The sequence below is a fragment of the Maritimibacter fusiformis genome (assembly GCF_008086115.1).
Classification (GTDB): domain Bacteria; phylum Pseudomonadota; class Alphaproteobacteria; order Rhodobacterales; family Rhodobacteraceae; genus Muriiphilus; species Muriiphilus fusiformis.
Window position 1 is genome coordinate 449,535 of the sequence record NZ_VSIY01000003.1, and the last position, 111,360, is coordinate 560,894.

Below are 111,360 nucleotides of genomic sequence, written 5' to 3' on the forward strand. Positions count from 1 at the left end.
GGTATTCGCGCGGGATGCCGATGACCTTGCCGCGGATGTCGCCGGTCAGCGCCGCCTCGAAATCCGGCACCGGGATGTCGGCAGAGGTCGAATCCTTCGGATCGTGCCCGGCCATCGCCGCCAGCATGATCGCGGCATCGCGCACCGTTTTGGTCATCGGCCCTGCCTGGTCCAGCGACGAGGCAAAGGCGACGATGCCCCAGCGCGAACAGCGCCCATAGGTCGGCTTCATCCCGGTGATGCCGGTGAACGCGGCGGGCTGGCGGATCGAGCCGCCGGTGTCGGTGCCGGTCGCGGCAAGGCACAGGTCGGCGGCCACCGCGCTGGCCGAGCCACCGGACGAGCCGCCCGGCGTCAGGTCACGCTCGTCGATCTTCCACGGGTTCACCACGTCGCCGTAAACGCTGGTCTCGTTGGACGAGCCCATCGCGAACTCGTCCATGTTGAGCTTGCCCAGCATCACCGCACCCGCGTCCAGCAGGTTCTGGCTGACGGTCGATTCGTATTCCGGCTTGAAGCCTTCGAGGATGCGCGATCCGGCCTGGCTGGCCACGCCTTTGGTGCAGAACAGGTCCTTGATGCCCAACGGGATGCCGCACATCGCCGGCGCGTCGCCGGCCTTGAGGCGCGCATCCGCCGCGCGGGCCTGGTCGCGGGCGATCTCGGGCGTGTGGTGGACGAAAGCGTTCAGCTTGCCCGCGCCCTCGATGGCGCCCAGGCAGGCTTCGGTCAGCTCGACCGCCGTGGTCTCGCCCCTGGCCAGCGCGTCGCGCGCCTCGGCGATGGTCAGTTTGTTCAGATCGCCCATCACTCCACCACCTTCGGCACCGCGAAAAAGCCCTCGCGCGCATCCGGGGCGTTCTTCAGAATCTTCTCGGGATAGCCGCCGTCCGTCACCTCGTCGACCCGGCGCTTCAGCCGCATCGGCGTCACCGAGGTCATCGGCTCGACGCCGTCGATATTGACCTCGTTCAACTGCTCAATAAAGCCGAGGATGGTGTTGAACTCACCCGCCAGCGCCGGCAGCCGGTCTTCCTCGACCTTGATGCGGGCCAGATGCGCCACCTTGCGCGCGGTTTCGATGTCGATGGACATGGGGCCTCCGGTTCAGGTTTCCGCCGCATCGTTTAGCCTTGGCCGCGCCCGCCCGCAAGCATGTGGCGCCGGTAGGTCTCGATCAGCCAGCCCAGCAGCAGCCCGTTGAGAATGTGCCAGACGAAATGCGTGCCAGGCGGCCAGACCGCGCAAAGCGGTGCGTCGAGGGTGCGAAAGGTCAGCGACACGATCAGCAACGCGCCCGCCAGCGCCATGTTGCGCGCGGTATCGGGTGCGCGGCGGCGCAGCGCGACGGCGTAGCCCAAGAGCAGCACCGGCACCGGCGCATAGCCCGCCGACGAGCCAAGCCCGGGGATCAGGGCGAAGAGCGGCACCGTGAGCGCGGCGAAGGGGAAGAAGGCAGCCACCGCCAACGCCGCCAAACGGGGCGAGGCCCCGAGGAAATCCCGTGTCGCCGCGAAGATATAGGCGAGGATGAACAGAAGGATCGGCAGCGTGTCCGCCAGCCCGGCCCAGCGGGTGGCGAATGTGTGAAAAAGGAAAGACCCGATGCCGATTGCGGTCAGAATCGCGATCAAAATGTTGGCATAAGGCAAGCGCGCCCCGCGCAACCGCCACGCCATCACTGCCGCCGCGACCAGGAACGCCAGGTTGGTCGCAGCATTCAGCGGCTCGGCCCAAAAGGCGGCATCCAGCCGTTCGCAATAGCCGTCGACAGGTTCCATCCAGTCCATCCGCCCTCCGCATCCCCCGATTCCGCTGGCCCTCACCGGGTCGCATGTTACCCTTGCCCGGACCAGACCCGAAAACGACCCGGAGGACGACATGAAAATCATCTGGCTTGGCCACGCCGGTTTCCGGCTCGAGATCGAGGACGTGGTGATCCTGCTCGACCCGTGGTTCCAGGGCAACCCGATCTTCCCGGCGCATCGCCGCGACGAGGCGATCGAGGGGGCGACGCATCTGCTCATCACCCACGGCCACGGCGACCACACCACCGACGCGCCGCACATCGCGCGCGAACTGGAGATCCCGGTTGCCGGCATCTACGACCTGATGGAGCAGTGGGGCCAGACCGAGGAGATCGAGACCATCGGTTTCAACAAGGGCGGCACCGTTGACCTGGGCAAGGTCCGCGTGACGATGGTGAACGCGGTGCATTCCTCGTCGATCGAGGGCGAGCACGGGCCGGTCTATGCGGGCACCGAATCGGGCTACATGATCGAGGGCGAAGGCCACGTGATCTATGCCACCGGCGACACCGACATCATGGCCGACATGCAGTGGATGGGCGAGTTGCACAAGCCCGACATCGGCCTGATCTGCGCCGGCGGCGTGTTCACCATGGACATGAAGCGGGCCAGTTGGGCGGCGAAGAAATACTTTGATTTCAAGACCGTGATCCCCTGCCACTACCGCACCTTCCCAGCGCTCGAACAATCCGCCGAGGAAATGGTCAAGGCCCTGCCCGGCGTGAAGGTGATCGAGCCGGAGGTGATGGAGGCGATCGAGATCTGAGGGGAAATCCGGTCGAAACCTTGCCCCGGCAACGTGGCGTTAACGCCTTTGTGCGAAAAAGGTCTTGAGGAGGGATTCGGACGCTTCCGCGCCGATGCCGTCATAGACTTCGGGCGCGTGATGGCATTGCGGATGGCTGAACACACGCGCGCCCTGCGCCACCCCGCCGGATTTCGGATCGGCGGCGCCGTAATAAAGCCGCCTGATCCGCGCAAACCCGATGGCCGCGGCGCACATCGGGCAGGGTTCCAGCGTGACGTACAGGTCGTGGCCCGTCAGCCGCTCCGATCCCGTGGCCGCACAGGCGGCGCGGATCGCCAGCAACTCGGCATGCGCCGTGGGATCGTTCTGCTCGCGCGTCCGGTTGCCCGCGCGCGCCACGATCCGCCCGTCGGGGGCCACCAGCACCGCGCCCACCGGCACTTCGCCGCGCGCTGCGGCGGCGCGGGCCTCGTCCAGCGCCGCGTCCATGTATGAGGTAAAGCCGCTCATCCCCCTGTCATGCCCCGCGATTGCACGCTTGCCAAGTGCGGGCACCGGCCCTAGGCAATCGCCATGAGCAACCGCACCCCCTCCGATCCCCCGAAAGGCGAGCGCATCGCCAAGATCCTGTCGCGTGCCGGGGTCGCCTCGCGCCGCGAGGCCGAGCGGATGATCGAGGCCGGGCGCATCGCCGTGAACGGCAAGACCATAGACTCGCCCGCGCTCAACGTGACCGCCAGGGACAAGATCACCGTCGACGGCAAGCCGATGGACGCGCCGGAACCGCCGCGCCTGTGGCTCTATCACAAGCCGGTCGGGCTGGTGACGACCGAGCGCGACGAAAAGGGCCGCGACACGGTGTTCGCCGCCCTGCCCGAGGACATGCCCCGGGTGATGAGCGTCGGGCGCCTCGACATCGCCTCGGAGGGCCTGTTGCTTCTGACCAATGACGGCGAGATCAAGCGGCGGCTGGAGCTGCCCTCGACCGGCTGGGTGCGCAAGTATCGCGTCCGCGTCATGGGCACCCCGAAGGACGAGGATTTCGCGCCGCTGCGCCGTGGCCTGGTGATCGAGGGCGAGAAGTTTCAGCCGATGGCGGTGTCGCTCGACCGCCAGCAGGGCGCGAACGCCTGGTTGACCGTGGGCATCCGCGAGGGCCGCAACCGCGAGGTGCGCCGCGCGATGGAGGCGGTCGGGCTGGCGGTGAACCGGCTGATCCGGGTCAGCTATGGCCCGTTCCAGCTGGGCGACCTCAAGCCCGGCGCGGTCGAGGAGGTGCGCCCGCGCGTGATGCGCGACCAACTGGGGCTTGAGGCGCCCGCAACCGCCGCCGGCGGCAAGGCCGCGCGCAAACCGGGCGCCAGGTCCGGCCCGAAACCTGGCCCCAAGCCCGGCCCGAAACCCGGCAAGCCCCGGCCAAGGCAGCGTTGATCGCCGCGATTGTTCTGGCAAGCCCGCGCCATCGCCCCTATATCTAACACAACTCGTTTTTCCCGCTCCCGGGGGGTATGGTGTCCGATACTGGCTTGCAGAAACTCGCGTTTTTTCTGCTCATGGCGTTGATCCTTTACGTGTCCATCACCGGGGGCGCGTGATGGCCCAGCGATTTGGTGGGAAATTCAGCCCCGAGGACCGGCCCGCCGGTTCCGAAGCCGACGCCCCGGTGCAGCGCAGCCCGTTCGAGGGTCAGGTGCGCACCAAGGCGGGCGGGCGGGTCAATTTCCTGTTTCTCGCGCCCCTGCCCCTTGCCGTATCCGCCTTTTTCCTCGATCCCGCCGGGCTGGCCATGCGGCTGGTGGCCTTCGGGCTGCTGATCCTCGCCGCCTGGCTGACGCGCGAGGGGATCATCGCGCAGGAGGCCTATGAGGCGCGCAAGATCGCCCGCCGCCCGGCGATGCCGCGCAAGATCGTGGCCTCGATCACCACCGGCGCCGGGCTGGCACTGGCCGGTTTTGCCGGCGGCAGCGTGGTGAACGCGGCGATTTTCGGCGTGCTGGGGGCGGTACTGCACAGCTTTGCCTTCGGTCTCGACCCCCTGAAGAACAAGGGGATGGAGGGCATAGACGAGTTTCAGACCGACCGCGTGGCCCGCGCCGTGGGCGAGGCCGAGAAGCTGCTGGCCGCGATGAAGGATGCCATCCTGCGCGCCCGCGACCGCGAGCTTGAACGGCGCGTCGACAGCTTCCAGGCCACCGCCCGGGCGATGTTTCGCACCATCGAGGACGACCCGCGCGACCTGACCGCGGCGCGCAAGTATCTCAGCGTCTATTTGATGGGCGCGCGGGACGCGACGATCAAGTTCGCCGACATCTACGCCCGCGACCGCAACGCCCAGGCCCGCCGCGACTACATCGCGCTGCTCGACGATCTCGAGGCGAATTTCACCGCCCGCACCCAGAAACTGCTTACCGATGACCGCAGCGACCTCACCGTCGAGATCGAGGTTCTGCGTGAACGACTGGCCCGCGAAGGCGTGGTCACGCCCCGGAATTGAAGGAGAGGAATTGATGTCCGAAGACATTCGCAAACAGGCCGCCGCCACCCTGAAAGAGGTGGAAGAGGTGACCGCCGTGCTGCTGCCGGAACCTTCGACCGCGCTGGTGCCGCTCGAGGACGCGGACAAGCCGACCTCGGCGGAAATCCGCAAGCGGATGGACGAGATCGACATCGCCAACACCCAGTCGATCATCGAGTTCGGATCGGCCGCGCAGGCGGAATTGCAGGTCATCAGCCAGGAGATGCTGCAAGGCGTGCGCAACAAGGATGTCGGCCCGGCGGGCGACAGCCTGCGCTCGATCGTCACCACGATCCGCGGCTTCTCGGTCAGCGAGCTCGACATGCGGCGGCAACGCAGCTTCTGGGAAAAACTCATGGGCCGCGCCGCGCCCGCCGCCAAGTTCATGGCGCGCTACGAAGAGGTGCAGGGCCAGATCGACAACGTCACCGACAACCTGCTCAAGCACGAGCACGCGCTGCTCAAGGACATCAAGTCGCTCGACCTGCTCTATGAAAAGACGCTCGCGTTCTACGACGAGCTTGCGCTCTACATCGCCGCCGGCGAGGCCAAGCTGAAGGAACTCGACGACACCACCATCCCGGCCAAGGAAAAAGAGGTCGAGGCCGCGTCCGAGGATGACGGCGTGATCAAGGCGCAGGAATTGCGCGACCTGCGCGCCGCGCGCGACGACCTGGAGCGCCGGGTGCATGACCTCAAGCTCACCCGTCAGGTGACGATGCAGTCGCTGCCCTCGATCCGGCTGGTGCAGGAAAACGACAAGAGCCTGGTCACCAAGATCAACTCGACGCTGGTCAACACCGTGCCGCTGTGGGAAACCCAACTGGCGCAGTCGGTGACCATCCAGCGTTCGGCCGAGGCCGCGGCGGCGGTGAAAGAGGCCAGCGACCTGACCAACGAATTGCTGACCGCCAACGCCGCCAACCTTCGCGAGGCCAACAAGGTGGTGCGCCAGGAGATGGAGCGTGGCGTGTTCGACATCGAGGCGATCAAGGCCGCCAATGCCGACCTGATCGCCACCATCGAGGAAAGCCTGCAGATCGCCGACGAGGGCAAGGCCCGGCGCGCTGCCGCCGAACAGGAGCTTGAGAAGATGGAGAGCGAGTTGAAGACGGCGCTGAGTTCGGCCAAGGCGCGTGGCGGCAAGACCGGCCACGGCATCGGCGAAGCGGTAAGCGGGTAGGCCCGGATGCGCAACCGGCGGACAGGACTGGCGGCAATGCTGGCGGGGGCGACCCTGCTGGCGGGCTGTGCGCTCGACCCGTCGGGCGCACCCGAAACGTCGCCCGCCGCCCCGGCTCGGCCCGACGCCTCGCTGATCTCGGTGCCCGTCACCGGGGCCAGCGCGGAACTCGCGGACTACTACGCCCGGGTGCAGAACGGGCTGCTGGCGCAGGGTCTTCTGCGCACCGATGGCGGCGGCCCGGACGCGCCGTTCGGCCAGCGCGAATTGGTTCGCAACTTCCTGAAAATCGCCTTCTACGAGGAATATGTCGATGCCGGCGGGCGCCTGGTGGCGCGCGAAAAGGCCAGCCGGATGCACCGCTGGTCCAAGCCGGTGACGATCTCGATCGAATTCGGCGCCTCGGTCGACCATGCCAAGCGCACCCGCGACCGCAACGAGTTCGTCGGCTTCATCCGCAGGCTGGCCCGGGTCACCGGCCACCCGATCCGCGAGACCGAGCCGGAGCGCGCCGACTTTCGCGTCTTCATCGTCAGCGAGGACGAGCGCCGCGCGCTTGGCCCGACGCTGCGCCAGATCATGCCCAACGTCTCGCGCACCGCGGTCAATACCGTGGTGAACTTGCCGCGCTCGACCTACTGCCTGGCCTTCGCCACCGACCCCGAGCAGGACGGCAGCTACGACCAGGCCATCGCGGTGATCCGCGCCGAACACCCGGACCTCTTGCGTGCCTCGTGCATCCACGAGGAAATCGCGCAGGGCCTCGGCCTGTCCAACGACTACGCGCTTGCGCGCCCCTCGATCTTCAACGACGACGAGGAGTTCGGCCTGCTCACCACCCATGACGAGCTTTTGCTCAAGATGCTCTACGACGACCGCCTGCGCCCCGGCATGTCCGAGGCCGAGGCCCGCCCGATCGTGGAGCGCATCGCCGCCGAGTTGATGGGCGGCAACGTATAGGAGACCTGAATGGGCATTTTCGACTTTCTCACCGGCGAATTCATCGACGTCATCCACTGGACCGACGACACCCGCGACACGATGGTCTGGCGGTTCGAGCGTGAGGGCCACGAGATCAAGTATGGCGCCAAGCTGACGGTGCGCGAGGGCCAGTCGGCGGTGTTCGTGCACGAGGGGCAGTTGGCGGACGTGTTCTCGCCCGGGCTCTACATGCTCGAAACCAACAACATGCCGATCCTCACCACGCTGCAGCACTGGGATCACGGCTTCAAGAGCCCGTTCAAGTCGGAAATCTATTTCGTCAACACCACCCGCTTCAACGACCTGAAATGGGGCACGAAAAATCCGATCATGTGCCGCGACCCCGAGTTCGGGCCGGTGCGCATCCGCGCCTTCGGCACCTATTCGGTGCGCGTGACCGATCCGGGCAGGTTCCTGCTGGAAATCGTCGGCACCGACGGCGAATTCACCATGGACGAGATCAGCTTCCAGATCCGCAACATCATCGTGCAGGCGTTTTCGCGCATCGTCGCAGGCTCCGGCATCCCGGTGCTCGACATGGCCGCCAACACCGACGAGCTGGGCAAGCTGGTGGCGGGCGAGATCACCAAGGTGGTGGCCGATTACGGCCTCGAGATCCCCGAGTTCTACATCGAGAACATCTCGCTTCCGCCCGCCGTCGAGGCGGCTATGGACAAGCGCACCTCGATGGGGATCGTCGGCAACCTCGACAGCTACATGAAATTCAGCGCCGCCGAAGCCCTGGGCGCGGAAAACAGCGCCATGGCCGCGTCGATGGGCGCGGGCATGGGCGCGGGGATCGGCATGGGCATGGCGCAGGCCGGCCCCTGGGGCGCCGCCCCCGCCGCCGCCGCACCTGCTGCCGCGCACCCCGCGCCGCCGCCCCCGCCGCCGGTCGAGAAGGTCTGGCACATCGCCGAGAACGGCGCGACCAAGGGGCCGTTTTCCCGCGCCACGATGGGGCAGAAGGCGGGCGCCGGCGAACTCAAGCGCGAAACCCTGGTCTGGACCGCCGGTCAGGACGGCTGGAAACCGGCCGAGGACGTGGCCGAACTGGCCCAGCTTTTCACCGTCCTGCCGCCGCCCCCGCCGCCTGCGGGGTAAGGCCGGGATGCCCGAGGTGATCCGCGCCGCCGACTGCGGCAACTCGCCCAAGAACCAGCGCGCCGAAGAGATCGCGCTGGCGCTTTATGGCGTGGGCGCCCTGCCCGAAGACCAGATCGCGCAAGACGCGGTCTGGGATCGGGCGGCAGGTGCGGTGTCGGGGCGCAGGGCGATCCTTGGAGCCATCGACCCCGACGGCATCGCGCGCGTCGCCATCGACCAGGTGGTGACCCACGGCAAGGCCGGCTCGGTCTCGGGCCGGATCACGCGGGGGGCCGACACGCGGCTCTTCTGTCACGTCATCCGCTTCACCTCGGCCAGCGCCCGCCAGATCGCCCAGCTTGTCAGTTTCGAACATCCCGGAGGCCGGTGACATGGACGACGAAAACCCCCTCGACGTGGTGAAACCCGAGGAAGAACACCGCTTTCCCTGCGATCAATGCGGCGCCGACATGCGCTTTGACGCGGCCGCGGGCCAGTTGACTTGCGACCATTGCGGCAACACCCGCCCGATCGAGGGCCACGGCGGCACCGTGACCGCCATCCAGGAGCTTGATTTCCGCGCCGCGCTCGACGCCAAGCTGCCCGAGGCCGAGATCGAGGAAACCCGGGTTCTGTCCTGCCCCAACTGCGGCGCGCAGGTCGAGTTCGACGCCAACACCCACGCCGCCGAATGTCCGTTCTGCGCCACCCCCGTGGTCACCGACACCGGCACCCACCGGCACATCAAGCCCCGCGGCCTGCTGCCCTTCGCGCTTCAGGAACGCGAGGCGCGTGCCGCCATGACCGACTGGCTGGGGCGGCTGTGGTTCGCGCCAAACGGGCTCAAGGAATACGCCCGCAAGGGCCGCAAGATGCAGGGCATCTACGTGCCGTTCTGGACCTTCGACGCCGACACCAAGTCGAGCTATCGCGGCGAACGCGGCACGGTCTACTATGTCACCAAGACGGTGATGCGCGACGGCAAACAGGTGCAGGTGCAGGAACAGCGCATCCGCTGGTCGCCCCGATCCGGCCGGGTGGCGCGATTCTTCGACGATGTGCTGGTGCTGGCGTCGAAATCGCTGCCCAAGCGCTTCACCGACGGGTTGCAGCCCTGGGATCTGGCCGCGCTGGAGCCGTATCGCCCGGAATACCTCGCCGGCTACCGCGCCGAGGGCTACACGGTCGAACTGCCCGAGGGCTACGACCAGGCGCGCCTCTACATGGACCAGATCATCCTGCGCGACGTGAAATTCGACATCGGCGGCGACCGTCAGCGCGTGCACAGCGTCGACACCACGATTTCCGACGTGACTTTCAAGCACATCCTCTTGCCGGTCTGGCTGGCCGCCTACAAGTATCGCGGCAAGACCTACCGTTTCGTGGTCAACGGGCGGTCGGGCAAGGTGCAGGGCGAACGCCCGTGGTCGGGCTGGAAGATCGCCTTCGCGGTGATCGCCGGGCTGATCGTCGCCGGTATTGTCGGCTATTTCATCGCGCAGAACCAGTGAGATGGGCGACTACGACACGCTTTCCGCCCTCCTCGCCGCGCGCCACTCCTGCCGCGCCTTTCGCCCCGACCCGGTGGACCGCGCCGACATCGAGCGCATCCTGACCGCCGCCCAGCGCGTGCCGACCTGGTGCAATTCGCAGCCCTGGCAGGTTGTTGTGACCTCGGGCGAGGAAACCTACCGCCTGCGCGCGGCCCTGACCGCCGAGGCGGCACGCGCGCCGCAAAACCCCGACCTGCCCTTCCCGACCGCCTACACCGGCGCGCGGCAAGAGCGACGGCGCACCTGCGGCTGGCAACTTTATGCCGCGGTCGGGGTTGCCAGGGGCGACCGCGCCGCCTCGGCCCGCCAGATGATGCAGAACTTCGCCTTCTTCGGCGCGCCGCACGTGGCGCTGATCACTTCGGCGACAGAGCTTGGTGGCTACGGCGCGCTCGATTGCGGCGGCTTCATCACCGGCTTCACCCTCGCCGCGCAGGCACTTGGCATCGCCACCATCGCCCAGGCCGCGCCGGCGGGCTTCTCGCCCTTCCTGCACGACTGGTTCGACCTCGGGCCAGAGCGCATGGTGCTGGCGGTCGTGTCCTTCGGCCATGCCGACCCCGACCACCCGGCCAACAGCTTTCGCACCAGTCGCGCGCCGCTTGACGAATGGGTCACCTGGCGCGGCTGAGGCATGAAAAAGGGGCGGTCGCCCGCCCCCTTCTCTCGCGTCCCGAGGTGCACCTCCCGGTCAGCTTTTCTTGATCTTGATGGTCTTGGCCTCGGCCGATTTCGGTGCGGATTTCGGCACCGTCACGGTCAGAACCCCATCCTTCAGCCCGGCCTCGATCTTGGATGCATCCGCATCCGGCGGCAGCCGGAACGAGCGGCTGAACGACCCGAACTGGCGCTCCGAGAAATACCAAGTCTCGCCCTTCTCCTCGCGCTCGCTTTTCTTCTCGCCGCGGACCTGCACGACACCGTCGTTCACGGTCAGGTCGATGTCCTTTTCCTCCACGCCCGGCAATTCCAGCGTGATGGTATAGACATCCTCGGCCAGCTTGGCATCGGATGCGGGCGACAGGAATTCTGCCAGCCGCGTTCCGAAGGTCTTGAAGGGATCATAGAGCGACGGCCACAGGCCGGATTGCGATTTTTCAACCATGATAGCCTCCTTTCCTATGCTGCATATCTGGGGTCGGGTTTTCGTGTTGTGAAGAGCCTGCGAAACCTTGCCGCAGCCGTGGACGAAGGCCGCGCGCCGGGCTATGTCTGGGCGCTGACATCACAAGGAGCGCCCGATGATCCTCTGCGCAGGCGAAGCCCTGATCGACATGCTGCCGCGCGAAACCCGCGACGGCGAAGCCGCCTTCGCCCCCTATCCCGGCGGCGCGGTCTTCAACACGGCGGTGGCGCTGGGGCGGCTGGGGGCCGACACCGGGTTCTTCTCGGGCATCTCGACCGACCTGTTCGGCCAGCGCCTGGCCGATGCGCTCACCGCCGCGAAGGTCGACGCCAGCTTTGCCCGGCACGGTCCAAGGCCCACCACGCTCGCTTTCGTCACCCTCGAGGGCGGCCATGCCCAATACGCCTTTTATGACGAGAACACCGCCGGGCGTATGCTGACCCCGGGCGACCTGCCCGAGGTGCCCGAGGCAGTCGATGCGCTGTTTTTCGGCGGCATTTCCCTCGCCGTCGACCCCTGCGGCGGTGCCTACAGCGCCCTGATGCTGCGCGAGGCGCCGCGCCGCGTCACCATGATCGACCCCAACGTGCGCCCCGGCTTCATCGCCGAGCCGGACGCCTACCGCGCCCGCATCGACGCGCTTCTGGCGGTGGCCGATATCGTCAAGGTCTCCGACGAAGACCTCGCCTGGCTCGGCCATGATGTCGAGGCGCTCCTGTCGATGGGCGCCCGCCTCGTCTGCCTCACCCGGGGGGCGCATGGCGTGCAGGCGTTCTGGCCCGGCGGCGAGGTTTTCGTGCCCGCGAAACCGGCCGAGGTGGTCGACACGGTCGGCGCCGGCGACACTTTCAACGCGGGGCTTCTGGCCGGGCTGGACCGCGCCGGGCTGCTCGACAAACAGGCGCTTGCCAACCTCACCGAAGAGGGCATCGTCCCCGCGCTCGAGCTTGGCACCGCCGCCGCCGCCATCACCGTCAGCCGCGCCGGCGCCAACCCGCCTTGGGAGCATGAGCTGTGAGGGCGCTGGTCCAGCGCGTCTCCGAGGCCCGCGTGGTCGTCGACGGCGAGACCACCGGCGAAATCGGCCCCGGCCTGATGATCCTGGTCTGCGCCATGGACGGCGACACCGAGGCCCAGGCCGACGCCCTCGCCGCCAAGATCGCCAAGCTGCGCATCTTCAAGGACGATGCGGGCAAGATGAACCGGTCGCTGCTCGACACCGGGGGCGCGGCGCTGGTGGTCAGCCAGTTCACCCTGGCCGCCGACACCTCGCGCGGCAACCGCCCCGGCTTTTCCACCGCCGCGGCGCCGGACACCGGCGAACGCCTCTATGAATATTTCACCGCCCAACTCGCCGCCCAGGGCATCGAGACCGCCCAGGGCCGCTTCGGCGCCGACATGAAGGTCAGCCTGACAAACGACGGCCCGGTCACGATCTGGCTCGAAACCTGAACGCGTCCGGGTTGCGGACATCGAGGGGTCCAAAGCCTATCCGCCGATCCCCAGCTTTGCCTCCAGCGCCGCCATCACCCGCCGATCCTCGTCCGACCAGGCCGCGCGGCGCGACTTGAACAGCACCGCCTGCGAGCGGTGAACCGGCCCGCCCGACAGCACCTTGAGGTGATTGGCCCTCAGCGTCTCGCCGGTCGAGGTGATGTCGGCAATCGCCTCGGCGGTCTCGTTCTTCACCGCCCCCTCGGTCGCGCCCTGGCTGTCGACGAGCTGGTAATCCGCGACCCCGTGTTCGCGCAGCCAGTCGCGCACCAGCCGGTGATACTTGGTCGCGATGCGCAGCCGAAAGCCGTGACGACGCCGGAACTCGGCGGCGATGGCATCGAGATCATCAAGCGTGGTGCAGTCGACCCAGGCGCGCGGCACCGCGATGATCAGGTCGGCATGGCCAAACCCCATCTTGTCCAGCTCCACCACCTTCTGCTGCCAGTTCCCCAGCTTTTCGCGCACCAGGTCCGAGCCGGTGACGCCCAGGTGAATGCGCCCGGCGGCCAGTTCACGCGGGATTTCGCCCGCCGACAGCAGCACCAGTTCCAGCCCCTCGATCCCGAGGGCGGCACCGGCATATTCGCGCTCCGACCCGGTCCGCGCGAGCGTCACGCCGCGCGCGCCGAACCAGTCGAAGGTCTTTTCCATCAGCCGGCCCTTGGATGGCACACCCAGCTTCACCGTCATGCCCCTGCCTCCTCGGCCAGACGCAGCAAAAGCTCGGGCCGGATCACGCCGCCGACCGCCGGTATCTCGCGCCCCTGCCCCAGCACCCGCGTCAGCGCGTCATAGCGCCCGCCGGTCGCCACCGGCGGCAGATCGGGGCGTCCCTCGGCGTAAAAACCGAACACGAAACCGTCGTAATACTCCATCGAGGTGCGCCCATAGGCACCCTCGAAGGCCAGCGTGTCGATATCCACCCCCGCCGCCGCCAGCGCCTCGGCCCGCGCCGCAAACCGGTCCACCGCCGGGCCGATGGCCGGCATGTCGACGGCCAGATCGCGCAGATGCTCGGTCACGTTGGTCATGCTCTCGCTCAGACCCATGAGGTCATCGAGCAGCCCGACCTCCTGGTCCGGGATCGGCGCGGCTTGCATGTCCTCGCGCAGCCAGTCGATCCGCGCGGCGATCTCGGCCTCGCTGCGCAGCCCCACCAGCGGCGCGTCGCAGGCCATCGGGTCGGGTTTGGCCAGCAGGTCCGCGCGCCCCTCGGGCATCGGCGTGCGCCCGGAAAACCGGTCGAGCAGGGTGCGAAACCGGCGCGGCCGCCACAGGTGCCGGAGCAGCGCGGCCTTGCGCCGCTCGGTCGTGGTCAGCCCGGCAATCGCGGCATGAAGCAGCCCCAGGTCGCCGGTCGCCACGCTCAGCCCGTAGGGCGCGAGCACCCGGTGAAACAGCGCAAACACCTCGGCATCGGCCCCCGCCAGCCGCGCCCGGTCAAAAAGCTCATAGCCCACCTGGAAATACTCGGGCGCACGCTCGCTTTCATCCTCCTGCTTGCGAAACACCTCGCCCGCATAGGTATAGCGCGCCGGGTCCGCCCCGTTCGCCATGTGCATCCCGACAATCGGCACGGTAAAGTCGGGCCGCAGCATCGCCTCGCCCATCGCCGGGTCGCTGGTGACATAGGCGCGCGCGCGGATGTCCTCGCCGTAAAGGTCGAGCAGCACCTCCGCCGGTTGCAGGATCGGCGTCTCGACCGGCTGCGCGCCCTCCGCCTCGAAAATCGCCATCAGCCGCGCGGCCTCGGCCCGGATCGCGGCCTTGTCAGCCATCGTCGCCGCCATGCGCCGCGATGATCTTCGCCACTTCCTTTACCAGGTCGCCCCGCGCCACTTCGACTTGCGAGGGGCGTTCCTTCCATTCCTCCAAGGTCGCACTCTCGGCGATCTGCGCGCCCAGGATCAGGTCTTTCACCTGCACCACGCCGCGCGCCTTCTCGTCCGCGCCCTCGATCACCGCCACGGGCGAGCCGCGTTTGTCGGCGTATTTCAACTGGTTGCCGAAGTTCTTGGGGTTGCCGAGATAGACCTCGGCGCGGATACCGGCGGCGCGCAACTCGCCCGCCATCGCCTGGTAATCCGCCATCCGGTCGCGGTCCATCACCGTCACCACCACCGGCCCGCGCGCCTCGACCCCGGCCCGGCCCTTGGCACGAAGCGCGGCCAGCAGCCGGTCGACGCCGATGGAAATCCCGGTCGCCGGCACCGCCTGCCCGGTGAACCGCTTGACCAGATCGTCATAACGCCCGCCTCCCGCAACGCTGCCGAACTGGCGCGGGCGGCCCTTGTCGTCGAGGATCTCGAAGGTCAGTTCCGCCTCGAACACCGGCCCGGTGTAGTAACCAAGGCCGCGCACGACGCTGGGGTCGATGACGATGCGGTCGGGTCCGTAGCCCTGGGCTTCGAGCAGGCCAGAGATCTGTTCGAGTTCTTCAACACCCTCTGCACCAACGCTGGAGTTCTCGACGACCTCTGACAGATACTTCAACATCATTCGGTTACGAGTTGCGAACGCCTCAGTCGAAACACTCAGCTTCTTTGCAACTACGGGGTCACGAGCATCCCGTGCATCTTGGATGTGCGATTTGACGCCTTTGGGCAGGTCTTTCGCTAACTCCAATCCGGCCACAAGGCGGCGATCCACTTCATCGCCTGCCATCAAGAATGCGATCACCGGCCCGGCCTGTTCATCCGACAACCCGACCCCGTCGATATAGGCCCCCGACGCATCCAGTCGCCCCTTGCCCAGCAATTCGCGCACCCCCGCCTCGCCGACCTTGTCGAACTTGTCGATGGTGCGCAGCACGGCGGCGCGGGTGTCGTCCTCTGCGATGCCCGCGACCTCCAGAACCCCGTTCAGCACCTTGCGGTTGTTCACCCGGATCAGGTAGTCGCCGCGCTCGATCCCCACCGCCTCCAGCGTGTCGGCCAGCATCGCGCAGATCTCGGCATCCGCGGCCATGCTCGCCGACCCCACGGTGTCGGCATCACACTGATAAAACTGGCGAAACCGCCCCGGACCGGGCTTCTCATTGCGCCAGACCGGCCCCATCGCATAGCGCCGGTAGGGCGTCGGCAGGTCGTTGCGGTGCTGGGCATAGACCCGCGCCAGCGGCGCCGTCAGGTCATAGCGCAGCGCCAGCCACGTTTCGTCATCGGCCTCCTGCCAGGCAAACACGCCCTCGTTCGGACGATCCACATCGGGCAGGTATTTGCCCAACGCCTCGACCGTCTCCACCGCAGCACTTTCCAGCGCATCGAAGCCATAGCGGTGATAGACCTGCGCGATCCGGTCGAGCATCGCCTTGCGCTCGTCCACATCGGCCCCGAAATAGTCGCGAAACCCCTTGGGCGTCTCGGCCTTGGGCCGGGGCTGTTTCTTGTCCTTGGCCATGATGCGTCCCGTCGTTGCCTCGGGCGCGGTTTATCCCGGCGCGCGCCACGGGGCAAGGCAGAGCGGTTGCCCCTCGCCCCCGCGCCGCCGCAGGGCTATGATCCGCGGCAAAGGAGCCGACAATGGACGACCGTATCACCGCGCTGGAAGAACAGATCGCCCACCTGATCCGCGCGGTCGAAGACCTCTCGGACGTGGTCGCCCGCCAGGACCGCGAGATCGACCGGTTTGGCAAACGCCTGCACCTGCTGATCGAGCGCAGCCTCGAACGCGACACCGAGGCCGAGATCGTGCTGACCGACCAACGCCCGCCGCACTGGTGAGGCCGGGCCGGGGGACGCTGTCCCCCGGACCCCCTGAGGTATTTCGGCCAGAAAGAAAAGCAGATGGTTCAGCGTTTGTTAACTTGGTCGCTACTAAAGTCACGGCACGGTACAGGCTGAGGAGCCGATGACCGTCCAGGAAGAAGTCGGCCCGCACAGCACCTTGACTGTGCGGGTCGCGTTCTTTCTGTCGATTTCTTTCTGGTGCAAATACCTCGGGGGTCTGGGGGCAGCGCCCCCAGGGCCTGCGTGGCCCGAACGCACATGACACCTGCGCGCCCGCAGGGCGCTCCGCTCGGCTCACACCTCGTCGACGTTCACCACGCCGGGCAGCGATTTCAGCGCGCTCTTGACCTGCGGGTTCAAGGGAAAGCTGTCGCCCAGGCTGATGTCGATCTCAAAGGGCAGGTCCGGGTTCGTCAGGCACAGCGACACCTCGCCCGGCCGCGCCGAAGCCGCGCCACCCTGGGTCATCTCACCCGCCCGGGCCAGCATGTCATGCACGTTCGCCACCGCGTCCTCGCGCTCCACGAAGACCCTGAGCGCCATGCCGCCGGCCTGCGCGACCACGTCGTCGACCGGCACCACCGAGCGGCCGATCGGGTCGAACTGGCCGTCGTTGAACCGCGCCTCGAGCGTCATCACCACCGACAGGGTGCGCTCGAACACCAGCCGGCAGGCGTCGAAATCCTTGGCGAACAACGCCATGCCCGCGACCTGCCCGGTCGGGTCGGCGATGTTCATGCGGAAAAACCGGTTGCCCCGGCCCGACTTGCGCTCCTGCAGCGCCGACACCACCACGCCGACCTTGCCGACCGCCGCGCCCGCCTGTTCGGCCCTCTCGCGCAATTCTTCCAGCGTCATCGCCCCCTTGCGCCTGAGCGCCGGCAGGTAGTCGTCGAGCGGATGGCCCGACAGGTAGAACCCGATCGCCTTGTGCTCTTCGGCCAGCCGCTCGTTGGGCAGCCAGTCGGCCACCGGCGCGAGGCGCGGCTCGGGCAGGTCGTCACCCGCCTCGCCGAACAGCGACACCTGGGCCGAGGCGCGCTGCTCGTGGATCGCGGCGGAATAGTTCACCAGCGCGTCGAGCGCGTCGAACACCCGCCGCCGGTTCGGGTCGAGCACGTCGAACGCCCCGGCGCGCGCCAGCATTTCCATCGGGCGCTTGCCGATCCGCTTGAGGTCCACCCGCCGGGCGAAATCAAACAGCGTCACGAACGGCTTGTCGGGGCTGTCCGCGTCGTCCGGGTCCGCCCGGCGCCCCTCGACGATCAGCTTCATCGCCTCGGTGCCGACGTTCTTGAGCGCCCCCAGCCCATAGACCAACCGGCCCCCGGCCACGCTGAACGCCGCCTGCGAGCGGTTCACGCAGGGCGGCACGATCTCGATATCCAGCCCGCGCCGCACCTCCTCGGCATAGATCGCAAGCTTGTCGGTCAGGTGGATGTCGCAATTCATCACCCCGGCCATGAACTCGACCGGGTGGTTGGCCTTGAGCCAGGCGGTCTGGTAACTGACCACCGCATAGGCCGCAGCGTGCGACTTGTTGAAGCCGTAGTTGGCGAATTTCTCCAGAAGGTCGAACACCTCCGACGCCTTGGCCTTGTCCACGCCATTGGCCTCGGCACCGGCGATGAACTTGGGCCGCTCCTTGGCCATCTCGGCGGCGATCTTCTTGCCCATCGCCCGGCGCAACAGGTCGGCGCCGCCCAGTGAATAGCCCGCCATCTCCTGCGCGATCTGCATCACCTGTTCCTGGTAGACGATGATGCCCTGGGTTTCCTCGAGGATGTGGTCGATCAGCGGATGGATCGATTCAAGATCGCGCAGCCCGTTCTTGACCTCGCAATAGGTCGGGATGTTCTCCATCGGGCCGGGGCGATACAGCGCCACCAGCGCCACGATGTCCTCGATGCAGGTCGGGCGCATCCGCCTGAGCGCATCCATCATGCCCGAGCTTTCCACCTGGAACACCGCCACCGTGCGCGCACTGGCATAGAGCTTGTAGGTGGCCTCGTCATCCAGCGGGATCGCGCCGATCTGGTTCTCCGCCCCCTCGGCGGGCTCATAGAGCCTGCGGCCATCCGCCCCGACATGCAGATCGCGGCCCGAGGCGTGGATCAGGTCGATGGCGTTCTGGATCACCGTCAGCGTCTTCAGCCCGAGAAAGTCGAACTTGACCAGCCCCGCCTGCTCCACCCACTTCATGTTGAACTGGGTCGCCGGCATGTCCGAGCGCGGGTCCTGGTAGAGCGGCACCAGCTCGTCCAGCGGCCGGTCCCCGATCACCACCCCGGCGGCATGGGTCGAGGCGTTGCGCAGCAACCCCTCAAGCTGCTGGGCATAGTCCAGAAGTCGCGCCACCACCTCCTCGCGCCGGGCCTCCTCATTGAGGCGCGGCTCGTCGGTGCGGGCCTTTTCGATCGACACGGGCTTCACGCCCTCGACCGGGATGAGCTTGGACAGCCGGTCCACCTGCCCATAGGGCATCTGCAAGACCCGCCCCACGTCGCGCACCGCCGCCTTGGACAGAAGCGCGCCGAAGGTGATGATCTGCGCCACCTTCTCGCGCCCATACAACTCCTGGACGTAGTGGATCACCTCCTCGCGCCGGTCCATGCAGAAGTCGATGTCGAAGTCCGGCATCGACACCCGCTCGGGGTTCAGGAAACGCTCGAACAGCAGGCTGTAGCGCAAGGGATCGAGGTCGGTGATGGTCAGCGCATAGGCCACCAGCGAGCCCGCGCCCGAGCCACGCCCCGGCCCCACCGGGATGTTGTGATCCTTGGCCCATTTGATGAAATCGGCCACGATCAGGAAATAACCCGGAAAGCCCATCTGCTCGATGATGCCCAGTTCGAAATCGAGCCGCGCCTCATACTCCGCCACCGGGGCGGCATGCGGGATCACCTCGAGCCGCGCGGCCAGCCCCGCCTTGGCCTGACGGCGCAACTCCTCGACCTCGTCATCGGCGAATTTCGGCAGGATCGGGTCGCGTTTCTCGACCTTGAAGGCGCAGCGCCGGGCGATCTCGACGGTGTTTTCCAGCGCTTCCGGCAGGTCCGCGAACAGCGCCGCCATTTCCTGCGGCGACTTGAAGTAATGCTGCGGCGTCAGCCTGCGGCGCGGCTCCTGCTGGTCGACATAGGCGCCCTCGGCGATGCAGATCAGCGCATCATGCGCCTCGTAGAGTTTCGATTTCGGAAAATACACGTCATTGGTCGCAACGATCGGCAGGCCCATCGCATAGGCCATGTCCAGAAACGGCCGCTCGGTCATCGCCTCGGCCTCGGGCAGGTTGCCGCCCTCGCCCGGATGGCGCTGCAATTCGACATAGGTGCGGCCCGGATAGATCGCCGCGAATCGCTCCAGAAGCTCTTGCGCGCGCGGCGCCTGCCCGGCCCGGATCAGCCGCCCGACCGGCCCGGCAGAACCGCCCGTCAGGCAGATCAGCCCGGCACTATGCGCCGCAAGCTCATCCACCGTCACCTGCGGCAGCTCGCCACCGGCATCGAGATAGAGGCAGGAATTCAGCTTCAGCAGGTTGAGATACCCGGCCTCGTTCTGGGCCAGCAGAACCACCGGCGCGGGCGCGCGCGCGGCCTCGCCCGGGGCCCCCGGATCGAATGCGACCGAGACCTGACAGCCGATGATCGGCTGCACCCCTGCCGCCGCCGCACCCTCGGAAAACTCGAGCGCGCAGAACATGTTATCGGTGTCGGTCACGGCCACTGCCGGCATGTTCAGATCGGCGCACAGCCCCGGCAGCTTCTTGACCGGCACCGCGCCCTCAAGCAGCGAATACTCGGTGTGAACACGCAGGTGAATGAATCGCGGAAGGCTCGACATTGGGCCAGTCTAGGCCCGCGCGCCGGGCGTTGAAAGCGGCTTTGCCAGCCCGGCCCCGGTCCCGCCCGCCACGGCCCGACGCGGCTTGCACCCTGCGACATTTTGCGCATAGGGTTGGGAAAAACGGCCCCGCCCTTCTCCACCGCATCGAAGGGAGCCCCGGGGGACGATAGGGTAAAGCGGCAAGGACTTGCATGGATATCGCGTTTCTTCTGAACGGAGAGACTGTGTCTTTGCGCGATGTCGCCCCGACGACGACCGCGCTCGATTGGCTGCGCGACAGCGCGGGGCTGACCGGCACCAAGGAAGGCTGCAACGAAGGCGACTGCGGCGCCTGCACGGTGATGGTGACGGACACCACCGGCACCCGCGCGCTCAACGCCTGCATCCTGTTTCTGGCACAGCTCGACGGCAAATCCCTGACCACGGTCGAGGGTCTGTCATCGCGCGACGGCACCCTGCACCCGGTGCAGACCGCGATGATCGAACAGCACGGCTCGCAATGCGGCTTCTGCACGCCCGGCATCGTGGTGTCGCTGGCCGCGGGCCAGATCATGGGCGAGACCGACCATGACCGGCAGTTGTCGGGCAACCTGTGCCGCTGCACCGGCTATGCCCCCATCGTGCGCGCCGCCAAGGTCGCCGCGCGCCAGCCGGTGCCCGCGTGGCTGGACGGCATCCCCTCCGGGCCGGGCGTGTCGCCGGGGATGGGCTCGCGCGCCCTGCCGCGCACTGCCGATGCGCTGGCCCGCACCCTGATGGAACATCCCTGGGCCACGCTGGTGGCCGGCGCCACCGATGTCGGGCTTTGGGTCAACAAGGACATGCGCGACCTGGGCGAGGTGATCTTCGTCAGCCAGATCGAGGAAATGCGCCGGATCGAGACCGCGCCCTACATGATCCGCATCGGCGCCGCCGCCTCGGTCGAGGCGCTGAGGCTGGCGATGCAGGGCCCGCATCCGCAGTTCGCCGCCATGCTGGCCCGCTTCGCCTCGGCCCAGGTGCGCGCCGCGGCCACGGTCGGCGGCAACATCGCCAACGGCTCGCCGATCGGCGACACGCCGCCGCCGCTGATCGCGCTCGGCGCGACGCTTCTGCTCCGGCGCGGCGACGACCGGCGCGAATTGCCGCTTGAGGAGTTCTTTCTCGACTACGGCAAGCAGGACCGCCAGCCCGGCGAGTTCGTCGAGGCCATCACCCTGCCGCGCGAACCGGGCGGGCCGCCGGATCGGCTGAAGGTCTACAAACTGTCCAAAAGGTTCGATCAGGACATTTCCGCGGTGCTGGGCGCCTTCAATATCGCCGTTGAGGATGGAAAAGTGACATCCGCCCGGATCGCCTTCGGCGGCATGGCCGGCGTGCCCAAACGCGCAGGCGCGGTCGAGGCGGCGCTGGTCGGGCAGGACTGGAGCCGCGAGACGGTCGAGGCCGCGATGGCCAGGTTCGACGAGGATTTCACCCCGATGAGCGACATGCGCGCCAGCGCCGACTACCGGCGCGAGGCCGCCGCCAACATGCTGCTGCGCGCCTGGCTCGAGGATCAGGGCCAGGCCGTGTCGGTGCACGAGGTGCAGCCATGAGCGTCGGCAAACCCCTGGCCCACGACAGCGGCCCTTTGCACGTCACCGGCGCGGCGCGTTATGTCGACGACATCCCGGTGCCGGCGGGCACGCTGCACGTGGCCTTCGGCCTGTCGCATGAGGCGCGCGGCACCATCGCCGCGATGGACCTGAGCGAGGTGCGCAGCACCCCGGGCGTGGTCGCGGTCCTGACCGCCAACGATCTCGACCGCCCGGTCGACGTGTCGCCCTCGGCGCATGACGAACCGCTCCTGTCCACCGGCGAGGTGCATTATCACGGCCAGCCGATCTTTCTGGTCATCGCCACCAGCCACCGGATCGCCCGCGCCGCCGCGCGCCGCGCCAGGGTCGAGATCACCCCGCGCCCGGCGGTCCTGACCATCGACGACGCGCTCGAGGCCGGCACCTATTTCGAGGGCGGGCCGGTGGTCTGGACCCGCGGCGACATCAAGTCGGCGCTGGAGGCCGCGCCGCGCATCGTCGAGGGCCAGATCGAGATCGGCGGGCAGGAGCATTTCTACCTCGAAGGCCAGGTCGCGCTGGCCCTGCCGCAGGACGATGGCGGCATGGCCATCGCCGCGTCGACCCAGCACCCGACCGAGATCCAGCACAAGGTCGCCGACGCGCTCGGCCTGCCGATGAGTGCGGTGCGCGTCGAGACACGGCGCATGGGCGGCGGCTTCGGCGGCAAGGAAAGCCAGGGCAACGCGCTGGCGGTGGCCGCGGCCATCGCGGCGGCGCGCACCGGGCGGCCCTGCAAGATGCGCTATGACCGCGACGACGACATGGTGATCACCGGCAAGCGCCACGATTTCCGCATCCGCTATCGCGCCGGGGTCGACGAGGACGGCAAGCTGATCGGCGTCGAGTTCGAGCAGTTCGTGCGCGCCGGATGGTCGCTGGACCTGACGCCGCCGGTGGCGGACCGCGCCATGCTGCACGCCGACAACGCCTATTTCATCCCCAACATGCGCATCGTCAGCCTGCGCCTGCGCACCAACACCGCGTCGGCCACCGCCTTTCGCGGCTTTGGCGGGCCGCAGGGGGTTCTGGGCATCGAGCGGGTGATGGACCACATCGCGCATGAGTTGGGCATGGACCCGCTCAAGCTGCGGCTGGCCAATCTCTACGCCAAGTCGGGCAAAGACGAGACCCATTACGGCCAGCCGGTCAAGGGGTTCGAACTTGCCGACATCATCGGGTCACTGGCGGAGTCGTCGGACTATCACAAGCGCCGCGCGGCGGTGGCCGCCTTCAACGCCGAAAACGACGTGCTCAAGAAGGGCATCGCGCTGACCCCGGTCAAGTTCGGCATCAGCTTCACGCTCACCCACCTGAACCAGGCCGGCGCGCTGGTGCATGTCTACCAGGACGGCTCGATCCACCTCAATCACGGCGGCACCGAGATGGGCCAGGGCCTGAACCAGAAGGTCGCGCAGGTCGCCGCCGAGGGCTTCGGCGTGGGTCTGGGCAGGGTGCGCATCACCGCCACCGACACCGGCAAGGTGCCCAACACCTCGGCCACCGCGGCCTCGTCCGGGTCGGATCTGAACGGCATGGCGGTCAAGGCCGCCTGCGACGAGATCCGGGGGCGGATGGTTCGATTCCTGGCAGAAACCCACGGGTTGAAGCCGAAATCCATCCTGTTCAAGGATGGAAAAGTGCATCTTGGCAACCAGCGCCTGCGCTTTGTCGAGGCGGTTCAGGAATGCTATATGGGCCGCGTCAGCCTGTCGGCCACCGGCTTTTACAAAACCCCCGAGATCACCTGGGACCGGGTCGCCGGCAAGGGCCATCCGTTCTACTATTTCGCCAATGGTGCTGCGGTGACCGAGGTGGTGATCGACCGGCTGACCGGCGAATACCGCATCCTGCGCGCTGACATCCTGCACGATGTCGGCACCAGCCTGAACCCGGCCATCGACATCGGCCAGATCGAGGGCGGCTATGTCCAGGGTGCGGGCTGGCTGACCACCGAGGAACTGGTCTGGGACGACAAGGGGCGGCTGCGCACGCACGCGCCCTCGACCTACAAGATCCCCGCCTGTTCCGACCGCCCGGCGCAGTTCCACGTCGCCCTCTGGGGCCGCAAGAACCACGTGCCGACCATCTACCGCTCCAAGGCGGTGGGCGAGCCGCCGCTGATGCTGGGCATCTCGGCGTTCCTGGCGCTGTCGGACGCGGTGGCGGCCTGCGGCGAGGTCTATCCGGCGCTCGACGCGCCCGCCACGCCGGAACGGGTGATGATGGCCGCCAAGCGGGTGGCCGGATGAGCCTTGAGCGCGACACCCTTGCCCGCGCGGTGGCCGAACACGGCCCGGTGGCGCGGGTCGTGGTCGCGGATGTGCAGGGCTCGACCCCGCGCGAGGTGGGCGCGGCGATGCTGGTCTGGGCCGACGGGCAGCACGGCACCATCGGCGGCGGGGCGCTGGAATACGAGGCCGCGGCCAAGGCCCGCGCCCAACTGACCGAGGGCCGCGCGCACGCCTTGCACCGGGTGCCGCTGGGGCCGGGGCTGGGGCAATGCTGCGGCGGCGCGGTCACGCTGCTGACCGAGGTCTGGGACGAGGACGGCCCCGCCGCCCTGACCGGCCCGCTCTACGCCCGCCCCGTTCAGGGCGACAGGCCCGAACCGCTCGCCGTGGCACGCCTGCGCGCGCAGGCGCGAGCGTCGGGCGCGCGCCCGGCGGCCACCCTCACCGAAGGCTGGTTCATCGAGCCGATCAGCGCCGCCAAGACCCCGCTCTGGATCTGGGGCGCAGGCCATGTCGGGCGCGCGCTGGTCGCGGTCATGGCCCCCCTGCCCGACATCGCGATCACCTGGGTCGACACCGGGCCGGAGCGGTTTCCCGACGATATCCCCGAGGGCGTCACCGCCCTGCCCGCCCCCGAGATCGCCGCCGCCGTCCGCCTCGCGCCGACCGACGCGCATCACATCGTGATGACCTATTCGCACCCGCTCGACCTCGCACTTTGCGACGCGCTGCTGACCCACGGCTTTGCCGGCGCCGGGCTGATCGGGTCCGACACCAAGCGCGCGCGGTTTCGCTCGCGGCTGGACAAACTGGGCCACCGGGGCCAGGACATCGCCCGCATCGACTGCCCGATCGGCGACAAGAGCCTGGGAAAACACCCGCAGGCCATTGCGGTGGGGGTGGCGCGGGAACTACTGTCGAGGCTGGCGCAGACACGAGCCGGAAAGGCCGCGCCGGGGGATAACAGGGGGGACGGGAGAGATGACACAGGCGCTGTTGACGCTTGAGGGGCTGACCAAGGCCTATCCCGGGGTGGTCGCCAACAACGACATCTCGTTCGAAATCGGCCACGGCCAGGTGCACGCGCTGCTGGGCGAGAACGGCGCGGGCAAGTCGACGCTGGTGAAAACCATCTACGGGCTGGTGAAACCCGACGCCGGCCGGATGACCCTCGACGGCCGCCCCTATGCCCCCGCCAACCCGCGCATGGCCCGGGCCGAGGGCGTGGCGATGGTGTTCCAGCATTTCAGCCTGTTCGACGCGCTGGACGTGGCCGAGAACATCGCGCTCGGCATGGACAACCCGCCGGGGCGGCGGCAACTGGCCGCCCGGATCACCGAGGTCAGCGAGGCCTACGGCCTGCCGCTCGACCCGCACCGCATCGTCGGCGATTTGTCGGCGGGCGAACGCCAGCGGGTCGAGATCGTCCGCTGCCTGCTGCAGAACCCCAAGCTCCTGATCATGGACGAACCGACCAGCGTTTTGACCCCGCAGGAGGTCGACATCCTGTTCAAGACCCTGCGCAAGCTGGCCGCCGAGGGCACCGCGATCCTCTATATCTCGCACAAGCTCGAAGAGATCCGCAGCCTGTGCGAACACGCCACCGTGCTCAGGCTGGGCGAAGTCGTCGCCGATTGCGACCCGCGCCAGCAATCGGCCCGCGACCTGGCGGAACTGATGGTCGGCACCACGCTGCACACCCCCTCGCGCGAGGCCGGTGCGCCGGGCGAGGTGCTGCTGGAAGTCACCGGCCTCAGCCTGCCCGCCCCCACCGATTTCGGCACCGCCCTGCGCGACGTGGGCTTTTCGCTCTGCGCCGGCGAGGTGCTGGGCATCGGCGGCGTCGCCGGCAACGGCCAGGACGAATTGCTGGCGGCCCTGTCGGGCGAGCGTCTGGCGCCCGCCGGCACCATCCGCCTGCGCGGCAAGGACGTGGGGCGTCTGCCGCCCAACGCGCGCCGTGCGCTCGGCATCCTCGCCGCGCCCGAAGAACGCCTCGGCCATTCCGCCGCGCCGGAAATGAGCCTGACGGAAAACGCGCTCCTGACCGGCGCGGTGCGCGAAAAGCTGATCAGCAACGGCTTCATCTCCTGGCCCCGCTCGCGCAGCTTTGCCCAGCGCATCATCGAGGGCTTCGACGTGCGCACCCCCGGCCCCGAGGTCGCGGCAGGGGCGCTTTCCGGCGGAAACCTGCAGAAATTCGTGATCGGACGCGAGATCCTGCAAGCCCCCGACATCTTCGTGGTCAACCAGCCGACCTGGGGCGTCGACGCCTCGGCGGCGGCGGCGATCCGGCAGGCGATCCTTGATCTTTCGGCCAAGGGCGCGGGCGTGGTGGTGATCAGCCAGGACCTGGACGAATTGATGGAAATCTCCGACCGCTTCACCGCCCTGAACGAGGGCCGACTGGCCCCGATCCGCCCGGCCAAGGGGCTGACGACCGAGGAGATCGGCCTGATGATGGGCGGCGCGCATGACATGGAAGTGGCGCATGTCGAAACCCTCGCGGAGGTGGATGCATGAGCCTGATCCGGCTGGAAAAACGCCCCGCCCCCTCGGCCCTTCTGTCGGCGGCGACGCCGGTGCTGGCGGTGATCGCCACGATGATCGCGGGCGGGGTGATGTTCTGGGCGCTGGGCGCCAACCCGTTCGAGGCGATCCGCACGATCTTCTGGGACCCGCTCTTTGACCCGACCTTCGGCGCCTATTCGCGCCCGCAGCTCTTGGTCAAGGCAGGGCCGCTGATCCTGATCGCGACCGGGCTGGCGCTGGGCTTTCGCGCCGGTATCTGGAACATCGGGGCCGAGGGGCAATACATCATGGGCGCCATCGTCGGCGCGGGCGTGGGGCTTGCGCTCTATCCGACCGAGACACGCTGGCTGTTTCCCCTGATGGTGGCCGCCGGCGCAATTGGCGGCTGGGCCTGGGCGATGATCCCGGCGTTCCTGAAAACCCGCTTCGGCACCAACGAGATCCTGGTCAGCCTGATGCTGGTCTATGTCGCCGAGAACATCCTCGCCAGCGTGTCGTCGGGCCTGTTGCGCAACCCCGAGGGCCACGGCTTTCCCGGCTCGCGCAATCTGGCGCGCGATTTCCCGGCGGCCTCCAACCCGGAACTGATCGCGGGCACCGGCATGCACTGGGGCGTGGTCGCGGCCTTCGCGGCGGTGATCTTCGCCTATGTGCTGATGACCCGGCACCGCATGGGCTTTGCGATCCGGCTGGCGGGCGAGGCGCCGCGCGCGGCCCGCTTTGCCGGCGTCAACCCGGCCCGCCTCGTGCTGTTCTCGCTGGGCACCGCCGGGGCCTTCGCGGGCGCGGCGGGGTTTTTCGAGGTCTCCGGCCCCGCCGGGCAGATCTCGATCGACTTCAACTCGGGCTACGGTTTCACCGCGATCATCGTGGCCTTCCTCGGCCGCCTGCACCCGGTCGGCATCCTGCTGGCAGGGCTTCTGATGGCGCTGACCTATATCGGCGGCGAGCTGGCGCAACTGATGCTGACGATGCCCGCCGCCGCAATCCAGTTGTTCCAGGGGATGCTGCTGTTCTTCCTGCTGGCGATGGACGTGTTCGCGAACTACCGCCTGCGCTTCGGCACCCCGGAGGTGGCGTGATGGACCTCGGACAGATCAACCCGATCCTTCTGATCGCCTCGCTGATGGTCGCCTCGACTCCGATCCTGCTGGCCGCGCTGGGCGAGCTTGTGGTGGAAAAGGCGGGCGTCTTGAACCTGGGCGTCGAGGGCATGATGATCACCGGCGCGGTGGTGGGCTTTGCCATCGGCGTGAACACCGGCGCCCCGCTCATGGGCTTTGGCGCGGCGGCGCTGGCGGGGGCGGCGCTGTCGCTGCTGTTCGGCTTCATCACCCAGATCCTCAAGTCCAACCAGGTCGCCACCGGCCTGGCGCTGACGTTGTTCGGCATCGGCCTGTCGGCCCTGATCGGCAAGCCCTACGTCGGCATCAAGGCCCCCAGCTTTCCCAGGCTCGACATCCCGCTCCTGTCCGACATCCCGGTGCTCGGTCCGATCCTGTTTCGCCACGACCTCATGGTCTACGTGTCGCTGGCGCTGGTGGTGGCGGTCTGGCTGATCCTGGCGCGCACCCGTGCCGGGCTGATCCTGCGCGCGGTCGGCGAGAACCATGCCGCCGCGCATGCGCTGGGCTACAAGGTGGTGCGCGTGCGCCTGGCCGCGATCGCCTTCGGCGGCGCGCTGGCCGGGCTTGGCGGCGCCTATGTCAGCCTGGTGCGCGTGCCGCAATGGACCGAGGGCATGACCGCCGGGGCCGGCTGGATCGCGCTGGCCATCGTGGTCTTCGCAAGCTGGCGGCCGTGGCGGGTGCTGCTGGGCGCCTACCTCTTCGGCGGCGTCACCGTGCTGCAACTCAACCTTCAGGCCGCCGCGGCGCAGTTCCCGCTGGCGAGCCTGCCGATCATCGCGCTGCTGGTCCTGTTCTGGGATTCGATGTCGCAGCAGCGCAGGGGCCTGCCCCTGTCGACCCGGCGCAAGGTCGTCTACCTCGCGGTGGTGCTGGTGTGCCTCCCGGCCACGTTCCTGTGGTGGAACGTCTGGACCACCTTCAAGGTCGAGTTCCTTTCGATGTCGCCCTACCTTGTCACCATCCTCGTGCTGGTCCTAATCTCGGTGCGCGGCACCCACGGCGCACCGGCTTCGCTCGGGCGCGTGTTCCACGCCTCGACATGACCCAGGACGATACCCGATGACCCACCCCAACCAACAACGGAGAAAGACATGAACATCACCAGATCCCTTCTGGCCGGCGCCGCGCTCGCGCTCGGCCTCGCCGGAACGGCGGCGGCCGAAAGCCACGGCGGCCCGGTCAAGGCCGGCTTCATCTACGTCGGCCCGGTCGGCGACGGCGGCTGGACCTATGAACACGACCAGGCCCGCCTCAAGCTCGAAGAGCATTTCGGCGACGCGGTCGAGACCATCTACCAGGAAAGCGTGCCCGAAGGCGCCGACGCCGAGCGCGCCATCACCCAGATGGCGCTGTCGGGTGCCGACATCATCTTCACCACCTCGTTCGGCTTCATGGACGCCACCGTCGCGGTGGCCGAGAAGTTCCCCGACATCAAGTTCGAGCACGCCACCGGCTACAAGATGGCCGACAACCTGGCGGTCTATTCGGCCCGCTTCTACGAAGGCCGCGCGGTGCAGGGTCTCATCGCCGGGCACATGACCGAATCCAACATCGTCGGCTATATCGCCTCGTTCCCGGTGCCCGAGGTCATTCGCGGCATCAACTCGGCCTACCTGCACGCCAAGGAGGTCAACCCGGACGTTCAGTTCAAGATCATCTGGGCCTACACCTGGTTCGACCCGGCGAAAGAGGCCGACGCCGCCAAGGCGCTGATCGAACAGGGCGCCGACGTGATCCTGCAGCACACCGATTCGACCGCGCCGCAGGCCGCCGCCCAGGCCGCGGGCAACGTCATCACCTTCGGCCAGGCCTCGGACATGTATGAATACGCGCCGACGCCGCGGGTCTCGTCGATCATCGACAACTGGGCGCCCTACTACATCGAGCGCGTGCAGGCCGTGATGGACGGCACCTGGGAAAGCAGCAACACCTGGGACGGCATCGGCCCCGGCATGGTCGGGATCGGCGAGATCACCGATGCGGTGCCGGCCGACGTGAAGGCCGAAGCCGAGGCGCTGCGTGACGCGATCGCGGCGGGCGACTACCACCCGTTCACCGGCCCGATCAACAAGCAGGACGGATCGGCCTGGCTGGCCGAGGGCGAGATCGCCGATGACGCCACCCTCGCGGCGATGGATTTCTTCGTCGAAGGCATCACCGCCGAAATCCCGAACTGATCCGATCACCCGGCACGACCCTAGGCCCCGCCACCCCGGCGGGGCCTTTTTCATCGCCGCTCACGCCCGGCCAGCGTGCAACGTTCGGCTCGGGTCAGCATCACCCCGGACCAAGACGCGTAAACCTGCTATACTGGGCGTCACCCGAGTCGGGAGGGTGAGATGATACCAACATCATCGCTTGCCGGTTTCGCCTTCATCGCGATGTCGGCCCTCGCGACCCCCGCCCATCCCGGTGCCAACCTCGACTGCGACGCCTATGCCGCGGCAGCGGTCGCCCAGCAGGAGCGCAACATCGCGCTCGGCTGCGGCTATCGCGGCGGCGGCTGGAGCACGGACTTCGCCGGCCACCGCACCTGGTGCCTGCAGGACAACGTCCGCATGGCCGACCTGACCGAAGAGGATGGCGACCGCACCGGGGCGCTGGACATCTGTCTGGCCAAGGCCCGGGCCTGCGATGCCTACGCCGACCTGGCGCTGCAGCAAAGCCGCCTGAACGACGAGGCCGGCTGCGGCCAGACCGGCGGACGCTGGTCGCCGGACGTGGCCGGGCACCGCGCCTGGTGCATGACGGCCCCGCCCGAGGCCAGCAGCGCCGAAATGGACCTGCGGCGCAGCATACTGCAATCCTGCGCCGCCATATCCGGCGATGACGCCCAACTCGCCACCGTCGATATGCAGTCCGCCCTGCAAAAACAGCAGCAGACCCTGCAGATGCTGACCAACATCGCCAAGGCCATGAACGACAGCAAGATGAGCGTGATCCGGAAAATCGGCGACTGAAAGCCGCGGCCAAGGCCCGGGCACATAACCATGCCCCGGCTCACCGCCCCCCCCTGCGCCTTCATCTTGGTGCGAAATACTCCTGCCGGAGGCCCCCGAGGGCGCGCCCGCGCCCGAGACATCATGCGCGCCGCAGGCGCTCCATCTGGTGGCCTCAGCCCTCGCGCGCCGGCATCAGGGCCTTGATCACCTCGGGCACCACCACCAGCGGCAGCGCCAACAGCCCGATCAGCCCCCACTGGTCCCAGCCTAGCGGCACGGTGCGCAACAGCACCTGCATCGGCGGCCAGTAGACCGCCGCCAGTTGCGCCCCCACCATCGCCAAGAGCGCCAGGATCAACAGCCGGTTCGAGAACCAGCCGATCCGCCAGTTGGTGTGGTGAAACGCCCGGAACGCGAACACCGAGACCTTCTCGAACAGCACCATCGCGGTAAAGGCCGCGGTGCGCGCCAGGTCCTCGCCCATCGGCAGAAAGGTATAGAAGATCCACAGGCTCGCGCCGCCGGTATAGGTGCCGAAGGCCAGGATCATGCCCAGCCCGGCGCGGCCCAGAACGCTCTCGCGCTTGGCGCGGGGCGGGCGCTTCATGGTGCCGGGCGTCGCCTTCTCCAGCCCCAGCGCCACCGCCGTCACCCCGTCGGTGATCAGGTTCATCCACAGGATCTGGGTGGCCAGAAAGATCAGCGGCCCGCCGATCAGGATGTTGACCATCAGCGCCACCACCTCGCCCGCGTTGGAACTCAGCAGGTAGCGGACGAATTTTCGCACGTTGTCGAACTGCCGCCGCCCCTCGCGGATGGCGCGCACGATGGTCGAGAAATTGTCGTCCAGCAGCACCAGATCCGAAGCGTCCCGCGCCACGTCGGTGCCGCGCTGGCCCATCGCCACGCCGATATCGGCCTGCCTCAGTGCCGGGGCGTCGTTGACCCCGTCGCCGGTCATCGCCACGATCTGCCCCTGGCCCTGCAACATCCGCACGATGCGCATCTTGTGGACCGGCTCGGTGCGCGCGAACAGCACGTTGCCGCGCAGCGCCGCGTCGAGGGCGTCGTCCGCCATCTCCTCGACATCGCGCCCGGTCAGGACCGTGTCGACCTCGAGTCCGACCATCCCCGCCACCGCGCGCGCGGTCTCGGCCCCGTCGCCGGTGATCATGATCACCCGGATACCGGCGCCTTTGGCGGCGGCGATCGCGCCCTTCACCTCGGGGCGCGGCGGGTCCATCAGCCCGACAAAGCCCAGGAAGGTCAGGTCGTCCTCGTCGCGCGGCGCGGTCGCGTCGGGTTGCACACGCCGGGCCAGCGCGATCACCCGCGCACCCTCGGCCGCCACCGCCTCATAGGCGGCGACGATCCGGGCGCGGCTGTCCGGGTCCATCTCGCGGTCCTCGCCCGCCTCGCGGTAGCGGGTCGAACGCTCGACGATCCGCTCCGGCGCGCCCTTGACGTGCAGCACCCAGTCCTCGCCCGCGCGGTCCCCCGCCGTGACCACCGACATGCGCTTTCGCTCCGAGGAAAACGGCAGTTCCGCGACCACCGGGTCGCCCTCGGGCAGCGGGCACCAGCCCTTGTAGGCCAGCGTCATCAGCGCCGCCTCGGTCGGGCTGCCGACGGTGACCCAGTCGTCGCCCTCGCGGGTCAGCTTGGCCCGGTTGCACAAGAGCGCCGCCGACAGCAGGTCGCACAGGTCGCGGTCGTCCCCGGCGCGCACCCGCGCGCCGTCCGCCGTCTCGATATGCCCCGCCGGGTCATAGCCGCCGCCGGTCACGGTATAATCCGCCCCCGCCGTCCAGATCCGGGTCGCGGTCATCTTGTCCTCGGTCAGCGTCCCGGTCTTGTCGGTGCAGATCACGCTGGCCGCGCCCAGGGTCTCGACCGCCTGCAGCCGCCGGGCCAGTGCCTGCTGGCGCACCATCGCCCCCGCCCCCAGCGCCAGCGTGATCGTGACCACCGCGGGCAGCCCCTCGGGCACGATCGAGACCGCCAGCGACAGCGCCATCATGAACAACTGGTGCAGCCCGAGCCCGGTATAGAGCCCCGCCGCCACCACCAGCGCCGCCAGCCCCAGCGCCGCCAGCGTCAACTGCCGCGCCAGGCGTTCAAGCACCTGTTGCAGATGCGTGGTCTTTTCGCCCACTTCGGTGGTCAGCGTCGCGATCTCGCCGAACCGGGTGTCCCGCCCGGTCGCGGTGACCTCGCCCTCGGCATGGCCCGCCACCACCGAGGTGCCCATGTAGAGCCGCGCCTCGGGGTCGTCGGGGGCTTTCGACACCGGCAGGCTCTCGCCGGTCAGCGCGCTTTCATCGACCCGAAGCTGCACCGCGCCGGTCAGCCGCACATCCGCCGGCACCTTGTCGCCCGCCGACATCAGAACCACGTCGCCCGGCACGATCTCGCGGGTGTCGAGCACCGTCTCGGCCCCGTCGCGGATCACCCGCGCATGGGCGGCCAGCATCGAGCGCAGCGCATCGATCGCGGTCTCCGCCCGCCATTCCTGCACGAAACCCAGCACACCGTTCAGAAGCACAACGAGGCCGATAGCAACGGCATCGATCACCTCGCCCAGCGCCAGCGCGATGCCGGCGGCGACGATCAGGATGACCACCAGAAGCCCGGTGAACTGGCGCGCGAGAATGGCCAGCGGCGAGACCTTCCTGGCCTCGCCCAATTCATTGGGGCCGTGCTTTTTCAGACGCGCGGCGGCCTCGGCCGTACTCAACCCGATCTTTTGTGCGTCCGGCATCGCGCCCCCTCGTTTCGTCGTCACAGATAGACAACCGCGCGGCGGCGCGAAAGGCGGGTGCGCTCAGTGGCCGCGGAGAATCGCCGCCGGATCGCGCCCCGCCGCCCGCCAGGCCGGGCCCAGCGTTCCGATCAGCCCGATGCCGATGCCCAGCGCCAGCGCGCGCAGGATCGTCGCGGTCTCGACCACCGGCACCACGAACCCGGCCACCGCCGGGGCCGAAGTGATGCCCCAGGCCGCCGCGATCCCGACCCCCACGCCCAGGACCGAGCCGATCAGCGTCAGCACCATCCCCTCGACAATGAGGCACAGGATGATCCGGCGGCGCGGCCAGCCGACCGCGCCCATGATGGCGATCTCGCCCCGGCGCTCGTTCACCGCCATCGCCATGGTGTTGAGCACCGCCAGCGCCGCCGAGACGATGGCCACGGACGAGACCGACCAGGCCAGCACCCGGGCGATGCGCAGGTTCATGAACTCGTCGATCAGGGTCTCGGTCGGGTCCACCGCCAGCGCCGGGAACCGCGCACGCAGATCGGCCATCACCGCCTCGCGCCCGGCCCCGTCCAGGCCCGGGTCGAACTGCGCCACCAGCGCGGTCGCCTGCCCCTTGCGGTAGGTCTGGGCCTGCACATCGGACAGACGCGCGATGGCCCCGTTGCCGACGATCACGCTCTTGGCCTCGAATATCCCGGTGATGCGAAAGGGGGCGGCGAAGATCGACACCGACTCGCCGATCTTCAGCCCATGTCGGTCGGCCAGCGCCCGCCCGACGCCGATGCCCCCGGCCACCCCTCCGCCGGCATCGCCCGGCTCCGGCGCGCGCCCGGCGATGAAATCGACCGACGCCCAGCCGAACGCCCCCGGCGCCCAGCCCAGCACGTAGATTGTCGGGCCATCGTTCATCGAGGTCAGCCGGCCAAGCTCTGCCGAGGCCGCCGCGACGCCCGGCGTGGTGGCGATCTCGGCCGCCAGGTCGTCGGGCACCACCGACGACAGGATGTCCTCGGCCCCGGCCTCCGACAGCACCAGGTCGGCGCCGCGCGAGGTGAAGCCATCGACCATCGTGCCCTCGATCCCCACAACCAGCCCGACCAGCGCGACATAGGCGGCAATCGCCAGCACCACGCCGCCCACCGACAACCCCGACCGCCACGGCCGGTGCATCAGGTTGCGCAGCGCCATGCCGACCAGCGTCATGGCCCGCCCTCGATCCGGCCATCCACCAGCCGCACCTGCCGGGTGCAGGCTGCCGCGACCTCGGGGTCATGGGTGACGATCACCATGGTGACGCCCGCGCGCGCCGACAATTCCGAAAGCAGCCTGACGATCTGGCGGGAGTTGTCGCGGTCAAGCTCGCCGGTCGGCTCATCGGCCAGCAGGATCGAGGGGTCGTTGGCCAGCGCGCGGGCAATCGCCACGCGCTGACGCTCGCCCCCCGACAGGCCCGCCGGGGCGCGCGCGCCCATGCCCGCCAGCCCGACCTCGGCCAGCAGCGCCTCGGCCCGGATCAGCCGGTCGCGCGCCCGCCTGCGCCCGCCGACCATCGGCATCGCCACGTTCTGCGCCGCGCTCAGCGTCGGCAGCAGCCAGTCCTCCTGAAACACCAGCCCGATCGGCCCGGCGCGCAGCCGCGTCCAGTCGGCCCGGCCTTCGGGGCGCCGCCCCGCGATCTCGACCCGTCCCGCCTCCAGCCCGATCAGCCCGGCCAGCGCATACATCGCCGTCGACTTGCCCGAGCCCGACGGGCCGGTGATCGCCAGCATCTCGCCGGTCTCGACCATCAGCGACAGCCCGTCCAGCGCGGCCCGGTGCATCGAAGGGTAGCGCTTGACCAGCCCCTCGGCGCGGATCGCGATATCGCCCGTCACCCGCGTCCCCCCGCCGACAGATGCGCCATCAGCCCGGCCATGTCGCCTGCGGCCAGGTGCGGGCGGAACTCGCGCGCCTGTTCGGCGGTCACCAGCACGCCCGACACCGCCGCGTTGATCACCCGGTAGCTCCCGGCCACCGGCGTCAGATACCATTCCACGCTGCGCCGCTCGCCGTCTTCGGCTGTCACGCGCGTGCCCACCAGCACCAGCCGCGCGCCGCGCACCCGGCTTCCGAGGATCTCGGTGGTCCCCGCACCGCCCGCCAGGGTTTCGGCCACGAAACCGTCGGCCATGAACCCGGCGTAGGCCGCGACATAGCCCGCATCGGCGCCGTCGCGGTAGTCCTCGGGCAGCACCGCCAGCGCCATCGCGCGCATGTCGAAGGCTGTCTCGAAGATGTCCATCACCGCCGCCCGCCCGGCCCCCGGATCGTCCTGCGACAGCGCCCCGGCGCGGGCAAGCTCATCGGACAGCGCGCGCACGAAACCTTCCGCCGCCGCATCGCCGGCACGGGCGGGCGCGGCCAGCACCAGGGCCACGGTGACGAGGCAGAGAAATAACCGGCGCATATGCCCTTTCCGAAGCCCGTTTCGGACTGGCCCGAGCCTATTGCGCACCGGTCGGTTTGGAAAGGCCGCCGCGCCGCCGCATTCCCCTGCGTCACCTTGACCAAGGTCAAGGCGCGCGCGCGGCGCACTTGTTTCTTGGCCCCGGGAGGACGATCATCGGACCACGCGCGAAAGCCAGGGTCGAAGGAGCACGAGACATGGACGCAAGCCCGCTTGCCAAGATGATGAACCCCGAGAACGTGGCCGTGTTCGGGGCCTCGGACAGTTCGAAAAGCGTCGGCGCGCTGGTCTTCGCCAACCTCGTCTCGGACGGGTTCGAGGGCAAGATCTTCCCGATCAACCCCAAGCACAAGACCGTCGGCGGGCTGAAATGCCATGCCAAGGTCACCGATGTCGGCGAAGAGATCGACCTCGCCATCATCGCCACCCCGGCGCGCACCGTGCCCGGCATCATCCGCGATTGCGGCGAGGCCGGGATCAGGAATGCCATCGTGATCTCGGCCGGTTTCGGCGAGGGCGGCGGCGGCGGCAAGAAGCTCGAGGGCGAGCTGATCGCGGCGGCCAAACGCGCCGGCATCCGCTTCATGGGGCCGAACTGCGTCGGGCTGGTGCGGCCCTGGCACGGCATGAACGCCACCTTCCTGCGCGCCGGCACCCCCAAGGGGCGGCTGGCCCTGATCAGCCAGTCGGGCGCGCTGAACGCGGCGATCTCGGACTGGGCCGGGCCGCACGACCTGGGCTTCTCGGCGCTGGTGTCGCTGGGCAATGCCACCGATATCGGCTTTGGCGACGTGTTGCAGTTCCTTGCCACCGACCCCCATACCGACGCCATCCTGCTTTATGTCGAAGGCGTCAAGCAGGCGCAGAAATTCATCTCGGCGCTCAAGATGGCAACTCGGCTCAAGCCGGTGATCGTGCTGAAATCCGGCCGTCACGTGACCTCGGCCAAGGCCGCCAGCACCCATACCGGTGCGCTCATCGGCTCGGACGCGGTGTTCGACGCGGCGCTGGAGCGCGCCGGTGCGGTGCGCGCCCAGACCTTCGGCCAGCTTTTTGCCGCCGCCGAGATCCTGTCATCATCGAAACGCTCGAACGGCAACCGGCTGGCGATCGTCACCAATGGCGGCGGCGCGGGCGTGCTGGCCGCCGACCGGGCCGCCGACCTCGGCGTCGACCTGGCCCAGCTTTCACCCGAGACCATCAAGAAACTCAACAAGGTGCTGCCGGCGCATTGGAGCCACGCCAACCCCGTCGACGTGCTGGGTGACGCGGGCGCCAAGGAATACGGCACCGCCATCACCGCCTGCCTCGAGGATCGCAATGTCGACGGGCTTCTGGTGCTGCTCACGCCGCAGGCGATGACCGATGCCACCGCCGTCGCCCAGGCCCTGATCGACGCCAGCCCCAAGCGCAAGCCAAAGCCGATCCTCGCCTGCTGGATGGGCTCGACCTCGGTCACCGAGGCGCGCAAGCTGTTGTCGTCCAACGGCATCGCCGATTTCGTCACCCCGGAACGCGCGGTCGAAGCGTTTTCCTACCTCGCCCAGCACGCCCGCAACCGCCGCCTGGCGCTGGAGACGCCGGGGCCGATGTCCGAAGAGCACGGCCCCAACCTGGAAGGCGCGCGGATGATCCTGGCCAGCGTGCTGGCGGACGATCGCGAGATGCTGTCGGATATCGAATCGAAAGCCCTGCTGCGGGCCTTCCGCATCCCGATCAACATGACGATCGAGGCCGACACCGCCGCCAAGGCGCTGGTCGCCGCCGAGACCGTCGGCTTTCCGGTGGCGATGAAGATCAACTCGCCCGACATCAGCCACAAGTCCGACGTGGGCGGCGTGCGCATCTCGATTTCCGACGCCGCCGAGGTCAAGCGCACCTTCCACGAGATCACCGAGGGCGTTAAGGCGCTGCGCCCCAACGCCCGCATCAAGGGCGTCACGGTCGAGGCGATGGCCCGGGTCGAGGATGCCCGCGAACTGGTGATCGGGGCCAGCCGCGACGAGGTGTTCGGCCCCACCATCCTGTTCGGCGCCGGCGGCACCATGGTCGAGATCCTGAAAGACAGCGCCGTGGCGCTGCCGCCGCTCAACTCCGTGCTGGCCGACCGGCTGATCAACCGCACCAAGGTGGCGAAGGTGCTCGACGCCTTCCGCGACCGCCCCGCCGTCGACCGCGACAAGGTGATCGACGTGCTGCTGCGGGTGTCCGACCTGGTCTGCGAACTGGCCGAGGTGGTGGAACTGGACATCAACCCGCTGTTCGCCGGGCCGGACGGGGTGCTGGCGGTGGATGCGCGCATCCGCGTCGCCCGCCCGCCCTCGAGCGACGGGCGCTACGACCACGTCGCCATCCACCCCTATCCGCGCCACCTGATCATCCGCGATCACCTGACCGATGGCCGCCCGCTGACCATCCGCCCGATCCGCCCGGAGGACGCCGAAAGCGAAAAGGCCTTCGTGCGCGACCTGTCGGACGAGGCTAAGATGTTCCGCTTCATGGGCGCGCTCAACGAACTCAGCCCCGAGATGCTGGTGCAGTTCACCCAGATCGACTACCGCCGCGAAATGGCACTGGTGGCGATGATCGAGGAGGACGGCAAGCAGGTGCAGATCGGCGTGGCGCGCTATGTCATCAACCCCGATGGCACAAGCTGCGAATTCGCCATCGTGGTCTCCGACAAGGTGCAGCGCCAGGGCATCGGCACCCGGTTGATGAAGGCGCTTTTCGGCGCCGCCCGCGACCACGGCATGACGGTGATGGTGGGCAGCGTGCTGAAGAACAACGCCTCGATGCTGCAACTGATGTCCGATCTGGGCTTTACCCAGCGGATGGACCCTGACGACCCGGAACTGGTGGTCGTCGAACGCTGGCTCTGAGGCCGGCAGGAAAGGATAGCGGATGCTGGGGATGATTTCGCACTACGAGTGCCTCGACCACGTGACCGGCGATCTGCACCCCGACACCCCGGCGCGGCTCGAGGCGATCAACAACCAGCTGATCGCCTCGGGCATGGATTACGTCCTGCGCCATTTCGATGCGCCGCTGGTCAGCCGCGAGGAACTGGGCCGGGTGCATGACGCGGCCTATCTCGACCGCGTCTATGCGATGGCGCCCGGTCCCGGCGGCGCCCCGGTCGAGATCGACGGCGACACGGTGATGAGCCCGGGCACCCTGCGCGCCGCCGAACGCGCCGCCGGGGCCGGTGTCATGGCCGTCGACCTGGTGATGCAGGGCGACGTGAAACCGGTATTCTGCGCCATCCGCCCGCCCGGCCATCACGCGGTGCGCGGCCAGGCGATGGGCTTTTGCCTGTTCAACAACATCGCCGTCGCCGCCGCCCACGCGATGGAGGCGCACGGGCTCGAGCGGGTGGCGATCGTGGATTTCGACGTGCACCACGGCAACGGCACCGAGGACATTTTCAAGGGCGACAGGCGGGTGCTGTTCTGCTCGTCCTTCCAGCACCCGTTCTACCCCTTTACCGGGCATGAGAAAGAGACCGAGAACCTGGTCGACGTGCCGCTGCCCGCCGGCGCCGGGTCCGAGGAGTTCCGCGCCGCGATCGCCGACCACTGGTTGCCGCATCTGAACAGTTTCGCGCCGCAGATGCTGTTCATCTCGGCCGGTTTCGACGCCCATGTCGCCGACGACATGTCGTCGATCTCGCTGGTCGATGGCGACTATGCCTGGCTGACCGAACAGCTCGTCGCCGTGGCCGCGCGCCATTGCGACGGGCGGATCGTCTCGATGCTCGAGGGCGGCTATGAGCCGGCCACGCTGGCGCGCTCGGTGGTGGCGCATCTGAAGGTGTTGTTGGGCTAGAAGGGGGCGGGCCGGCGCGCGCTCACACCGCCTCGACGCCGCACCACTCCGCCACGAACAGCGCCGTCGCCTTGGTCACCCGGCGCATGCTCTCGAGTTCCACGCGTTCGTTGAACCCGTGGATCGCCTCGGCGCGCGGGCCATAGACCAGCGCGGGAATACCGGCATAGAGCCCGAAGAACCGCGCATCCGTGGTCGCGGTGATCGCCACCCGTTCGAGCGGGCCGCCGGTCACCGCCCGGTGCGCCCCCTCAAGCGCCGACACCGCCGCCCGCGCCGCCTCGCTTTCGTCCTCGGCCACCGCATAGCCCTCGGCCCGGAACCCGTGGCAGATCACCTCCGGCAGGCTCTCGCGCAGAAAGGCGTTGTCCTGCGCCGCATCATGCAGCACCGCCTCGATCTCGGCCCGGGCCGCCGCGATGTCCTGCCCCGGATAGATGCCCATGCGCACGTCGAACACGCACCAGGACGGCACCGAACTGGCCCAGTCGCCGCCCTCGATCCGCCCGATATTGAGGTTCAGCGGATGCGCCACCCCGGCAAAACCCGGATGCCGCGCCTCGTCGGCATTCCACCTGTCCTCCAACGCGTGCAGCGCCGCGATCAGCGGCACCGCCGCCTCGATCGCATTGGCCCCGGTCCCGGCATAGGCGACATGGGTGGGCCGCCCGCGCAGACGCACCTGCAACCACAACACCCCGACCTGCGCCGAGACCAGCGCCTCGGCGAAGGGCTCGGGGATCAGGGCCGCCTCGGCGCGGTAGCCGCGCTGAAGACAGGCCAGCGCGCCGTTGCCGGTGCACTCCTCCTCGACCACCGATTGCACGAAGACATCCGCCGCCGGCGCCAGCCCGGCGCCGCGCAGCGCATCCAGCGCAAAGAGGTTGCCCGCCAGTCCCGCCTTCATGTCGCCCGCGCCCCGGCCATACATCCAGCCGCCTTCGACGCGCGGCGCATAGGGCGGGCTGTCCCACATGTCGTGCGGCCCCTCGGGCACCACGTCGATATGCCCGTTCAGGATCAGCGAACGCCCGCGCGGATTGCGCACGCGGTGCGCCCCGACCACGTTGACCGCATCGTCATAGTCGCCGATCACCGGCGAAAACCCCGGCATGTCGCGGATATCCGCCACGTCGATGCGCCAGCGGTCGACCTCGTAGCCGCGCGCCGCCAGCGCCTCGGCCATCATCGCCTGCGCGCCCTGCTCATGGCCCCGTGTCGAAGGATGGCGCGTCAACTCGGCCAGGAACTCCACCTGCTCGTCGAACCGCGCATCGACCTCGGCAAGGATACGCTCGCGTATGGTCTGATCCATCGCCACCCCTCAGAACCTCGGAATCTCGCCCTTGGGCCGGGCCAGCGGCGCGTCGGTGGCGGCGGCAACATCGGCAAAGCTCACCCCCTCGGCCAGTTCGCGCAGCACGAAGCCCGCGCGCGTCACGTCGATCACCGCCATGTCGGTGAACACCCGGTCGACACAGCGCCGCGCGGTCACCGGCAGGGTGCAGGCCCGGCGCAGCTTGGGCACGCCGTCGCGGTCGACATGGGTGGTCAGCACCACCACCCGGCGCGCCTTCTGCGCCAGTTCGATGCCGCCGCCGGCACCGGGCGAAAACCTTCCGGGGATCTTCCAGTTGGCCAGGTCGCCGGTCTCGGCCACCTCGAACGCGCCCAGCATCGTCAGGTCGAGCCGCCCCGAGCGCACCAGCGCAAAGCTCACCGCGCTGTCGAAGAACGCCGACCCCGGCACGGTCGAGACATAGGCCCCGCCCGCGTCGATCAGGTTGCGGTCGGCATGCTCCGGGGCCAGCGTGGGGCCGATGCCCGACAACCCGTTCTCGGTATGTAGGCAGACCGGGAAATCCGCCGCCAAGTGGTCGACCACCTTGGTCGGCAGGCCGATCCCGAGGTTCACCACCATCCCCGGTGCGATCTCGCGCGCCGCGCGCGCGGTCATCCGTTTCCTAGCGTCGGACAATCTCGTATTCCTCGCTGATCCCCGCCATCGCCACCACGTGATCGACGAACGGCCCCGGCGTGTGCACCGCGTCAGGTTCAAGCCCGCCCAGCGGCAGGACCGTCTCGGCCTCGGCGATCACGCGCCCGGCGGCCATCGCCATCAGCGGGTTGAAATTGCGCGCGGTGGCGTCATAGCCGAGGTTGCCGAACACATCCGCCCGCGCGGCATGGATCAGGGCCACGTCGGCGGTCAGCGCGGTTTCGACCATGCCCGCCGCGCCTTTCACCTCGATGCGCATCTTGCCATTCGCAAGCTCGGTCTCCATCGCGATATCGGTGACGATCCCGGCCAGCCCGGCGCCACCGGCGCGCACGCGCTCCGCCAGTATCCCCTGGGCGCAGAACTCCACCTCGATCTCGCCCGCGTTCATCATCGCCACCGCGCGCGGGTTCAGCCCGATATGCGTGGTGATCAGCCGCGCCACCTGCCCGTTCGCCAACAGGTGATCGACACCCATGCCCTTTTCGTTGGCGTCGTTCTTGATGATGGTCAGCCCCGTCTGCCCCTGCCGCACAAGCTCGCGGATCAATGAGAACGGCGTGCCCGGCACGCCGAATCCGCCCAGCATCACGGTCGCCCCGTCCGTGATATGCGCCACCGCCTCGGACATCGTGCTGGTCTTGTCGGGCAGCCTCATGCGGTGCCCTCGCGCGGCAAACCGGCCTCGTCCGCGAAGGCGTCGAGGGCGGCCGTCAGCAGGTCCATGATCTCGTCCACCTGCGCCTCGGTCACGATCAAGGGCGGGCAGATCAGGAAATGATCGCCCTCGATGCCGCCGCGGGTGCGGCGCGAATAGATGATCAGCCCCATGTCATAGGCGATATCGACCAGCCGGCTGTGCGCGTTCAGGCCCTTGGGCAGCGGCTCCATGCTGTCGCGGTCGCTGACCATCTCGAACGCCAGCAAGAGCCCCTTGCCGCGCACGTCGCCGATGAAGGGATAACGCTCCATCAGCCCGATCAGCCGCGCCTTCAGCACCTCGCCCATAGCGCCTGCATTGGCCACCAGCCCGGCGCGTTCGACCTCGTCCAGCACCGCCAGCCCGGCGGCGCAGGCCAAGGGGTTTCCGGCATAGGTAAAGCCGTGCAGGAACCCGCCCGCGTCCAGCACCGCGTCGACGATGTCGTGCCGCGCCACCATCGCCCCCAGCGGCGCGTAACCGGCGGCAAACCCCTTGGACAGCGCCACGATATCGGGGGCGATGCCCCAGTGTTCGGCGGCAAGGAACTTGCCGGTGCGCCCGGCGCCCGTCATCACCTCGTCGTGGATCAGCAGGATGCCATATTCGTCGCAAATCTCGCGGATGCGCCCGTAATAGCTGTCAGGTGCGACCAGCGCGCCGGTCGAGGCACCCCCGACCGGCTCCATGATGAAGGCCAGCACGGTCTCGGGCCCCTGCGCTTCGATCTCGGCGCGCAGAAGCTCGGCATATTTTAGCCCGCGCTCATCGTCCGTCAGGTTGTCGCGGTCGAGATAGCAGGTCGGCGCCGCGATCTTGGGCATGTCGCGCATCATCGGATCGAACGGCCGCGCCAGCGGGTCGTATCCGGTCAGCGCCAGCGCCCCCAGCGTGCAGCCGTGATACGAGGGAAAGCGCGAAATCACCTTCCAGCGCGACGCCTCGCCTTGCGTGATCGCGTATTGCCGCGCCAGCTTGATCGCGCTTTCCACCGCCTCCGACCCGCCCGAAACGAAGAACACCCGGTCCAGCCCCGCAGGCATCAGGGCGGCGGTGCGCGCCGCCAGATCCTCGGACGCCTCGGTTCGGAAATGCAGCCGGTAGCCGAAGGTGGCGCGGTCCATCTGCGCCTTCATCGCGGCGAGGACGCGGGGGTTGGAGTGCCCGATATTGGACACCATCGCGCCGGACGAGCCGTCGATATACCGTTTGCCCGACTGGTCGAAGAGATAGATCCCCTCGCCCCGGTCCAGGAACGGGCGCGGCTGGCGCGACTGGTAGAAAAGGTTCGACATGGCCTACCTGTTGGCGTTGGCGAGGTGTTTTCGCAGGAAATTCTGGGTGCGCTCGTTATCGGGGTTGCGAAAGATCTTCTCCGGCGGCCCCTCTTCCACCACCACGCCCTGATCCATGAACAGAACCCGGTCGCAGACCGATTCCGCGAATCCCATCTCGTGCGTGACGATCACCATCGTCATGTGTTCCTCGGCCAGCTTCTTCATCACCAGGTTGACCTCCTCGACCAGTTCCGGGTCGAGCGCCGATGTCGCCTCGTCGAACAGCATCACCTTGGGTTTCATCGCCAGCGCGCGGGCAATCGCGACGCGCTGCTTCTGCCCACCCGACAGCCGCGACGGGTAATAGTCGATCCGGTCGATCATCCCGACCTTCTCCAGTTGCTCGCGCGCCAGTTCCTCGGCCTCGTCGTCCGACAGGCCCTTGAGCATCTTCGGCGCCAGCGTCACGTTCTCGCGCACCGACAGGTGCGGAAACAGGTTGAAGTGCTGAAACACCATGCCGATGTTCTGGCGCACCTGGTTGATGTGTTTCTCGTATTGCCGGTGCGGCAGCTTCTTGTTGATCTGCACATCCTCCAGCCAGACCTCGCCCGCGGTCAGCGGATCGAGGTCGTTGATCGCGCGCAACAGCGTCGACTTGCCCGAGCCGGACGGGCCGATGATCGCGACGATCTGGCCGCGGTTCACCCGCAGGCTGATGTCTTTCAGGACCTCGAGCTTGCCATAGCTTTTCTTGGCGTTGCGGATGTCGAGAAAGGGTTTCTCGTCGGTCATGCTGCTCCCTCCGGCCTAGCGCGCGGCCTGGATGCGGCGCTCGATCCGGCGCAGCACCCATTCCATGCCAAGGTTGATGACGTAATAGAACGCCGCCGCGACGACGTAGAATTCGAACGGTCGATAGGTGCGCCCGATGGCGCGCTGCGCCGACAGGGTCAGTTCCGACACCCCGATCACCGACACCAGCGCCGAGTCCTTCAGCAGCGCGATCATGTTGTTGCCGATCGGCGGGATCACGTCGCGCACCGCCTGCGGCACCACCACCTTGCGCAGCGCCTGCCCGCGCGACAGGCCAAGGGTGCGCGCCGCCTCCATCTGGCCACGGTCCACCGCGACGATCGCGGTCTGGATCAGTTCCGAGTTGTAGACCGCGAAATGCAGCCCCAGCCCGATCACCCCGGCGACGAAGGCCGGCAGGTCGATGCCCACCTGCACCAGCCCGAAATAGATCAGGAACAGTTGCAGCAAGAGCGGCGTGCCCATGAACAGCCATTCGAACAGGCGAAACGGCAACCGGATGATCCAGTGGGTATAAAGCGCGATGACGGCGAAGAAGATGCCGCCGAAAAAGCTCAGGATCGCGGCCCCGGCGGTGATGCCGATGGTCCACAGCACCCCCAGCAGGATGATGTCGAGGAACTTGGGAACGACCGAGAAATCAAGCCCCATGCCGGCCTCCTGTCTGCGCCCGCCCGCTCATACGATCCGCGCCCGGCGGTCGAGCCAGGCGATGCCGCGCCCGGTCACGTAGATGATCACCATGTAGAGAACCCCCGCCAGCAGGAACATTTCGAACGGCTTGTAGGTCGACCCGATGTAGCGCTGCGCCGTATAGGTCAGCTCGATCACCGAGATCGGCGCGACCAGCGCTGTGCCCTTGATCAGCGCGTTGATGTTGACGCCCAGGGGCCGGATCATCAGCCGCGCCGCCTGTGGCAGCACCACCTTGCGGAACGACTGCACCTGGCTCATCCCCAGGGTGCGCGCAGCCTCGCGCTGGCCCTTGTCGATGGCGATGATCGCGCCGCGGATGGTCTCGGTCATGTAGGCGCCGATATTGACCCCCAGCCCGATCACGCCCGCCGAGAACGCGTCAAGCTGGATGCCGATCTGCGGCCCGCCGAAGTAGAGGATGAAAAGCTGGATCAGCGCCGGCGTGCCCCGGATCACGCTGACATAGGCCGCCCCGATCCAGCGCAGCGCCGCGAACCGCGACAGCCGCGCCGCCGCGCCGAGCGAACCCATGATCAGCCCCAGGATGGTGGTCAGCACCGACAGCTCGATCGTGACCACCGCCGCCTTGAGGAAGAACGGGTAGACCCGCATCATCAGATCGACATCCATCGCCCCGCCCCTCTAGTGATGGTCCACGCGCTCGAGGATCGGCAGCGCGCGGATCTCGCGCACCAGCGCCGTGGTCTCCTCGATCGCGGCCTCCAGGAATTTGCGCCCGGTCTCGGCATCGGCCACCGTCGGATCGCCCATCGTGCCGTCGGGCGACACCGCCGACCACCAGCGCATCAGCATCGCCCGTCCCCCGCCGCGCGCCAGGTCGAGGTTGAAGAACCGGCTGTCGGGATCATGCAGGTTCTGCGCCGCCGCCTTGCCCAGGTCGACATGCTCGGGGTGCAGATGCAGATACATCGCCGCCTCGAACTCGCCGGCATGCGCGATGCCGCCGGTCTCGGACTTGCGATGTTCGTTGATCCGCTCGGAACACAGGTTCCAGTAGCTTGCCGACACGCAGATCACCCCGGTTTCGATCACCGTCTTGCGCGCGGCAAGGTCCAGCACCGGGTGGTTGGAGCCATGCGAATTCAACAGCAGAATACGCCGGAACCCGTGATGCGCCAGCGACCGGGTGATGTCGCAGACAAAGGCGATCAGCGTTTCCGGCCCGATCCAGATCACGCCGGGGAAATCCTTGTGATGCTCGTTGAAGCCATAAGGCACCGGCGGCATCACCAGCACCTCCTCGGGCGCCGCCGCCGCCACGCCATTGGCCACCGCCATGCCCAGCACCGTGTCGGTATCGAGCGGCATGTGCGGCCCGTGGTCCTCGGTCGCCGAGACGTTCAGGATCACGACCCGATCCTTGTCGATGTCGCGCACCTCTTGCCAGGTCAGCTTGGCGTAGTCGGTCGTCGTCATGTCGTGAAAATCCAAAACGAGGCCCGCCGACCGTGGCCGGCGGGCCGAAGCTGCATCAGCGGATGTCGGCGCCGATCCATTCCATCGCGATCTCGGTATAGGTGCCGTCTTCCATCATCGCGTCGAGCGCCTCCTGCATCGCGGCGGCCAGGTCGGGGTTGCCCTCGCGGATGGCGAAGCCGGCGCCGAATTCCTCGGTCTCGAACTCGATGGTGTCGTATTCCTGACCCTTCTCGTTCATCGCGAGAATCGCGGCGATCGAATCGTTCACGATCGCGTCGACACGCCCGTTCTCGAGCTCCAGCAGCAATTCCGGCAGCCCCTTGTAGGTGCGCACCTTCCAGCCGCGTTCGCGCGCCCATTCCTCGTGGGTCTCGCCCAGCGTCACGCCGATCTCGGCATCGGCAAGCTGGTCGATCGAGGTGAACTCGCTGCCGGGCTGGGTGAAGATCGCCCGCTTGGTGGTGTAATAGGGGCCGACGAAATCGACCACCTCGTCGCGCTCCTCGGTGATCGTCATCGAGCCGATCACAGTGTCATACTTGTTGGCCAGCAGCCCGCCGATGATGCCGTCCCACGCGGTCGTCACGATCTCGGCCTCGACGCCCATCCGCCGGGCGATTTCCTTGCCGATCGAGGGGTCGAAGCCGACCACCTCGTTCTGGTCGTTGACGAAGTTGAACGGCGGGTAGGCGCCGCTCATCGCGATGCGGATCACGCCGCGTTCCTTGATCGCCTCAAGTTCGTCGGCAAAAGCGCCCGAGGCGAACCCCAGCCCGGTCACCGCCGCGATGCCGGCCGTCGCCAGCGTCTTCACAATCGTCCTGCGCAAAACCATGTCTCTCTCCCATGTCGGTCGCTTGCGTTTCCTCCGACCATGCGCCGGTTCGCCCGAAGGCCCGGCGCACGCTCTGGCGAAACGCTTGCATGCGGCGGTGCATCATGCAAATAGATATGAGAAATCGAGAATATAGATTTGATCTATGCTGCGCCCCTATGAACACCGTTTCCCCTGGAACCTCGACTGGAATCTCCTGCGCACCTTCATGGTCGTGGTCGAACAGCGCAGCATCTCGCGGGCGGCGGATTTTCTCGGCCTGAAACAGCCCACTGTCAGCGCCGCACTGAAACGGCTGGAGGACAGCGTCGGACAGGTGCTTATCGAACGACGGCCCAACCGCTTCCGCGTCACCCGCGCCGGCGAGGTGCTGTTTTCCGAATGCAGCACGATCTTCGGCACCGTGTCGCAACTGCCCGCGCTGATGCAGGCCGGCGCCGACACCCTCAGCGGCCATATCTCGCTGGTGATGACCAGCCACGTGGTCTCGCCGCATCTCGACGCGGTGCTGGCCGACTTCGCCCAGCGCCACCGCGACGTGACCTTCTCGGTGGTGGTGGCCGAAAGCGGCGAGGTGCTCAAGCTGATCGAACAGAACCGCGCCGCCTTCGGCATCTGCCTCATCAACCGCCAGCCCCGGCACCTGCACGCGCCGGTCCTCTGCCGCGAGTTCTTCGCGCTCTATTGCGGCGCCAAGCACCGGCTGTTCGGCAAGGCCCGCATCGCGCTGGCCGACCTGGCGGGCGAACCGTCGGTGGCGTTTCACACCGAGGTCGAGGGCGGGCCGCTGCAATCGGTCAACCGGCTGCGCGAACGGGCGCGCCTGGCCCCCGGCCCGCGCGGCGTGTCCGCCAACCTGCCCGAGGTGCGCCGCATGATCGTCGCCAACATCGGCATCGGCGCGCTGCCGGTGCATGTGGCGGCGCGCGACGTGGGCCTGGGCCTGCTGCGCCAACTGCCGCCGCACGACCGTCTGCCGGCGATCGACATCCACCTTGTCACCAACCCCCGCCGGCAGATGTCCGCGCCCGAGGCCGCGCTGAACGCCGCCTTCACCGATCTGATCGACGGCGAGAGCCTGGCCGCCCGCACCTACGGCGTTTCTGCGCCACTCTGACTTTTGATCAAATTCCCTCTGGCATCTCCGCGCCAAATCTGCCACCGGTGCCAAAGTCCTTCCCACCATCCCGGAGACAGACATGCAGGACATGACGGAACCCATATTCGACATCGCGGTGATCGGCGGCGGCATGGCCGGCGCTTCGGTCGCTGCCGAACTGGCGCCGCACGCTCGCGTCGTGCTGATCGAACGCGAGAGCCAGCCGGGCTATCACACCACCGGGCGCTCGGCCGCGATTGCGGTGCCGACCTATGGCCCGGCGCCGATCCGGGCACTGACCCGGGCGTCGGATGCCTTCTTTCACAACCCGCCCGCCGGGTTTTCCGACCACCCGCTGTTCTCGCCGCGCCACATCGTGATGGTGGCCCGCGAAGACCAGATCGCGGAGCTCGATGCGCTGGTCGAAGAGGTCGGCGACCGCGCCAGCCTGCAGCGGCTCGACGCCGCCGAACTCAAGGCCGCCTGCCCGCTGCTGCGCGACGGCTACGGCGCGGCCGGCCTGCTCGACACCACCGGCAACGACATCGACGTGGCCAGCCTGCACCAGGGCTATCTGCGCGGGCTGAAGGCGGCGGGCGGCGAGGTGCGCACGCGCACCGAGGTCGCCGGTCTGATGCGCGACGGCGACAGCTGGCGGGTCGAGACCTCGACCGGCCCGATCCATGCGCACATCGTGGTCAACGCCGCCGGCGCCTGGGCCGGCGTGGTCGGCGCGATGGCCGGGGCCGAGGATATCGGGCTGATCCCGAAACGGCGCACCGCCACCGTGATCGCCGCGCCCGATGGCACCGAGGTGCACGCCCTGCCGATGACCATCGACATCGACGAGCAGTTCTATCTCAAGCCCGATGCCGGGCGGCTGCTGATCTCGCCCGCCGACGAAACCCCGGACGTGCCCGGCGACGTGCAGCCCGAAGAGCTTGACGTGGCGATCTGCGTCGACCGGATCGAGACCGCGTTCGAGATCCAGGTGCGCCGGATCGAGAACAAGTGGGCCGGCCTGCGCAGCTTCGTCGCCGACAAAAGCCCGGTGGCCGGGTTCTCCGACCGGACGCCTGGTTTCTACTGGCTGGCCGGCCAGGGCGGCTACGGCATCCAGTCGGCCCCGGCGCTGGCGCGCTTTGCCGCGGCCCAGGTTCTCGGCCGCGACGTGCCCGCCGACATCCTCGACCAGGGGCTCGAGGTCTCCGACCTCGCGCCCGCGCGGCTCGCCACCGCCTGACACGGGGGGGCCATACATCAGCGCATGGCCCCGCTCACCCCGACAGGGCACCGCCGTCGACAAGCTGCACCTCGCCCGTGACGAACCCGGCCTCGGGCGAGGCCAGCCACAGGTAGGCCCCCGCCAGCAGTTCCGGCGGCGCGCCCATCTCGAAACCCTCCAGCTTGACCGGATGGATGCTCAGCCCGTCCTTGGCCCCCTCGACCGGCGGCAGCCCCCGCGCGATGCCGGTCGCCACCCGCCCCGGCGCGACCGCGTTGACCCGCACGCCCCGGTGGGCGAACTCCGAGGCCAGCGACTTGGTCAGCGTGATGACGCCGCCCTTGGCGCTGGCATAGGGCGCGGCATAGGCGATGCCGCCGATCCCCGCCGTCGAGGCGGTGTTGACGAGGCAGCCCCTGCTTTCGATCAACGCGGGCAGCGTGACGCGGCAAATCTCCGCGATGCTGGTCAGGTTGATCTGCAGGATAAGCGCCCAGTCCTCGGGCGTGGTTTCGGTGAAATGCGCGCGGCGATAGATGCCCGCGACATTGGCCACCACGTCCAGCCCGTCCCTGGCAGCCTCGGCCCCCATGCGCGCGCTGTCGCCGGGTTTCCCCGCGTCATAGGTCAGGATCTCGGCCCCCTCGATCCCGGCGGCGACCTCCGCCAGCCCGCCCTCGTTGATATCGGCCAGCACCAGACGCGCGCCCTCGGCGGCGAAGGCCGTGGCCACCGCCCGCCCGATCCCCGCGGCGGCCCCCGTCACCAGCACGCGTTTACTTTCAAATCGTCCCATGCTCATGTCCCCTTTCGCGGCGTGTAGCCGTCGCATTCGATGATCGGCAGATGCGTCCAGTTCTTGCCGTCCGGCAGGCGCATCCACGCCCCCGCCGCCAGCGCGCCGCCATCGACCACGATGGTCTGCCCGGTGACCCAGCCCGACAGGTCCGAGGCCAGAAACAGCGCGGCGCCAGCGGAGTCCGACCCCTCGCCAAAGCGTCCGATGGGGAACCACCGCTTGAGGTAGTCGCGGTTCTCCGGCGGCACGCGCGGGGTGGCGGTGATCTGGGCCGTGTTGGTGGTCTCGGGCGCCACCGCGTTGACGCGGATGTTGTCCTGCCCAAGCTCGACGGCCAGGCTTTGCGTGAAGCCGGTGATCGCCGCGTTGAAGGCGGAATAAACGGTGCAAAGCGGGATGCCCCGGAACGCCTCGACGGTCGAGATGTTGACGATACTGCCGCCGCCTGATGCCTTCATCAGCGGGATCGCGGCGCGGCTGACAAGGAACATGTGCAGCAGGTTGACGCGGTAGAGGTCGTCCCATTCCGCCTCCGTCGAGTCGACGAAATAGCTGCGATACCCAAGGAAATCGCCGACATTGTTGACCAGAACGTCAAGCCGCCCGAACGTCGCCTCGACCTCACTCATCACCCGTTTCACATCCGCGCCCTCGCGCACATCCGCCTCGCAGACCAGCGCCTCGACGCCTGCATCCTCCAGTGTCTTGCGCACATCGGCGGCCCGCGCCGGGTCGATCTCGGCCACCGCCACGCGCATCCCGGCGCGCCCGAACAGCTCCGCCGTGGCCCGCCCGATCCCGGCGCCCCCGCCGGTGATCAGCGCGACCTTGCCCGACAGCCCGAGGATGGAAAGCTCGTCCGTCATGCCCCGCCCCCCGCGATCTCGACCACTTCGCGCACCGCGCGGGCCACGTCGCTCCGGGTATAGCCCAGCATCGCCGTCTCGCCCGCATCCGGCTCATAGGCCAGCACGTTGCCGCGCCCCTGAACGATGAAACGGTCGGGCAGCAACGGGTGCTCCGCGTCGCGCTCCTCCAGCGTCACGCGGCTGCCCACCGCGTCGAACACGAGCTGGAAGAAGTCGCGGTAGCTCAGGTTCTCGTCCCCGATCAGGTAGGCCTTGCCGCTTTCGGCGCCCAGAAGCGCGCCCTCGATGGCCTCGGACAGCGAGCGCACCGACATGTAGTTCGTCCCCCCCGGCGGCGCCCATGCGCCGATCTCGGGCATCTTGCCGCGGCCCCAGGCGGCGAGGGTCTCGTAGCGTTTGGCCGGAATGCCCGGAATGGCCCCGACGATCGACGGCGGGTTCAGGGTCGAGACATTGAAGCCGTCGCGCGCCAGCGCCCGCGCGCCTTCGTCGGCCAGCATGCGGGCGCGGACGTAGAGGTCGGTTTCGGCGATGTCGGGGCGGACCTGGTGGTAGTAGCTGCCAAGCTGCACGAAGCGCGGCACCCCGGCGGCGCGCACCTTTTCGGCAAAGGTCGGAACCCCGGTGATCTGGGTCTTGTCCCAGAACGCGGCCTCGTCGTCGTCGGGGGTGATGTGGCGAATGTCGTTGCCTGCGGCGAACACCACGGCATCGAACCCGGCCAGGTCATCGGGCGAAAACCCGCCCTCGGTGTAATCGCCGATCAGCACCGGCATGTTCTGCATCGGCGTGCCGGGGGCGGCGGGCTTGCGCGCGCCCAGCGTCACCGCATGCCCCCTGGCCAGCAGATGCTGCGCCGCGTGACCGCCGATCATGCCGGTGCCACCGACGATCAGAATATTCATTTTCATCGTGTATCTCTCCCGTCCTTTGACCGGAGCATCCCCCGCCCCGGCCGCCGCTGCATCGTCCGTTCCGACGAGACCGGCGGGCGGGCGCGCGCATCATAGTCCCATCGGACGATGCGCCCGCCCCGGCCGCGCCGCACCCTTTCGCCGGTGGAAAAAGCGCCCCGATATCACCCGCGGGCGCGATAACGGGAGGAAACCGACATGAAGAAACTACTGGCAACCGCGGCGCTGGCCGCGCTCGCGACCGGCGCGGCGCAGGCAGGCGACGGCGTCGTCAAGATCGGCGTTCTGAACGACCAGAGCACGTCGTTCTCGGCGCTGGGCGGCTCGGAGGTGGTCGAGGCGGTGCAACTGGCCATCGCCGATTTCGGCGGCGAGGCCCTGGGCCAGCCGATCGAATTCGTCTTTGCCGACCACCAGAACAAGCCCGACGTGGCGCTGTCGATCGCGCGCGAATGGCTCGACCGCGATGGCGTCGACGTGATCATGGACGTGGCCAACTCGGCGATCTCGCTGGGCATCAACACCCTGATCGGGGAAAACCCGGACGCGATGGGCCTGTTCATCTCGCCCCTGACAGACCGCATGACCGAGGCCGACTGCAACGGCCGGGTGATGGCCTGGGCCTATGACGCCTATTCCACGGTCGGCACCGCGGTGAACGCGCAGTTGGAACAGGGGTTGAAGAAGTTCTTCATCCTGTCGCCCGACTACGAGGCCGGCAAGGTGATGACAAGCTGGGTCGAGACCGCCGTGACCGAAGGCGGCGGCGAGGTCGTGGGCACCGTCGCGGCGCCGCTCGGCACCACCGACTTCTCGTCCTTCATCCTGCAGGCGCAGGCGTCGGGCGCCGAGGTGATCCAGCTCAACCTGAATGGCTCCGAGTTGATCAACGCGCTGAAGCAGATCCAGGAATTCGGCCTGATCTCGATGGGCCAGAAGGTCGCCGTGACCTTCCTGCACCAGTCCGACGCGCGCTCGATCGGGGCCGAGGCGCTGGCGGGCATCCAGTTCGCGGCACCGTGGTTCTGGAACCAGGACGAAGAGTCGCGTGAGTTTGCCATGCGGATGAAAGAGATCACCGGCAACGCGCCGGGCTGGGTCGCCGCCGGCAACTACTCTGCCGCGACCGCCTATCTGCGCGCCGTGGAAGAGGCCGGGACCGACGACGCCGACGCCGTGGTCGCCGCGATGCAGACCCTCGATCTCGACGATCTGTTCGTGAAGAACGGCACCCTCTACCCGAACGGGCGGCTGATCCACGACATGTATCTGCTCGAGGTGCAGGCGCCCGAGGACATCGAGGAGGATCAGGACTACTTCAAGCTGGTCGCCACCGTGCCCGCGGACGTGGCGTTCCAGCCGCTGTCGGCCTCGACCTGCCCGCTGGTCGCCCAGTAGGCGCCTGACCGACGGCACGCAAAGCTGTGGCTCCCGCGCGACGGGGGCCACAGGCTCACCGCACGCCAAATCCGAGGACGACGATGGCCGGCTACCTGGTTTTCGATATCGAGATCACCGACCCCGAGGCCTGGCAGCACTACCGCGAGGTGGCCGGGCCGGTGATGGCCGCCAGCGGTGGCGAGTTCCTGGTGCAAAGCGCCGGGATCGAGCCGCTGGAAGGCGGCTGGCACCCGGCCAGCCTGTCGGTGGTCGCCTTTCCCAGCGCCGAGGCGGCGCGCGCGTTCTACCATTCCGATGCGTATCAGGCGCTCTTGCCGCTGCGCGAAGCTGCCGCGATATCGCGCGGCGTTCTGGTCACCGGCGCGTGACGGGGGGCATGATGACCACGGACACGATCATCCAGACACGCGGCCTGACCAAGCGTTTCGGCGGCTTTGCCGCGGTCAACGGCGTCGACCTCGACGTGGCGCGGCATTCGCTGCACGCGCTGATCGGCCCGAACGGGGCCGGCAAGACCACGGTGTTCAACCTGGTCTCGAAGTTCCTTGCGCCCAGCGAGGGCACGATCACCTACAACGGCCAGGACATCACCCGCGAAAAACCCGCCCAGGTGGCGCGGCGCGGCATGGTGCGGTCGTTCCAGATTTCCGCGATCTTCCCGCGCATGACGGTGGCCGAGAACGTGCGTATCGCGTTGCAGCGGCCCACCGGCTTTTCGTTCTCGTTCTGGCGCGGCGAAAAGGTGCTGACCGCGCTCGAGGACCGGGTCGACGAATTGCTCACCTCGGTCGGGCTGATCGAGTGGCGAAACCGCACCGCGACCGAGCTGTCCTATGGCCGCAAGCGCGCGCTGGAGTTCGCCACCACGCTGGCGCTCGACCCCGAGTTGATGCTGCTGGATGAGCCGATGGCGGGTCTCGGGCAGGAAGACGTGCACCGGATCAGCGACTTGATCCGCCAGATTCGCCCCAATCGCACCATCCTGATGGTCGAGCACAACCTCGCCGTGGTCGCCGACCTCGCCGACCGGATCACGGTTCTGGCGCGCGGCGAAGTGCTGGCCGAGGGGGATTATGAAAGCATCGCCGCCAACGACGCGGTGATCGAAGCCTATATCGGGGGCGACATTGACTGACACGCCACTTTTGACCGTCTCCGACCTCAACGCCTGGTATGGCGAGAGCAAGGCGTTGCACGGCATGAATTTCGAGGTGCGCAAGGGCGAATGCGTGTCGCTCCTGGGCCGCAACGGGGCCGGCAAATCGACCACCCTGCGCGCCATCATGGGGCTGATGGGACGCGCCACCGGCTCGATCCGCCACCGCGGCGACGAGATCCTTGGCCGCCCGACCGAGCGCATCGCCCGGCGCGGCATCGCCTGGTGCCCCGAGGAGCGCGGCATCTTCGCCAGCCTCACGGTGGCCGAGAACCTGCACCTGCCCCCCGTGGTCGCCCCCGGCGGCATGACCGAGGACGAGGTGCTGACGCTGTTTCCCAACCTCAAGGAACGCTGGCGCAGTTCCGGCGCCAAGCTGTCGGGGGGCGAACAGCAGATGTTGGCGATCGCACGCATCCTGCGCTCGGGCGCCGACCTTCTGCTGCTCGACGAGCCGACCGAGGGGCTGGCGCCGGTGATCATCCAGCAGATCGCCACCGTGGTTCATGCCCTCAAGGACCGGGGCTTTACCGTGCTGCTGGTCGAACAGAATTACCGCTTCGCGGCCAGGCTGGCCGACCGGCACTACGTGGTCGAGCACGGCCAGGTCATCGACCAGATGAGCCGCACCGACATGGACGAGAACGCCGACCGCATCATCGCTTATCTGAAGGCCTGACATGATCGAATTCCTTGGCATACACCCCGGCCTTTTGTTCGGACAGGTCCTGATCGGCCTGATCAACGGGCTGTTCTACGCGATGATGAGCATGGGCGTCGCGATCATCTTCGGCATGCTGCGCATCGGCAACTTCGTGCATGGCGCGCAATACATGCTGGGGGCGTTCGCGGCCTGGGCGCTTCTGAACCTGCCCGATCTGTTTCCCGGGCTGGGCCTGCCATCGCTGAACTACTGGTGGGCGCTGGTGCTGGTGCCGCTGGGCGTGGCCGCCACCGGGGCGCTCACCGAGCGGCTGTTCGTGCGCCGCGTCTACAACCTCGAACACGCCTACGGACTGCTTTTGACGGTCGGGCTGGCGCTGGTGATCGAGGGCATGTTCAACCTGTGGTTCGGCGCAGCCGGGCAACAATACGGGGTGCCCGACGCACTCAAGGGCGGCCTCAACCTCGGCTTCATGTTCCTGCCGATCTACCGCATCTGGGTGATCGTGGCCGCCCTTGCCGTCTGCATCGGCACCTGGGCGGTGATCGAGCGCACGCCGCTGGGCGCCTACCTGCGCGCGGCGACGGAAAACCCCGACCTGGTGCGCGCCTTCGGCATCAACGTGCCGCGCATGCTGATGCTGACCTATGCCTTCGGCGTGGGCCTTGCGGGCCTCACCGGCGTGATGGCCGCGCCGATCTACCAGGTCAGCCCGCAGATGGGCCAGTCGATCATCATCACCATCTTCGCGGTCGTGGTGATCGGCGGCATGGGCTCGATCGCGGGCGCCATCGTCAGCGGCATCGGCCTGGGCGTGATCGAGGGCCTGACCAAGGTATTCTGGCCCGAAGCCTCGTCGACCGTGATCTTCGTGATCATGGCGCTGGTGCTGGTGCTGCGTCCGCAGGGCCTGTTCGGCAAGGAAACCCAGGCCCATTCCGGCACCGACATCTCGGTCAGCCGGCGCGAGAGCATCCTCGAGAACGGGCGCATCTGGCTGCCGGTGCTCACGGTCTTCGGCGGCGCCATCCTGCCCTTCATCGTCTACCCGGTGTTCGCGATGAAGATCCTGTGCCTGGCGCTGTTCGCGCTCGCCTACAACCTGGTGTTCGGCTACGTGGGCCTCCTGGCCTTCGGCCATGCCGCCTTCTACGGCGCCTCGGCCTACGGGGCCGCGCATGTCGCCGCGGTCTGGGGCTGGCCGCCGGAACTGGCGCTGCTCGCCGGCGTCGCCCTTGCCACGGCCATCGGCGCGCTGTTCGGGTGGCTCGCGATCCGCCGGCAGGGGCTTTACTTCGCGATGATCACCCTGGCGCTGGCGCAGATCGTGGTGTTCTACGCGGTGCAGGCAAGCTGGACCCATGGCGAGGACGGCATCCAGTCGGTGCCGCGCGGCACGCTCTTCGGCCTGATCGACCTGGGCGACACGATGAACATGTATTACTTCGTGCTGGCGGTGTTCCTGATCGGCTTCGGCTTCATCTACCGGCTGCTGCGCTCGCCCTTCGGACAGGTGCTGAAGGCGATCCGCGAGAACGAACAGCGCGCCATCTCGCTGGGCTATTCCACCTCGCAGTTCAAGCTGGTCGCCTTCACCCTGTCGGCGATGCTGGCGGGGCTGGCGGGCGGGACCAAGGCGCTGGTGTTCCAGATCGCCTCGCTGGCCGATCTGCATTTCATGACCTCGGCGGATGCGCTCCTGATGACGCTGATCGGGGGCGTGGGCACGCTGCTCGGCCCGATCGTGGGCGCGGTGATCGTGGTCACGCTGCAGCGCGAGTTCGCGGGCTACGGCGCCTGGGTGATCGTGATCCAGGGCGCGGCCTTCGTGTTCTTCGTGCTGTTCCTGCGCAAGGGCGTGATCGGCTCGCTCGAGGACTGGCTGGGCCGGCGCGCCGACCGCAAGCGCGAGGCCGGATGATGCCCGGCGCGGCCATCGTCATCGGCGCGGGGCCGGGGCTTGGGCTGTCGCTGATCCGGCGTTTCGCGCGCGAGGGGCTGTCGGTCGGCTTCGTGGCACGCCGCGCCGAAGCGGTGGCGGGGTATCAGCGCGCGCTGGACGCCGAGGGGCTGGACACGCTGGGGCTGGTCGCCGACGCCGCCGACCCGGAGAGCCTGCGCGCCGCGCTCGATGAGCTGCAAAGCCGCCACGGCGCGCCGAAACTCGCCGTCTACAACGCCGCCATCATCGAGCCGTCGCGCTTTGTCACCCCCTCGGGCATCGACGAGGCGCGCTATGCCGACGCCCCGGGCTGGCGCGCGCGCGGCGAACCGATGGACGAGGATGCTCTGGTCGAGAGCTTTCGCGCCAACGTGGCCGGCGCGCTGACACTCGCCCGTCACGTCACGCCCGACATGATCGCGCGCCGGCGCGGCACCCTGATCCTGACCGGCGGCGTGCTGGCCTTCGGGCCGTGGATCGAATGGGCCGGCGTGTCGCTGGGCAAGGCGGCGCTGCGCAGCCTCGGGCATTCGCTGGCGCTGGAACTGGCGCCGAAAGGCGTGCAGGTGGCGACCGTGGCGATCCACGGGACGATGGCCAGGGGCACGCCCTACGACCCCGACCTGGTGGCGGGTGCCTACTGGGAGATCCACCGCCGCCCGGCGCCGGACTGGACGCCAGACGTTCATTTCAAGGCCGACGAGGCCGACGGCGCCGACCCCGACCGATAGGGCTGCGCCCCGCGCGGGTCTATCCCGGCAGGGTGTCTGGGTCTCGGTCGCTCACATACTCACAAGGGGTAAAGTGGCGGGCCCGCCTTTGGGCAAGTGTTCCTTCGCCGGGCGCAGAGCCTCGCCTGCACCTTCATCAGGTGGTCTTAGGTGTCCCGGCTGCCTCTTGTCCGGTTTTGATATGCCGGGGTCGAGGCACGGATACCACTTTCGTGCACGCGAAAGGTTATCGCAGGAAAAGGTTAACGGGCGCGAAACCCTGCGTGCGTTGCGTGATCCTGGCCGGTCAACCCAAGCGAGATGATCCGCGTCCCCGGATCGCACCTCGGTGGCCGTGGGTGCGCGTGGCGGTCATACGGTCCAGATCCGGTCAGCCGGGATGTGGCGCCGCGCGATGCGGTCACAGCCGCCGGGCGAGGTCCGGCGCGGTGAGGAACGTGGTGAGCGCGGAGACGGCTGCCGCCATGTCCGGCGGCGCGGCGAACTCGTCGGGGTGGTGGCTGAGGCCGTCGCGGCAGCGCACGAACAGCATCGCGACCGGGCAGAGATCGGCCATCGCCGAGGCGTCATGGGTGGCACCCGAGGGCAGGCTTGGCGCGGCTTTGCCGGTTGTCGCGCTCACCGCCGCCGCGAGCCGGTCGGACAAGGCCGGATCGCATGGCGTCGCCGCCTGCGCATAGCTGCGCTGCATGTCGAGGCCAAGGCCACCCGAAGCCGCCATCTGCCGCGCAAAGGCGGTGAGTGCCGCGCCTGCCGCTTCGCGGACCGCGTCATCGGGCGCGCGCAGTTCGACCGTCATGCGCACCTCGCGCGGCACCGCGTTGACCGCGCCGGGGGCGAGGGCAAGCGTGCCGACGGTTCCGAGCAGGCCCGGGGTGTCGCGCGCCAGCCGGTCGACCTCGGTGACCAGCGCAGCCGCCCCTACCAGCGCATCGCGGCGCAGGGCCATCGGCAAGGTTCCGGCATGCCCGGTCTCGCCGGTCAGCACGACTCCGTGCCGCTCGATGCCGCAGATCGCGGTGACCACGCCCAGGGCCGCGCCGCTGCGCTCCAGCACCGGACCCTGCTCGATATGAACCTCGAGATAGCCCAGCACGCTCGCCGGATCGCGGGTGAGGCCGGGCAGCGCGTCGGGGTCGAGACCGAAGCCGGTCATCGCCGTGCGCAGCGGCACGCCGTCGGCGTCGGCCATGTCGAGCACACCGGGATCGAAGGTGCCGGCAAGGGCGCGCGGGCCGATCAGGGCGGTCGGGAAGCGGACGCCTTCTTCGTCGGCAAAGGCCATGACCTCGACCGCGAAGGGCAGCGCGATGCCCCGGTCGCGCAGCGCCTCTACCGCCAGGATCGGCAGCACGACGCCCATCGCCCCGTCAAACGCCCCGCCCTCGCGCACGCTGTCCTGGTGCGACCCGAGGATCAGGGTCGGCGCGCCGGGCGGACCTTCCAGCCGACCGATCAGCGTGCCGGCGGCGTCGAGATGCACGGCAAGGCCAGCGGCCTGCATCTGCCCGGTGAGAAGGTCGAGCGCGCGTCTGTGTTCGGGGGTGAACGGCAGGCGGGTGACGCCGGGGCCGGGGGCGGAACAGGCGGCGAGTGCCGCAAGCCGGTCCGCGGCCTCCTGACCGATGTCAGCCGGCATAGGTGCGCTCCGGGTCGTCAAGGCAAGGCACCTGCGCCGCCCAGTCGGCGTAGGGGCCGGAGGTGGCGCGGGTCAGCAGGTCGTCCAGCGCGGTAAGCGGCGCGCCGGCATGGTCCACCCGCAGCGTCAGCGGCGCATGCGCCGGCGACAGCACCAGCAGCGCCGCCGACTGAAGCCCGCGCGAATCGCTGCCCGCCGCGTCGGCGGCCTTCAGCGCGGCAAGCAGGCGTTGCGAGAAGCTGCCGGAGGCGTCGAGAAAGCCCGCGACCAGCGCCTCGATCACCGCGCTGTCCGCCAGCATGTTGCCCGCCGCCACGCCGCCGTCGAACAGCCGCTGGGCCATCGCGGGCGTGTTGTCGTCGCCGGTGAAGGCCGCGCCCGGCCCGGCGGGCGGCAGGGCGGCAAGCTGGCGCTGGGCTCTGCCCCTGTCGGCCGCAACCACGGCGTTCACGGCCGCATCGGCGCCCTGCCCTTCGGCCATCCGCGCCAGCACATCCTCGCCCCAGAAGGTCGAGGGCGCCTTGCCCTGGCTGGCCGACATGCCGCCGGACAGCGCGCCCCTGAGCACCCAGCCACCGACGCAGAGCGACCCGGTCGCCGCCGCGCCGCCGATGGCCCCCGTTTCGGGGTCGCGGGCAAGAAGTGAAAAGGTCATGGCAGCTCCGAGGTTCGATCCCTGCTATCTATCATGATAAATTGACCGATGCAATTAATCATGATAATTAGCGGCGACCTGAACCAACTGGGAGAGACTCACATGAAACCCTTCGAATGGAGCCGCCGGGGCCTGATCGCCGCCGTGTTCGGCGCCGCGGTGGCCACCGGCCTGGCCGCGCCGGCCGTGTCCCAGACCCCACCCGGCGTGCTGATCGTCGGCCAGATCGCCGAGCCGAAGTCGCTCGACCCGGCGGCGGTGACGGCGGTCAACGACTTTCGCATCCTCGTGAACCTCTACGAGGGGCTGTTGCGGTATGCGCCGGGCACGCTGGAAGTGGCGCCGGCGCTGGCGACCGACTGGGAGGTGTCCGAGGACGGCACCGAATACACCTTTACCCTGCGCGAGGGCGTCACCTTTCACGACGGCACCCCGTTCAACGCCGATGCGGTGAAGTTCAATTTCGACCGGATGCTGAACGAGGATCACCCCTACCATGACACCGGGCCGTTCCCGCTGGCCTTCTTCTTCTCGGCGGTGCAGTCGACCGAGGTGATCGACGACATGACGGTGAAGTTCACCCTCGATGCGCCCTATGCGCCGTTCCTGTCGAACCTCGCCTATCCGACCGGCCTGATGGTGTCGCCCGCCGCGGTGGAAGCCAGCGGCGCCGACTTCGGCCGCAACCCGGTCGGCACCGGCCCGTTCAAGTTCGCCGAGTGGCGCTCGAACGAGGCGGTGGTGATCGAGAAGAACCCCGACTACTGGGGCGAGCCTGCTGGCACCGACGCGGTCGTTTTCCGCCCGATCACAGATGCCAACACCCGCGTGGCCGAAATGCTCGCCGGGGGCATCGACATGATGGTCGAAGTGCCGCCCACCGCGCTGTCGGAGTTCCAGGGCGAGGCGTTCCGCGTGGTCGAACAGGCCGGGCCGCACCTGTGGTTCCTGATCCTGAACGCCAAGGAAGGCCCGTTCGCCGACAAGCTGGTGCGTCAGGCCGCGAACTACGCGATCAACAAGGAAGCGATCGTGAACGACGTGCTCGAGGGCACCGCCGACGTGGCCGCCGGGCCGATCCCGCCCGCCTTTGCCTGGGCTTATGACGAAAGCCTCGATCCCTACCCCTACGACCCCGAGAAGGCCAGGGCGCTGCTGGCCGAGGCCGGTGTGGCCGAGGGCACCGAGGTTGTGTTCTACGTCACCGAGGGCGGGTCGGGCATGCTTGACCCGGTGCCGATGGGCACCGCGATCCAGGCCGATCTGAACGCGGTCGGTCTTGACGTGAAGATCGAGACCTACGAGTGGAACACCTTCCTTGGCGAAGTGAACCCCGGGCTCGAGGGCAAGGCCGACATGGCCGAGATGGCATGGATGACCAACGACCCCGACACGCTGCCGTTCCTCGCGCTGCGCACCGCGGCCTGGCCGGATGCCGGGTTCAACTCGGGCTACTACTCCAACCCGGAGGTCGATGCGCTGCTCGAGCAGGCCCGCGTCGCCACCAGCCAGGACGAGCGCGCCGAGCTTTACCGCGAGATGCAGCGGATCGTCCATGACGACGCGCCCTGGGTCTTCGTCGCCAACTGGAAGCAGAACGCGGTGACCTCGGACAAGGTCGAGAATTTCTCGCTGGAGCCGTCGTTCCTGTTGATGCTGAGCGACGTGGTCAAGAACTGACGGGTTTCGGGCCGCCTTCGGGCGGCCCGACCCAGGCGGGGGCGCTGCCCCCACACCCCCGAGGTATTTTCCGAGCGTAGAAACAGGTAATCCATTCAAGGACACCGGAGCGGGGGAGCGCGATGGGCGCCCATATCCTGAAACGACTGATCTCGGCCATTCCGGTGCTGCTCGGCATCACCGTGATCGTCTTTCTGATCATGGCGATGATCCCCGGCGACCCCGCCACGGCGATCCTGGGCAGCTATGCGACCCCTGAGAACGTGGAAAAGCTCAACCGCGACCTCGGCCTCGACAAGCCCCTCGTCACGCGCTACTTCATCTGGCTCGGCAACATGCTGAGCGGCGGTTTTGGCCGCTCGTTCAGCCTGAACCGGCCCGTGATCGACGAGATCCTCGACCGCTTCAACGCCACCCTGATCCTTGCAGGCGTCAGCTTCGTGCTGTGCACGCTGCTCGGCATCCTCGCCGGCGTCGTCTCGGCGGCGCGGCAATACGGGCTGGCCGACAAGGCGATCACCTTCACCGTGCTGATCGGCATCTCGGTGCCGTCGTTCTTTCTTGGCATGATGATGATCCTCGTCTTCGCGGTGAACCTGCGGCTCCTGCCGGTCTCGGGGATGTATGCGATCTATGGCGGCGGCGATCTCATCGACCTCGCGCGGCATCTGGTGATGCCGGCGCTGGCGCTCGCGGTGGTGGCGACCGGGGTGATCGCGCGGCTGTCGCGCTCGGCGATGCTCGAGGTGCTGCGCCAGGACTACATCCGCACCGCACGCGCCAAGGGCGTGCATGAGCGCCGCGTCATCATGGGCCACGCGCTGCGCGCGGCGATGGTCTCGATCATTCCGGTGCTGGGCATCCAGGCGGGTTTCGTGCTGTCCGGCTCGGTCTATATCGAGATCGTGTTCCAGTGGCCCGGCGTGGGCCGGATGCTGGTCGACGCGATCCTGAAACGCGACATCCTTCTGGTGCAGGGCGGCGTGGTCTTCGTGGCGGCGGCATACGTGTTCTTCAACATCGCCGTCGACGTGGCGCAGTCGCTGCTCGACCCGAGGATCAAGACGTGACGACGTTCCTGAAACTCCTGTTTCGCAACCGGCTGGCCGCGCTGGGCGCGGTGGTGCTGGGGGCGATCGTGCTGCTCGCGCTGGTCACGCCGCTGTTGCCGCTGGCCGACCCGGACGTGACCGCCACCGGCGACCGGTTCATGCGGCCGTTCACCGAGGGGCACCTGCTGGGCACCGATCACCTGGGGCGCGATCTGCTGTCGCGGCTGCTCTGGGGCACACGGCTCAGCCTTGCCGTGGGCATCGCCGCGGCGCTGGTCGCCGGCACCATCGGCTCGGCGATCGGTATCGTCGCGGGCTATTTCGGCGGCCGGATCGACAACGTCATCATGCGCGGCGTCGACATGCTGATGGCCTTTCCCTACATCCTCCTGGCGCTGGCCATCGTCGCGGCGCTGGGCCCCGGCCTGCTCAACGCGCTGATCGCGGTGGCGGCGGTGAACATCCCGTTCTTCGCGCGCAACATCCGCGGCGTGACCGTGGGGCTGGCGGGGCGCGAGTTCATCGACGCCGCCCGGTTGGCCGGAATGGGGCATGGCCGCATCATCCTGACCGAGCTTCTTCCCAACGTCGCCTCGACCATCGTGATCGCGATGTCGACCACGGTGGGCTGGATGATCCTCGAGACCGCCGGGCTGTCGTTCCTCGGCCTTGGCAGCCAGCCGCCGGTGGCCGACCTCGGCTCGATGCTGGGCGAGGCGCGGGCGGCGCTGATCACCAACCCGCATACCTCGGTGGTGCCGGGCGTGATGATCTTCCTGATCGTCATGAGCATCAACCTGCTGGGCGACGGGGTGCGCGACGCGCTCGACCCGCGGCTGAGGTCCGGCGCGCTGACCCGGCCGCGCGCGGTGACGCTGGTGGACCGCAAGGGGCAGGTGCCGGAGGCGGATCAGAAGGGTCTTCTCAACATCCAGTCGCTGGAGACGCAGTTCCACGTCGGCCCGCGCATCTTTCGCGCCGTGAACGAGGTGTCCTTGCATCTGAACCCCGGCGAGGCGCTGGGGATCATCGGCGAGAGCGGCTCGGGCAAGTCGGTGACCGCGCTGTCGGTCATGGGCCTCGTCGCCTCGCCGCCCGGCGTGATCACCGGCGGCGCCGTGCGCTACGCGGGCGAGGATCTGCTGTCGGCCGACTACCGCAGCCTGCGCCAGAAGCGCGGCAACAACGTGGCCTATATCTTTCAGGACCCGCTTTCGACGCTGCATCCGCTCTACCGGGTGGGCGACCAGCTGACCGAGGCGATCCAGGCGCATCACGCCGTGCCCGACGCCACGGCGCGGGCGCGGGCGGTGGAACTGTTGAAGGACGTGCGCATCCCCAACGCCGAGGCGCGGGTGCGCGACTATCCGCACCAGTTGTCGGGCGGCATGCGGCAGCGCGTGGGTATCGCGATGGCGTTGGCGAACGATCCCGATGTCATCATCGCGGATGAGCCGACCACCGCGCTCGATGTCACGGTGCAGGCGCAGATTCTCGCGCTGCTCGACGATCTGAGGCGCGACCGTGGCCTTGCGATCATCTTCATCACCCATGATTTCGGCGTCGTCGGGCAGCTTTGCGACCGGGTGGCGGTGATGTATGGCGGGCGCATCGTCGAGGAGGGGCCGACCGCGACCATCCTGTCGCATCCCGCGCATCCCTATACGAAAAAGCTCATGGCTTGCGTGCCCGAGCTTGGCGGCGGCAAGCGCGAATTGGCCGCGATACCGGGCCTGCCCCCGGTGGTGTCGGACCTGCCGCCGGGTTGCGCCTTCGCGCCGCGCTGCGACAAGGCGACGGAGGCCTGCCGCGTGGGCGAGATCGGGTTCACAGGCAGCGACACCCACCGGGTGCGCTGCATCCATCCCGAGGAGGTGCTGGCATGACCGCGCTCAAGGTGACGGACCTGTCCAAGACCTTCGTGGTCGGCGGTGGCCTGTTGCGCAAGCCGGGTGCGGTGCGCGCGGTGCGGCCGATGTCCTTCGAGGTGGCGACCGGCGAGACGCTGGGGATCGTCGGGGAATCGGGCTGTGGCAAGTCCACGCTGGCGCGGATGCTGGTGGGGCTGAACGCGCCCACCACCGGGCAGATCGAGATCGCCGGCAAGCCGCTCGACAATGCCGACCCGGCGGCCTTCGGCAAGCTGATCCAGTATGTCTTTCAGGACCCGGTGTCCTCGCTCAACCCGCGCAAGTCGATCCGCCAGATCATGGAGGCGCCGCTGAAGTGGCTGCACCGGATGGACCGCGCCGCGCGCACCGCGCGCATCGCCGAGATCTTCGCCAGCGTGAACCTGCGCGAGGAGTTCCTCGACCGCTATCCGCACGAGTTTTCCGGCGGCCAGGCCCAGCGCATCGGGGTGGCGCGCGCGCTTGCCGCCGCGCCGCGCATCATGGTGCTGGACGAGCCGGTTTCGGCGCTGGATGTCTCGGTGCAGGCGCAGGTGCTGAACCTCTTGGCCGATCTGCGCGGGCAGTTCGACCTCACCTATCTGTTCATCAGCCACGACCTTGCCGTGGTCGAGGCGGTGAGCGACCGGATCATGGTGCTGTATTTCGGCGCGGTGGTGGAGATCGGACCGGCGAGGGAGGTTTTCAAAACCCCGCGCCATCCTTATACCAAGCTGCTCGCGGACAGCGCGCCGGTGGTCGGCCGCCCCCTGACCGCGCCCGAGCAGAAGGACAGCGAATTGCCCGACCCGTTGAACCCGCCCCCCGGCTGCGCCTTTGCCGGGCGCTGTCCGCGCGCCACAGACATCTGCGTCAAGGTGGAGCCCGACCTCAGACCGCTTGGAGAGCATCAACTTGCCGCCTGCCACCACCCCCTCGACTGATCCCGCGCCCTCGCGCCTGTCACGCCCGACCCGCGTGGCCGAGGCGATCAAGGACTGGATCGTCCAGGCCCATTTCGGGGCCGGCGACCGGCTGCCGAGCGAGCCGGAGCTGATCGAACGCTTCGGCATGTCCAAGGGCACGATCCGCGAGGCGATGCGCATCCTCGAAGCGCAGGGGCTGGTGAAAAGCCGCACCGGCCCCGGCGGCGGCACCTTCGTGCACGAGGTCTCGAAGGAACGCGCGCGGGCGCTTTTGGGCAACTACTTCTACTTCAAGGATCTGACGATCCGCGACATCTATCAATTGCGCCGGGTGCTGGAGCCGGAACTGGCGGCGGCGCTGGCCGGCAATCTTCCCGAGGCGGTGCTGGGCCGGCTCGAGGCGATCATCGGCGAATACGACGCCCCCGCGCAGGATGTCGAGGAGGAACGCGAACAGCACGTCGCCTCGCTCCGGTTTCACGCGCTGCTGGCCGAGCAGGCCGACAATGCGCTCTTGGGCTTTCTGATCGACTTCATGGTCAACATGCTTTCGGACCTCACCGTCTATCGCAAGCTCTATGAGCCTCCCAACCTCGAGCTTTGGCGGCGCGGCCGGGCGTTCCAGCTCCAACTCGTCGAGGCGCTGCGCACCGGCGACGCCGACACGGCCCGGCGGGTCATGCGCGACCACATGGAAACCGCGCAAAAGCTGATGGAGGCGCAGGAGGCCGAGATGCAGCGCCGGTTCATCTCGGAGTAGCGCGCGGCCCCCCGTTGCCCTGAAGGCTGCGGCCCGATCGCCGGGGCTTGCGGCCCTGTCCCGACGCCATGCGGCAAAATGTCGTGAGATTTTTCGGAACCCTCCAGCACTGGAAGGGCGTTTCCCTCTTATCCGGGCCCATGACCGGCCCAACCGAAAGAGCGAGAGGACGATCATGTCATATTGGAGATTTGCCGCAATGATCGCGACCTCGACGGTCGTGATGTTCATCCTGATGTATCTCAACACCTACCTTTGGGCGCATGTGTTCTGGTCCGAGACGCGCGCCTACATGGCGCTGCTGATGGGCGCGACGATGGCGATCGTGATGCTGGCGTTCATGCTGTCGATGTATTCCAAGAAGACGATCAACGCCGTGATCTTCGTGGGCGCGGCGGTGGTGTTCGCCGGCTCGCTCTGGCTGGTGCGCAGCCAGACGACGGTGGCCGATACCAGCTACATGCGCGCCATGATCCCGCACCATTCGATCGCCATCATGACCTCGAGCCGCGCCAATATCGAAGACGCGCGCGTGCGCAAGCTGGCCGACGAGATCATCTATGCCCAGGACAAGGAAATCGCCGAAATGCGCTATCTCGTGAACGAGATCGAAGCCTCCGGCGTGACCGCCCGGCGCGATGCACCGGCCCCGGGCGAGATCGTGAGCCTTGAAGACGCCCTGTCCACCGCCGAGGTCGCGGTGCTCGACCCGGGCTTCATGTCCGAGGCGGAAATCGCCCGGCTGTTCCCTGCCGGTGCCGCCTGCACCTTCTCCTACACCTCGGACAGCCCCGCGGTTCTGGCCGTCGGTTCGGCGGATGACGGCTGGGCGGGGCTGGTGAAGCTCAGCGGCGACCTTGTCCGCCTCGGTGTCCCGTCGGACGGCGACGTTGCCGCCGGCGTCACGACGCAGGACGACGGCATCACCGTTGAGGTGAGCGCCCCGGGCGGCGGCCCCCTGAACGCGAGCGGCACCACGCAGGAGGCCGACCTGACCCTTGAGCTGGAGGCCGGGCTGTCCGCCGGTTTCCGCGGCTACTACCGCTGCGGGGCGTAAGGCGCACGGGGCGCGCGCGCTGCCGGTCCGCTCACCGCGTGCCCTGCGGTGCGTGACTGGCCAGCGGCAGACGCACGCAAGCCTCGAACCCTGACGCCCGGCCCGGGCGTGGCGAATGCAGCACGAGGTCGGCCCCCACCCCCGTCGCGATGGCGCTGACGATGGCAAGGCCAAGGCCGCTGCCGCGCTGCGCCGATCCGGCGCGCTCGAACCGGTTGGTGAGGCGCGCGAGGGTCTCGGGCGGCAGGACGGGCGCGTCATTGGCAACGCACAACATGCCCGCTTCGCTCAGCGTCACCTCGACCGGGGCGGCCTCATCGCCGTGGCGCAGGGCGTTTTCGATCAGGTTCGTGCACAGGATGCCGAAGGCATCGGGGTCAAGGTCGGACATCACCGGCTCCTCCGGCAGCGTCAGCCGAAGCCGGTCGGGCACCCCCTGCCGCTGCCGCTCATCGACCAGCAGACGCAGGATCGGGCGCAGATCGGCGGCATGGTCCAGCCGCAGCCGCCCGCCCTCGGCGCGCGCCAGTTGCATCAGCCGTTCCGACAGGCGGGTCAGGCGTTTGAGCGTCGCCTCGATCTCGCCCGCGCGCGCCCGGGCGTCGGGATCGCCGGTTTCCGACATCAGCCGCTGGGCCTGCGCGATGGCCCCGGCCAGCGGCGTGCGCAATTCATGCGCGGCATTGGCGGCAAAACTGCGCTCGGCATCGAATGCCGACCTGAGCCGCGCCAGCACGGTATTGAGCGAGGCCGCCAGCGGGGCAAGCTCAGCCGGCAGGTCGTCCGCCGACACCGGCGACAGATCGTTGGCGGTGCGCCCGCCAAGCTCGGCGCGAAACCGCCTGAGCGGCGACAGGCTTGTGCGGACCGCGACCACGATCAAGAGCAGGGTCAGCGGAACCACCACCAGAAGCGGCAGCAGCAGCCCCATCCGGGTCTCGCCCAGCGCCGCGGCGCGGTAGGCCAGCGGCTCGGCCACGGTGATCCGCACGGTGCCGCGCAAGGTCTCCTCGCTGTAAAAGCGATAGGACGCATCCTGGGCAAAACCGGGTCCGGCCCAGGCGGGAAACACCGACGGGTCGGCGGCGTGCGATTGCAGCACGACATGGCCATCGCCATCGCGCACGATGTAGGTGAAATGCTCCTCGTGGGTGCGAAGTGCTGCCAGCCGCTGGACGGCGTGATCCTCGTCGCGCCCGATGATGTCGACCACGGCCAGCGGCAGGATGCGCTGCGCCGTTTCCTGAAGCGCCGAGTCGAACACCTCGTCCATCTCGTGGCGCAGCAAAGCCCCCGTCATCGCCGCGGCGGCCAGCCAGAGCACCGTCAGCAACGCGCCCAGCGACAGCGCCAGACGCCCCTGAAGGCTGCGCGGCAGGGTCATGGCGTGCCCAGCCGATAGCCCAGGCCGCGTTCGGTCGTGATGATCTCGGGCCCCAGTTTCTTGCGCAGGCGGCTGACATGAACCTCGATGGTGTTGCTGCCTATGTCGTCCTCGAAGGCATAGAGCTTGCCTTCAAGCTGCGCCTTGGACAGCAACTGGCCGGGGCGGGTGAGAAACGCCTCGAACAGCGCCCATTCGCGCGCCGTCAACTGCACCGGCCTGCCGTCGCGATGCACCGTGCGGGCCGCCAGGTCGATGTCCAGCGCGCCATGGCTGACGATCGGGTTCGGGTTGCCCGCATAGCGCCGCGCGACCGAGCCGATGCGCGCCGACAGCTCGTCCAGGTCGACGGGTTTGACCAGGTAATCGTCGGCCCCCGCGTTCAGCCCTTCGATCCGGTCCGACACCTGGTCGAGCGCGGTCAGGATGATGACCGGCGTGACATCGCCGCGCCCGCGCAGGCGCTTGAGAAACCCGATGCCGCGACCGTCCGGCAACATCAGGTCGAGCAGCACAAGGTCATAGGCCGCCGCCGCCATCGCGTCGCCCGCCGCATCCAGCCGCGTGACCCAGTCGACGGATTGCCCGTCGCCGGTGATCTGGTCGCGCACCGCGGGGCCGAGAACGGTGTCGTCTTCGATCAAGAGGATGCGCATGGTGTCTCCTTGCAGGCCGCCGGGACGGGGCGCGCGTGGCCGCCTTGTCGGCCCCCGGTCTGACATGCACCTGACGGCCCGGGCGCATGGCCGTCAGCTTGCCGTCAGGTTGGCGTGCGAACAAGAGCCACAAAGCCCGATACCACAGGAGTTTGGCCGATGCGAAAGACACTGACAATGCTCACGATTGCGCTGGCCCTGCCAGCCGGTGCGGCGCTGGCCGACGACGACTGCCGCGTGCCGATGGCCGACTGGCAGCCGCGCGAGGCGGTCATGGCGTTTGCCGCCGAACAGGGCTGGACCGTGTCCCGCCTCAAGATCGACGACGGCTGCTACGAGATCAAGGGCGAGAACGCCGATGGCCACTGGATCGAAGTCACCATCGACCCCGGCACTCTCGACCTGGTCGAGATGACGATCCGCTATCGTGACGAGATGGGCCGCCCGCTGCCGATCCGCACCCGCGATGACGATGACGACGATGACGACGACTGAGACCGCCCCGGACCGGGCCGCGCCGACACGTGTCGCGGCCAAGGTCCGGGTCTGGGACCCGCTTGTTCGGGTGTTTCACTGGGGCCTCGTGGCCGCCGTCGCCATCGCCTGGCTGACCGCCGACGAGGTGGAACGCGTTCACGAGATCGCAGGCTATACCGTCGCGGGCCTTGTCGCCTTTCGCCTGGTCTGGGGCTTTGCCGGTGGCCGCTACGCACGTTTCGGGCAGTTCCTGCGCGGCCCGGCCTCGGTGCTGGGTCATGTCGGTGACATGATCCGCGGGCGCGAGCGGCGCTATCTCGGCCACAACCCTGCCGGTGCGGCGATGATCGTGGCGCTTCTGATCACGCTGTCGGGCACCGCCTTCACCGGCTGGCTGATCGCCGAGCCCGAGCGCATCGCGCGGTTGCCCGAGATGCCCCGGATCGTGACCCCGGCGCGCGCCGATGACGACGACCACTGGCGCGGCGACCGCGCCGAGGACGCGCTGGAAGATGTGCACGAGACCCTGGCCAACCTGCTCCTGATCCTTGTCGCACTGCATGTGGCCGGAGTTGCCGTGGCGTCCTTCAGCCACCGCGAAAACCTCGTGCGCGCCATGATCACCGGCGACAAGCGCGCGCCCGATCCCGACGACATCGCGTAAGCGGCATACCCCCCGCCGCATGCGCCACAGGCCCCGCCCGCACGCCGGACGGGGCCGTTTGGTTCCTGACGCCAGGCTGACGTGAAAACGGCGCGCACGTCAGCAAGGCTCAAGGCGGACCCGCCAGGCTGGGTGCATCGACACACCAGCGGAAAAGAGGTTCCCATGACACCCAGACTGATCATCGCCGCCACCCTTTCGGCCCTCGCCCTCCCGGCTGTCGCGGCACCGAACGAAACCCCCTATGCCCTGAGCGCCGCGCATGACGACTTCGAGGCCCAGCTTGCCCGGCTGGCGCAGCGCCGCGACGAGATCGGCGCAGCCGCCGGCACGGCGGCGACCCTCATGGCCGCGCACAATGCCGCGCAGGAGCGGCTGGTCCTGCCGCTGCTCGGCCGGGCCGAGACCAGCGCGTCCGGGGCCGCAGGGGCGGACCTGCCCGACCGGGCACATCTGGAGGCGGAGCTTTTGCAGCTCCATGACGGCGATGTCGATCTCGTCACCGCGCTGGTCGAGCTTTACGCCCTCGCCGAAGAGACCGCAGAGCCCGAGGTCGCGCGCCTGGCCGAGCGGATGATCTGGCACCAGACCGGCGACGTTGAGGTGCTCTATCCGGCGGCCCTGCTGGTCGAGGCGGCGCTGCGCGCACGGGCAAGCGAGGCGCAAGCCGTGTCCGGCAACTGACGCACCTTCGCACCCGGCCATCCGGTTCCTGACGCGAGGCTGACGCGGTTTCTGCCAGCCCGTCAGGTGCCCCTCAGGTCGAAGGCCCAGATTGACCTCAGCAACCGAAAGGAGACCCCGACCATGAAACCGAAACTGACCCATGTTGTGGCGTTCACCGCGTTCGCCGGCCTTGCCGCCCTGAGCGCGGGCGTGGCGCTGGCCGACGACGACGACTGCCGCGTGCCGATGGCCGACTGGCAACCGCGCGAGGCGGTGATCGCACTGGCCGACGAAAACGGCTGGATGCTGCACGAGATCGAGATCGACGATGGCTGCTACGAGATCGAGGCGCGCAACCGCGAAGGCCGCGACATCGAGGTGACGCTCGACCCCCGGACCCTCGCGGTGATCGAGATCGAGTATGACGATGACGACGACAAGGCGCGCGGCAACCGGCGCGGGCCGACGCCTGCCGGCACCATTGCCCCGCCCGCGAACGGCCTGTTCGAGAACGCCACGCCGCCGCAAGTGAAATCCAACTGACCCCGACAGCGGCACGGCGCCGACCGCGCGCCGTGCCGACCCCATCCCCCATTCCCAGCACAGAGATCGACCATGAAATCCCTGCTTGCCTCCCTCGCGCTGACCACGGCGCTGACCGCCCCCGGCCTGGCGCTCGCCAAGCCGGTCACCTTCACCACCACGCTCAATGCCTACGGCGGCGACGGCGCCTATCTTGCGCTCTATGTCACCGATGCGCAGGGCAGCTATGTCGGCAGCCTGTGGATGGCTGGCGGCAAGTCGAAATACTATGAGCACCTGTCGGACTGGTATCGCGCCACCGGCGGCGACCCGGCGCAGATCGACGGCATCACCGGCGCCAGCGTCGGGGCGGGGCGGACGCTCGAGATCACGCTCGACCTGACCGACGCGCTGTTCGATGCGGGCTATACCCTGCATATCGACGCCTCGGTCGAGGACATGCGCGACAGCCCCAATGAAGTCGCGGTGCCGCTGACCACTGAAGGCGCCGGGCAGACGGTGCGCGGACGCCGCTACATCGCCAGCTTCAGCTACGATATGTGAGGCGATGAGATGATACGCAGGCTTCACCGCTGGCCCGCGCTGGCCGCCCTCGCGCTCGTCGCGCTTCTCAGCCTGAGCGGGGCGGCGCTGTCGGTGTTTCCGGCAGCCGAGCGGATCGCCGCGCCGCAGGCCGGGGCGGGCCTGACGGTCGCCACCCTGGCCACCCGCATCCAGACCGCCTATCCCGGCGTCGAACAGATCCGCCGCGCCCCGTCCGGGCGGATCACCGCGTGGTGGTTCGACAATGGCACGCCGGGCGCCGCCGTCATCGACCCGGCAACGGGTCAGGGCGTGGCCCCCGCCGACCCCGGCCGGGCCGAACGCTGGCTGACCAACCTGCACCGCTCGCTGTTTCTGGGCGACGCGGGGCGCCTTGCGATGGCCGCCGGGGCGGCGGCGATGCTGGTCCTGTCGCTGTCCGGCGCGGCGTTGGTCGCCCGGCGCGCGGGCGGCTGGCGGCACTGGTTCGCACGCACCCGCGGGCCGCGTGCCGGGCGGCTGCATGTCGGGATCGCGCGGCTCGTTGTGCCGGGCCTGGTGCTGTCCTCCGCCACCGCCCTGTGGATGACGGCCTCCACCTTCGACCTGCTGCCCGATAGCGCCGCCGCACCGGCGTTTCCGACCGAGGTGAGCGGCGAGACCGGCGTGGCGCTCGACCGGCTGGCGCTGCTGGGCGACACGCCGGTGGCCGAGCTGCGCGAACTCAGCTTTCCCTTTCCCGACGACGCCACGGATGTCTTCACGCTCAGGACCGACCGGGGTGCCGGGTATCTCGACCAGGGCACCGGCGCGCTGCTGGCCTGGGACGACCTTGGCGGCTGGGCGCGGGTCTCGGAAACCGTCTACATGCTGCATACCGGCCAGGGCGCGGCGGCGCTGGGGCTGGTGCTGGGCCTGATGGCGCTTGGCGTGCCCGCGATGGGGGCCAGCGGTGTTCTGGTCTGGCGGGCCGGGCGGCGCGGGCGCGGGCGCATCCGCGCCAACCAGCCCGCCCGCCGGGCCCGGACGATCCTGCTGGTGGGCAGCGAGGGCGGCAGCACCTGGGGGTTCGCCGCAACGCTGCACGCGGCCCTGACCGAGGCCGGGCACAGCGTTCACACGGCACCCATGTCGGCCTTCGCGCCGGACCGCTACACCAACGCCGAACGGATCATCGTGCTGGCCGCGACCTACGGCAACGGCGCGGCCCCAGCGACCGCCCGCGACTTTCTCGACCGGCTGGAGCGGCTGGACACCGCCCCCGCCGCGCCGCTCGCCGTGCTCGGGTTCGGTGACCGCAGCTTTCCCGCCTATTGTGCCTTTGCCCACGCCGTCGAAGCGGCGGCAGCGGAAAAAGGCTGGCGCGAACTGATGCCGCTCGACACGGTGGACCGCCAGTCGCCGCAGGACTTCGCGCGCTGGGGGCGGGCGCTGGAGCAGGTGCTGGGCATCGACCTCGAGCTTGCGCACCGGCCCGTGCAACCGCCGACCGAGCGCCTGACGCTGATTTCGCGGCGCGACTTCGGCGCCGAGGTGCAGGCCCCGACCGCCATCCTGCGCTTTGCCCTGCCGCGCACGACGCTGTGGCAGCGGCTGAGCGGGGCGGGTTTCGCGCGCTTCGAGGCGGGCGACCTGATCGGCATCCTGCCCGACGGCAGCCCGGTGCCGCGCCTCTACTCGCTCGCCTCCGCCCGCCGCGACGGGTTTGTCGAGATCGTGGTCAGGAAACATCCCGGCGGCCTGTGCTCGGGGCAACTCACCGCGCTCGAACCCGGCGACAGCGTGACCGCCTTTCTGCGCCGCAATCCCGGCTTCCGGCCCGGCCGCCGCGCCCGGCCCCTGATCCTGATCGGGGCCGGGACCGGCATCGGCCCGCTGGCGGGGATCACCCGCGCCAACACGCGGCGGCGGCCCATCCACCTGTTTTTCGGAATGCGCCACCCCGACAGCGATTTCTTCTACCAGGGCGAGATCGCAACCTGGCAGGCCGAGGGCAGGCTGGCCCGTCTGGTCACCGCCGTGTCGCGCGGGCAGCGGCCATATTACGTGCAGGACGCGCTGCGCGGCGAGGCCGCCGAGGTCGCCCGGCTGATCCGGGGCGGGGCGCGCGTGATGGTCTGCGGCGGGCGCGACATGGCGGCGGGCGTGGCCGATGCGATGGCCGACATCCTCGCGCCCGTGGGGCTGACCCCGGCGCTCTTGAAGGCCGAGGGGCGCTATGTCGAAGATGTCTACTGAACCGGCGCGCCTGGCCCTGAACGGCGCGACGATGGGCACGCGCTGGCAGGCCACGTTCTTCGCTGCGCCGGGTTTCGACCCGGACCCGGTGCGCGCCGCGCTCCAGCAAGCCGTCGACGAGGTCGACGCCCAGATGTCCACCTGGCGGGCCGACAGCGACCTCATGCGCCTCAACGCGGCTGAAACCGGCGCATGGGTGATGGTGCCGGACCGGCTGCGGCAGGTCCTGGCGCTCGGGCTGGAGATCGGGCGCGCCTCGGGCGGCGCTTTCGACATCGGCATGGGCGACGCGGTCACGGCCTGGGGCTTTGGCCCCGAGGACGCGGCGCCCGAGGCGATCCGGGCCGCGATGACCCGGCGGCGCGGACCGGCACACACGATGCTGGAAATTGACGGGGACCGCGTGCGCAAGACCGCGCCCGTCGCGCTCGACCTCAATGGCATCGCCAAGGGCCACGGCACCGACCGGCTGGCCGAGACGCTGGTTGCGCTTGGCATCGATGCGGGCCTTGTCGGCATCGACGGCGAGATGCGCGCGCTCGGGGTCAGGCCCGACGGGCAGCCCTGGGCCATCGCGGTGGAAGCGCCCGACTTCGCCGCCCGCGCGCCGCATTCCGTCCTTGCGCTCGAGGATGCGGCGGTCGCGACCTCGGGCGACTATCGCCACTGGGTCGAGGTGCAGGGACGCCGCCTGTCGCACACGATGGACCCGGACAAGGGCAGGCCGCTTCCCGCCCCGCCGGCCTCGGTCACCGTCGTCGCGCGCACCTGCGCCGAGGCCGACGCCTGGGCAACCGCCCTGATGGTGCTGGGCCCCGACAAGGGGGGCGAACTGGCGCGCGAGCGCGGGCTCGACGCGCTGTTCCTGATGCGCGATCAGGACGGGCGCACCACCAGCCGCGCAACGGGCCGTCTGTTCGGACAAGGCGCGGCGCAGAGCCGAACCGCCCCGGCCAAGCTCCGTTGAGCGCCCGGGGTGTCGCGCGACAACAGCGACGCGCGCCCTACCCCTTGCGGTATTTGTCCAGCCCGCCGGATTTCAACGCCTCGACCAGGTCGCGTTTGCGGATCTTGGCGGCTTCGACCGGCATGTCGTCGATCAGCTCGATCCGGCGCGGCACCTTGTAGGCGGCGAGGTTGTCGCGGCAGAAGGCCATGAGGTCATCGGCGCTGACCTCGCGGCCCTCGAGCGGGACCACCACCGCCACCGGGATCTCGCCCTTGGCCTCGTCGGGTTCGGGGACCACCGCGCAGATCGACACGCCGCCGTGCTGGTAGAGCGTGCTTTCGACCTCGAGCGGGTAGATGTTGTGGCCGCCGGTGATGATCACGTCCTTCTTGCGGTCGACGATGAACAAAAACCCGTCCGCATCGACATAGCCCAGATCGCCGGAGCGCCAGCCGTCGGGGCCGAAAGCCGCTGCCGTGGCCTCGGGGTCGTCGGCATAGCCCGGGGTGACGCAATCGCCGCCGATCACCACTTCGCCGACCTCGCCCACCGGCATCGGCTGGCCGTCCTCGTCCACGATCAGGATGCGCGACGACCCCACCGGCAGGCCGGCGGCGCCGGGTTTTCTGAGGCCCGCGACCGGTTCCATCACGTTCTGGCCGCAGGTTTCGGTGGCGCCGTAGACCTGGCTGACCTTGACGCCGGACAGCTCCTCGAACCGGCGGATCACCGGCTGCGGCACCGGCGAGCCGCCGGTGGTGCAGACCCTGAGCGAGGTCAGGTCGTGGCGCGCGGGGTCATAGCCGCCGACCATGTAGACATACATCGTGGGGGTTCCGCCGAAGTAGCTGGCCTTGTGGCGCGCGATGTCGGTCAGCACGCGCTCGGTGTCCCAGCGTTCATGCAGGACCATGGTGCCGCCGGTATAGGCGCAGAGGTTCAGCGTCACCGTGAGGCCGAAATTGGTGAACAGCGGCACCGCGCAGAGATAGGTTTCGCGGCCGTATTGCGTCCCGTGCGCGACCATCATGTCGCGAAAGCTCGAACAATTGTTGAAATGGGTCTGCTCGATCGCCTTGGGCCGTCCCGTGGTGCCGGAGGTGAAGAACAGCGCGGCGGTGTCGTGGGGGGTGGCGGGGTGGTCGTCGAAGCTGTCGGGCGCGTCCTTCATGGCGGCGTCGAGGTCGGTATCCCCTGCCCCCGCCGCCCCGCCGGTGACGAAGGCAGGCACGTCGCCGGGCAGGTCGGCGCGGATGGTGTCGAAATAGGCCTGCGTCGCCGCGTCCGTCACCAGCGCGCGGATGCGGCTCGACGACAGGATCGCGGTCAGTTCGGACTGGCGGAACATGGCGCTGATCGGGGCGGGCACCGCGCCGAGGCGCTGGCAGGCCCAGAACGCCACCGCCATCATCGGCGTCGACGGCAGATAAAGCCCGACCCGGTCGCCCGGCCCGATGCCGGCGGCACCGAGGACATTGGCCATGCGCGCAGTGCGGCGGCCGAACTCGGCATGGCTGATGCGCTCATCCTCCCAGATCAGGAAGGTCTGGTCGGGGATCAGTGCCACGTTGCGCGCGAGTATCTGGGGGAGCGTTTCCATTCGCCACTTGTCCTGTCCTGGGTATCGCGGTTTCTGGCAGGCGGCGGGCGGCGGCACATCGTCCGCGAGGACTATTGCCCGCGTCGTCCGGGCGGACGATGCGCGGGCGCGGGGCGATGGTCAATCTGGGCGAAAGACACGGGAGGGGCGGCATGGGACGGCTTGACGGCAAGGTGGCGATCATCACCGGGGCGACCTCGGGCATCGGGGCCGTGGCGGCGCGGCTGTTCGCCGCCGAAGGTGCCAAGGTGGCGGTGAGCGGGCGCAGCGCGGAACGGGGCGCTGCCGTGGTCGAAGGCATCCGGGCGGCGGGGTTTGAGGCCGCGTTCTTCGCCGCCGATTTCGACGAGACCGACAGCGTCGGCGCGATGGTCGACGCGGCGGCGGCGCATTTCGGCGGGCTTCACGTGCTTTACAACAACGCGGGCGGGTCGAGTGCCGAGGATGGCCCCCTGACCGAAGCGCCCGAGGCCGAGTTCTGGCGCTGCATGCGGGTGGACCTCTTTGGCACATGGCTGACCTCGCGCCACGCGATCCCGCATATGCGCAAGAGCGGCGGCGGCTCGATCATAAACTCGTCGTCCATCGTCGGCGCGATGGGCATTCCCAACCGCGATGCCTATACGGCGGCCAAGGGCGGCGTGATCGCGCTGGGCCGGTCGATGGCGGTGGAGTTCGCGCCCGACAACATCCGCGTCAACACGCTGGTGGCCGGCGCGGTCGGCACCGACCGGGTGATGAAGTTCTACGAGACCGAGCCGCATCTGAAGGCGCAGTGGGACGCCTACCTGCTGGGCATCGCGACGCCCGAGGACGTGGCGAATGCGGCGCTGTTCCTGGCCTCGGACGAAAGCGCGCGGACCACCGGGCATATGCTGCCGGTGGACAGCGGTATTCTCATTTCGTGACGGGCGGCTCGGCGTAGGTCAGGCCAAGGCGCGGCTGGGCGTCGCGCAGGGTCTCGTCGAAGGCGCGCGCGATGGCGTCCACGTCCCAGTCGCCCGTGAGGACCGGGGCGGCGATCATCGGGTGGGTCACCAGCGACAGGTCGCGGCCCGCGATGCGGACAAGCTGGCCGGTGATGCCTTGGGCGGCATCCGACAACAGGTAGCTGACCAGCGGCGCGTTCGTCTCGGGCGTTGGCAGCGTGGTATAGGCCACGTCGCGCGAGGCCGATTGTTCGGCCAGCAGCGCGGCGTTGGTCCTGGCCATCGCGGTTTCGGCCAGCGGCGAGATCGCGTTGACGCGGATCGGCGTGTCGCGCAGCTCCATCGCCCAGCTGTAGGTCAGCGAGGCGATGCCGCCCTTGGTCGCGGCGTAGGCACCGAGGCCGATGTCGCCCGCCTGCGAGCCGGAGGCGACGTTGACGATGGCGCCGCCGCTGCCCTGTTCGCGGAACGCCGCGACGGCGGCCTGGGTGCATTGGGCAGTGCCGAAAAGGTTGACCTCGAACATCCGGCGCAGGTCGGCAGGCCACATCGCCTCGATCTTGCCGGGGCGCAGGATGCCCGCGTTGTTGACGAAGCCGGTGATGGTGCCGAAGGCGTCGCGGCAGGCGGCGACCAGGTCGCGGCCCGCGCCGGGGCGGCTGATGTCGCAGGGCAGCGCCACGGCGCGTCCGCCGGCGGCGGTGATCTCGTCTGCAACGCGCTCGGCGTCCGGTCCGACGATATCGTTGACGAGGACCGCAGCACCGAGGCTGGCGGCGTGGCGGGCATAGGCGGCCCCGAGGCCGTCGCCCGCGCCGGTGATCACGATGGCCTTGCCGGTGAGGGTGATCATGGCGCCTCCTTTTCCAGGGACAGCAACGCGCGGGCGGCCTCGGAGCCGTCGAGCAGCCGGGTTTCGCGGGTAATGATGCGCCAGCCCCCTGCCCCGCGCGCCAGATGGATGCGGTTGGCGCTGACCCGGGCGGCACGCCAGCCGTCGCCGTCGGCCACTAAGACCTGCGAATAGCAGATCGCCGTTGCGCGGTCGCCGTCGAGCGTGACCAGCGGCAGGCTGAGCACATGGGCGCAGCCGCGCGCCACGAAATCGCGGTGGGTGTCGAGGTCGACCAGCGCGCCCACAGCCTTGGCCCCGTCCAGCCTTGGCCCGCCGAAATCATAGCTGCCATCCTCGGCCCAAAGCGCGGCGGTGGCTTGGGCGTTGCGGGTGTCGACGGCGGGGCCGTAGCTTGCGATCAGGCGCATGATGGCCAACTCGTCCTCGAGCGCGCGCTGGCGGGATTCGAGGGCTGCGAGGCGGGCGGTGAGGTCTGTGTCGGCCATGTCTTTCCTATCCCGCCGGTGCGCCAGCGGCGGCGAAGGCACCCCAGCCGCCATCGACCGGCAGCACCGCGCCATTCACGTAGCTGGCCCAGTCGGAAGCGAGAAACGCCATCGCGCGGGCCATTTCGTCAGGCTCGGCAAAGCGGGCGAGCGGCGTGCGCGCCTCGATCACGGCCGGGTCAAACGCCTTTTTCTCGATCAGGTCGGCCACCATCGGAGTGCGGGTATAGCCCGGCGCGATGGTGTTGGTGCGCAGCCCGCGCGGCCCCCATTCGCAGGCCATCGAGGCGGTCATGTGATCGACCCCCGCCTTGGCCGCACCGTAGCCCGCCCGGCCCGGAAACGAGCCCTGGGCGCAGATCGACGAGATCAGCACGATGGCCCCCGCACCGCGCGGCAGCATGCGCCGCGCTGCCGCCTGGGCGATCAGGAATGCGCCGTTCAGGTCAACGTCGATCACCCGCCGCCAGGTGTCGGCGTCGAGATCCTCGCTGGGAATGTGCGGCTGGGCAATGCCGGCGGCGTTGACGAGGATATCAAGCCCGCCCATCGCCGCCTCGGCGGCCCCGGTCATGGCGGCGCAGTCGTCCGCGCTGGTGATGTCGCCGGTGAGCGCGGCGATTGCGCCGGTGTCGGGCCGCGCCGCCCGGACCGCGCCTTCGTCGATATCGGCGATCACCACCCGTGCCCCCAGCCCCGCGAACACCTTTGCGGCGGCAAAGCCGATGCCGCTGGCCCCGCCGGTGATCAGCGCGCGCTTGCCGTCGAGGCGCAGGCCGGGGTGGTCGGTCATGTGGCCGCCTCGGGGTCGCGCAGCTTGTCCTTCATCACCTTGCCCTGCGGGCTGGTGGGCAGCGAGGTGCGGAATTCGACCTGACGCGGCACCTTGAAATTGGCGATGTTCTCGCGCGCCCAGGCGATCAGCTCGGCCTCGGTGGCGGTCTTGCCGGGGCGCAGCACCACGAAGGCCTTGCCGACCTCGCCCAGCCGTTCATCCGGCACACCGATCACCGCGATCTGGCCGATGGCCGGGTGCTGGCTCATGTAGCGCTCGATCTCGGCGGGGTAGCAGTTGAAGCCGCCGCAGATGAACATGTCCTTGATCCGGTCCTCGATGCGCAGGTTGCCGTTCTCGTCGAAATGGCCGACATCGCCGGTGTGCAGCCAGCCGTCCTTGTCGATGGTTTTCGCGGTGGCTTCGGGGTTGTTGAAATAGCCCTGCATCACGAGATAGCCGCGAATGACCACCTCGCCGGGCTGGCCATCGGGCAGGAAGGCGCCGTCCTCGTCCATGATCCGCACCTCGACGCCCGGCGCGGGCTTGCCGGAGGTGTTGGCGATCACGTCGTCGGGGTCTTGCGAGTCGCACATCGTGCCGAAGCCGCCGCATTCGGTCAGGCCATAGCCGTTGACCACGCCCTGAAAGCCCAGATCGGCGCGCATCCGGCGGATCAACTCGGACGGCACGACCGAGCCGCCGGTGACTCCAAGGCGCAGCGACGAGGTGTCGAAGCGGTCGAACTCGGGGTGCAGCAGCATCGACTGGAACAGGGCCGGCGGGCCGGGGATGACGCTGATCCTGTCACGCGCCACGCGGGTCAGCACCGCCTCGGCGTCGAAGGTCTGGTGCGGCAGCAGCACCGCGCCGCGCATCAGGGACACGATGGCCCCGGCGCGGTAGCCGAAGGCGTGAAAGAAGGGCGAGATCACCAGCACCCGGTCGCGGTGGCGCAGCCCGACCTGGGTGGCCCAGGCATCGACCACCTGCAGGCATTGCCTGTGGGCATAGCACACGCCCTTGGGATGGCCGGTGGTGCCGGAGGTGAACAGGATATCACAGAGGTCGCCGGGGCCGATCAGAGCCTCGCGCGCGGCCAGATCGGCCTCGGGGATCACCTCGCCCTCGGCCAGGAACGCGTCCCAGCCGGTGTCGGGGGCGCGGGCCTCGTCCAGCACCACCACGCGCTCGAGCCGGGCGCGGGTCGCCTCGGTCAACTCGCTGGGATAGTAGCGGTCGAGGAAATCGCCCGCCGAGAACATCATCCGCGCGCCGCTGCGCTCCACCAGGTCGGCCACTTCGTTGGCGCGGAACCGGGTCGAGACCGGCACCATCACGCCGCCCGCCGAGACGATGCCGAAGGCCGCCGCGATCCACTTCCAGCCGTTGGGCGCCCAGATCATCACCCGGTCGCCCTTGGCGATGCCCTGCGCCAACAGCGCGCGGGCGACCTGGCGGCGGATGCGGTCGAACGCGACATAGGTGAGCGTGGTGTCACCGTCCTCGATGGCGACCAGATCGCCATAGACCTCGGCGGTCCTGGCCGAAAGCGCGGGAAGAGTGGTGAAATCCCAGGTGGTGCTGTCTATCTGCATCGTCTGCCTGTCATGTCGTGGCCGGGCCCGGATCGGGCCGGGCGAGTGATACACCGGATCGCGCGGGCGCGGATCGTCCGAAGGGACGACCCTGGTTCACACGCCCATCACAAAGCCCTTGTACCCCGCCGCGCGCACCTGGTCGCAATAGGTCACGTAGTTCCCCAGGCCCCCGATATAGGGCATGAAAACGCGCTTCTTGCCCTCGATATTGGCGCCGAGATACCAGGAATTCCCCTTGGTAAAGAGGGTTCGGTCGGCCAGCTCCGCGACGTGATCGGTCCAGGCGCGGGCGGCGGAGGCCCGCGCCTCGATCAAGCGATGGCCGCGCGCTTCGGCGGCGCGGATCATCTCGAACACCCAGCCGACCTGATGTTCGCCGCCCAGCACCATGTTGGCCAGAACGCCGGGGCAGCCGGGGCCGGAGATGTTGAACAGGTTGGGAAAGCCGGGCACGGCGAGGCCAAGGTAGGTTTCCGGCCCGTCGGCCCAGTCCTCGGCCAGCCGGTTGCCGTGCGGCCCCTCGAAATCGATGCGCACCACCGCGCCGGTGATCGCGTCGAACCCGGTGGCGAGGATCAGGATGTCGGCCTCGTGCAGCCCGGCCTCTGTCACGATGCCCCCGGGCACGATCTCGGTGATCGGATCGCGGCGGAGGTTCACAAGGGTGACGTTGTCGCGGTTGAAGGTCTGGAAATAACCGCTGTCGGTGCAGATCCGCTTGGTGCCGATGGGGGTGTCTTCGGGCATCAGATCCCGGGCGACCTCGGGGTCTTTCACGATGGCGCGGATCTTGTCCTCGGCGAACACCCGGGCCGCGTCGTTGATCTCGGGGTCGGCGGTCTGGTTCTGGAAGACCTTGGCGAACAGCACGCCGCCCTTCTGCCAGCCGTCTTCGAACAGGCGCTGGCGCTCGTCCTCGGGCACCTCGGCAAACGGCACCGGGTGGGCTTCGTGCGGCGAGCCGCCGCCGCTCATGAGCGACTTCGCCCGCCGTGCGGGATAGTTCTCGACAAGCTCCTGCCATTCGTCATCCGGGATCGGGCGGTTCAGCGCCGGGACGCTGTAGTTCGCCGAGCGCTGGAACACCGTCACATGCGCGGCCTCGCGCGCGATGATCGGGATCGACTGCACGCCCGACGAGCCGGTGCCGATCACCGCGACGCGCTTGCCGGCATAGTCCACGCCCTGTTCCGGCCATGTGGCGGTGAAGGCGACCTCGCCCGCGAAGCTGTCGATGCCGGGAATATCCGGGCGCACCGGGGCCGAGAGGCTGCCGACCGCCGAGATCAGCCAGCGCGCCGAGATGGTGCGGCCCGCATCGGTCGTCACCGTCCAGCGTGCCGCATCCTCGTCGAACCGGGCCGAGAGCACGCGTTCGCCAAAATGGATGTGGCGGCGCAGGCGGTAGCGGTCGGCGACGTGGCGGGCATAGTCGAGGATCTCGGGCTGGGTGGCGTAGCGCTCGGACCAGCGCCAGTCGCGCTGAAGCTCGGGATCGAAGGAATAGGAATAGTCGATGCTTTCCACGTCGCAGCGCGCGCCGGGATAGCGGTTCCAGTACCACACGCCGCCGACATCGGGCGCGGCCTCGATGCAGACGGGGTCAAGGCCGAGGCTGCGGGCCTTGTAGATGGCGTAGAGCCCGGCAAAGCCCGCGCCGATGATCGCCACGTCGCATCCGGTCGTCTCGTGCGAAGTCATCGCGCACCTCCTGTCAGCAAGAACCCGTTGATGTCGCGCCACAGCATGTCGCGCATGTCCTCGGCGGGCGGAAAGGTCATCATGGTGGCGAACCCGTGGAACGCCTCGGGGTAATGGCGCAGGCGCAGGGGCACGCCGGAGGCGCGGAGCGCGTCGGCATAGGCTTCGCCCTCGCTGACCAGCGGATCGCGCCCGGCCAGCACCACCACCGCGGGCGGCAGACCGGCATGCGAGCCTGCCCGGATCGGCACGGCATAGTCCGGCGGGTCGGGCAGGTCGTCGCCGCCGAGGTATTGACGCCAGTAGTATTCCATCGCGGCGCGGGTGTTGTAGTGGCCGGAGCCGAAACGGCGGTAGCCCTCGGTTTCGAAATTCGGCTCGATCACCGGGTAGAGCAGCGCCTGCCCGGCGATGCGGTGCAGCCCCCGGTCGCGCGCCACGAGGCAGAGCGCGGCGGCGAGGTTGCCGCCGGCGCTGTCGCCCGCCACCACGATGCGCGCCGGGTCGATGCCGAGGCCGGGGGCGGCGTCAACCAGCCAACCCAAGGCCGCGACGGCATCGTCCAGTGCCGCCGGATAGGGGTGTTCGGGCGCCAGCCGGTAGTCGACCGACACCACGGTCGCGCCGGTCTCGCGGCTCATCCGGCTGCAAAAGCCGTCGAACATCTCGACCGCGCAGAATACGAAACCGCCGCCGTGCAGGTAAAGGATCGCCGGGCGCCCCTCTGCGGCCCCGTGCGGGTGGTAGAGGCGCAGGCGTGGGCCGCCTTCGGGCGTCACGTCCTCGATCCGGGCGACATCATCCAGGTTGTCGGGCGCGATGGCGCGATCGAGGATCAACTGGCGCAGCGTCACCGGGTCGGAGGCGGTCACGTCGGGAAAGGTCTGATCCAGCGTGGCGAGCATCTCGTCGATCTCGCCCAGCGGGTCGGGGAAGGGATAGGTGGGGGGCATGGTCACTCCGTCGTCCCTGCGTGGCGGTGAAGGATGTCCTGAAACAGCGGGCGCTCGTCGCCGCCGTGCACTTCGAGCGACGCGCCGGAGATGAAGCCCGCCGCCGACGAGGCCATGAACAGCGCTGCCCCGGCGATATCGGGCGCGCGGCCAAGTCGTTTCAGCCCGATGGCGGCGGCGATCTCGTCCTGCGCGGCCTGCGAGCCATAGGTTTCGGCGGCGTGGCCGGTGGCGATCATGCCGACCACCAGCGCATTGACGCGCACCGCCGGCCCCCATTCCTGCGCCAGGCTCTTGGTCAGCCCCAGCAGCCCCGCCTTGGCCGCGCCATAGGCCGCCGTGCCCGGCGAGGGCCGGATGGCCGAGACACTGGCGATGTTCAGGACCGAGCCGCCGCGTTCGGCCAGCCACGGATGCACCGCCTGGGCCATGTGGATGGGCGCGGTGAGGTTCAGGGCGATGATCGCCTCGGTGAACCGGGGCGAGACCGTGGCAGCCTCGACATTGGGCGAGCCGCCGGCGTTGTTCACCAGCACGTCGATGCCGCCGAACGCCTCGGCCACGGCCCCGGCGAAGTCCTTGCAGGCGGCCGCGTCGCGCACGTCGCAGGGCCAGAACCGGGCCGCGCGCCCGCCCGCCTCGGGCAGGTCGTCCGGCGCGGTGCGCCCGCAGATCGCCACGTTCGCCCCGGCGGCCAGAAACGCCTCGGCAATGGCGCGGCCGATGCCGCGGGTGCCGCCGGTGACGATCACCGTCTTGCCGGTGAAATCCCAGCTTACATCCGTCTTGCTCATGGTCTCATGTCCTCTCAAAGGCCGCGCGCGGCCTCACAGCATCCAGTTGCCGCCGTTCACCAGCAGCGTCTGCCCGGTGACATAGGCGCATTGATCGCCCGAAAAGAACGCCACCGCATTGGCGATCTCGTCGGGTTCGGCCAGCCGCCCCGCCGGGATGCCCGCCTTGATCCGGTCGAGCAGGTCGGCGGGAATACGCTCCATCGCGCAGGTCGCGGTGGCGCCGGGGCCGACCGCGTTGACGGTGATGCCGTCGGCGGCCAGTTCACGCGCGATCGTGCGGGTGAAGCCGATCACGCCGGCCTTGGCGGCGGAATACTCCCAGGTCTTGCGCGAGCCGTTGACGGCGGACTCGGAGGTCATGTTGACGATCCGGCCATAGCCCCTCGCCTGCATCGACCCGACCACCTGGCGCGCGCACAGGATGGTGGACTTGAGGTTGATGTCGAGGATCATGTCGAGCACGTCCATGTCGGCATTGACGAAATCCGACATCTTGTCACGCGCGCTCTGGCCGACATTGTTAACCAGGATATCGACCGGGCCGAGGCTGGACGCGATTTCGGCAAAGGCGGCCTCGACCGCGGCGCGGTCGGTGCAGTCCACCGCCATCGCCCGCGCCTGCCCGCCCGAGGCCCGGATCTCGCCCGCCACCGCCTCGGCCGCCGTGGGGTCGAGGTCGAGCAGCGCGACGGTCGCGCCGTCCGTGGCCAGCCGCCGGGCACAGGCCGCACCGATGCCGTTGCCGGCCCCGGTAATCACCGCGACACGTCCGTCGATGCCGTTCATGTGGTTCTCCTTTGCCTGTTCGGGGCTTTTTTGCGACCCTAGCACCCGGCATGCGCCGCCGGGTTCGTCTTTTCGGACGATGCCGGGGCGAAATTCATCGCGCAATCTGGAACCCGGATGTTCAACGGAGGAAACCACATGACCACCCAAAAACCCCTTGGCGCAACCCGCGTCCTTGCGATCAGCGCGCTGGCGCTGGCGGCGGCGACCGGCGGGGCGCTGGCCCAGGATACCTTCCGCATCGGCGGCATCACGTCCTACACCGGCGCCGGCTCGAGCCTTGGCACATCGTTTGAAATCGGCTGGCAGATGGCGCTGGATGCGGCCAATGCCGAGGGCGGCATTCTTGGCCGCCAGGCGGTGATCGTCTCGGCCGACACCCAGTCGGACCCGACCCACGGCGTGAGCGAAATCCGCCGCCTGATCGACGGCGAAAAGGTCGAGGCGATCCTCGGCTCGGTCGTCAGTCAGGAAACCATTCCGATGGTGCCGCTGACCACCGAAGCGGGGCTCTTGCAGATCTCGGCCTCGGCCTCGACCACGCTGACGCCGGAATACGGCCCCTATCACTTCTCTACCTCGCCGACCGGTCTGAACCAGATGAAGGCCAACGTCGACTTCGCCGTCGACAACCTCGGCCTGACCAAGCTGGCGCTGATCTCGGACAACGGCGGCATGTCGAAGGCCGCGGTGGTCGAAATCATCGACTACATGGAAGAGCGCGGCGTCGCGCCGGTGATCGTGCAGGAATTTCCGTTCCGCACCGAAGACATGACGCCCCAGCTGTTTTCGATGCGCAATGCCGACGCCGAGGGCGTCCTGATCATCAACTCGCTGGGCGACGATTCGCGCAAGTTCCTGGAAAACCGGCTGGATATCGGCTGGATGGTCCCGGTTCTGGGCAACATGACGATGACCAACTACGCCCAGGGCAACGCGGCCCTGCTTGGCGTGGAAGCGTTCGAGAACGTCTATTCGACGCAATATGTCGGCATGACCTACTGCCCGGGTGAAGAGCTGTGGTCGACGCCCTTCGCGGCGATGGCCAAGATCGCGCAAGAGACCATTCCGGATCTCGAGCGGATGGGTGGCGCCTCGGCGATGGTTCCGCCCTACACGATGGCCGAGGTCCTGGCCAAGGCGATCAACGGCGCCGGCACCGCGGATGGCGCGGCGGTCGCGGAATGGATTGAGAGCCAGGACACGATCGACACCATCGCGGGCCCGTTCGCGGCCTCGTCCGAGACGCATTTCTTCCCGACCGCCGACACGCTGCGCGCGGTGATCAACCCGCATGAGCGCCGTGAAGACGGGCTGGTGATGCGCGCGACCTGCGACATGTGATCCTCCCCGGCGGGGCCGTTCGCGGCCCTGCCACCGAAACGACGAAGGCCGCCGGCGATCATGCCGGCGGCCTTTTCGATGCGCGGATCGTCGGGTCGGATTACAGGATCACGGCGCTGTTGAGAACCAGCCGCACAAGCTCGGTCTGGCGCCGGATGCCCGACTTCGAGAAGATCGAGCGCAGATGCGCGCGCGCCGTGTTCCGGCTGATGTCGAGGGCGGCGGCGGTGTCTTCCAGCGACAACCCGTCGGTCAGGCGCCGCGCCACGGCGGCCTCGGCGGGCGTCAGGTCGAAGATCTGGCGCATCATCTCGGCTTCGAGGTCGGGCGACATGTCGGCATCGCGGATATAGATCGCCACCGCCGGCCAGCCGGCCCCGCGCGGCGTGCCGTCGCCGTCGATCCGGCGCACGATCAGGCCCATCTTGCGGGTGCCTGATTTTTTCGACAGCGACAGGCCGCCATCGGCGGCGGCGCCGTCGCGGGCCGAAAGCACGCCGCGGATGACCTCCTGCAGCTTCTTGTCTTCGCCCGCCACGCTGGCACGCAGCTTGCCGCCGGTCAGGTTCAGCCCGTCGCGCGCCGCCAGCATCGCATCGGCCCGGTCGGACACGCGCAGCAGCCGTCCGGTCTGATCGAGGATCAGCACCCCGACCTGCAGCCGGTTGAGCACGTCGGAATAGAGCGCGCGCTCGATCTCGGCGTTGCCCATGCGCGAGGCGGCTTCCATCGCCTTGCCAAGCTGCGACATCAGGATCTGCGCCAGCGCGATTTCCTCGTCGTCGAAGGGCGCGATGCCCGACTTGCGAAACAGCCGCATGACATAGCGAAACGGCACGTCGGATTCGATGAAACAGGCCTCGGCGGTGTCATAGCCCTGCGGCGCATCCAGCGCGCCGGTGTCGGCGATCAGGGCGGACAGCGCGAAGGTGTCGTCCAGCCCCGGCGCGGCGGCGATGTGGTGACGGGCGGGCACGCTGCGCTTGCGGCACTCGACCGACAGCAGCACCGCGTCGGCGCCGAAGCCGCCCCGGATCAGATCGAGGGTCTCATCGACCTCGCCCCGCGCCATCCGGTCCGAAACATCCCCGAACAGGCGCCCGAACTCGACAATGGATCTTGCGTGAAACGTCATGCCACCCTCCCCTGGTTTCATGGTCGCCGCCGCCCGCCGATCAGGCCGATTTGCGGCCGCTGGTGAGTCGTCGGTGATTCATCCGTATCGACAGTGTGTTTTAAATTCTACGCGATGTCAAATAATCTAAACATCGTCGGAAATTTAACTATTGTTCAATTATCAGAATGTTTCACGGGTGACGGAAACTGCGCAATTTCTCGACAAAAAAAGAGCCCGCGACGCAGGATACGTCGCGGGCCGGGGCCGACCTTCCAGGGAGTGCGGAGTCAGTCGGCAGAAATCGCGGCGAGGCGGTCGTCAAGCTCGGCGGCGGGACAGGTGAATTTCACCTTGCCGCGCTCGATGATCAGCGCGTCGTCGGCATAGGGTGCGGTCACCGACAGGTGCTGCTCGACGATCACCACGGCGGTGCCCTCTTCGGCCCAGCGCCTGAGAAACGACAGGATCTGCGGCATCAGCGATTGCGCCAGCCCCATCGACGGCTCGTCGCAGAGCAAGACGCGGGGCTGGGCCACGAAGGCCTGCCCCAGCGCCAGCATCTGCTGCTGTCCGCCCGACAGGTCGCGGGCATAGGCGCGGTGCTTTTCCTTGAGGATCGGGAAGACCGAATAGATCTCCTCGACCGCGCGGTCGAAACCGGCCCGGTCGCCGGGCCGGGCGGCCGCGCCCATGCGCAGGTTGTCGAACACGCTGAGCTCGGGAAACACCCGGTGCCCGTCCAGCACCAGCCGCATCCCGGTCTTGGCGATCTGCTCGGGCGCCATGCCGTTCACGCGCTGGCCGTCCAGCAGCACCTCGCCCGCCGTCGGCTTGTTGAAGCCGGCAATGGCACGCAGCAGGGTTGACTTGCCGGCCCCGTTCTCGCCACCGATCAGCAGGATCTTGCCTGCCTCGGCGGTCAGGGACACGTCTTCGAGCACCGGCACGATGCCATAGCCGGCAAAGAGGTTCTTCACATCAAGCACGGGCTTCTCCCAGGAACATGTGTTGCACCGCCGGGTCCTTGGACACGGTTTCAGGCTCGCCCGAGGCGACGATCGCGCCCTGGTCCATCACGGTGATCACATCCGCGATGCCCCAGACGAGATCGAGGTCGTGTTCGACCAGGATCACGGTCTTGCCCATCCGCCGCGACAGGAAATGCACCAGCCGCGCGAAGTTCTCGCGCTCGCCCGAGGACAGGCCGGCGGCCGGTTCGTCGAACAGGATGATGTCGCTTTCCTTGAGCACGGTGCGCATCACCTCGACCAGCCGGCGCTGGCCATGCGACAGAAGATCGGCGCTGTCGTCGGCGAACTGGCCCTGAAGCGCCTCGGCCAGGTCGTCGATCTCGTCGCTGACCGCCTCGCGGCGCGCGTCGAGCCCGACCCGCAGGTTGTCCCACAGCGACAGCTGCGGATAGATGCGCGGCGTCTGGAAGGTGCGCCCGACGCCCAGGTTGGCGATCCGGTCGGCCGGGAAACGGGTAACGTCGCGGCCCTTGATGCGCACCTCGCCCGCGTCCAGCCGCGACATGCCCGAAAGCACGTTGAGCAGGCTGGTCTTGCCCGAACCGTTGGCCCCGATCAGGCCGTGGATCTCGCCCCGGTGCACCTTGAGGTCGACCGAGTCGACCGCGACCACGGCCCCGAAGGCCTTGGTGCCGCCGCGAACTTCGACCACCACGTCGGTGCTGGGTTCGGTGGCGTCCTCGCCCTTCATCGCCTCGAGGAAGTTGTCGACGCGGAACGCCTGTTCGCCCCGGCCCGAGATGCCACGCTGAAAGCGGCGGCGCTCGATTGTGCCGACGATGCCGTCGGGAAACGCCATCACGGTGAACAGCGTGAGGAACCCGTAGATCAACAGGCGGTAGTCGACGAATTGCGCCAGCGCGATGTTGGGCAGGATGTAGACGATCCAGATGCCCACGACCGGGCCGAGAATCTGGCCGCGCCCGCCGACCACGACGGCGAAGAAGAAGATGAACGACAGCTCGACGTTGAAGCCCTGCGGGCTGACGAAGGCCACGGCGGGCAGGTAGAGGATGCCGCAGATGCCGGTGCCCACCGCCGCGATCAGAAAGGCGATGAAGCGCATGTAGCCGGGCTTGATGCCGAGCGCGCGCGCGCCCTCGGGGCTGATCGCCGCGACCCTCATCCGGCGGCCCAGCCGCGAACGGCGGATGCCGTAGTGCAGCCAAAGCGCGATCATCGGGAACACCGCGACGATGAAGGTCAGGGGCGAGATGCCGAGAAAGCCGTCCTGGGTCAGCGCAGGCACCGCCACGCTGATGCCGTTGATGCCGTTGGTCCAGTGGTCCAGCGACATCAGAAGCTGCGGAAACACGATCGCCGCCGACAGGGTGACGAAGCCGAGGTGGAAATACTGCACCCGAAGCGCCGGCAGCGCGAACAGAAGCCCGCCCAGCGCGGCAGCAAACAGGCCGATCCCGGCAGCGGCCAGGAAGGTGTATTCATGCAGCCCGAAGAAGATCGCCGTGACATAGGCGCCCAGCCCCAGCAGCACGCCCTGGCCGAACGATTTCTGGCCCGCGTCCACGAACAGGAAGTTCTGGAAGATCGCGGCCGCGATGTAGATGTTGACCAGCTGGAAGGTATGGCTCCAGTAGGAATTGCCGATCAGCGAGGGGCCGAAGCCGGTGATCGCGATCAGCGCCATCCCGATCCAGACCTGCGGCAGGTCCGAGGAAAAACGCGGCTTGCGGCCCGTATCGGCGGCGGTGTCGGTCATGGTCATGGTCTTGTCCGTGGTCATGGTCACACCTGCCGCGCCGAGGCGCGTCCCAGCAGGCCCTGCGGGCGGAACATCAGGATGGTGACCAGCAAGAGCAGCGAGGCAAGGTCCTGATACGAGCCGCCGATCTTGTAGGCCACCAGCATCCCGACCACGCCGACCAGCGGCCCGCCGATCATCGTGCCGAGGTTCGACCCGATGCCGCCGACCACCACCGCAACAAAGCCGTTGAGCACGTAGCGCAACCCGGCATCGGACGACACCGAGATCACCGGCGCCACCAGAAACCCGGCGGTGCCGACCATCAGCCCCGAGATCGCGAAGGCGACGATCTGAAGCCGGCGCACCGGCAGGCCGGCGGCACGCGCCGCGTCCATGTCCTGGCGCAGCGCGCTGATGGCGAGACCGAGGAAGGTGTGCTTGAGAAAGATGCGCAGCGCGAAGAACCAGAACAGCATCACCCCGATCGACAGCGCATAGGCGCCCGGCGTGCGCACCCCGAGGATGCGGAAGGACGGCACCATGTTCTGCACCGAATAGGCGAACGGCCCCTGGGTCAGCAGCATCGCCGCCCCGATGATCACCGAGACCGAGACCGTCGATATGATCCAACTGTCTTGTTCGGTGCCGCTTCGAAGCGGCAGCAGGGTGATCCAGCCCTGGAACGCGATCAGGACCGCGATGGCGATCCCCGCGATGGGCAGCATCAGCAGCCATTGCCCAAGCCCGACGCCGTTGGCCAGGAAGTAGGCGATGAAGCCGCCCAGCACCAGCATGTTGCCCTGGGCAAAGTTCAGGATGCCGGTGGCCCCGTGCACGATGTTGAAGCTCATCGCGATGATCGAAAAGATCGACCCGATCGCGATGCCTCTGACGACGATGATCAAGATTTCGCTGAGCACCGGTTGTTCTCCTTCTGCGGACGTCACGCGCCCTTCGACGCAATGCGCCTGCCTGTTGCTATCATGGATTGATGCGGTGCCGGGCGGCGTTTCTCATCCCCCGAACGGACTATCGCGCGCGAGAGATTGCCGCCCTTGCCGCCTTTGCGGTCGTGGTTGCCGCAACGTCCACGTCCATCGCGGCGAGGTCGGGCGAGATCACTTCGACGCTGATCGGGCCGTCGGTTCCGGTTCCGGCCAGCGCACGCAGAAAGCCGGTGAGGTCGAAATCGCCCTGCCCCGGCAGGCGCCGGTTGAGCGTGTCCTTCGGCAAGGGCGCCACCGGGGTGGCGGCGGCGTCGTTGATCTGGATTCCGAGGATTCGGTGCGCCGGGATGCGGGCGAGGTCATCGAGCGCGATACCGCCGCGAAAGACGTGCCAGCAGTCGATCACCAGCCCGGCGCTGTCGATGCCGTCGATCAGCGCCAGCGCCGTGGGCAGGTCGGGAACGCCGGTCCAGGGCACGATTTCCAGCGCGATCGGCAGGTCATGGGCGGCGGCGCGCGCGCAGAGGGCGGCAAACCCGGCGCGGGATGGCGTTTCGCCCCCTGCCCCCACGTTCAGATAGCGCGCGCCCAGCGCCTCGGCGGCGCGCCATGCGGTGTCCTCAAGCGGGGCGGTGCCGTGGTCCCAGCCGGTCAGGAATTCCAGCCCGACATGGGTGATGCCGTTGTCGTCCAGCACCCGCCGCAGATCGGCATCGGTCCAGCCCGCCGCGCGGCACTCGGCATAGTCGCGGATATGCAGGCACATGCCGTCATAGCCCGCTGCCGCACAGGCCTCGACCCGAGCGCGAAAGGGGTGGCGCGCGGCCACCGGCCCGCCCGGCATCACGCCGCTGATGGTGTGCGACGAACAGACGAGGCCGGGTGCCATGGCAGGGGCTACTGGCTGCCCCAGACCAGCTTGGCGGCGGGGCGCTCCTTGAGAAGCTCGCCGATCTTCGCACCGATCTCGGCAGGCTCCCAGCGCGCGCCCTTGTCGAACTCGGGCCCGTCGCTCCAGCCAAGGCAGAGCCGGATCATGCCGCCCATCAGCTCGAACACCTCGCCCGTGACACCTTTCGACGCCTCGCTGACCAGCCAGGCCACCAAGGGCGCGGTGTTGTCGGGCGACCAGACGTCGAACTTGCCCTCTTCCGCCTTCATCTTGTCGGCAAAGGCGGTTTCGGTCATCCGGGTGCGGGCGTTGGGGGCCAGCGCGTTGGCGGTGATGCCGTAGCGCGCAAGCTCCTGGGCCTGCACCAGCGTCAGGGTCGCGATGCCGCCCTTGGCGGTGGAATAGGCGCTCTGCCCGATCGAGCCGTGCAGCCCCGCACCCGAGGTGGTGTTGACGATGCGCGCATCGACCGCCTTGCCGTCCTTGGACTGGCCGCGCCAATAGTCGACGGCGTGGCGGCTGACGCAGAAATGGCCGCGCAGGTGGATGTTCATCACCGCGTCCCATTCTTCCGGCGTGCAGGACACGAACATCCGGTCACGCACGAAGCCCGCGTTGTTGACCACGGCGTGCAGGTCTCCGAACGCCTCGAGCGCTGTGGCGACGATGCGCCCGCCGGCCTCCCAGTCGGTCACGTCATCGAAGTTCGCCACGGCCTCGCCACCGGCGGCGCGGATTTCCGCGACCACCTCGTCGGCGGGCCGTTCGGCTGTCTCGTCGCCGTGGGTGCCGACGCCGAGGTCGTTGACCACGACCTTGGCCCCTTCGGCGGCCAGCCCCAGCGCATAGGCGCGGCCAAGTCCCCGGCCCGCGCCGGTCACGATTACCACCCTGCCGTCACAAATTCCCATCTCTCTCACCTCATGTTTTCAGCCGCACCGCGCGGGCATCGCCCGTGTTGCGCGGTCTGTTGGGTTCCACCTCGCTCAGAGGGTCGCATTCGACCAGCGCCGCCAGCGAGCGATCCGCGAGGCGCTGATATTCGCCGTCGCCGTCGTTGCGCCAGATGATCGACGCGGGGTCCAGCGCGCGGATCACGCGGGCCGGGTTGCCCGCGACAAGGCTTTGCGCCGGCACCTGTATGTCGTTTTTCACCATCGCCATCGCGGCGATCAGGCTCTCGTCACCGATATGGGCCTCGTCCAGCACCACGGCGTTGATCCCGACCAGCACGTTCTCACCAAGGGTGCAGCCGTGCAGCACCGCGCCATGCCCCACGGTGCAGCCGCGCCCGACGATGCAGTCGGACCCCGCGCCGGAATGCAGCGTGCAGTTGTCCTGAATGCTCGCGTCGCCCTCGACCACGATCCGCCCGAAATCGCCGCGCAGGCTGGCGCCGGGGCCGATGTAGCAGCGCGGACCGACGATCACGTCACCGATCAGCACGGCGGTCGGGTGCAGGAAGGTGGTCGGGTCGACCACCGGCACGATCCCCTCGAAGGCATAGGCGGGCATGTCAGAGCCGCTCGATGATGGTCACGTTGGCCTGCCCGCCGCCCTCGCACATGGTCTGAAGCGCATAGCGCCCGCCGATGCGTTCAAGCTCGTTGAGCATCGTGGTCATGATCCGGGCCCCCGTGGCGCCCAGCGGATGGCCCAGCGCGATGGCGCCGCCGTTCACGTTGACCTTGTCATGCGGCACGTCAAGTTCTTTCATCCAGGCCATGACCACGGAGGCGAACGCCTCGTTGCACTCGAACAGGTCGATGTCGGCGATGCTCAGCCCGGTCTTGGCCAGCGCGTGGCGGGTGGCGGTGATCGGGGCGGTCAGCATCCAGACCGGATCGTCGGCGCGCACGCTCATGTGGTGGATGCGTGCGCGCGGCGTCAACCCGTGGGTCTTGAGCCCGGCCTCCGACGCGATCAGCAGCGCCGCCGAGGCGTCCGAGTTCTGGCTGGCCACGCCGGCGTGGATGGTGCCGCCCTCGAGCAGCGGCGCGAGCGTCGCCATCTTCTCGAGCGAGGTGTCGCGCGGGGTCTCGTCGGCGGTGACGCCCAGAAGCGGCACGATCTCGTTGGCGAACCGCCCCTCGGCGGTGGCGGCGATGGCGCGTTGGTGGCTGGCCAGCGCGAATTCCTCCATCGCCTCGCGCGAAATCTCCCACTTGTCGGCGATCATCTGGGCCGAGCGGAACTGGTTGACCTCCTGGTCGCCATAACGCGCCTGCCAGCCCGGCGAGGTCGAGAACGGGTCGGGAAAGCCGAACTGCTGGCCCACGATCATCGCCGCCGAGATCGGGATCAGGTTCAGGTTCTGCAAGCCGCCCGCGACGATCAGATCCTGCGTGCCGCTCATCGCGCCCATGGCGGCGAAATGCACCGCCTGCTGCGACGAGCCGCATTGCCGGTCGACGGTGACGCCGGGCACGTGGTCGGGCAGGCCCGCCACCAGCCAGGCGGTGCGCGCGATGTCGCCCGCCTGCGGCCCGATGGTGTCGACGCAGCCCATCACAACGTCATCGACGGCGGCCGGATCGACGCCGGTGCGCTCGATCAGCGCCTTGATGGAATGCGCGCCGAGGTCGGCGGTGTGCAGGGTGGACAGCCCGCCTTTTTTTCGCCCGACCGGGCTGCGGACGGCATCGACGATATAGGCTTCGGGCATGTCAGCTCTCTCTTGCAAAGGTGAATTCGGGGCCGAGCGGCTGGGTCATCACGCGCGCCGCCACCCGGTCGCGGTGCAGGGCGGCGTCGCCCCACCACGAGGCGAGCGCCACGGCACGCTTGAGGAAGAAATGCACGTCGACCTCCCATGAATAGCCCATCGCGCCGTGCACCTGAATGGCGGTGCGGGTGGCCAGATCGGCGGCCTCGGTGGCGGCGAGCTTGGCCTGCGAGATGCGGGCGCGGGAGTGCAGATCGCCGTTGGGCAGATCGGCGGCGGCGGCGTAGAGCACCGGGCGGGCGAACTCGATCTTGACCTGGCAGGTGGCGAGGTGGTGCTTGATCGCCTGATACGAGCCGATGGGCTTGCCGAACTGCTGGCGCTCCTTGGCGTAGTCCACCGCCAGATCGACGCAACGCTGGGCGATACCGACCATCTGCGCGGCGGCGAACAGCGCGCCCCGGTCGAAGGCAGCGTCGAGCGCCGGTTGCGCGCCGGTGGCGAGCGTTTCGCCCGCGACATTCGCAAGCGTATGGAGCCTGCGGAACGGGTCGGATGAGGGCTGATGCACCAGCCCCGCCGCCTCGGGCGTGGTGAGGTGGACGGTGTCGCCAGCGACCGTCAGGATCGCCCCGGCGCTGTCGGCATCGGCCACCATGGGATTGGCGGGATGGGCCAGCGCCACGGTGATCTCGCCCGCAAGCGCACGGGTCAGCACCGGGTGATCGGCGGGGACCAGCGCGGCCAGAAGCGGCAGGGCGACGCCTGCGTTCTCGACCAGCGGTTCGGGCAGCGCGGCGTAGCCCGCGGCCTCGGCCAGTTGCACGAAATCGACCGGGGCAAGGCCAAGCCCGCCCTTGTCCTCGGGCACCAGGATGCCTCCAAGCCCAAGCTCGACGATATGCGCCCAGCGGGCGCTGTCGCGGGCCTCGTTCGACGCCATCAGGCGGCGCAGGTCGGCGGGCTGGCAATGGTCGGCCAGAAGCCCGCGCACCACATCCGCCATCATGTCCTGTTCCTCGGTGAACCGGAAATCCATCGCGCTCACCTCCTCGGCAGGCCAAGCATGCGCTCGGCGATGATGTTGCGCTGGATCTCGTTCGATCCGGCATAGATCGGCCCGGCCAGCGAGAAGAAGAACCCGTCGAGCCAGCGGCCGACGCCTGCCGCCTCGGGCGCATCGCGGGTCAGTTCGGCACGCGCGCCCAGAATGGCCAGCGCGGTCCTGTGCATCGCGATGTCCATCTCGGACCAGAAGATCTTGTTGATGCTGGCCTCCGACCCGATCTGACCGCCCGCCACCAGACGCGAGGCGGTGCGGTAGATCGACAGCGCATAGGCCTCGGCCTCCATCCAGGCTTGCAGGACGGCGTCGCGGGTGGCGGCGGGCAGACGGGCCTCGTTGGCCTGATAAAGCTCCACCAGCTTTTTCGCGGCGACCTGAAACCGCGCCGGGCTGCGCAGCATGAGACCGCGTTCAAAGCCCGCCGTGGCCATGCAGATCGACCAGCCCTGCCCCTCGTCGCCAAGGCGATTGAAGGCAGGAACGCGCACGTCCTCGAGGAAGATCTCGGCAAATCCGGTCTCGCCGTCGATCTGCGCGATCGGCTGCACCTTCACGCCGGGGGCGTCGAGCGGAAAGAAGATCAGGCTGAGACCCTTGTGCCGTTCGCTGTCCGGGTCGGTGCGGAACAACCCGAAGGCCATGTCGGCGAACACCGCCCGCGACGACCAGATCTTGTGGCCCGACAGCACGTAGTCGTCACCGTCGCGCCGGGCGGTGGCGCGCACGGCGGCCAGATCGCTGCCCGCTTGCGGCTCGGACCAGGCCTGCGCCCAGATTTCCTCGCCCGAGGCCATGGCGGGCAGAAACCGTGCCTTCTGTTCGTCGCTGCCGTATTCCATCAGGGTCGGGCCCAGCAGGAAGATGCCGTTCTGGTTCACCCGCAGGGGCGCCTCGGCGCGGTAGTATTCTTCCTCGAAGATCAGCCATGTGACCAGATCGAGGCCGCGCCCGCCATAGGCTTCGGGCCATGTCACCATGCCCCAGCGGCCCTCGTTCAGGGTGCGCTCCCAGTCGCGGTGGGCCTCGAAGCCTTCGCGGGAATGGTCGAACGAGACCAGCGGCGCGGCGGGCACGTTGGCCTGCATCCAGTCGCGCACATCCATGCGAAAGGCGTTCTGTTCGTCGGTATAGTCGAGCTTCACGAGGTCGGTTCCGGTGTTGGGGCGGGGCGAAGGCTCAGCCCTCGTCCGCCTGCTTCTTGTTGGCCGCGACCATGCTTTTCGCGTCCTGCCCGCCCAGCCGGTCGCCGGAGGTCAGGTCGTTCTGGGCATGGGCGAAATGGTGCATGTGATAGACCGCGTCCATCGCCGTGCGCTTGCCGCGCAGATCCTCGACGTGGTTGACCGCCTGCTTGGTCAGCGACAGGCCGAGGCGCGGGAAGGCGGCCATCTTTTCGGCCATCTCGCGGCCGGTGGCCTCAAGTTCGTCGCGGCTCACGATGCGGTTGACCATGCCGAACTGCTCGGCGCGGGCGGCGGGCATCCGTTCGCCCAGCAAGAGGAATTCCTTGGCGATGCGCGGCGGCAATTCGAAGGCGTGGGCGAAGTATTCGACGCCGGGAATGCCCATGCGGATAACCGGGTCCTGAAAGAAGGCATCATCCGTGGCGACGATCAGATCGCAGACCCAGGCCAGCATCAGCCCGCCGGCGACACATGCCCCCTGCACCAGCGCGATGGTCGGCTTGGGCGCTTCGCGCCAGCGCCGGCACATGCCCAGATAGACCTCGTGTTCGCGGGTATAGAGAAACTCGGCGCCGGGCTTGTTGGTGTGGTCGGGCCAGAGCAGGCGACGCTCAAAGCTCTTGTCCACGTCGCGCCCCGGCGTGCCGATGTCGTGACCGGCCGAGAAATGCTTGCCCTCGCCCGCCAGCACGATGACCTTGACCGCGTCGTCATCGACCGCGCGGCGAAAGGCATCGTCCAGCGCATAGGTCATCTGCGAGTTCTGGGCGTTGTTGAACTTGGGCCGGTTCATCGTGATCCAGGCAATCGCGCCCTCGGTGCGATAAAGCACCGGCTCATCGGTCTCGTAGGTGATCTGCGGCTCAGGCCGTTCGACAAGTTCGTCCATCTTGCATCTGCCTTTCGTGTTGCTCGGGAACCTAGTGCCCGGCGCGGGCCGAACAATCGTCCAAAGAGACTAACGCTTGGTCCCAAGGCCCCGGTCAAGCGCGCCCTCGGGCCGTGGCAGGGCCGCGTGCAGCGCCGCGCAGGCGGCGATGCTCTGGCGGGCGGCAGCATCGGTGATGGGGGTCGAGCGGCGGGCGGTGAGGTCGACATGGATCGACAGCGCGTCGAAGATGGCGCTGCGCTGGCCGGTCTCGCGCGACCAGAGCTCGTGGACATGGTGGATGCGCTTCATGTCGGTGGCGATGAGATAACTGCGGATCTCGATGGCGTCGTCGGCGAACAGCTCACGCTCGTAGCGGATCAGCTTTTCCAGCCGGAACATGCTTTTCCCGGTGCGCTCGAGGTAAGGCTCGCCCATGCCGAAGGCGAGAAACAGCGCGCTTTCGGCAGCGTCGAACAGCTTGTCGAAGCCAAGGACGTTCATGTGCCCGTTCACGTCGATCACGTCGGGGCCGACATGGCCCTCGACCCCGACATAGGGGCCGTCCGCCGGGATGCCGGGGATCGGCGAGCGGGCGTTGTCGTGATCCTGCCGCATGTCGTCTGTCTTTCCCGGGTTGATCCTGCTCACGCGCACCGTTCCTGCCGGTCCGCGCACCCGAACGCATCCCGCGAACGGACTAGCCCAGCAGCCGGTCGAGGGCGGCCAACTGGTCGCGCAGCCCGTCGGCCACGTCGCGCACCGCGCGTTCGTCGACACCGGGCGAGGTCTTGCCCAGAAGCGCCTGGATGGCGAAATCGGCGATGGTGACGCCGATTTCCTCGGGGGTCATGCGGCCGCGCGGCGAATACCAGCGCGAGGTCCAGTTCGCCATGCCGATCACCGCAAAGGCCGCGATCTTGGGGTTCACGTCACGAAACTCGCCCGAGGCGATGCCCTCTTCGATCAGTTGCACGTAGAGGTCGAGGATGTGGCGCCGGCCCTTGTCGTAGAGCGGGCGAAGCTCATCGGGGATCTGCGGTTCGAGCCGCGACAGCAGGTTGAAGCGCGAGCCTTCGGACAGCCGGCGCGTGATGCCCGAGACGATGGCGCGGCGCAGTTTCTCGGTGGCCGAAAGGTCGGGCGCGGCGCGGATCGCCTCAAGCTCGTGCGAGGGGGTGCGGCTTTCGCTCTCGACCAGGCTGGCGATGATTTCCTCTTTGTTGCGGAAATAGTGATAGACCGCCGAGCGCCCCAGCCCCAGCGCCTGGGCGATGTCGTTCATGCTGGTCTGGTCGAAACCCTTGCTTTCGAACAGTTCGGCGGCGATGCCGATCAGTTGCTCGCGCACAAGCTCCTTGCGCGGGTTCGATCCGTTCTTGGCCGACGCGGGGCGCGATGCGGATTGGGCCGTGGCCCCGGCGGGGCCGTCGCTTGATTTCGCATCCATGCTGGGGCCATCCTCCCGAGAATTCCGGCGGCCAGCGCCGCCGCCTGCAAATCTATTACCAAACCGGGCCGTTTGGCCGCAATAGCGACCTCGGCCATCGAAAATGCCGGTATCAGGGCCAGTTTGACGCCCGGCAACGCCCCCGGGCATCCCCCGTTCGGACGATGCAGGCGGCAGGCCACCGGTGCGAAGACCGGGCGCAAAGACGGCGGCGCGCGGAGCGGCTAGACTGCCCGGCGAAGCACGAGGAACATCACAGGCGGACCTGCCCATGCACCTGACCCTGACCCCGGACCAGCGGATGATCCGCGACGAAGGCGCGCGTTTCCTGGCCGAACGCGCCTCATCCGAAAAGCTGCGCGCGCTGATCGAGGCGGGCACGCGTTGGGACAGGGATCTGTGGCAGGCGATCGCCGCGGAACTGGGCTGGTGCGCCATTGCCGTGCCCGAGGACGAGGGCGGGCTTGGCATGGGCGCGACCGAGGTGCTGGTGCTGATGGAATTGTCCGGCGCGCGGCTGGCGCCGGTGCCGCTGTGGTCGACGCTGTGCCTTGCCACGCCGCTTTTGCTGGCGCTGGGCGCGGGCAAGGCACGGGCGCGGCTGCTGGAGCGGATCGTCGCGGGCGAGGCGGCGTTGGCGGTGGCGCTGGGCGATCCCGGCGCGGCGGATGGCGGCGCGGCGACGATCACGGCGCGGGCCGAGGGCGAGGGCTGGGTACTCGACGGCATCGCGGCCCGGGTGATCGACGCCGAGGCGGCGGACGTGATCCTGGTGCCTGCGGTGATCGACGGCGGCACCGCCCTGTTCGCGCTGGAGCGCGACATGGGACAGGAGATCGCGCCGCTGGAAACGCTCGACGCCACCCGCCCGGTGGCGCGGCTGACGCTGGACGGGGTCGCCCTGCCCGGCTCGGCGCGGCTGGATGCGGACGGGCTGACGGCGGATCAGATGACCCGGGCGCTCGATATGGCGCATCTGGGGCTGGCGGCGGAGCAGATCGGGGCAGCACGGGCGGTGATGGACCTGACGCTGGACTATATCGCCGAGCGGGTGCAGTTCGGGCGCACCATCGCATCCTTTCAGGCGATCAAACACCGCTGCGCGGCGCTCGAGGTCGACATGGCCGAGGCGCGCGCGCTGGCGCTGGGGATCGCGGCAGAGTTCGACACAGCCAGTGCCGAGGACATCGCCGGGCTCAGAGTCCTGGCCGGTGACCTGGCGCGCAAGGCGGCGCGCGAGGCGATCCAGATGCATGGCGGCGTGGCGATCACCTGGGAATACGACCCGCATTTCTATTTCAAGCGCGCCCAGGCGACGGCGGCGCTGCTCGGCCCGCGCGATGCCCATCTGGAACGGATCGCGGCGGCGCTTCTGGATCAGGGGGACGCGGCATGAGCGACGCTTTGCGCAAGGAAGTCCGCGACTGGATGGCCAAGCACCTGACCGGGCGGTTTGCGCCCTTGTGGATGCGTGCGGGCGCGGGCGAAGGCGACGTGATGCCCGAGTTGCGCAAGGAATGGGAGCGCGAATTGGCCGCCGGGCGCTGGACCTGCCTGGGCTGGCCCGAGGAACACGGCGGACGCGCGCTGTCGGTGGCCGAACAGGTGGTGTTTCAGGAGGAATATTCCCGCGCCGGCGGGCCGGGACGGATGGGCCATATCGGCGAGGGGCTGATCGGGCCGACCATCCTCGACTACGGCACGGACGACCAGAAGGCGCGCTTTCTGCCGCCGATCCGGGCCGGTGAGGCGTTCTGGGCGCAGGGCTATTCCGAGCCGTCCGCCGGGTCCGACCTTGGCAATATCCGCACCCGCGCGCGGCGGGACGAGGCCACCGGCGACTGGCTGGTGACGGGGCAGAAGATCTGGACCTCGATGGCGCATGTGTCGGACTGGATCTTCGTGCTGGCACGGGCAGAACCGGACTCGGTCGGGCGCAAGGGCTTGATTTTCCTGATGATGAAGCTCGATCAACCCGGCATAGAGATCCAGCCGATCCGCCAGATCGGCGGCGGGGCCGAGTTCAACTCGGTGTTCTTCGACGGGGCCCGGGCCGAGGCGCGCGACGTACTGGGCGAGGTCGGCGACGGCTGGAAGATCGCGATGGCGCTGCTCGGGTATGAGCGGGGAATTTCGACGCTGGGCCAGCAGATGTCGTTCGCGCAGGAACTGGACCTGATCATCGAGATCGCGCGCGAGAACGGCGCTGCCGAACGCGCCGCCATACGCCAACGTATTGCCTATGCCTGGGCCGGGCTGCGCGCCATGCGCTCGCTTGCGCTTCGGGTGCTGTCCGAAGACCCCGACGCCGAGGCGGAACTCATGCGCGAGCGTCTGGCCTACAAATACCAGTGGGCGACGTGGCACCGCGATCTGGGCGCGCTGGCAATGGACGTGATCGGGCTGGACGGGGCACCCATCGAGGGCGATCCGCGCCGCGAACGGCTGGAGCAGATGTTCCTGTTCACCCCCGCCGACACGATCTACGGCGGCACCAACGAAATCCAGCTCAACATCCTCGCCGAGGTCGGGCTGGGGATGCCGCGAGAGCCGCGCGGAACGCTGACATGAGCGGAATTGCCGAGCCGGATGCGGCCACATTGGCCAGCGAAGCGGCGCTGCGTGCGCTGGTCACCGCCTATTCGCGCGCGGTGGACCGGCGCGATTTCGCGCTGATGCGCTCGCTCTATGACGACGAGGCGCATGAGTGTCACGGCACCGCCTTCGACGGCGGGCCGGATGCTTATATCGAGTTTCTGCGCAGGGCGACGGCGGCCTATGAGGCGACGGTGCACTATGTCACCCAGACCAGTTTCGCCATCGACGGCGACCATGCCGAGGGCGAGGTGCACAAGATCAACTACCACCGCACCCCCGGCCCCGAAGCCGAGGAGATCGTGACAGGCAGCCGCAGCCACGACCACTACATCCGCCGCGGCGGGCGCTGGCGGTTTCTGTCGCGCACGGTCACGCTGGACTGGGCGCGGCGCACCCCGGTGGACCGCGAAGCCTATGGCGACCCGGCAGCGCAAAGCCCGCTGGGCCGCGCCGGGGCGGATGACCCGTCCTATCGCATTCTCGCCGCTTTCGGGCGGTTCGAGGCCACTGACATCAAGGAGAGCAAGGCATGAGCCAACAATTCTGGAGCCGCGTCGAGGACGGGATCGGCGAACTGGTGATCGAAAGCCCGCCGGTCAACGCGCTGGACAGCAGGGGCTGGTTCGGGCTGGCCGAAGAGATCGACCGGCTGCAGGCCGACGACGCGGTGCGGGTGCTGGTGATCCGGGCCGAGGGACGCGGCTTTTGCGCCGGGGTCGACATCAAGGAATTGCAGAAATACCCGGGCCGCATCACCGATGTCAACGCCGGCAACTGGGAGACGTTTCGCGCCGTGCATCGCGGCCTCAAGCCGGTGATCGCGGCACCGCATGGCTATGTGCTGGGCGGCGGCATCGGCATCTGCGGCTCGGCCGATATCATACTTGCCGCGCCCGACGTGACCTTCGGGGTGCCCGAGGTGGACCGGGGCGCACTTGGCGCGGGCGCGCATCTGCAACGGATGTTCCCGGTGCAGAAAGTGCGCTGGATGTATTTCACCGGCGAGCCGATCGACGCCGCCGAAGCGTATCGGCTGGGCGCCATTCAGGAGATCGTGCCGCGTGAGGGTTTGCGCGACGCGGCGATGGCGCTGGCGGCCAAGATCGCGGCCAAGAGCACGACGATGATCAAGCTGGCCAAGGAATCGCTCAACGGCGTCGAGGATGGCGATCTGGAGGCGAAATACCGCTGGGAACAGGGCTTTACCGCGCAGGCCTACCTGACGGCGGAAAGCCAGGAAACCCGCGATGCCTTTGTTGCCAAGCGCGATGCGGATTTCAGCGGCAAGGATGGAAAGGGCAAGTAATGGGGCTGGTATTTTCCTCGGTGGATGAGGTGGTCGCGGCGGTTGGCAGCGATCTGGGCGCGTCCGAGTGGCTGGAAATCGACCAGGCGCGGATCGACGCCTTTGCCGATGCGACCGGCGATCACCAGTGGATTCACGTCGACCCGGAGCGCGCCAAGGACGGCCCGTTCGGGCGCACCGTGGCGCATGGTTACCTCACGTTCTCGCTGATCAACATGTTCCTGCCCGACCTGATCCGCGCCGAGGGCGCGACGATGGGGCTGAACTACGGCGCCGACCGGCTGCGCTTTCCCGCCGCCGTGCCGGTGGGGTCGCGCATCCGGTTCGCGGGTCAACTGGCCGAGGCCAAGCCGACCAGCGACGGCGGCGTGCAACTGACCACGCGGGTGACGGTAGAGCTGGAAGGGTCCGAACGGCCCGCCTGCGTCGCGGATATCCTGTCGCGCTATTACTTCTGAGCGGCGCGCAGGGCGGCGATCACCCGGTCGGCCATATGGGCACAGCGCGCCCCGTCGAAGGGAAACACGCCCGAGAACTCGGAGGCGAGGTTCTGGCGCACCTCGTCGCGCAGCCGCCTGCGGGCGCGCAATAGCCGCGTCTTGACGGTGATCGGGTTCACGCCCAGCAGGTCGGCCACCTCGCGCGTCGACATTTCCTGCACGTCGCGCAGCACATAGGTCAGCCGGAACGGCTCGGGAAGCGCGTCGATGGCGTGTTCCAGAAAGGCGCGGACCTCGGCGCGGCCAAGGTCGGCTTCGGGCGTGGTGGGCGGTGGTGTCATGGTGTTCGCTGAGCCGTGTTCCAGGGCCTCGGCGGCCTCGTTGCGGTATTCGTCCAGATCGACCACCCGGGCGCGACGGCGCAGGCGCCCATAGGCCTCGTTCATGGCGATGCGGGTGATCCAGGTGGAAAACGCCGCCTTGCCCTGAAAGCTGTCGAGCCTGGTGAAGGCGGCGACGTAGGCCGCCTGCACCACGTCCTCGGCCTCGCTGTCATCATGCAGGATGCCGCGCGCGACCCGGAACAGTTGGCGATTGCAGCGCCGCACAAGCTCGCGGATCGCGGCCTCGTCGTTTTGGCGGGCCAGGAGGACAAGCTCGGCCTCGGAGCGGTCGATGGCGGGGATACGTGCCGGTTTCGGTGCCGGGGTCATGTCATGGCTCCTCATGGTAGAGCGCGCCTTGGGCGAGGATGTCGGCAACGGGCGCAAAGCCCGCCAGCACCTCGGGGTCGAGGTCGCCACCGGGATAGTCCGCCGGGGCGCCCTGCCCCGCCTCGGCCACCACGATGCGCCCGACCATCCCCGCCCGTTCGTGCGGGATGCAGTAGTAATCATAGACCCCGGGCAGCGCGAACGTCACCTCGAAGCTGTCGCCCGGCAGAAGATAGCCGCTGTCGAAGGCCGCGGCCCCCTCGGGAATGCGCCGGGGGTGGTCGTCGTTCTCGGGCGCATAGGCGGTGGCGGTGTGCGAATTGGCCTTGTCCAAGTTGGTCCAGCGCAGGGTCTGGCCGGGGCGGATCAACACGCCGAAGGGGTCGAACCAGACGCGCGAGCCATCGGGGCGGCCCGCCATGGCGATTTCGACCACCGAATTGGCAAGGGCGGTGCGGGGGATGAGCGGGAGGGCGGCGGCGATGCCGCCCGCCCGCAGGAAATCACGCCGGCGCATGTCACTCGGCCACGCGTGTTTCGTCGGCCACCGGCACATGCCAGAGCACGATGTGTTCATGCGGCTCTGCCACCCCCGGATGGCCCGCGTTGAAGTAGATGTCGACGTGATCGACATTGCCGCCCGGGGCTGCGAGGTTGTCAAAGCCGGTGTCGGCATTCATCGCGGAAATCGGGATCATGTAGATCGTGCTGACCAGTTGCCCGTCGCGGTCATAGGCCATGAACGGCCCGGCGGGCAGCGTGGCCGGGTCGACGAACAACTCTCCGATACCCGGCAGGAAGTCGGGCAGCGGCACCAGGTCCGAGACCTTCTGATAGGGCGCGTCGGGCGGGCTGGTCTCGACCGCCGCATCCTGGGCAAGCGCGGGACCGGCGACAAGCGCGGCGGCGGCCAAGGCGGTCGCGGCGGCGGTGGCAAACAAACGGGTCATCTCATGCTCCTTTTTCGCATTCAGAGGCACGCCGATACCCGGCGTGTCTGGCGAATTGGATGCGATGAGAGCGGAAAGGTTCCCGGTCGGTCGCGAAAGCGTGAAGGGCTGCGCCTCAGAAAATCTCGAACAGGCCCGCAGCCCCCATGCCGCCGCCGATGCACATGGTCACAACGCCCAGCTTGGCACCGCGCCTGCGGCCCTCGACCAGGATGTGGCCCGAGAGGCGCGCGCCGGTCATACCGAAGGGGTGGCCCACCGCGATGGCGCCGCCGTCGACGTTGAGCTTGTCAGGATCGATGCCAAGACGGTCGCGGCAGTAGACGGCCTGGCTGGCGAAAGCCTCGTTGAGTTCCCACAGGTCGATGTCGTCGACCGTGAGCCCATGCGCCTTGAGCAGTTTCGGCACCGCGAAGACCGGGCCGATGCCCATTTCCTCGGGCGCGCAGCCGGCCACCGCCATGCCCTTGAAGGCGCCAAGGGGCGTGAGGCCAAGCTCGGCGGCGCGGCCCGCCTCCATCACCACCAGTGCTGCGGCGCCATCGGACAGTTGCGACGAGTTGCCGGCGGTAATGTATTGCCCGGTCTTGACCACGGTGCCATCCGCAAAGACCGGCTTCAGCCCGGCGAGCCCCTCCAGCGTGGTGCCGGCGCGAAAGCCCTCGTCACGCTCCAGCGTCACGGCTTCGGTGGAAACCTCGCCGGTCTCGCGGTTCTTCACCGTCTTGACGCTGGGCATCGGCACGATCTCGTCGGCGAAACGCCCGGCGGCGTCGGCCTCGGCGGTGCGGGTCTGGCTGGCGAGCGCGAACTCGTCCTGCGCCTCGCGCGAAATGCCGTAGCGCTCGGCGACGATCTCGGCGGTCTCGATCATCGGCATATACATGTGCGGGCTGCGCGCCAGCACGGTCTCGGACTGGTTGCGATAGGTGTTCTTGTGCTTGTTCTGGGTCAGGCTGATCGACTCGACGCCGCCGGCCACCACGGTCTGCTGCCCGTCGAACACGATCTGGCGGCTGGCGATGGCGATGGCCATCAGGCCGGAGGCGCACATCCGGTCGACGGTCATGCCCGGCACGGTTTCGGGCAGGCCCGCGGCAATCGCGGTCAGCCGGCCGATGTTGTAGCCTTGCGTGCCCTGCTGGGCCGAACAGCCCATGATCACGTCATCCACCTCGCCCGGCTCGATCCCCGCGCGCTTGACGGCATGGGCGGCGGCGTGACCCGACAGCGCCGGAGCCTCGGTATCGTTGAAGGCACCGCGAAAGGCCTTGCCGATGGGGGTGCGGGCGAGCGAGACGATGACAGCTTGGCGCAAGGGAACACTCCTCGTTTCTGTTCCATTCTGGGTAGAGCCGCGCCCGGTCAGGGGCATCGTCTGAAAAGACTAAGACGCCCCGGGGTGGCTCAGAGGTGATAGCCGCCGTCGACGTTGATCACTTCGCCGGTGACGAAACGCGCGCGGCGCGAGGCGAGGAAGGCGACCGCCTCGGCCACGTCGACGGGCTGGCCGGTGGTGCGCAGCGGCGTCGCGGCGATGGCGCGCTCCATGTAGGTGGCGTCGATCTGGCCCTGAGCGGTCAATTCGGTGTGGCTGCCCGCCTCGATGATGCCCAGCGCCACGCCGTTGGCGCGGATGCCGAAACGGCCCTCTTCCTTGGCGATACCGCGCAGGATCGCCAGCACCCCGGCCTTGGGGACGATCGACAGCCCGTCGGCGGGGGCATGGCGGAACTGGGCCGAGGACAGCACCGTGACCACCGCGCCCCGGGTTTCGCGCAAATGCGGCAGGGCGTGGTGGATCAGGTTGAAGAACCCCGCGGTGTCGGCAAGCAGGTGCTCGCGCATCTGCTCGGGCGTGGTGCGGCTGAGGTGGATCTGCGGCACCAGCGGCCCGGCGGCGTAGATGAGCGTATGAAGCGGCGGTTGCCCGGTGCCGGTCAGCGCCGCGATCAGCGTGCCGACCGCATCGGCATCGCCCGCATCGAGGCGATGGAGCGACGCCGCGCGCCCCTCGCCGCGGACCGCCTCGGCGGCAGCCTCGGCGCGGGCTTCGTTGCGGTGATAGGTCAGCGCCACGTCGCAGCCGTCGCGCGCCAGCACGCGGCAGATCTCGGCCCCGACGCCGCCGCTGCCACCGACGACAAGCGCGCGGCCCTCGGGGAACAGATCGGCGGCCACGGTCAGGCGGCGGGCCGGATGCCCGGCGGGTTGCCCTTGAGCACCTTGGAGCGGACATCATGCGGGTCGAGCCGGCGGATCACCGCAAGCTGGTCTTCGGTCGGGCCGGCGGTCACACCCATGTCCGGCGCTTTCAAAAGCTCGAAGCCGGTGTTGTCCTGCACCTCGTCGAAGCTGACCCCCGGATGCAGCGACAGGACCTGCGCGGCATGGTCGGGGCCACGGAAATCGAACACGCACAGGTTGGTGACCACGCGCCCGATTTTGACCCGGTTCATGTCGGCGCCCTCGGGCCAGTTCTTCGGGTTGTAGCCGGCGCTGGCGACCACATCGACCTCGCCTTCGACGAAGGTGCGGGTCGAATGGTTGGGGATGAACATCGAGTTCTTGTGCGAGATCGAGTTGCCCGGAAAGCCGCGCACGCCCAGCATCTGCACCTTGGGCCGGGTGAAATCCGGGCCGAGCGCCGAGATGTTCGCCTGCGCCCAGCGGTCCATCTGCACCGGCGTCACCATGGCGTGACGGCGGCCGGACCAGACCACGTCGAACACCCGGCGAAACGGCATCCAGCCGGTGAACTCCGGCTCGTGATCGCCGCGCGGGCCGATCGGCACCGGGTCTTCGACCAGCATGCATTCGCCATCGGTCATGGCGAGTTCCGGTGCGAAGGTCAGCTTGGCCAGCCCGGCGGCGACGCGCGGGATCGGGCCGATGCCGGTGACGAGAAGCTCGCCGTCATCACGGAACGCCTCGGCGCAAGCGGCGATGACAAGCTCGGAAAGGGTGAAGGTCTCTGCCTGGGTCATGGTCATTCCGATCACAGCACGGGAAGGGGAAGGGCACGGATCGCGTCGGCACCGCCGACCGCCTCGATATAGGCGGCCTCGCCGGGGGCGACGAAACGGTCGTAATAGGCCTGCCAGCCGCCGTCTTCGGCGGCCGAGGCGGCATAGGTCTTGAGATGCTCGAGATCCCAGCCATAGCCGTAATGCGCGGCGGTCGGATGCGCGCCCATCGGGGCCGGGATCACGCCGGAGATGAAGCAGCGTTCAACCGCGTTGTCCTTGAGGTCTTCGCGGTTCTTCGAGGCGATGCTGTCGACCAGTTCCTCGGTGGTGACATAGGTTCTGGTGGCCGCACGCGCCATCATCCCGTCGAAATAGGGATCAGGCCCGAAAGACAGGGTGTTGCCCAGCCGATCCGAGCGGCTGACGTGCAACAGGGCCGCGTCGAGTTTGAGCGCGGGCATCGCCACCAGCACCTCGCCGTCGTCATAGGGCGACGTGATGGTGCGCAGTTCGGGGTTGTTCTTCAGCACGTCGGTGCCCAGCCCGATCGGCGTGGGCAGGAACGGCACGTTGTGTCCGGCGGCCTCGAGCCCCAGCACCACCATGCCTTCACCGATCTCCATCACCTCGACCCGGCCTTCCTGGCGGGCCTTGCGGAAATGCGGCTCGATCGGGATCACGTCGAGCGACACGAAGCCGTAGATCAGCTTTTTCGCCTTTCCGGCGGCGGCGAGCATGCCCATTTCCGGGCCGCCGAAACCAACGACCGTGAGGTCCTTCAGCGGCGAGCGCAGGATCTCGCGGATCAGCGCCATCGGTTTGCGACGCGGGCCCCAGCCCCCGACTCCGATCGTCATGCCGTCGCGGAGCTCGGCGACGGCGCCCTCGAGGGTCATTTCCTTGTTCATCGGCATATCCTGTTCCCATACGTTACGCGCGCATATCGCCCTGCGACAGGCCCGGCGCGACAGGTCGCATCGTTTGTCCCGGCTTTCCGCCTGTCGCACATGCTGCAAATGGACTATGGGGGGCCAAGTCTTTGGCCCGGCGGCTCGTCCGTTCCGACGATGCCGCCCGCCGGTGGCGGTGCTAGCCGGAGGCCGAAATCACCCGAGAGGACCCGACATGGCTTTCACCCCGCCCCCGCCCTACCCCGCCTCGCATGGCCTTCTGAACGGCAAGACGGTGCTGGTCACCGCCTCGGCCGGAACCGGGCTGGGCTATGCCACCGCCAAGCGCTGCGCCGAGGAAGGCGCGACCGTGATGCTGTCGGACATGCACGAAAAGCGCCTGACGCAATACGCCGACAAGCTCGAGGCCGAGATCGGGCGGCGGGTTCATCGCAAGGCCGGGAACGTCACCGTCGAGGACGATGTGCAGGCGCTGATCGGAGCCGCGGTCGACGAGATGGGGCGGCTAGACGTGCTGGTCAACAACGCGGGGCTTGGCGGCACGGTCGACCTGATCGACATGGAAGACGAGCAGTGGCAGACCATCATGGACGTGAACATCAACGGCACCTTCCGCATGATGCGCGCGGCCCTGCCGGTGATGATCGCGCAAGGCTCGGGCAACGTGGTGAACCTGTCGAGCGTCGTGGCCTGGCGGGCCTCGCCGGGGCAGAGCGCCTATGCGACCTCCAAGGCGGGCGTGCTGGCGATGACGCGGGCGGCGGCGATGGAGGTGGCGAAAAAGGGCGTGCGGATCAACGCCGTTGTGCCCTCGATCGCGATGCACCCGAACCTCGTGAAGGTCACGACGCCGGAATTCCTGGAA

The 111,360-nt window shown here is 68.4% G+C and carries 109 protein-coding genes and 1 pseudogene (2 of these 110 running past the window's edge); 52 read left to right on the top strand and 58 right to left on the bottom strand.

Features of this window, described 5'->3' with window-relative positions; translation table 11 throughout:
- The 3 genes in view from gatA to FVF75_RS02860 are tightly spaced (at most 32 nt apart) and all read right to left on the bottom strand, a layout consistent with a single transcriptional unit that may run on beyond the window.
- A protein-coding gene (gene gatA, locus FVF75_RS02850) for an Asp-tRNA(Asn)/Glu-tRNA(Gln) amidotransferase subunit GatA (protein ID WP_148376225.1) crosses the window boundary here: on the bottom strand, positions 1 to 808 show its 5' portion. The gene continues 674 nt to the left of window position 1, outside the view; 808 of the gene's 1,482 nt are visible here — the first part of the coding sequence; it begins with the start codon at positions 806 to 808; the stop codon falls past the left edge of the window.
- Complete coding sequence (gene gatC / locus FVF75_RS02855) at positions 808 to 1,095, bottom strand: Asp-tRNA(Asn)/Glu-tRNA(Gln) amidotransferase subunit GatC (protein ID WP_148376226.1); 288 nt, start codon at positions 1,093 to 1,095, stop codon at positions 808 to 810. The genes gatA and gatC overlap by 1 nt, the downstream gene beginning before the upstream one ends.
- 32 nt (positions 1,096 to 1,127) lie before the next feature.
- Entirely contained in the window at positions 1,128 to 1,790 is a 663-nt protein-coding gene (locus tag FVF75_RS02860; protein WP_148376227.1) for a ceramidase domain-containing protein, read from the bottom strand.
- A 91-nt stretch (positions 1,791 to 1,881) separates the two neighbouring features.
- On the opposite strand from FVF75_RS02860, the gene FVF75_RS02865 reads away from it, so the two are divergent.
- Positions 1,882 to 2,574: a metal-dependent hydrolase gene (locus FVF75_RS02865; RefSeq protein WP_148376228.1), complete on the top strand. Its 693-nt coding sequence runs from the start codon at positions 1,882 to 1,884 to the stop codon at positions 2,572 to 2,574.
- Positions 2,575 to 2,613: 39 nt separating this feature from the next.
- Here FVF75_RS02865 and FVF75_RS02870 read toward each other — a convergent pair whose 3' ends face one another.
- Positions 2,614 to 3,066, bottom strand: a complete 453-nt coding sequence (locus FVF75_RS02870; RefSeq protein ID WP_148376229.1) for a nucleoside deaminase — start codon at positions 3,064 to 3,066, stop codon at positions 2,614 to 2,616.
- A 63-nt stretch (positions 3,067 to 3,129) separates the two neighbouring features.
- Between FVF75_RS02870 and FVF75_RS02875 the strand changes: the two genes are divergently transcribed.
- The 8 genes from FVF75_RS02875 to FVF75_RS02910 all read left to right on the top strand — a co-directional run bounded on the left by FVF75_RS02875 (position 3,130) and on the right by FVF75_RS02910 (position 10,505).
- Positions 3,130 to 3,987, top strand: a complete 858-nt coding sequence (locus FVF75_RS02875; RefSeq protein WP_148376230.1) for a pseudouridine synthase — start codon at positions 3,130 to 3,132, stop codon at positions 3,985 to 3,987.
- A 163-nt stretch (positions 3,988 to 4,150) separates the two neighbouring features.
- Positions 4,151 to 5,050 carry a 5-bromo-4-chloroindolyl phosphate hydrolysis family protein gene (locus FVF75_RS02880; RefSeq protein WP_148376231.1) on the top strand — a complete coding sequence of 300 codons (900 nt, stop codon included), beginning with the start codon at positions 4,151 to 4,153 and terminating at the stop codon, positions 5,048 to 5,050.
- Between the two features lie 13 nt (positions 5,051 to 5,063).
- Entirely contained in the window at positions 5,064 to 6,254 is a 1,191-nt protein-coding gene (locus tag FVF75_RS02885; RefSeq protein ID WP_148376232.1) for a toxic anion resistance protein, read from the top strand.
- A 6-nt stretch (positions 6,255 to 6,260) separates the two neighbouring features.
- Positions 6,261 to 7,214, top strand: a complete 954-nt coding sequence (locus FVF75_RS02890) for a DUF2927 domain-containing protein (RefSeq protein WP_148376233.1) — start codon at positions 6,261 to 6,263, stop codon at positions 7,212 to 7,214.
- Between the two features lie 9 nt (positions 7,215 to 7,223).
- A complete protein-coding gene (locus FVF75_RS02895; RefSeq protein WP_148376234.1) occupies positions 7,224 to 8,339 on the top strand; it encodes an SPFH domain-containing protein in 1,116 nt (371 codons plus the stop codon).
- A gap of 7 nt (positions 8,340 to 8,346) precedes the next feature.
- Positions 8,347 to 8,712, top strand: a complete 366-nt coding sequence (locus FVF75_RS02900; RefSeq protein ID WP_148376235.1) for a hypothetical protein — start codon at positions 8,347 to 8,349, stop codon at positions 8,710 to 8,712.
- Position 8,713: 1 nt separating this feature from the next.
- Complete coding sequence (locus FVF75_RS02905) at positions 8,714 to 9,832, top strand: TFIIB-type zinc finger domain-containing protein (RefSeq protein WP_148376236.1); 1,119 nt, start codon at positions 8,714 to 8,716, stop codon at positions 9,830 to 9,832.
- Between the two features lies 1 nt (position 9,833).
- Positions 9,834 to 10,505 carry a nitroreductase gene (locus tag FVF75_RS02910; protein ID WP_148376237.1) on the top strand — a complete coding sequence of 224 codons (672 nt, stop codon included), beginning with the start codon at positions 9,834 to 9,836 and terminating at the stop codon, positions 10,503 to 10,505.
- A 60-nt stretch (positions 10,506 to 10,565) separates the two neighbouring features.
- Here FVF75_RS02910 and FVF75_RS02915 read toward each other — a convergent pair whose 3' ends face one another.
- Complete coding sequence (locus FVF75_RS02915) at positions 10,566 to 10,979, bottom strand: Hsp20/alpha crystallin family protein (protein ID WP_148376238.1); 414 nt, start codon at positions 10,977 to 10,979, stop codon at positions 10,566 to 10,568.
- A gap of 136 nt (positions 10,980 to 11,115) precedes the next feature.
- On the opposite strand from FVF75_RS02915, the gene FVF75_RS02920 reads away from it, so the two are divergent.
- Positions 11,116 to 12,018, top strand: coding sequence for a carbohydrate kinase family protein (locus FVF75_RS02920; protein ID WP_148376239.1), 903 nt, complete (start codon positions 11,116 to 11,118; stop codon positions 12,016 to 12,018).
- Positions 12,015 to 12,452, top strand: a complete 438-nt coding sequence (dtd, locus tag FVF75_RS02925) for a D-aminoacyl-tRNA deacylase (protein WP_148376240.1) — start codon at positions 12,015 to 12,017, stop codon at positions 12,450 to 12,452. The genes FVF75_RS02920 and dtd overlap by 4 nt, the downstream gene beginning before the upstream one ends.
- A gap of 36 nt (positions 12,453 to 12,488) precedes the next feature.
- Here the strand turns inward: dtd and hisG are convergent, their stop codons facing one another.
- Genes hisG through hisS form a run of 3 tightly spaced genes read right to left on the bottom strand, consistent with a single transcriptional unit; the run spans position 12,489 to position 15,896 of the window.
- Positions 12,489 to 13,187, bottom strand: coding sequence for an ATP phosphoribosyltransferase (hisG, locus tag FVF75_RS02930; protein ID WP_148376241.1), 699 nt, complete (start codon positions 13,185 to 13,187; stop codon positions 12,489 to 12,491).
- Positions 13,184 to 14,275 (bottom strand): ATP phosphoribosyltransferase regulatory subunit, encoded by a 1,092-nt coding sequence (locus FVF75_RS02935; RefSeq protein WP_148376242.1) that lies wholly within the window; start codon positions 14,273 to 14,275, stop codon positions 13,184 to 13,186. The genes hisG and FVF75_RS02935 overlap by 4 nt, the downstream gene beginning before the upstream one ends.
- Positions 14,268 to 15,896 carry a histidine--tRNA ligase gene (gene hisS / locus FVF75_RS02940; RefSeq protein WP_148376243.1) on the bottom strand — a complete coding sequence of 543 codons (1,629 nt, stop codon included), beginning with the start codon at positions 15,894 to 15,896 and terminating at the stop codon, positions 14,268 to 14,270. Before hisS ends, FVF75_RS02935 begins: the two co-directional genes overlap by 8 nt.
- 122 nt (positions 15,897 to 16,018) lie before the next feature.
- On the opposite strand from hisS, the gene FVF75_RS02945 reads away from it, so the two are divergent.
- A complete protein-coding gene (locus FVF75_RS02945; protein WP_148376244.1) occupies positions 16,019 to 16,219 on the top strand; it encodes a SlyX family protein in 201 nt (66 codons plus the stop codon).
- Positions 16,220 to 16,519: 300 nt separating this feature from the next.
- Here FVF75_RS02945 and dnaE read toward each other — a convergent pair whose 3' ends face one another.
- On the bottom strand, positions 16,520 to 20,068 hold the full coding sequence (gene dnaE, locus FVF75_RS02950) for a DNA polymerase III subunit alpha (protein WP_148376245.1): 3,549 nt from the start codon (positions 20,066 to 20,068) through the stop codon (positions 16,520 to 16,522).
- Between the two features lie 194 nt (positions 20,069 to 20,262).
- Between dnaE and FVF75_RS02955 the strand changes: the two genes are divergently transcribed.
- The 8 genes from FVF75_RS02955 to FVF75_RS02990 all read left to right on the top strand — a co-directional run bounded on the left by FVF75_RS02955 (position 20,263) and on the right by FVF75_RS02990 (position 30,525).
- On the top strand, positions 20,263 to 21,648 hold the full coding sequence (locus FVF75_RS02955) for a xanthine dehydrogenase small subunit (protein ID WP_148376246.1): 1,386 nt from the start codon (positions 20,263 to 20,265) through the stop codon (positions 21,646 to 21,648).
- Positions 21,645 to 23,921, top strand: coding sequence for a xanthine dehydrogenase molybdopterin binding subunit (xdhB, locus tag FVF75_RS02960; RefSeq protein WP_148376247.1), 2,277 nt, complete (start codon positions 21,645 to 21,647; stop codon positions 23,919 to 23,921). Before FVF75_RS02955 ends, xdhB begins: the two co-directional genes overlap by 4 nt.
- The gene (gene xdhC, locus FVF75_RS02965) at positions 23,918 to 24,910 is read left to right on the top strand and encodes a xanthine dehydrogenase accessory protein XdhC (RefSeq protein WP_148376248.1); all 993 of its coding nucleotides are present in this window, start codon (positions 23,918 to 23,920) and stop codon (positions 24,908 to 24,910) included. The genes xdhB and xdhC overlap by 4 nt, the downstream gene beginning before the upstream one ends.
- Positions 24,885 to 26,426: an ABC transporter ATP-binding protein gene (locus tag FVF75_RS02970; RefSeq protein ID WP_148376249.1), complete on the top strand. Its 1,542-nt coding sequence runs from the start codon at positions 24,885 to 24,887 to the stop codon at positions 26,424 to 26,426. Before xdhC ends, FVF75_RS02970 begins: the two co-directional genes overlap by 26 nt.
- Before the next feature lie 2 nt (positions 26,427 to 26,428).
- On the top strand, positions 26,429 to 27,517 hold the full coding sequence (locus tag FVF75_RS02975; protein ID WP_148376466.1) for an ABC transporter permease: 1,089 nt from the start codon (positions 26,429 to 26,431) through the stop codon (positions 27,515 to 27,517).
- Entirely contained in the window at positions 27,517 to 28,608 is a 1,092-nt protein-coding gene (locus tag FVF75_RS02980; protein WP_148376250.1) for an ABC transporter permease, read from the top strand. The genes FVF75_RS02975 and FVF75_RS02980 overlap by 1 nt, the downstream gene beginning before the upstream one ends.
- 48 nt (positions 28,609 to 28,656) lie before the next feature.
- On the top strand, positions 28,657 to 29,742 hold the full coding sequence (locus tag FVF75_RS02985) for a BMP family ABC transporter substrate-binding protein (RefSeq protein WP_148376251.1): 1,086 nt from the start codon (positions 28,657 to 28,659) through the stop codon (positions 29,740 to 29,742).
- A 162-nt stretch (positions 29,743 to 29,904) separates the two neighbouring features.
- The gene (locus tag FVF75_RS02990) at positions 29,905 to 30,525 is read left to right on the top strand and encodes a hypothetical protein (RefSeq protein WP_148376252.1); all 621 of its coding nucleotides are present in this window, start codon (positions 29,905 to 29,907) and stop codon (positions 30,523 to 30,525) included.
- A 154-nt stretch (positions 30,526 to 30,679) separates the two neighbouring features.
- On the opposite strand, the gene FVF75_RS02995 is transcribed toward FVF75_RS02990, so the two are convergent.
- From FVF75_RS02995 to FVF75_RS03010, 4 genes are all read right to left on the bottom strand, one after another.
- The gene (locus tag FVF75_RS02995) at positions 30,680 to 33,268 is read right to left on the bottom strand and encodes a cation-translocating P-type ATPase (RefSeq protein ID WP_148376253.1); all 2,589 of its coding nucleotides are present in this window, start codon (positions 33,266 to 33,268) and stop codon (positions 30,680 to 30,682) included.
- Positions 33,269 to 33,331: 63 nt separating this feature from the next.
- Complete coding sequence (locus FVF75_RS03000; RefSeq protein WP_148376254.1) at positions 33,332 to 34,468, bottom strand: ABC transporter permease; 1,137 nt, start codon at positions 34,466 to 34,468, stop codon at positions 33,332 to 33,334.
- Positions 34,465 to 35,139 carry an ABC transporter ATP-binding protein gene (locus tag FVF75_RS03005; RefSeq protein ID WP_246137978.1) on the bottom strand — a complete coding sequence of 225 codons (675 nt, stop codon included), beginning with the start codon at positions 35,137 to 35,139 and terminating at the stop codon, positions 34,465 to 34,467. Before FVF75_RS03005 ends, FVF75_RS03000 begins: the two co-directional genes overlap by 4 nt.
- A complete protein-coding gene (locus FVF75_RS03010) occupies positions 35,136 to 35,711 on the bottom strand; it encodes an ABC transporter substrate-binding protein (protein WP_148376255.1) in 576 nt (191 codons plus the stop codon). Before FVF75_RS03010 ends, FVF75_RS03005 begins: the two co-directional genes overlap by 4 nt.
- A gap of 197 nt (positions 35,712 to 35,908) precedes the next feature.
- On the opposite strand from FVF75_RS03010, the gene FVF75_RS03015 reads away from it, so the two are divergent.
- Complete coding sequence (locus FVF75_RS03015; protein ID WP_148376256.1) at positions 35,909 to 38,590, top strand: bifunctional acetate--CoA ligase family protein/GNAT family N-acetyltransferase; 2,682 nt, start codon at positions 35,909 to 35,911, stop codon at positions 38,588 to 38,590.
- A 22-nt stretch (positions 38,591 to 38,612) separates the two neighbouring features.
- Positions 38,613 to 39,536: a histone deacetylase family protein gene (locus FVF75_RS03020; protein ID WP_148376257.1), complete on the top strand. Its 924-nt coding sequence runs from the start codon at positions 38,613 to 38,615 to the stop codon at positions 39,534 to 39,536.
- Positions 39,537 to 39,558: 22 nt separating this feature from the next.
- Here the strand turns inward: FVF75_RS03020 and FVF75_RS03025 are convergent, their stop codons facing one another.
- Genes FVF75_RS03025 through FVF75_RS03065 form a run of 9 tightly spaced genes read right to left on the bottom strand, consistent with a single transcriptional unit; the run spans position 39,559 to position 47,299 of the window.
- On the bottom strand, positions 39,559 to 40,851 hold the full coding sequence (locus FVF75_RS03025) for an ArgE/DapE family deacylase (protein WP_148376258.1): 1,293 nt from the start codon (positions 40,849 to 40,851) through the stop codon (positions 39,559 to 39,561).
- 9 nt (positions 40,852 to 40,860) lie between these two features.
- Positions 40,861 to 41,493 carry a 3-oxoacid CoA-transferase subunit B gene (locus tag FVF75_RS03030; protein ID WP_148376259.1) on the bottom strand — a complete coding sequence of 211 codons (633 nt, stop codon included), beginning with the start codon at positions 41,491 to 41,493 and terminating at the stop codon, positions 40,861 to 40,863.
- 7 nt (positions 41,494 to 41,500) lie between these two features.
- Complete coding sequence (locus FVF75_RS03035; protein WP_148376260.1) at positions 41,501 to 42,193, bottom strand: CoA transferase subunit A; 693 nt, start codon at positions 42,191 to 42,193, stop codon at positions 41,501 to 41,503.
- Entirely contained in the window at positions 42,190 to 43,530 is a 1,341-nt protein-coding gene (locus FVF75_RS03040; RefSeq protein ID WP_148376261.1) for an aminotransferase family protein, read from the bottom strand. The genes FVF75_RS03035 and FVF75_RS03040 overlap by 4 nt, the downstream gene beginning before the upstream one ends.
- Before the next feature lie 3 nt (positions 43,531 to 43,533).
- Positions 43,534 to 44,307: an amino acid ABC transporter ATP-binding protein gene (locus tag FVF75_RS03045; RefSeq protein ID WP_148376262.1), complete on the bottom strand. Its 774-nt coding sequence runs from the start codon at positions 44,305 to 44,307 to the stop codon at positions 43,534 to 43,536.
- Between the two features lie 15 nt (positions 44,308 to 44,322).
- Positions 44,323 to 44,979: an amino acid ABC transporter permease gene (locus FVF75_RS03050; protein ID WP_148376263.1), complete on the bottom strand. Its 657-nt coding sequence runs from the start codon at positions 44,977 to 44,979 to the stop codon at positions 44,323 to 44,325.
- 27 nt (positions 44,980 to 45,006) lie between these two features.
- Positions 45,007 to 45,654 (bottom strand): amino acid ABC transporter permease, encoded by a 648-nt coding sequence (locus tag FVF75_RS03055; protein ID WP_148376264.1) that lies wholly within the window; start codon positions 45,652 to 45,654, stop codon positions 45,007 to 45,009.
- Between the two features lie 12 nt (positions 45,655 to 45,666).
- The gene (locus tag FVF75_RS03060; protein WP_148376265.1) at positions 45,667 to 46,461 is read right to left on the bottom strand and encodes a creatininase family protein; all 795 of its coding nucleotides are present in this window, start codon (positions 46,459 to 46,461) and stop codon (positions 45,667 to 45,669) included.
- A gap of 55 nt (positions 46,462 to 46,516) precedes the next feature.
- A complete protein-coding gene (locus tag FVF75_RS03065; protein ID WP_148376266.1) occupies positions 46,517 to 47,299 on the bottom strand; it encodes a transporter substrate-binding domain-containing protein in 783 nt (260 codons plus the stop codon).
- Between the two features lie 145 nt (positions 47,300 to 47,444).
- Here FVF75_RS03065 and FVF75_RS03070 point away from each other — a divergent pair, with 145 nt between their 5' ends.
- Positions 47,445 to 48,416, top strand: a complete 972-nt coding sequence (locus tag FVF75_RS03070) for a LysR family transcriptional regulator (protein WP_148376267.1) — start codon at positions 47,445 to 47,447, stop codon at positions 48,414 to 48,416.
- Between the two features lie 82 nt (positions 48,417 to 48,498).
- On the top strand, positions 48,499 to 49,641 hold the full coding sequence (locus tag FVF75_RS03075) for an NAD(P)/FAD-dependent oxidoreductase (protein WP_148376268.1): 1,143 nt from the start codon (positions 48,499 to 48,501) through the stop codon (positions 49,639 to 49,641).
- 34 nt (positions 49,642 to 49,675) lie between these two features.
- Here the strand turns inward: FVF75_RS03075 and FVF75_RS03080 are convergent, their stop codons facing one another.
- Genes FVF75_RS03080 through FVF75_RS03090 form a run of 3 tightly spaced genes read right to left on the bottom strand, consistent with a single transcriptional unit; the run spans position 49,676 to position 52,202 of the window.
- Complete coding sequence (locus FVF75_RS03080; protein ID WP_187392954.1) at positions 49,676 to 50,419, bottom strand: SDR family NAD(P)-dependent oxidoreductase; 744 nt, start codon at positions 50,417 to 50,419, stop codon at positions 49,676 to 49,678.
- 2 nt (positions 50,420 to 50,421) lie between these two features.
- The gene (locus FVF75_RS03085; RefSeq protein WP_187392955.1) at positions 50,422 to 51,288 is read right to left on the bottom strand and encodes an SDR family NAD(P)-dependent oxidoreductase; all 867 of its coding nucleotides are present in this window, start codon (positions 51,286 to 51,288) and stop codon (positions 50,422 to 50,424) included.
- Positions 51,285 to 52,202, bottom strand: coding sequence for an NAD-dependent epimerase/dehydratase family protein (locus FVF75_RS03090; RefSeq protein WP_246137979.1), 918 nt, complete (start codon positions 52,200 to 52,202; stop codon positions 51,285 to 51,287). Before FVF75_RS03090 ends, FVF75_RS03085 begins: the two co-directional genes overlap by 4 nt.
- A gap of 201 nt (positions 52,203 to 52,403) precedes the next feature.
- On the opposite strand from FVF75_RS03090, the gene FVF75_RS03095 reads away from it, so the two are divergent.
- From FVF75_RS03095 to FVF75_RS03120, 7 genes and pseudogenes are all read left to right on the top strand, one after another.
- On the top strand, positions 52,404 to 53,603 hold the full coding sequence (locus FVF75_RS03095; RefSeq protein WP_148376270.1) for an ABC transporter substrate-binding protein: 1,200 nt from the start codon (positions 52,404 to 52,406) through the stop codon (positions 53,601 to 53,603).
- 83 nt (positions 53,604 to 53,686) lie between these two features.
- Positions 53,687 to 53,974, top strand: a complete 288-nt coding sequence (locus FVF75_RS03100) for a DUF1330 domain-containing protein (protein WP_148376271.1) — start codon at positions 53,687 to 53,689, stop codon at positions 53,972 to 53,974.
- 11 nt (positions 53,975 to 53,985) lie between these two features.
- Positions 53,986 to 54,741, top strand: coding sequence for an ABC transporter ATP-binding protein (locus tag FVF75_RS03105; protein WP_148376272.1), 756 nt, complete (start codon positions 53,986 to 53,988; stop codon positions 54,739 to 54,741).
- 64 nt (positions 54,742 to 54,805) lie between these two features.
- Positions 54,806 to 55,441: an ABC transporter ATP-binding protein gene (locus tag FVF75_RS03110; protein WP_148376470.1), complete on the top strand. Its 636-nt coding sequence runs from the start codon at positions 54,806 to 54,808 to the stop codon at positions 55,439 to 55,441.
- A gap of 1 nt (position 55,442) precedes the next feature.
- Positions 55,443 to 56,351 (top strand): annotated as a pseudogene (locus FVF75_RS17700) (branched-chain amino acid ABC transporter permease); the annotation flags it as partial.
- 135 nt (positions 56,352 to 56,486) lie between these two features.
- Complete coding sequence (locus FVF75_RS17705; protein ID WP_246137992.1) at positions 56,487 to 57,347, top strand: branched-chain amino acid ABC transporter permease; 861 nt, start codon at positions 56,487 to 56,489, stop codon at positions 57,345 to 57,347.
- Complete coding sequence (locus FVF75_RS03120; RefSeq protein WP_148376274.1) at positions 57,347 to 58,099, top strand: SDR family NAD(P)-dependent oxidoreductase; 753 nt, start codon at positions 57,347 to 57,349, stop codon at positions 58,097 to 58,099. The genes FVF75_RS17705 and FVF75_RS03120 overlap by 1 nt, the downstream gene beginning before the upstream one ends.
- 400 nt (positions 58,100 to 58,499) lie before the next feature.
- Here FVF75_RS03120 and FVF75_RS03125 read toward each other — a convergent pair whose 3' ends face one another.
- The gene (locus FVF75_RS03125) at positions 58,500 to 59,738 is read right to left on the bottom strand and encodes a M20 family metallo-hydrolase (RefSeq protein ID WP_148376275.1); all 1,239 of its coding nucleotides are present in this window, start codon (positions 59,736 to 59,738) and stop codon (positions 58,500 to 58,502) included.
- On the bottom strand, positions 59,728 to 60,393 hold the full coding sequence (locus tag FVF75_RS03130; RefSeq protein WP_148376276.1) for a DUF1028 domain-containing protein: 666 nt from the start codon (positions 60,391 to 60,393) through the stop codon (positions 59,728 to 59,730). Before FVF75_RS03130 ends, FVF75_RS03125 begins: the two co-directional genes overlap by 11 nt.
- Before the next feature lie 102 nt (positions 60,394 to 60,495).
- Here FVF75_RS03130 and FVF75_RS03135 point away from each other — a divergent pair, with 102 nt between their 5' ends.
- From FVF75_RS03135 to FVF75_RS03160, 6 genes are all read left to right on the top strand, one after another.
- Positions 60,496 to 62,073 carry an ABC transporter substrate-binding protein gene (locus FVF75_RS03135; RefSeq protein ID WP_148376277.1) on the top strand — a complete coding sequence of 526 codons (1,578 nt, stop codon included), beginning with the start codon at positions 60,496 to 60,498 and terminating at the stop codon, positions 62,071 to 62,073.
- Between the two features lie 122 nt (positions 62,074 to 62,195).
- Positions 62,196 to 63,143, top strand: coding sequence for an ABC transporter permease (locus FVF75_RS03140; RefSeq protein ID WP_148376278.1), 948 nt, complete (start codon positions 62,196 to 62,198; stop codon positions 63,141 to 63,143).
- Positions 63,140 to 65,011: a dipeptide/oligopeptide/nickel ABC transporter permease/ATP-binding protein gene (locus FVF75_RS03145; protein ID WP_148376279.1), complete on the top strand. Its 1,872-nt coding sequence runs from the start codon at positions 63,140 to 63,142 to the stop codon at positions 65,009 to 65,011. Before FVF75_RS03140 ends, FVF75_RS03145 begins: the two co-directional genes overlap by 4 nt.
- A complete protein-coding gene (locus FVF75_RS03150) occupies positions 65,008 to 65,958 on the top strand; it encodes an ABC transporter ATP-binding protein (RefSeq protein ID WP_148376280.1) in 951 nt (316 codons plus the stop codon). The genes FVF75_RS03145 and FVF75_RS03150 overlap by 4 nt, the downstream gene beginning before the upstream one ends.
- Complete coding sequence (locus FVF75_RS03155; protein WP_148376281.1) at positions 65,930 to 66,700, top strand: FadR/GntR family transcriptional regulator; 771 nt, start codon at positions 65,930 to 65,932, stop codon at positions 66,698 to 66,700. The genes FVF75_RS03150 and FVF75_RS03155 overlap by 29 nt, the downstream gene beginning before the upstream one ends.
- A 175-nt stretch (positions 66,701 to 66,875) precedes the next feature.
- Positions 66,876 to 67,757, top strand: a complete 882-nt coding sequence (locus tag FVF75_RS03160; protein ID WP_148376282.1) for a DUF305 domain-containing protein — start codon at positions 66,876 to 66,878, stop codon at positions 67,755 to 67,757.
- Positions 67,758 to 67,788: 31 nt separating this feature from the next.
- On the opposite strand, the gene FVF75_RS03165 is transcribed toward FVF75_RS03160, so the two are convergent.
- Positions 67,789 to 69,141, bottom strand: a complete 1,353-nt coding sequence (locus FVF75_RS03165) for a sensor histidine kinase (RefSeq protein WP_148376283.1) — start codon at positions 69,139 to 69,141, stop codon at positions 67,789 to 67,791.
- On the bottom strand, positions 69,138 to 69,797 hold the full coding sequence (locus FVF75_RS03170) for a response regulator transcription factor (RefSeq protein WP_148376284.1): 660 nt from the start codon (positions 69,795 to 69,797) through the stop codon (positions 69,138 to 69,140). The genes FVF75_RS03165 and FVF75_RS03170 overlap by 4 nt, the downstream gene beginning before the upstream one ends.
- Positions 69,798 to 69,956: 159 nt before the next feature.
- Here FVF75_RS03170 and FVF75_RS03175 point away from each other — a divergent pair, with 159 nt between their 5' ends.
- The 7 genes from FVF75_RS03175 (at position 69,957) to FVF75_RS03205 (ending at position 75,874) form a co-directional block, all read left to right on the top strand.
- Positions 69,957 to 70,292 carry a PepSY domain-containing protein gene (locus FVF75_RS03175; protein ID WP_148376285.1) on the top strand — a complete coding sequence of 112 codons (336 nt, stop codon included), beginning with the start codon at positions 69,957 to 69,959 and terminating at the stop codon, positions 70,290 to 70,292.
- Positions 70,279 to 70,938 carry a cytochrome b/b6 domain-containing protein gene (locus FVF75_RS03180; RefSeq protein WP_148376286.1) on the top strand — a complete coding sequence of 220 codons (660 nt, stop codon included), beginning with the start codon at positions 70,279 to 70,281 and terminating at the stop codon, positions 70,936 to 70,938. Before FVF75_RS03175 ends, FVF75_RS03180 begins: the two co-directional genes overlap by 14 nt.
- A 165-nt stretch (positions 70,939 to 71,103) precedes the next feature.
- Positions 71,104 to 71,622, top strand: coding sequence for a hypothetical protein (locus FVF75_RS03185; RefSeq protein ID WP_148376287.1), 519 nt, complete (start codon positions 71,104 to 71,106; stop codon positions 71,620 to 71,622).
- Positions 71,623 to 71,745: 123 nt separating this feature from the next.
- Positions 71,746 to 72,147: a PepSY domain-containing protein gene (locus tag FVF75_RS03190; protein ID WP_148376288.1), complete on the top strand. Its 402-nt coding sequence runs from the start codon at positions 71,746 to 71,748 to the stop codon at positions 72,145 to 72,147.
- A 72-nt stretch (positions 72,148 to 72,219) separates the two neighbouring features.
- Complete coding sequence (locus tag FVF75_RS03195) at positions 72,220 to 72,690, top strand: DUF2271 domain-containing protein (RefSeq protein WP_148376289.1); 471 nt, start codon at positions 72,220 to 72,222, stop codon at positions 72,688 to 72,690.
- A 9-nt stretch (positions 72,691 to 72,699) separates the two neighbouring features.
- The gene (locus FVF75_RS03200) at positions 72,700 to 74,907 is read left to right on the top strand and encodes a PepSY domain-containing protein (protein WP_148376290.1); all 2,208 of its coding nucleotides are present in this window, start codon (positions 72,700 to 72,702) and stop codon (positions 74,905 to 74,907) included.
- Complete coding sequence (locus tag FVF75_RS03205) at positions 74,888 to 75,874, top strand: FAD:protein FMN transferase (protein WP_148376291.1); 987 nt, start codon at positions 74,888 to 74,890, stop codon at positions 75,872 to 75,874. The genes FVF75_RS03200 and FVF75_RS03205 overlap by 20 nt, the downstream gene beginning before the upstream one ends.
- 37 nt (positions 75,875 to 75,911) lie before the next feature.
- Here the strand turns inward: FVF75_RS03205 and FVF75_RS03210 are convergent, their stop codons facing one another.
- Positions 75,912 to 77,456, bottom strand: a complete 1,545-nt coding sequence (locus tag FVF75_RS03210) for a class I adenylate-forming enzyme family protein (RefSeq protein WP_148376292.1) — start codon at positions 77,454 to 77,456, stop codon at positions 75,912 to 75,914.
- Positions 77,457 to 77,608: 152 nt separating this feature from the next.
- Here FVF75_RS03210 and FVF75_RS03215 point away from each other — a divergent pair, with 152 nt between their 5' ends.
- On the top strand, positions 77,609 to 78,364 hold the full coding sequence (locus FVF75_RS03215) for an SDR family NAD(P)-dependent oxidoreductase (protein WP_148376293.1): 756 nt from the start codon (positions 77,609 to 77,611) through the stop codon (positions 78,362 to 78,364).
- On the opposite strand, the gene FVF75_RS03220 is transcribed toward FVF75_RS03215, so the two are convergent.
- From FVF75_RS03220 to FVF75_RS03255, 8 genes are all read right to left on the bottom strand, one after another.
- Positions 78,354 to 79,238, bottom strand: a complete 885-nt coding sequence (locus FVF75_RS03220; protein WP_148376294.1) for an SDR family NAD(P)-dependent oxidoreductase — start codon at positions 79,236 to 79,238, stop codon at positions 78,354 to 78,356. The two genes, FVF75_RS03215 and FVF75_RS03220, sit on opposite strands and share 11 nt — an antisense overlap.
- Positions 79,235 to 79,726: a nuclear transport factor 2 family protein gene (locus FVF75_RS03225; protein WP_222861181.1), complete on the bottom strand. Its 492-nt coding sequence runs from the start codon at positions 79,724 to 79,726 to the stop codon at positions 79,235 to 79,237. Before FVF75_RS03225 ends, FVF75_RS03220 begins: the two co-directional genes overlap by 4 nt.
- A 7-nt stretch (positions 79,727 to 79,733) precedes the next feature.
- The gene (locus FVF75_RS03230) at positions 79,734 to 80,519 is read right to left on the bottom strand and encodes an SDR family NAD(P)-dependent oxidoreductase (RefSeq protein ID WP_148376296.1); all 786 of its coding nucleotides are present in this window, start codon (positions 80,517 to 80,519) and stop codon (positions 79,734 to 79,736) included.
- Positions 80,516 to 82,099: a FadD3 family acyl-CoA ligase gene (locus FVF75_RS03235; RefSeq protein WP_148376297.1), complete on the bottom strand. Its 1,584-nt coding sequence runs from the start codon at positions 82,097 to 82,099 to the stop codon at positions 80,516 to 80,518. Before FVF75_RS03235 ends, FVF75_RS03230 begins: the two co-directional genes overlap by 4 nt.
- A 96-nt stretch (positions 82,100 to 82,195) precedes the next feature.
- Entirely contained in the window at positions 82,196 to 83,803 is a 1,608-nt protein-coding gene (locus FVF75_RS03240; RefSeq protein ID WP_148376298.1) for a flavin-containing monooxygenase, read from the bottom strand.
- Complete coding sequence (locus tag FVF75_RS03245; RefSeq protein WP_148376471.1) at positions 83,800 to 84,756, bottom strand: alpha/beta hydrolase; 957 nt, start codon at positions 84,754 to 84,756, stop codon at positions 83,800 to 83,802. Before FVF75_RS03245 ends, FVF75_RS03240 begins: the two co-directional genes overlap by 4 nt.
- 2 nt (positions 84,757 to 84,758) lie before the next feature.
- The gene (locus FVF75_RS03250; protein ID WP_148376299.1) at positions 84,759 to 85,550 is read right to left on the bottom strand and encodes an SDR family oxidoreductase; all 792 of its coding nucleotides are present in this window, start codon (positions 85,548 to 85,550) and stop codon (positions 84,759 to 84,761) included.
- 33 nt (positions 85,551 to 85,583) lie between these two features.
- On the bottom strand, positions 85,584 to 86,339 hold the full coding sequence (locus FVF75_RS03255) for an SDR family NAD(P)-dependent oxidoreductase (RefSeq protein ID WP_148376300.1): 756 nt from the start codon (positions 86,337 to 86,339) through the stop codon (positions 85,584 to 85,586).
- Between the two features lie 138 nt (positions 86,340 to 86,477).
- Between FVF75_RS03255 and FVF75_RS03260 the strand changes: the two genes are divergently transcribed.
- Positions 86,478 to 87,683, top strand: a complete 1,206-nt coding sequence (locus tag FVF75_RS03260; RefSeq protein ID WP_148376301.1) for an ABC transporter substrate-binding protein — start codon at positions 86,478 to 86,480, stop codon at positions 87,681 to 87,683.
- Positions 87,684 to 87,783: 100 nt separating this feature from the next.
- Here the strand turns inward: FVF75_RS03260 and FVF75_RS03265 are convergent, their stop codons facing one another.
- The 13 genes from FVF75_RS03265 to FVF75_RS03325 all read right to left on the bottom strand — a co-directional run bounded on the left by FVF75_RS03265 (position 87,784) and on the right by FVF75_RS03325 (position 100,608).
- Positions 87,784 to 88,818 carry a helix-turn-helix transcriptional regulator gene (locus FVF75_RS03265; RefSeq protein WP_148376302.1) on the bottom strand — a complete coding sequence of 345 codons (1,035 nt, stop codon included), beginning with the start codon at positions 88,816 to 88,818 and terminating at the stop codon, positions 87,784 to 87,786.
- A 269-nt stretch (positions 88,819 to 89,087) separates the two neighbouring features.
- Positions 89,088 to 89,786 carry an ABC transporter ATP-binding protein gene (locus FVF75_RS03270; RefSeq protein ID WP_148376303.1) on the bottom strand — a complete coding sequence of 233 codons (699 nt, stop codon included), beginning with the start codon at positions 89,784 to 89,786 and terminating at the stop codon, positions 89,088 to 89,090.
- On the bottom strand, positions 89,779 to 91,575 hold the full coding sequence (locus FVF75_RS03275) for a branched-chain amino acid ABC transporter ATP-binding protein/permease (protein ID WP_246137980.1): 1,797 nt from the start codon (positions 91,573 to 91,575) through the stop codon (positions 89,779 to 89,781). The genes FVF75_RS03270 and FVF75_RS03275 overlap by 8 nt, the downstream gene beginning before the upstream one ends.
- Before the next feature lie 2 nt (positions 91,576 to 91,577).
- A complete protein-coding gene (locus FVF75_RS03280; RefSeq protein ID WP_148376304.1) occupies positions 91,578 to 92,456 on the bottom strand; it encodes a branched-chain amino acid ABC transporter permease in 879 nt (292 codons plus the stop codon).
- Between the two features lie 109 nt (positions 92,457 to 92,565).
- On the bottom strand, positions 92,566 to 93,372 hold the full coding sequence (locus FVF75_RS03285) for a sugar phosphate isomerase/epimerase family protein (protein ID WP_148376305.1): 807 nt from the start codon (positions 93,370 to 93,372) through the stop codon (positions 92,566 to 92,568).
- 8 nt (positions 93,373 to 93,380) lie between these two features.
- A complete protein-coding gene (locus tag FVF75_RS03290; RefSeq protein WP_148376306.1) occupies positions 93,381 to 94,286 on the bottom strand; it encodes an SDR family oxidoreductase in 906 nt (301 codons plus the stop codon).
- A gap of 10 nt (positions 94,287 to 94,296) precedes the next feature.
- Entirely contained in the window at positions 94,297 to 94,890 is a 594-nt protein-coding gene (locus FVF75_RS03295) for a gamma carbonic anhydrase family protein (protein WP_148376307.1), read from the bottom strand.
- A 1-nt stretch (position 94,891) separates the two neighbouring features.
- Positions 94,892 to 96,040 carry an acetyl-CoA C-acetyltransferase gene (locus tag FVF75_RS03300; protein WP_148376308.1) on the bottom strand — a complete coding sequence of 383 codons (1,149 nt, stop codon included), beginning with the start codon at positions 96,038 to 96,040 and terminating at the stop codon, positions 94,892 to 94,894.
- Between the two features lies 1 nt (position 96,041).
- Positions 96,042 to 97,079 carry an acyl-CoA dehydrogenase family protein gene (locus FVF75_RS03305; RefSeq protein WP_148376309.1) on the bottom strand — a complete coding sequence of 346 codons (1,038 nt, stop codon included), beginning with the start codon at positions 97,077 to 97,079 and terminating at the stop codon, positions 96,042 to 96,044.
- Positions 97,080 to 97,084: 5 nt separating this feature from the next.
- Positions 97,085 to 98,248 (bottom strand): acyl-CoA dehydrogenase family protein, encoded by a 1,164-nt coding sequence (locus tag FVF75_RS03310; protein ID WP_148376310.1) that lies wholly within the window; start codon positions 98,246 to 98,248, stop codon positions 97,085 to 97,087.
- A gap of 34 nt (positions 98,249 to 98,282) precedes the next feature.
- Entirely contained in the window at positions 98,283 to 99,179 is an 897-nt protein-coding gene (locus FVF75_RS03315) for an enoyl-CoA hydratase (protein WP_148376311.1), read from the bottom strand.
- A 69-nt stretch (positions 99,180 to 99,248) separates the two neighbouring features.
- Positions 99,249 to 99,809, bottom strand: a complete 561-nt coding sequence (locus FVF75_RS03320) for a thioesterase family protein (protein WP_148376312.1) — start codon at positions 99,807 to 99,809, stop codon at positions 99,249 to 99,251.
- Between the two features lie 49 nt (positions 99,810 to 99,858).
- The gene (locus tag FVF75_RS03325) at positions 99,859 to 100,608 is read right to left on the bottom strand and encodes a TetR/AcrR family transcriptional regulator (protein ID WP_148376313.1); all 750 of its coding nucleotides are present in this window, start codon (positions 100,606 to 100,608) and stop codon (positions 99,859 to 99,861) included.
- A gap of 271 nt (positions 100,609 to 100,879) precedes the next feature.
- On the opposite strand from FVF75_RS03325, the gene FVF75_RS03330 reads away from it, so the two are divergent.
- Genes FVF75_RS03330 through FVF75_RS03350 form a run of 5 tightly spaced genes read left to right on the top strand, consistent with a single transcriptional unit; the run spans position 100,880 to position 104,970 of the window.
- The gene (locus tag FVF75_RS03330; RefSeq protein ID WP_148376314.1) at positions 100,880 to 102,004 is read left to right on the top strand and encodes an acyl-CoA dehydrogenase family protein; all 1,125 of its coding nucleotides are present in this window, start codon (positions 100,880 to 100,882) and stop codon (positions 102,002 to 102,004) included.
- Complete coding sequence (locus FVF75_RS03335; RefSeq protein WP_148376315.1) at positions 102,001 to 103,179, top strand: acyl-CoA dehydrogenase family protein; 1,179 nt, start codon at positions 102,001 to 102,003, stop codon at positions 103,177 to 103,179. The genes FVF75_RS03330 and FVF75_RS03335 overlap by 4 nt, the downstream gene beginning before the upstream one ends.
- Positions 103,176 to 103,739: a nuclear transport factor 2 family protein gene (locus tag FVF75_RS03340; protein ID WP_148376316.1), complete on the top strand. Its 564-nt coding sequence runs from the start codon at positions 103,176 to 103,178 to the stop codon at positions 103,737 to 103,739. Before FVF75_RS03335 ends, FVF75_RS03340 begins: the two co-directional genes overlap by 4 nt.
- Positions 103,736 to 104,512, top strand: coding sequence for an enoyl-CoA hydratase family protein (locus FVF75_RS03345; protein WP_148376317.1), 777 nt, complete (start codon positions 103,736 to 103,738; stop codon positions 104,510 to 104,512). Before FVF75_RS03340 ends, FVF75_RS03345 begins: the two co-directional genes overlap by 4 nt.
- The gene (locus FVF75_RS03350) at positions 104,512 to 104,970 is read left to right on the top strand and encodes a MaoC family dehydratase (protein ID WP_148376318.1); all 459 of its coding nucleotides are present in this window, start codon (positions 104,512 to 104,514) and stop codon (positions 104,968 to 104,970) included. The genes FVF75_RS03345 and FVF75_RS03350 overlap by 1 nt, the downstream gene beginning before the upstream one ends.
- Here the strand turns inward: FVF75_RS03350 and FVF75_RS03355 are convergent.
- From FVF75_RS03355 to FVF75_RS03385, 7 genes are all read right to left on the bottom strand, one after another.
- Complete coding sequence (locus FVF75_RS03355) at positions 104,961 to 105,665, bottom strand: RNA polymerase sigma factor (RefSeq protein WP_148376319.1); 705 nt, start codon at positions 105,663 to 105,665, stop codon at positions 104,961 to 104,963. The genes FVF75_RS03350 and FVF75_RS03355 overlap by 10 nt on opposite strands.
- A 1-nt stretch (position 105,666) precedes the next feature.
- Positions 105,667 to 106,182: a plastocyanin/azurin family copper-binding protein gene (locus tag FVF75_RS03360; RefSeq protein ID WP_187392956.1), complete on the bottom strand. Its 516-nt coding sequence runs from the start codon at positions 106,180 to 106,182 to the stop codon at positions 105,667 to 105,669.
- 1 nt (position 106,183) lies between these two features.
- A complete protein-coding gene (locus tag FVF75_RS03365; RefSeq protein ID WP_148376320.1) occupies positions 106,184 to 106,615 on the bottom strand; it encodes a DUF5602 domain-containing protein in 432 nt (143 codons plus the stop codon).
- 115 nt (positions 106,616 to 106,730) lie between these two features.
- Positions 106,731 to 107,933: an acetyl-CoA C-acyltransferase gene (locus tag FVF75_RS03370; RefSeq protein WP_148376321.1), complete on the bottom strand. Its 1,203-nt coding sequence runs from the start codon at positions 107,931 to 107,933 to the stop codon at positions 106,731 to 106,733.
- A gap of 89 nt (positions 107,934 to 108,022) precedes the next feature.
- Complete coding sequence (locus FVF75_RS03375; protein ID WP_148376322.1) at positions 108,023 to 108,796, bottom strand: SDR family NAD(P)-dependent oxidoreductase; 774 nt, start codon at positions 108,794 to 108,796, stop codon at positions 108,023 to 108,025.
- A gap of 2 nt (positions 108,797 to 108,798) precedes the next feature.
- Positions 108,799 to 109,602, bottom strand: coding sequence for a CoA-transferase subunit beta (locus FVF75_RS03380; protein WP_148376323.1), 804 nt, complete (start codon positions 109,600 to 109,602; stop codon positions 108,799 to 108,801).
- 11 nt (positions 109,603 to 109,613) lie between these two features.
- Positions 109,614 to 110,492, bottom strand: a complete 879-nt coding sequence (locus tag FVF75_RS03385) for a CoA transferase subunit A (protein ID WP_148376324.1) — start codon at positions 110,490 to 110,492, stop codon at positions 109,614 to 109,616.
- A gap of 217 nt (positions 110,493 to 110,709) precedes the next feature.
- On the opposite strand from FVF75_RS03385, the gene FVF75_RS03390 reads away from it, so the two are divergent.
- Positions 110,710 to 111,360, top strand: the 5' portion of a protein-coding gene (locus FVF75_RS03390) for an SDR family oxidoreductase (RefSeq protein ID WP_148376325.1). The gene runs 138 nt beyond the window's last position; only the first 651 of its 789 coding nucleotides appear in the window; it begins with the start codon at positions 110,710 to 110,712; its stop codon lies beyond the right edge, outside the window.

Excerpts from the sequence above, each read along its gene's own strand:
- FVF75_RS02910 (WP_148376237.1), top strand. The coding sequence starts at position 9,834 with ATGGGCGACTACGACACGCTTTCCGCCCTCCTCGCCGCGCGCCACTCC.
- FVF75_RS03020 (WP_148376257.1), top strand. The coding sequence starts at position 38,613 with ATGCTGGGGATGATTTCGCACTACGAGTGCCTCGACCACGTGACCGGC.
- FVF75_RS03120 (WP_148376274.1), top strand. The coding sequence starts at position 57,347 with ATGCCCGGCGCGGCCATCGTCATCGGCGCGGGGCCGGGGCTTGGGCTG.
- FVF75_RS03060 (WP_148376265.1), bottom strand. The coding sequence starts at position 46,461 with ATGACGACGACCGACTACGCCAAGCTGACCTGGCAAGAGGTGCGCGAC.
- FVF75_RS03175 (WP_148376285.1), top strand. The coding sequence starts at position 69,957 with ATGCGAAAGACACTGACAATGCTCACGATTGCGCTGGCCCTGCCAGCC.
- FVF75_RS03180 (WP_148376286.1), top strand. The coding sequence starts at position 70,279 with ATGACGACGACTGAGACCGCCCCGGACCGGGCCGCGCCGACACGTGTC.
- FVF75_RS03300 (WP_148376308.1), bottom strand. The coding sequence starts at position 96,040 with ATGCCCGAAGCCTATATCGTCGATGCCGTCCGCAGCCCGGTCGGGCGA.
- FVF75_RS03195 (WP_148376289.1), top strand. The coding sequence starts at position 72,220 with ATGAAATCCCTGCTTGCCTCCCTCGCGCTGACCACGGCGCTGACCGCC.
- FVF75_RS03160 (WP_148376282.1), top strand. The coding sequence starts at position 66,876 with ATGTCATATTGGAGATTTGCCGCAATGATCGCGACCTCGACGGTCGTG.
- xdhC (WP_148376248.1), top strand. The coding sequence starts at position 23,918 with ATGAGCCTTGAGCGCGACACCCTTGCCCGCGCGGTGGCCGAACACGGC.
- FVF75_RS03225 (WP_222861181.1), bottom strand. The coding sequence starts at position 79,726 with ATGGCCGACACAGACCTCACCGCCCGCCTCGCAGCCCTCGAATCCCGC.
- FVF75_RS03040 (WP_148376261.1), bottom strand. The coding sequence starts at position 43,530 with ATGTCGAACCTTTTCTACCAGTCGCGCCAGCCGCGCCCGTTCCTGGAC.
- FVF75_RS03000 (WP_148376254.1), bottom strand. The coding sequence starts at position 34,468 with ATGACGCTGGTCGGCATGGCGCTGCGCAACCTGATGCACCGGCCGTGG.
- FVF75_RS03250 (WP_148376299.1), bottom strand. The coding sequence starts at position 85,550 with ATGAGCAAGACGGATGTAAGCTGGGATTTCACCGGCAAGACGGTGATC.
- FVF75_RS03215 (WP_148376293.1), top strand. The coding sequence starts at position 77,609 with ATGGGACGGCTTGACGGCAAGGTGGCGATCATCACCGGGGCGACCTCG.
- FVF75_RS03365 (WP_148376320.1), bottom strand. The coding sequence starts at position 106,615 with ATGACCCGTTTGTTTGCCACCGCCGCCGCGACCGCCTTGGCCGCCGCC.
- FVF75_RS03170 (WP_148376284.1), bottom strand. The coding sequence starts at position 69,797 with ATGCGCATCCTCTTGATCGAAGACGACACCGTTCTCGGCCCCGCGGTG.
- FVF75_RS03350 (WP_148376318.1), top strand. The coding sequence starts at position 104,512 with ATGGGGCTGGTATTTTCCTCGGTGGATGAGGTGGTCGCGGCGGTTGGC.
- FVF75_RS03140 (WP_148376278.1), top strand. The coding sequence starts at position 62,196 with ATGGGCGCCCATATCCTGAAACGACTGATCTCGGCCATTCCGGTGCTG.
- FVF75_RS03305 (WP_148376309.1), bottom strand. The coding sequence starts at position 97,079 with ATGGATTTCCGGTTCACCGAGGAACAGGACATGATGGCGGATGTGGTG.
- FVF75_RS17705 (WP_246137992.1), top strand. The coding sequence starts at position 56,487 with ATGAAGATCCTGTGCCTGGCGCTGTTCGCGCTCGCCTACAACCTGGTG.
- FVF75_RS03105 (WP_148376272.1), top strand. The coding sequence starts at position 53,986 with ATGACCACGGACACGATCATCCAGACACGCGGCCTGACCAAGCGTTTC.
- FVF75_RS03255 (WP_148376300.1), bottom strand. The coding sequence starts at position 86,339 with ATGAACGGCATCGACGGACGTGTCGCGGTGATTACCGGGGCCGGCAAC.
- FVF75_RS02890 (WP_148376233.1), top strand. The coding sequence starts at position 6,261 with ATGCGCAACCGGCGGACAGGACTGGCGGCAATGCTGGCGGGGGCGACC.
- FVF75_RS03265 (WP_148376302.1), bottom strand. The coding sequence starts at position 88,818 with ATGACGTTTCACGCAAGATCCATTGTCGAGTTCGGGCGCCTGTTCGGG.
- FVF75_RS03025 (WP_148376258.1), bottom strand. The coding sequence starts at position 40,851 with ATGGATCAGACCATACGCGAGCGTATCCTTGCCGAGGTCGATGCGCGG.
- dnaE (WP_148376245.1), bottom strand. The coding sequence starts at position 20,068 with ATGTCGAGCCTTCCGCGATTCATTCACCTGCGTGTTCACACCGAGTAT.
- FVF75_RS03290 (WP_148376306.1), bottom strand. The coding sequence starts at position 94,286 with ATGGGAATTTGTGACGGCAGGGTGGTAATCGTGACCGGCGCGGGCCGG.
- FVF75_RS03030 (WP_148376259.1), bottom strand. The coding sequence starts at position 41,493 with ATGACCGCGCGCGCGGCGCGCGAGATCGCACCGGGGATGGTGGTGAAC.
- FVF75_RS02955 (WP_148376246.1), top strand. The coding sequence starts at position 20,263 with ATGGATATCGCGTTTCTTCTGAACGGAGAGACTGTGTCTTTGCGCGAT.
- FVF75_RS03275 (WP_246137980.1), bottom strand. The coding sequence starts at position 91,575 with ATGACCACGGACAAGACCATGACCATGACCGACACCGCCGCCGATACG.
- FVF75_RS03235 (WP_148376297.1), bottom strand. The coding sequence starts at position 82,099 with ATGCAGATAGACAGCACCACCTGGGATTTCACCACTCTTCCCGCGCTT.
- FVF75_RS03095 (WP_148376270.1), top strand. The coding sequence starts at position 52,404 with ATGAAGAAACTACTGGCAACCGCGGCGCTGGCCGCGCTCGCGACCGGC.
- gatC (WP_148376226.1), bottom strand. The coding sequence starts at position 1,095 with ATGTCCATCGACATCGAAACCGCGCGCAAGGTGGCGCATCTGGCCCGC.
- FVF75_RS03135 (WP_148376277.1), top strand. The coding sequence starts at position 60,496 with ATGAAACCCTTCGAATGGAGCCGCCGGGGCCTGATCGCCGCCGTGTTC.
- FVF75_RS03165 (WP_148376283.1), bottom strand. The coding sequence starts at position 69,141 with ATGACCCTGCCGCGCAGCCTTCAGGGGCGTCTGGCGCTGTCGCTGGGC.
- FVF75_RS02900 (WP_148376235.1), top strand. The coding sequence starts at position 8,347 with ATGCCCGAGGTGATCCGCGCCGCCGACTGCGGCAACTCGCCCAAGAAC.
- FVF75_RS03050 (WP_148376263.1), bottom strand. The coding sequence starts at position 44,979 with ATGGGGCTTGATTTCTCGGTCGTTCCCAAGTTCCTCGACATCATCCTG.
- FVF75_RS02885 (WP_148376232.1), top strand. The coding sequence starts at position 5,064 with ATGTCCGAAGACATTCGCAAACAGGCCGCCGCCACCCTGAAAGAGGTG.
- FVF75_RS03185 (WP_148376287.1), top strand. The coding sequence starts at position 71,104 with ATGACACCCAGACTGATCATCGCCGCCACCCTTTCGGCCCTCGCCCTC.
- FVF75_RS03200 (WP_148376290.1), top strand. The coding sequence starts at position 72,700 with ATGATACGCAGGCTTCACCGCTGGCCCGCGCTGGCCGCCCTCGCGCTC.
- FVF75_RS03285 (WP_148376305.1), bottom strand. The coding sequence starts at position 93,372 with ATGGCACCCGGCCTCGTCTGTTCGTCGCACACCATCAGCGGCGTGATG.
- FVF75_RS02870 (WP_148376229.1), bottom strand. The coding sequence starts at position 3,066 with ATGAGCGGCTTTACCTCATACATGGACGCGGCGCTGGACGAGGCCCGC.
- FVF75_RS02990 (WP_148376252.1), top strand. The coding sequence starts at position 29,905 with ATGATACCAACATCATCGCTTGCCGGTTTCGCCTTCATCGCGATGTCG.
- FVF75_RS03110 (WP_148376470.1), top strand. The coding sequence starts at position 54,806 with ATGAATTTCGAGGTGCGCAAGGGCGAATGCGTGTCGCTCCTGGGCCGC.
- FVF75_RS03010 (WP_148376255.1), bottom strand. The coding sequence starts at position 35,711 with ATGCGCCGGTTATTTCTCTGCCTCGTCACCGTGGCCCTGGTGCTGGCC.
- FVF75_RS03190 (WP_148376288.1), top strand. The coding sequence starts at position 71,746 with ATGAAACCGAAACTGACCCATGTTGTGGCGTTCACCGCGTTCGCCGGC.
- FVF75_RS02915 (WP_148376238.1), bottom strand. The coding sequence starts at position 10,979 with ATGGTTGAAAAATCGCAATCCGGCCTGTGGCCGTCGCTCTATGATCCC.
- FVF75_RS02945 (WP_148376244.1), top strand. The coding sequence starts at position 16,019 with ATGGACGACCGTATCACCGCGCTGGAAGAACAGATCGCCCACCTGATC.
- FVF75_RS02865 (WP_148376228.1), top strand. The coding sequence starts at position 1,882 with ATGAAAATCATCTGGCTTGGCCACGCCGGTTTCCGGCTCGAGATCGAG.
- hisG (WP_148376241.1), bottom strand. The coding sequence starts at position 13,187 with ATGACGGTGAAGCTGGGTGTGCCATCCAAGGGCCGGCTGATGGAAAAG.
- FVF75_RS02875 (WP_148376230.1), top strand. The coding sequence starts at position 3,130 with ATGAGCAACCGCACCCCCTCCGATCCCCCGAAAGGCGAGCGCATCGCC.
- FVF75_RS03380 (WP_148376323.1), bottom strand. The coding sequence starts at position 109,602 with ATGACCCAGGCAGAGACCTTCACCCTTTCCGAGCTTGTCATCGCCGCT.
- FVF75_RS02895 (WP_148376234.1), top strand. The coding sequence starts at position 7,224 with ATGGGCATTTTCGACTTTCTCACCGGCGAATTCATCGACGTCATCCAC.
- hisS (WP_148376243.1), bottom strand. The coding sequence starts at position 15,896 with ATGGCCAAGGACAAGAAACAGCCCCGGCCCAAGGCCGAGACGCCCAAG.
- FVF75_RS03210 (WP_148376292.1), bottom strand. The coding sequence starts at position 77,456 with ATGGAAACGCTCCCCCAGATACTCGCGCGCAACGTGGCACTGATCCCC.
- FVF75_RS03330 (WP_148376314.1), top strand. The coding sequence starts at position 100,880 with ATGCACCTGACCCTGACCCCGGACCAGCGGATGATCCGCGACGAAGGC.
- FVF75_RS03385 (WP_148376324.1), bottom strand. The coding sequence starts at position 110,492 with ATGAACAAGGAAATGACCCTCGAGGGCGCCGTCGCCGAGCTCCGCGAC.
- FVF75_RS03065 (WP_148376266.1), bottom strand. The coding sequence starts at position 47,299 with ATGGTTTTGCGCAGGACGATTGTGAAGACGCTGGCGACGGCCGGCATC.
- FVF75_RS03360 (WP_187392956.1), bottom strand. The coding sequence starts at position 106,182 with ATGCGCCGGCGTGATTTCCTGCGGGCGGGCGGCATCGCCGCCGCCCTC.
- FVF75_RS03015 (WP_148376256.1), top strand. The coding sequence starts at position 35,909 with ATGGACGCAAGCCCGCTTGCCAAGATGATGAACCCCGAGAACGTGGCC.
- FVF75_RS03100 (WP_148376271.1), top strand. The coding sequence starts at position 53,687 with ATGGCCGGCTACCTGGTTTTCGATATCGAGATCACCGACCCCGAGGCC.
- FVF75_RS03045 (WP_148376262.1), bottom strand. The coding sequence starts at position 44,307 with ATGACCGACGAGAAACCCTTTCTCGACATCCGCAACGCCAAGAAAAGC.
- FVF75_RS03335 (WP_148376315.1), top strand. The coding sequence starts at position 102,001 with ATGAGCGACGCTTTGCGCAAGGAAGTCCGCGACTGGATGGCCAAGCAC.
- FVF75_RS03355 (WP_148376319.1), bottom strand. The coding sequence starts at position 105,665 with ATGACCCCGGCACCGAAACCGGCACGTATCCCCGCCATCGACCGCTCC.
- FVF75_RS03055 (WP_148376264.1), bottom strand. The coding sequence starts at position 45,654 with ATGGATGTCGATCTGATGATGCGGGTCTACCCGTTCTTCCTCAAGGCG.
- FVF75_RS02970 (WP_148376249.1), top strand. The coding sequence starts at position 24,885 with ATGACACAGGCGCTGTTGACGCTTGAGGGGCTGACCAAGGCCTATCCC.
- FVF75_RS03245 (WP_148376471.1), bottom strand. The coding sequence starts at position 84,756 with ATGCCCCCCACCTATCCCTTCCCCGACCCGCTGGGCGAGATCGACGAG.
- FVF75_RS02920 (WP_148376239.1), top strand. The coding sequence starts at position 11,116 with ATGATCCTCTGCGCAGGCGAAGCCCTGATCGACATGCTGCCGCGCGAA.
- FVF75_RS03205 (WP_148376291.1), top strand. The coding sequence starts at position 74,888 with ATGTCGAAGATGTCTACTGAACCGGCGCGCCTGGCCCTGAACGGCGCG.
- FVF75_RS02860 (WP_148376227.1), bottom strand. The coding sequence starts at position 1,790 with ATGGACTGGATGGAACCTGTCGACGGCTATTGCGAACGGCTGGATGCC.
- FVF75_RS03340 (WP_148376316.1), top strand. The coding sequence starts at position 103,176 with ATGAGCGGAATTGCCGAGCCGGATGCGGCCACATTGGCCAGCGAAGCG.
- FVF75_RS02905 (WP_148376236.1), top strand. The coding sequence starts at position 8,714 with ATGGACGACGAAAACCCCCTCGACGTGGTGAAACCCGAGGAAGAACAC.
- FVF75_RS03070 (WP_148376267.1), top strand. The coding sequence starts at position 47,445 with ATGCTGCGCCCCTATGAACACCGTTTCCCCTGGAACCTCGACTGGAAT.
- FVF75_RS03035 (WP_148376260.1), bottom strand. The coding sequence starts at position 42,193 with ATGAGGCTGCCCGACAAGACCAGCACGATGTCCGAGGCGGTGGCGCAT.
- xdhB (WP_148376247.1), top strand. The coding sequence starts at position 21,645 with ATGAGCGTCGGCAAACCCCTGGCCCACGACAGCGGCCCTTTGCACGTC.
- FVF75_RS02935 (WP_148376242.1), bottom strand. The coding sequence starts at position 14,275 with ATGGCTGACAAGGCCGCGATCCGGGCCGAGGCCGCGCGGCTGATGGCG.
- FVF75_RS03240 (WP_148376298.1), bottom strand. The coding sequence starts at position 83,803 with ATGACTTCGCACGAGACGACCGGATGCGACGTGGCGATCATCGGCGCG.
- FVF75_RS03080 (WP_187392954.1), bottom strand. The coding sequence starts at position 50,419 with ATGGGACGATTTGAAAGTAAACGCGTGCTGGTGACGGGGGCCGCCGCG.
- FVF75_RS03085 (WP_187392955.1), bottom strand. The coding sequence starts at position 51,288 with ATGACGGACGAGCTTTCCATCCTCGGGCTGTCGGGCAAGGTCGCGCTG.
- FVF75_RS03325 (WP_148376313.1), bottom strand. The coding sequence starts at position 100,608 with ATGGATGCGAAATCAAGCGACGGCCCCGCCGGGGCCACGGCCCAATCC.
- FVF75_RS02995 (WP_148376253.1), bottom strand. The coding sequence starts at position 33,268 with ATGCCGGACGCACAAAAGATCGGGTTGAGTACGGCCGAGGCCGCCGCG.
- FVF75_RS03075 (WP_148376268.1), top strand. The coding sequence starts at position 48,499 with ATGCAGGACATGACGGAACCCATATTCGACATCGCGGTGATCGGCGGC.
- FVF75_RS03130 (WP_148376276.1), bottom strand. The coding sequence starts at position 60,393 with ATGACCTTTTCACTTCTTGCCCGCGACCCCGAAACGGGGGCCATCGGC.
- FVF75_RS02980 (WP_148376250.1), top strand. The coding sequence starts at position 27,517 with ATGGACCTCGGACAGATCAACCCGATCCTTCTGATCGCCTCGCTGATG.
- FVF75_RS03315 (WP_148376311.1), bottom strand. The coding sequence starts at position 99,179 with ATGGACGAACTTGTCGAACGGCCTGAGCCGCAGATCACCTACGAGACC.
- FVF75_RS03260 (WP_148376301.1), top strand. The coding sequence starts at position 86,478 with ATGACCACCCAAAAACCCCTTGGCGCAACCCGCGTCCTTGCGATCAGC.
- FVF75_RS03125 (WP_148376275.1), bottom strand. The coding sequence starts at position 59,738 with ATGCCGGCTGACATCGGTCAGGAGGCCGCGGACCGGCTTGCGGCACTC.
- FVF75_RS03230 (WP_148376296.1), bottom strand. The coding sequence starts at position 80,519 with ATGACCGACCACCCCGGCCTGCGCCTCGACGGCAAGCGCGCGCTGATC.
- FVF75_RS03345 (WP_148376317.1), top strand. The coding sequence starts at position 103,736 with ATGAGCCAACAATTCTGGAGCCGCGTCGAGGACGGGATCGGCGAACTG.
- FVF75_RS03295 (WP_148376307.1), bottom strand. The coding sequence starts at position 94,890 with ATGCCCGCCTATGCCTTCGAGGGGATCGTGCCGGTGGTCGACCCGACC.
- FVF75_RS03090 (WP_246137979.1), bottom strand. The coding sequence starts at position 52,202 with ATGAAAATGAATATTCTGATCGTCGGTGGCACCGGCATGATCGGCGGT.
- FVF75_RS02880 (WP_148376231.1), top strand. The coding sequence starts at position 4,151 with ATGGCCCAGCGATTTGGTGGGAAATTCAGCCCCGAGGACCGGCCCGCC.
- FVF75_RS03220 (WP_148376294.1), bottom strand. The coding sequence starts at position 79,238 with ATGATCACCCTCACCGGCAAGGCCATCGTGATCACCGGCGCGGGCGAC.
- FVF75_RS03150 (WP_148376280.1), top strand. The coding sequence starts at position 65,008 with ATGACCGCGCTCAAGGTGACGGACCTGTCCAAGACCTTCGTGGTCGGC.
- FVF75_RS02985 (WP_148376251.1), top strand. The coding sequence starts at position 28,657 with ATGAACATCACCAGATCCCTTCTGGCCGGCGCCGCGCTCGCGCTCGGC.